Genomic DNA, 115,343 nt, shown 5'->3' on the forward strand with positions numbered 1-115,343 from the left:
TCTGGTGAACCTGTTATGCCGCCAGGTGTACGGCAGGGTAGCTACGTCTGGAATAGATAAGCGCTGAAAGCATCTAAGTGCGAAACTAGCCACGAGATGAGACTTCCTTATAGGGTCGTAGAAGATCACTACGTTGATAGGCCATAGGTGTAAAGGTTGAGAGACCAAAGCCAAGTGGTACTAATAGCCCGAAGCTTTCTCAAGCAGACAGACACTGTTGTCTTCCTCTTTAATTTTTGAAACAAACAGAAACGAACCTCTTTCAATAGCTATGTCATTTGGCATGAATAACATGATATCAATCATGATAATGTCAATAAAGATTTTTAGGTGCCTATATCGGCGGTGTCTACCTCTTCCCATTCCGAACAGAGCAGTCAAGCCCGCCAGAGCCGATGGTATTGCCGTAACAGGTGGGAGAGTAGGTCGGTGCCTTTTTTTACACGGAAGCCCTTGCTGGAAACAGTCAAGGGCTTCTTTCGTTTAAATACTTCCGTATTTCCATGTACAGGCTATTGCCTATCCTCCGCCTATCGGTTATCGCAGCACGTGGCCGTCGGTGAGCCCGGTCCATCGGAAGCTGTTCCGCAATTGTCGCTATCCTGCAACTGTCACTGTGCTCAGTGGTAATGGTACACCGGTCATAGCAGACGGTCATGTAGCCTCTACTGTGCTCCGGTGCTATGCTGCACTGTCGTAGCCAAGTGGAATTGCCAAACTCAGGCTGAGCTCATATTCTTTTAATAAGTGGCTTTTCTACAGTGGTTAACTAAATTATGCTATAACAGTACACAGAAGCCAGTTCAAGCTAATCCCACTACCGATTCTTTTCAAAGAGTCTTTAGCTCACTTGCTATAGGCGAATAGTGCAATGAGTCTGCAGATTAAGGTTTGCTATTCTGATGAGGTTTGATGCACTATAGATACAATTCACTTCGTGCCGATAGTCTCGATGTTTTTGGGATAAATTCGTGTATATGTAACAGTGATTCTAACCCATATTGCCATTAAAACAAGGTATTAAACTGCAGGAAATGTGACTACGGTCACTTTTGATGTCTGATCTAATTGTAAAAAGTATCTTTCAAGATCTCTATTTTCCCTAAGTCATTTACAACCAATGGTCGAAATTGCTAACTAATCCTTTTAATCGGGTAATAAAAAAGTGACGTACATCACTTTTGTACGCATTGTCCATCATTAGATTGTCATAAATTGCTGCTTATTTTTGAATCAGAATCAACAATTTAAGTAATGCAGTTAGAGCAATTTAATTACGACAATAAGATTGTCAGGAATTTCGGAATCGCTACCATTATTTGGGGGATAGTTGGTATGACCATAGGATTGCTTGTGGCAACGCAGCTTGTTTGGCCCCAGATGAACTTTGGATTGCAATTTACAACATTTGGCCGTGTACGTCCTGTGCATACCAATGCGGTGATTTTTGCTTTCGTAGGTAATGGTATTTTTATGGGAGTTTATTACTCCTTACAGCGGGTGCTTAAAGCAAGAATGTTCAGTGATGCTTTGAGTAAGCTCCATTTTTGGGGTTGGCAATTAATTATTGTTGCCTCGGCTATTACACTCCCACTCGGTCTTACTTCAAGCCATGAGTATGCCGAAATGGAATGGCCTATTGATATCGCAATTACCCTCATTTGGGTCGTATTCGGAATCAATATGTTCGGTACTATTATCAAACGACGCGAACGTCACATGTATGTCGCTGTTTGGTTCTATATTGCCACATTTGTTACAGTAGCCGTATTGCATATTGTTAACTCCATCCAATTACCTGTAGCTGGCTGGAAAAGCTATTATGTCTACAAAGGCGTACAGGATGCGCTGGTACAATGGTGGTATGGTCACAATGCAGTTGCTTTTTTCTTGACAACTCCTTATTTGGGAATGATGTATTATTTCCTTCCTAAGATGGCCAACCGTCCAGTTTACTCTTACAAGTTAAGTATTCTTCACTTTTGGTCTTTAATCTTTATTTATATCTGGGCAGGTCCTCACCATTTGCTCTATACGGCGCTACCTGGTTGGGTACAGTCTTTAGGGGTTGTATTCTCCATTATGTTGATTGCTCCGAGTTGGGGCGGTATGATCAATGGCTTGTTGACATTACGTGGTGCTTGGGATAAGGTACGGACAGAGCCTATGTTAAAATTCATGGTCGTGGCCCTTACTTGTTATGGTATGGCGACTTTCGAAGGCCCTATGTTATCCTTAAAGCAGGTGAATGCAATTGCTCACTTTACCGACTGGATCGTAGCACACGTACACGTAGGTGCATTGGGATGGAACGGCTTTATGACATTCGGTATTCTGTACTGGTTGATACCACGTATTTATAAAACGGAGTTATATTCTAAAAAGTTGGCATCAACGCACTTTTGGATAGGTACCTTGGGTATTTTGTTCTATGCGATCCCGATGTATTGGGCAGCTGTAGTACAAGGCTTGATGTGGAAAGAATTTACACCGGAAGGGGTTTTGAAATATCCAAACTTTCTTGCGACAACATTGGAAATTTTGCCAATGCACATGATGCGTGCACTAGGTGGTGCACTTTATCTATCGGGCGTGTTCCTGATGACGTTCAACTTGATCAAAACTATGCAAAAAGGGAAGCTTTTGGCCAATGAGCCTGCAGAAGCTCCTGCATTATTGCCGGTTCAAGTAAACGAACAGTCTCAACACCGTCGCCTTGAACGTAAGCCAATTTTATTTATGGTACTGGCTCTTATTGCCATCCTCATCGGGGGTATGGTGGAGATGGTGCCGACTTTTACAATTTCTAAAAACGTTCCAACGATTGCGAGTGTAAAACCTTATACAGCATTGGAACTGCAGGGAAGGGATCTCTACGTGAGAGAAGGTTGTGTGAACTGTCACACGCAAACTATTCGTCCATTTAGATCCGAAACCGCCCGCTACGGAGAGTATAGCAAGGCGGGAGAGTTTGTTTACGATACACCGTTTTTATGGGGTTCGAAGCGGACCGGACCGGATCTGCATCGCATCGGTGGAAAATATCCAAATAAATGGCACTTTGATCACCTGTTGGATCCGACGATTACCTCGCCAGGAAGTATTATGCCAACATATCCTTGGTTAATCGATCAGAAGCTGGATAATTCTATTCTGCAAGATAAAATGAAAGCATTACGGAAATTGGGAATCCCCTATACCGATGCGGAAATTGAACATGCTGAGCAGGATCTTACCAAACAGGCACAAAAAATTGCCGATGATCTAAAACAAAATCAAGTGAATGTGTTAGCTGACCGTGAGATTATAGCTGTAATTGCATACTTACAGCGATTAGGAACAGATATAAAAGCAGCTCCAAAAGTAGCTGATAATGTTAACGCAAATCAATAAAGCCATGTTTAAGCAAATAACAAATCTAAACGGCAGTGAGCTTTATCTAATTGCATCACTTTGGATCTTCTTGGTGTTCTTCATTTCAGTAGCAATAATGTTGTTTCGAATGAAAAAAGACTATGTTACTTATATGAAGGAATTGCCTTTGGAAGAAGATGAAACAGAAAAGGAACTGAATCATTCACCTGAAAGTCTATAATATATGAGTTTATTATTGGATACTGCACCAGCTACCGCAGAAGTTGTTCAATCTACGATAGGATTCGGTACAGATAATTTATACACAGATATCTTAATTGTTGTATTGATCGTTGTAATGCTGGCTCTTCTTGCTTCGGCATTGATGGTCAATCGCGCGATGAAATCCATCATTAAGATTACCATGCCTGAATTGGCCAAGGAGGAAAAACTCAAAAAGGCGGCGAATAAGGGCTGGATGAAAAGGTCGTGGAACAAGATCATGGGTATCAGACCGATTTCAGAAGAAAAGGATATTGTCATAGACCATGAGTATGATGGTATCCGCGAATTGGATAATCCGATTCCGATCTGGTTTAATTTCCTTTTTTATGGAACGATTTTTTTCGGCCTTGTTTACTTATTTGTATATCAGGTGTCGGGCATCGGAATGAACCAGGACCAGGAGTATGAACATGAGATGGTCGTTGCCGAGAAAGAGCGTCAGGCTTATCTTACCGCTTCTGCGAGCAATGTAGACGAAAGTAGCGTGGAGTTTCAGCCGGAAATGGCAGCTGATGGAAAAGCGATCTTTACTGCAAACTGTGTCGCTTGTCACGGTGGTAGTGGCGAGGGAGGCATCGGACCTAACTTGACCGATAAGTTTTGGCTACATGGTGGTGAGATTAAAGATATCTTCAAAACCATTAAGTATGGTGTTCCTGATAAAGGAATGGTGCCATGGGAGCAAACTTTAAGTCCTGCACAAATCGCACAGGTTGCCAGTTATATTATCACCTTAAGGGATACAAACCCTGCTAATCCAAAAGCTCCGCAAGGTGATGAGGTGACCTATGGCGGTGGCCAGGCTGCAAGCGGAGAGAAGGGGGCAGATGAGAGCAAAGCAGATCAGGCTGAAACAGATAAAAAAGCAGAGTAGTAAATTGAAATAGCAATGAGTACAGTAGTCGTGAATAATGCCAATAACGGTGGATCTAAGTCAAAAAAAAGACAATGGATTTATGCCAAAAAACCGCAGGGAGAGCTTTACAAAAAGAGACAGTGGGTTGGGTATTCACTACTGCTGTTCTTGTTTGTAGTTCCTTTTATCAAAATAAATGGTGAACCGTTTCTCATGTTCAACATTATTGAGCGAAAGTTTTCCATCTTAGGAAATCTTTTCTATCCACAGGATCTCTACATATTCGTATTCGGCATGTTAATCGTGATGGTATGTGTGGTTTTGTTTACTGTTGTCTTTGGACGGGTATGGTGTGGATGGACTTGCCCCCAGACCATTTTTTTGGAATTAATATTTAGACGAATTGAATATTGGATCGAAGGTGATTGGCAACAACAAAAGAAATTGGATGCTGGACCAAATACGGATCAAAAACAATTGAAAAAATTTTTGAAACATGGTATATTCCTGATCATATCATTTTTCATTTCAAATATCTTTTTGTCTTATATCATCGGTGTTGATGCACTGATGAAGATCATCACTGATCCATTGGACCAACATATTGGTGGATTGATATCAATAATCATATTTACATTAGTTTTTTATGGCGTGTTTGCGTATGTCAGGGAGATTGTATGTATTGCAATTTGCCCTTATGGCAGATTGCAGGGCGTACTCCTCGATGACCAAAGTATTACTGTTGCATATGATCATAGACGTGGAGAGCCAAGAGGAAAACAGCAAAAGGATGCAATGACGACACATGGAGATTGTGTAGACTGCAAACTCTGTGTACATGTATGCCCCACGGGAATTGATATTCGAAATGGCCTGCAATTAGAATGTGTAAGCTGTACGGCCTGTATAGATGCCTGTGATGCTGTCATGGACAAAATTGGAAAGCCTAAAAAGTTAATTGGCTTTTATCCAATGGGTGAGATTGAAGGAACACTGAAGAAAAAAAGCAATACGAGGGCAATAGCCTATTCTATCGTGTTGGTTGCATTAATGTCGGTCTTTTGTTTTCTATTGTTCAATCGTTCTCAGGTGGATGGAAGATTGCTCCGGGCAAAGGGAAGCACCTACCAACTTCGTGATGATAAGACAATAAGCAACCTGTATTCTTTGGAATTGATTAATAAGTCTGGTAAAGAAATGCCTTTTAAATTGGTCTGTGATGATCCGCGTTTAAAGATTCAACTGGTCAATCCTATTCAAAAATTGAGTAAAGATGGGCATGCGACACTGAGCTTTTTTCTAATTATCGCGAATAAGGATGTTGAGACCTATAAAAGTAATGTAAAATTAGCTATCTATTCGGGAGATAAGAAAGTGGAGAGTTTAAAAACCACTTTTATAGCACCTCCGGGTATGAATTAAATTGAAAAACAATGAATTGGGGTACAAAGATTTTTTTAACCTTGGCGGTATTTATGTTGTGTATAGTCGGAGCAGGAATATACATGGTGAGTCACGATTCGGATAGTCTGGAAGAAGATGACTATTACGAGCAGGGACTGAATTATGATCAAGCTTACGATAAAAAGCAAAATGTATTGATTATGAAGGAATCACCGACAATTGAAATCAGGCAGGATACCTTGTATATTCATTTTGTCTCCAAAGAAAATATAGGGAAATTGCTGTTTCGAAAACCTTCGGATAACCGATTGGATAAAGAATTACCATTTCAGACAACCAGTAATTTATATACACTGCCCATTTCCACGTTCGATAAAGGAATGTGGAATTTGTATATTGACTGGAAGAGTGTAGGTAAAGATTTTTTGTTTGAAGAGCATATTTTATTTTAGTTTAAGGAAATGAGCTATACCTATTTTGCATTTTTCATGGGATTGTTTGGAAGCATACATTGTGCGGTAATGTGTGGTCCATTAATTTTTGCTATTGAAGGAAGGCAGGGTTTTGGTTGGAACGTTTTCTTAAATAAGATACTGTATCAATCCGGTAGGGTACTGACTTATGGTTGTTTAGGACTTTTACTCGGTACGATCGGGACATTTGCGCAGATTCAAGGTTGGCAGCGAAGTTTGAGCTGGGCCACAGGTATTATTCTGATCGGAATTGCTTTATTCCAGCTTATTGGTAAGCATAATCGGAAAATCGCTAGCTGGCAGACGAAGGCTGTGCAGCCAATTGTACGCTTATTGTCGAAATGGCTCTATAAACCGGGGGGGAGTTTTATTGCCGGCGTACTGAATGGCTTATTGCCCTGTGGTATGGTCTACATGGCACTCATGTCGTCCATAAATGCAGACAGCCCACAGCAAAGTTTCTTTTTTATGTTGTATTTTGGCTTAGGAACTATCCCGCTATTGTTTGTGTTTTCTTTTTTGGGAAATTTCTCCAGATCTTTCAAAATCGGATTTTCGAAATGGGTTCCCTTTCTCTATTTCTTATTGGGAATATGGTTTATACTCCGGGGTGCCAATTTAGACATTCCTTATTTAAGTCCATTCATTCATGTCGATGGTGCAATAAACTGTGTTTAACGACAAACAATATGTCGATGCTAAGTATTATATTTGGTAAAACCCTTAGCACACAATATGGAGGTACTTCATCATATTTTACAGATTGCATTAGAATATTATTGGATTCCCTTACTCATCCTTTATATTGGTGTAATCGGGACGATTTTGATCGAAAACCGTAATCCTTCCAAGACCATTGCCTGGATTATGGTCATTGTTTTCTTACCTGTCGTTGGTTTGCTCAGTTACTATTTCTTTGGTCAGAAGTTTAAGAAGGTCAAAAGGATGAAACGCGTGTATCGCGAGCAGTCCAAAAAGCTACTGGATGCCTGGCGTAAGGAATCCGAAATTATGGAGGAACATATTGATACGTTAAATGAGCGGATCGGTAGTTTGGCCATGGTGTACCGCTACCTTAAAAATCAAAAGATCTCTACATTTTCCCTCAACAACGATGTAACCCTGTTTATCAATGGGGAAGAAAAATTTCCGGTACTTATTGATCGCCTTAAAGCTGCGCAGCATTCCATTCACATGGAATATTATATCTGGGAAATGGATGGAATAGGGCAGGAAATCTTACATATTCTAGAAGAAAAAGCAAAAGCTGGGGTCACCGTACGTCTGATATTGGATAGTTTTGGTGCTCCTGATGTAATTAAATATTTACGGCGGCATAAACCCGATTTTGTGTTTCAAGCTTTTCTTCCAGTAACCTTCAGTTCCTTAGCGAATAGCAACTACCGAAATCACCGCAAGATAGCGGTGATCGATGGGAAAATAGGCTTTGTCGGCGGAATCAATATTTCAGATCGATATATCAATAATGGAAAAAATGAGGTTTATTGGCGGGATACAGCTATGATGGTTGTCGGCGCGGCCGTAAATACGTTGCAAATCCAGTTTTGGAACAGCTGGAACCAGACAGATGCGGAATCGTTTGAATTGGGCCGAGGTTATTTAAACCGATTTCCACTTACCGATGAAGATGCGAGTGGAGTAGGATTTACAGCCAGTGATCCTGGATCGCCAGCGCCCTTCAATATGGAAGCAATTATTGCCGGTATCAACGAAGCAAAAGAATATGTACAGTTGTGTACGCCATATTTTATTCCCAGCGATCAATTGACGACCGCTTTAATGCTCGCGGTATCTTCAGGTGTCCGTGTGGACTTGATGTTGCCGGCCCAGTCTGATTCGTTTTTTGTACAGCATGCCTCATTCTCATTTATAAAACCACTACTGGAAAGAGGAGTCAATGTATACCTCTATACAAAGGGATTTCTGCATGCCAAAACCATCTGTATTGATGGGAAGCTTGCCTATATCGGTACGACAAACTTAGATATCAGAAGTTTTTATATCAATTTTGAAATCTCGGGAATTGTCTCGGATAAAGCGCTTTGCGACCGTCTTAATGCGCAATTTTTGGCTGATATCGACTTATCAGATCTGATTACAATCCGAAAATGGATGCAGCGAAGCCGCTGGAAAAGAGGAGTTGATTCAATCTGTAGGCTTTTGGCTCCATTGCTTTAAATTATTTTTAAAGAGTCGGTAATAACCCTATGAATAGGTATAATAAATGTTAAAAATACCCTAATAGGGTTGGTCTTTGCTCAAAATTGAATATATTTAGCTATTCATTTTTTATTCTAAGACTTTCAATGAAGCACATAAAACTATTGACTTTATCGATAGGACTGTTAGGAATGGGGACCACTTATGCCCAGACTACACCTACGTTGCCTATTAATACGATCGTAGAACGAGTTCAGAAATATTTTCAGGTCTACCCAGTTGAAAAGGTACATTTACATTTCGATAAGCCATATTATGCGGTGGGGGATACCCTCTGGTTTTCGACCTATTTATCCCGCAATTTGGCCGAATATGAGCCGAGTAAAATAGCTTATGTGGAAGTACTGAACAGTCGTGATTCCCTGATTCAGACACTAAAAATTCCATTGGATAAAGGGGTAGGAAATGGGCAGATTGTACTTGATCCTCAATTTATGTCTCAGGACAATTATCGATTTAGAGGTTACACAAAATGGATGGCCAACTTTGATAATGCCTACTTTTTTAATAAGGTGGTGCCAATCGGTGATGTTATCAATAAGAAATTGATTACGAACATTGAATTTCAAAATAACATTGGTGGCAATAAAACCCAAGCTGTCATACAGTTCCGCGATCGTACGGGAAAGCCGATGATCAATTCAAAAATCAATTGGGAGTTTGTCTCGGGATGGGAAACGTTCGACAAGGGTAAAGGTGAGACTGATGGTCTAGGGAAAGTAACGATAAATTTGTCTGCGAAGGAAAAAGCAAATTTGGAGAAAGGACAATTGAAGATTAGCATTCAGGAGAATAAAAATGAAAAACCTTTGTCTAGTTCTTTCTTGCTAAAAAATGCCTTGTGGGATGCAGACGTGCAATTCTTTCCTGAAGGGGGAGATATTATCGCTGGATTGGCAAAAAAAGTGGCATTTAAAGCCCTCGGATCCGATGGGAAAGGTCTAAAGGTAAAAGGAAATATTTTAGATTCTAAGGGTAAATCTGTAGCAGAGTTTGCGGACTTCGGAACTGGAATGGGCTATTTTTCTCTTCTGCCGCTCGCAGGAGAAAATTATCAAGCAGTTGTGAAGTTTGAGAATGGACAGGAACGCAAATACAAATTGCCGGCTGTTGTCAATGACAAGGCAAATGTTGTTTTTGTAAAACAGGATGCCACAAATGCTGAGTTTGCCGTGGTAACCAGTGAAGAGAATTTTTCAAAAAACCAGGGGCAATCCTATTATGTTTTGGTTCAGTCGAATGGACATCTCTGTTTTGGCGCGCAAGTGAATTTAAAATCTTCATCAGCATTGGTCAATATTCCGAAAGAGCGTTTACCAAATGGTATTGTCCAGGTAACTTTATTGAGTCCTGATGGAAAGCCTCTCAGTGAGCGTCTGGCATTTGTTCAAAGTGAAAAGCTTTTAAATATTCAGGTTACGAGCGATAAGCAAAGTTATAAGGCCAAAGACTTGGTCAATCTTAAACTTGCTGTAGACAACAATGGACAGAAGTTCCCGGGAAGCTATTCAGTAGCTGTAATAGACGAATCCAAAGTTCCTTATAATGATCAGGCAGATCTATCGATTGTGAGCAACTTTTTATTGACTTCGGACCTCAAAGGAAATGTAGAGAACCCAAATTCATATTTTGATGAAAAAAATCCCAACCGGGATAAAGCTTTGGATGCTTTATTAATGACGCAGGGCTATCGTCGATTTGACTACCCGACGCTTATATCGGAGAAGTTGCCGCAGATTAGTTTTCTTCCTGAGCAAGGAATCGAATTGTCAGGTATACTTCGGATGAATACGGGACGTCCTTATCCAAATGGTGGGTTACTTTTATCGGTACCTTCCCGTAATATTAAGAAGGACGTTTATACGGATCAAAATGGACGATTCACATTTAAAGATCTTGTGTTCCCGGATTCGTCCAAAGTAACGGTTAATGCCCGATCGAATGACAATTACCGAAGCTTGGTTATTAATATGGACCAGAGCTTTTACCCCGAGATCGATAAGAATAATGGCTATAAGAGTTATTTTGTACCTAATATAGACCAAGCTTTTGCTCCTTATTTGGCGAATAGCCGAAAAGAATATCGAAAATCGATTCTCTTGGATGAGGTCGAAGTGACGGCGGTAGTGAAGAAAGTAATCACCAATAAAGATTTTCCTTCTATTTCGGGGCTGTCCATGCCGGAACACCGTATTGAACCCGAACGTTTGACCGGTTGTAACGTGTTGACCATGTGTCTTCAAACGGTATTGACGGGCATTACTTATGATCCACAGACATTGAAATATTATGTTTCTCGTGATTATAATGCGGGTGGGCGTACACCTGTTCAATTCTTTCTGAACGGTATGGCTATTGATGAGCCCGGATTGAATAGCATTAATGTCGCGGATATCGAAGGTATCGAAATCTTCTTACGTGATGAATTGGGTACAGTCTCCAGAATGTATCAAAATAATGGTGTTGTGTCAATCTATACGAAGAAAGTGGAAGCGAAGAAACCACGGATGTCATTGAGTGAGATTGAAAGCTTATTGCCTAAATCAAATGTAATCGATATGTATCCATTGGGATATATTAAAGAGCGGAAGTTCTATGTTCCAAAATATGATACGCCGGAAAGAAAGGCTGCAAACGATTTGAGAACGACCATTTACTGGAATCCGAAAGTCTCGATCACAGAGACCGGGGAGGCTGCCATTCAGTTTTATAATGCCGACGGAAATGGAAATTACAAGGTAATCGTCGAGGGAATGGATCAAACAGGGAATATCGGCCGTAAGGTAATAAACTACGGTGTTCAGCCTTAAACCTTGTATATAGGAGTTGATCAAAAAAACACCTCCTTGATGGGCAAGGAGGTGCTAACTAACCAATTATAAACCTAAATTATGAAAAGTATTTTGTCGCTATTAATAGCGCTAATCTTCTTATTTATAAAGTATATTTCAAATCCTATGCCAAATAGTGTTTATAGCACTTTTGGCAGATTTTTAGTTGACTTTTTTGATCAGGCTATTTATTCAAGTGGAAATAACAGGGTCTACAACGTGGTTCATAAGCGTCTTTTTCACCTAAAAGTACGGTTTCCGTATCCTTGGTCAGGCGATAGGAATAATTCGCTGGAGCGCCACATTGCATGCAAACCGCATGTACTTTCGTAACGTGTTCGGCTACTGCCATTAGATTGGGAATTGGGCCAAATGGTTGCCCTTGAAAATCCATATCGAGCCCGGCAACAATTACCCGAATACCACTGTTTGCCAATTTGACACACACCTCTGTCAAACCGTCATCAAAAAATTGTGCTTCATCGATTCCGACAACTTGGGTAGATGAACTTAAGAGTAGGATCGCTGAAGAATGATCAACGGGTGTTGACGGGATGCTATTACTATCGTGAGAAACGACCAACTTTTCATCGTATCGTTTGTCAACAGATGGTTTAAAGATTTCGACATTCAGACGTGCATATTGTGCTCGTTTTAGCCTGCGAATCAATTCTTCTGTCTTGCCTGAGAACATCGAGCCACAGACAATTTCAATGCTACCATATTGAGCGGGGCGCAAAGCCAAATTATGTTCGGAAAAAAGCATTTGATTAATTTAATTTTGTCGGAAGGTCTGCAAATAAGGTGATTTTTGTAAAATGACCTCCCATTATATTCTGTTTTTGACACTGCTAATATCAGAATTAAATATTAAATTTGGGTAGCAAAAAAGTGAACGTAAATCCAAATATTTCTAAATCAAAGGATTGAGTTTTCCACTTTTCGGTCGGTTGAAGGTATAAGTATTATAAATGATTAATTGGTGATTTCAAATAGAATTATGGGTACTAAAGAGGAAATTTTTAATAAGATAGGCGATTTATTACAGGATTTAAATGGACAGTATCTAAGCTTGTCAGAGCAGGGGAGTTTGTCCGAAATTAACGAATTAGTAACACTGGAAGCGAAAGCTCAGGCTGTGGCAGCATACATAACTTTACTCAAGACCAAGGCTGTTCTTCAGGAAGGTCAATCGCAGCATGCTTTAAGTACTGCTGCCTTGGACAGTAAGAAGATTGCTTTCAACGATTATTTTACCCCACCTTCTACCATTAGAACATCAGCGCAACAAGTTGTTGCTGAACAGCCTCAAAAAGAGGTTCAAGACGCTCAGCCAGTTGAAGATTTCAGCCGTGGAAATGAAGAAAGCATTGTGGTAAATGAAGAAACTATCGTGGCGGAAAAAGAAGTCCCATTTGTTTCTGAAAGTGAACCTGCAAAATCGGAGGAACCTAGTCCTGAAATTGTTGAACCTGTCATTCCTCCAGTTGCTGCAATTCCCCCGGTTTTTGCAGCTGCCCCAGTGGAGGAATTAGCTTATCAGGCAGAAAAGGACGTCACTGAGCAAGTCGAAGAACCGACTGTCTTCGTTACAGAAGTAATCGAAGAACCAAAAGAAGTCGTTATTGAACAGCCGCAAGAAGTTTTTATTCAGGAAGAAATCAATACGGTCATTGAGGAAGCTCCAGCGAGACCATTGACCTTAAATGAAATTATCTCTCAACAGAAACAAGCCGGCGTGCAGAATCGTGTTTATCAGGTGAATCAATCTGGACATACCGATAAACTCACGGATATTAAAGCAGGGATAAGCTTAAATGACAAACTCTTATTTATTAAGGATTTGTTTAATGGGTATAGTTTAGCGTATAGTGAGGCTGTCGAATTATTGAATAGGTTTACAAGCTACGCAGAAGCGGACGCATTTTTGCAGACAAATTATGCTATTAAAAATAAATGGGCAGATAAGCCGCATACCGTTGAAAAATTATACGACGTCCTGCGCAGAAGATATAACTAAAATCATAAAACATAAAAAAAACAGCTCTTGTTCTACTGGAGCTGTTTTTTTATGCCGATATTTTTGGTTTTTTAGCTTAGTTGAAATTGTAGCCAATCGTTCCCTTCATGACCATATACAAAATACTTTGGCTGAAGAATTTCGGCTAAGGATTCGAGTTCGCTCAAGTAATTGTATCCGGGAATCTTTGCAAATTGTTCACTGGTCATAATAAAGACCTGATCGAGCTCGATAGCTTTGGATGATGCGATAGCTGCCGTATTCAACAATTGTGGAATTTGGATAAATGTCTGTTCCCCATGGCCGATGACAATGATCTTATCGGCTTCATTTTCTGTCGTAACTGGAATACCACCTGCAATTTTTATAGCTTCCTGCAGATAGGCAGAACGATTTATTTCAAGGGGCTGTATTTGGTCCAGTACCAATACCTTGGGTCTGTCTGTAGCTGAAATAAACTTAAGTTTATGGATTAGAATACTTGTTTCGTCTTCAATTTTTTCAACCAGTTCAACTGTTTTATCGATGGCATCGAGATCAGTCCCGATACGTTTGATATAGGAGACCATATCATCGATGTCGACAAGTTGAGGGCGATCTGAAATCAATGTGTCGTAGGTTTCAGCTGGAATAGCTGCCGGATTTAGGTCCAACTGGTCCAAAATATGGGCGACTAGTTTTTCTTGATTGCTTTGCATGTTGCAAAAATACAAAACCTTCCTGACTTCGCAGACACCAAGAGCAATGAAAGCGAACTGAAGGTTCTTTCTGGCCAATAAGATCAGACACTTTCAGAAATAAAAGGGAAGCATTGGCGAAAGTAAATTAGCAATAGTAGGTATGCACAGATTTTTGTAAATTGGCATCAAATAAATGATATAAATATGTTTGACAAATTATTTCAAGCCCAGCAAAAGGCGGAGGAAATCAAAAAAAGATTGGATTCAATTTCTGTGTCTGGTGAAGCGGAAGGTGGTTTAATCCGTGTGGTAGCGACAGCAAACAAAGAGATAAAAGAGGTTACCATCGATCCTATATTTTTATCAAACGCAGATAAGGAAGAATTGGAGGAGTTACTTGTGGTTGCTCTGAATAAGGCAATTGCTCAAGCTGAGAATATCAGCCAGGCAGAAATGCAGGCAGCAAGCAAGGATATGTTGGGTGGACTAGGAGGACTAGGCGGATTATTTAATCAATAGCGATATTATCATGAAAGCAACTTATTACGGACAATCATGTGTGGAGTTTGATTTTGACGGAACGAAGGTTCTTTTAGATCCATTTGTTACGTATAATCCACTTGCAAAAGAAATCGATGTAAATACAATTAAACCGGATTATATTTTTTTAAGTCATGGACATCAGGACCATGTGGCAGATATGGCGACGATTCAAAAAAACAGTGGTGCCACTGTTTTAGCGATTGTTGAAACTGCAGGCTGGGTGAGAAGACAGGGAGTACCTGATGATAAAGTTATCGAGTTTAACTTGGGCGGAACAGTTCAACTGCCTTTTGGTTCGGTAAAGATGGTATATGCCGCACATACCAATAGTACACCTGATGGTCAATACGGTGGGTTTCCTGTAGGTTTCGTCTTTAATGTAAAAGGCAAGCGAATTTATTTTGCTGGAGACACTGCGTTAACCATGGAAATGAAATTGCTGGCAGACATGAAGCTGGATTGGGCATTTTTGCCTATTGGTGGGCATTATACAATGGATGTGGACGATGCAATTAAAGCTGCTGAATTTGTGAATTGTGCTCGGGTTGTTGGTATCCATTACGATTCATTTCCGCCAATAACGATCGATAAACAACAAGCTTTGGATAAATTCCAAAATGAGGATATTTCATTGTCATTGCCGGAAATCGGTTCGACATTTGAGTTATAAACAATACAACAAAAAGCCGAGCTAGCTCGGCTTTTTGTTGTATTGTTTTCCTGATTTTATGCAGATCTGCGTTGTGTCCATTAAGATATGACAATCTTTTTAAGATCTTCCAGGCTGAAAAGAGGGATATCGATGATTTTATTCTTCAGGATTTGTTCTTTGTTTTCTTCAAAATAGAACAGCTTCCATTCCCCATTTTTATATTCTAAACTACTGAGGTTTTCAATCCAGTCCCCTGAGTTCATATAGGTGCAGGTTCCTTTTCGGGTAATAACTTCTTTGATTTGAGGTTGATGGATGTGTCCACAGATAACGAAATCGTAATTTTTTTCAATCGCTAGTTCAGTAGCTGTATGTTCAAAATCCGATATATACTTGACGGCCTTTTTAACAGAGTTTTTGATCTTTTTAGAAAGAGAGTATTTCTCCTTACCCATTTTATCCAGGCAATAATTAATGATATTATTGAGCTGGATTAATTTGTCATATCCCCATCCACCCAGTTTGGCCAACCATTTAGAATGATGAATGGATGCGTCAAAAACATCCCCATGAAAGATCCACACTTTTTGATTATTGAGTGAGAGAAGTAGTTTATTGCTCAGCTTGATATTACCTAATTTTAGATCGGTAAATTTGCGCAACATTTCATCGTGGTTGCCCGTGATGTAATGCACTTCTGTACCAGAAGAGCTCATGTCAATAATCTTTTTGATGACTTTGAGATGTTCCTGTGGGAAATAGCTTTTTTTAAATTGCCAAATGTCTACGATGTCTCCATTGAGTATCAGTATTTTGGGAGATACGGACTCTAGGTAAAGTAAAAGCTCTTTAGCTCTACTACCGTAGGTACCTAGGTGTAAATCTGAGATTACAAGTATATCAAGGCTTCTTTTCATTTGCAATAAATTTGTTTATTCATCTATGTCTACAAAGATTTATCAACCTTTGTTGATTTTGTTGTCTGTCCGTCTTTTGAGGACTATATTTCACCTTTGACGGATTTGTCTGAAATGAATCGATCATGAACGATCTATTTTACCGTTTTTTGTGTTATTGTATGCCACGATTTTTCATTCAATAAATCTGTTATCTTCTTTTACAAAAAAAAGATACTTTTATTTTGTACCGATGAAATTCCTGTTATTAAATCATTAAAATATCTTGTAAAACGGTATGAATTAGTTTATTGGAAATTAATATTAGCAGGAAATTTTCGTTGAGGAGACGACCAGAAAGACAATGGATTGGGGTAAGAGCCACAAAAAAAGGTATCCAATTTTATTGAACACCTTTCATTATGTTAAAGATTATTTTTCCTTTTTATTTGGCAGTGGCTGCCGCTCTATCGATGTGGAATTGTACTAAATCGTCAATAGGGGAACGTAAGATCTTACCTACTTTCATTCCATATTGCTCAGCTTTTTCAGCTAATACATTTCTGAAATTATAACCTACTGAACCGATACAGTTGAAAGTATAACTTTGATAATTAGGGTATTTGCTAACAAGGTTTCTGAAAAATGCTTCAAAAGCTTCATCAACGATATTGCGTGTGTATTCGATATTTACATTGTTGTCATAGACAAATTTGCTAAAGCTAGCACAGAAACGATTTGGCATAGGTTTGGTATAAACCGCGTCCATAATTTCATCTTTTGTCATTTTATACGTGTTATAGAATACCTCTTTAACATCTTTAGGCATCAAATTACGAACATAATCTGCCAGTAATTTTTTACCGATATAACTACCAGAACCTTCATCACCTAAAATGTAAGCACCTGAGTCGATGTTTAATGTGATTTCTTTGCCGTCGTAGAGACAAGAGTTTGTTCCTGTTCCTAAGATCGCAGCGAATCCGGCTTGAGTTCCTAATAATGCTCTTGCTGCTGCAAGAAGATCGTGTCCTACTTCAACTTCAGCTGTCGTAAATACTTGTTTTAAGGCATCAACTACAATTTGTGCTTTTTCCTTGTTATGAACACCTGCACCATAATAGTTTACTTCTGAGATTTTTTCAAAAGGTAAATCTTGCGGTAGTCCTTTTTTTAGGGAGTTTACAATGTATTCACTATCAACAAAATAAGGGTTATATCCTTCTGTGTTGAAGTAGATTTTTTTATTCGAATCGTCTAACAAACACCAGTTTGTTTTTGTTGATCCCCCGTCAGCAATGATTATCATTATTGAGTAGTTTTAATTGTGTTTATCGTTATAAAATGAGTAATCAATTCATTAATCAATTCCCCGAAAATACATTTTTTAATTTTAAATATCATAATTTATCCACGTATTTTTCAAAAAATAAATTTTTGTACTTTGGTGACTATATAAAAAAACTGGCTTAACGATATTGTAAAGCCAGTTTTTGAGCTGTGTAATAAAATTGTTTAAATAGTGTACTATTTACAATTAGTGAGGGGTGTTAATGCCCCCCTTCAGCCTCTATTTCGTCAATATTGATTCCTTGTTTTGTTAATATTCCCTTAACAAATATCGCAAAGAAAACAACATAACAGAATCCGATTAATGGTAGAATATACGAATTATGAATGCCGATAATATCCGCTAATTTTCCTTGAATCGGAGGAAGAACACCACCACCAAGAATCATCATGACAAGAAATGCCGAACCTTGAGCTGTATATTTACCTAAACCTACAATGGATAAACTGAAAATCGAAGACCACATAATTGAACAAGCAAGACCGCCTGATAAGAAAGCATAGATTGCAATAGTACCCGATGAGAATAGGCCAATTAACATCGCTATGATTCCAAATAATCCGAAAATAATCAATGTACGAGCAGGTTTTTCTTTACTTAGGTAGAATGCTACAATCTGAAGAAGAATACATACTACGTAATAATAGAGATGCGACATTTCAAATCCTGCAAGCGTATTGACTCCGATGATAATGGAGAATGCAATCAGAGGCACGATAATCAATAATCCATTTTTAGCCGATTTACTCAAGTTAAAGGCTGTAATTGCACCGGCCCAACGACCAATCATCATACTCCCCCAATACATGGATACATAAGGTGTAATTTGCGATGATTGCAAGTGACCAAATTCCTTCAATGTCAATAATTCGCCGAGGTTACTACCGATAGCAACTTCGATACCGACATAGATAAATAGGGCGAGCATACCCAAAGCCAATTGTGGATATTTCATCGCACCCCAGCCTTCTGGATTTTTTTGCGCGCTCTTATTGGAGAACAATAAACCACCGATCACAACGACCAATGCTCCGGCCAACCATAACATACGTTGCATTTCGAGTGGTTTGGCAACTTCTTTAATGTGCAATTTGAGTTGGTCAATCTGAACCTGATCCGTTAAACTTGAAACCTGTTTGTGTAACTGCTCTACCTGCAAGGCTAAGTCACTCTTGTAGCTTAAAAAAACTGGTGTGAACATACCAAAAAGTAGTACGGTCATAATGATCAATGTACGTAAAGCTTTATTAGCCTTTTCCATCGGTTCATCACTAATGCCGGCAGGAACTTTTTTACTGAAATTAAATAATGCTGCAGCAAGCAGGAACAATAGACCAACACCTATGTAAAGATACACAACCTTGTTTAGAGGAAGATTGGCGATCTCGGAGTCAGAAATAGGTTCAAAAGTTCCGAATAAGGAAAATCCGATAACAAGAGGTCCTATTGTTGTACCAAATGAGTTGATACCACCGCCTAGGTTCACGCGGGAAGCACCCGTTTTTGGATCGCCCAATAAAACGGCAAATGGATTTGCTGCAGTTTGTTGTAATGAAAAACCAAGGGCTACAACGAATAGTCCCAACAACATACCAACATACAAATTTACTTCGACAGCAACAATCATGGCTGCTGCACCCAAGGCCGAGAAAAGTAAACCGTAAACGATACTCTTTTTATATCCCCATTTTCCAACCAGGTCCTTTCCTCCGATTGAACTGAAAATAAATAGTAACAATGCACCAATATAATAGGCTGTATAAAAAGCAAAGTCTATTAACTGGGATTGAAACTGGTCTAAATGAAAGTAATTTTTGCAGAACGGTATAAAAACACTGTTCCCTGCCGCAATGAACCCCCAAAAGAAAAACACAATAATCAATGTGTAGAGTGCGGGGTAATTGGTTTTAGTTTGTTGCTGTTCCATATAAGGGATCTAAAAACTTAAATTTTGAAAGGTACGAACTTATGAAAAAAAATATAAAATTCAATCTAAAAATGTTGTTAAATCGTTTTACTAGCTACAATAGTAAATATTTTTTTTGAAATATTTTGAAATAACAAAATTTGTTTTTTTCTTTGTCTAGGTTCTCAATATTTAATCCACTTCGGGTTTAAAAGAAATCATTAAGTTCTTCATCACACTTAATCATGGAAACTTGTTTAAGTGTGTAATCAGAATTCAGAAAAAAGCTCAAAAAAAAATCCAAAAATCATACACAACACATTAATGGATATTAACGAATTAAACGCTAAACTCGTATCGGAATTGCGCGAGATTGCTAAATTGATCGGTATCGCAGATGCTGATAAATTGCGTAAACAAGAATTAATCGAAAGAATTAGCAATACTGGTGGGGAAGAGGAAGCAGCTCCAGCGCCAGCTGAAAACGCAGCTAAAGTAGAGGAAGATAATCAAGAACATGCTGAACGTACACGTAAACGTGTCCGGACTGTAAAAACAGCGGAACCTGTCACGGTAAGAAAACGTGAAGTTTCTGAGCATGACGAAACTCCGGTTGTAACCGAAGATGCTCCATCAGCAGATAAAGGTCCCCAACCTGAAAAAGCAACACAAACTCCTAAAGCAGAAAACACTTCTTCAAGTACAGATTTCGATAATGTGATCGTTAATGAGGGTGTATTGGAGATCATGCCTGATGGTTATGGCTTCTTACGTTCATCAGATTATAACTATTTGACTTCTCCTGATGATATTTATGTATCACAATCTCAGATCAAATTATTTGGTTTGAAAACGGGAGATACGGTACGTGGTTGTATCCGTCCACCTAAAGAGGGTGAAAAATACTTCCCTTTGGTACGGGTTGAGGCTATCAATGGGCAAAATCCTGCTGAGGTTCGTGACCGTGTGCCATTTGATTATTTGACACCATTGTTCCCTGATGAGCGTTTAAATTTGGATATGGGCGTTGGAAATTACTCTACGCGCATCATGGATTTATTTACGCCTATAGGTAAAGGTCAACGTGGATTAATCGTTGCTCAACCGAAAACGGGTAAAACAAACTTGTTAAAAGAGGTTGCAAATGCTATTGCAAAGAATCACCCAGAAGTTTATTTGATTATCTTATTAATCGATGAGCGTCCTGAGGAGGTTACTGATATGGCGAGAAGCGTACGCGCTGAAGTTGTTTCTTCGACATTTGATGAGCCAGCTGACCGCCACGTGAAAATCGCGAATATCGTGCTTGAGAAAGCGAAACGTATGGTAGAGTGTGGACATGATGTCGTTATTTTGTTAGACTCAATCACAAGATTGGCTCGTGCATATAACACGGTTGCGCCTGCGTCAGGTAAAATTTTGTCAGGTGGTGTGGACGCTAACGCTTTACATAAGCCAAAACGTTTCTTTGGTGCTGCCCGGAATATCGAAAACGGTGGTTCATTGACAATTTTAGCAACAGCATTAACAGATACAGGTTCTAAAATGGATGAAGTTATCTTTGAAGAATTCAAAGGTACAGGTAATATGGAATTACAGTTGGATCGTAAGTTGGCTAACAAACGTATCTTCCCTGCGATCGATATCACAGCTTCCAGTACACGTCGCGATGATCTATTGACTGACAAAGATACATTACAACGTATTTGGGTACTTCGTAACCACTTATCTGATATGAATTCTACAGAGGCCATGGAATTTTTACAAGGTCAATTGCGTGGAACTAAATCAAATGAAGAATTTTTGATCAGTATGAATGGGTAATCCCATCAAATTTTGATATTTTAGCCATCATTTTTAATCGAATGATGGCTTTTTTATAAAATAGATCCTGTAAATGAAAAAACATATCCCAAATCTACTGACTTGCCTAAATTTATTTAGTGGCTGTATCGCTGTATTGATGGCATTGCAAGGCAATATTCAAGTGGTTACTATTTGTGTCTTTGCGTCCGGGATATTCGATTTTTTTGACGGAATGGTGGCGCGGCTTCTTCATGTTAAATCGCCAATCGGAAAGGAGCTTGATTCGTTGGCCGATATGGTCAGTTTTGGTTTTTTACCTGGGACAATCATGTTTACCTTATTGACAAAGGTATTTCCTGATGGCTCTCTGTTGCCTTATTTAGGGTATATCATTACTGTTTTCTCAGCCTTACGTTTAGCAAAGTTCAACCTGGATGAGCGTCAAACTTCTGATTTCATTGGTTTGAATACGCCAATGAATACATTTTATGTGCTTTCATTGCCTTATATCGCAGACAAGTACCCGCAATTGGTTTTAAATCCGATTGTATTAATCGTTAGTATTCTTCTAACCAGTTATCTTTTGGTGAGTGAAATTAGGTTGTTTTCGATGAAATTTAGTTCGATGGACTGGAAAACGAATAAGTTTCGCTTTATATTTTTGATCTTGACGCTGATCTTGTTTGTTGTTGGTCAATTTATGGCTTTACCGATTATTTTAGTTTTATATTTCCTATTGTCGGCATTGCATTTCAATAAAAAAAACGATCTGGTTTAGATCGTTTTTTCATATTGTTCCAATTCAAAAAGGAGCTCTTTCATTTCGATATCTATAATATCAAAGGTGGCCTGAAGCCCCTCGAGAGACTCCTCATTTTTTGCATTGGCCTCTAATTCCTCAAATTTTTCTTTTAAGTGAAAGGCACCGATATAGTCCATTGTCGGTTTGATATGATGGGCTGTATCACCAATCTTTTGAAGATCACCTTCAGCCAGCGCTTGTCGGAGCTTGTCGAGATCTACAGGTGTTTGAATAAGATACATGGATACAAATTGTTTGATTAATTCGTGGTTGTCAAACATGTTTTGGCGGATCAGTTCAATGTCGATATGGTTCATCGTCGCTAATTTTCTTTACAGGTAAGTCGTCTGTGCATTTATCCAATAAATATACGTTATTTTTTTTGTAAACGGGGTGGATATAGTCAGGGGCTATTTCTACTAATGGTTCGAGCGTGAACCTCCGTTCGGCGATGTAAGGGTGTGGAATCTGCAGTGAGGGCAAGTCGATGATTTCCTGGTTAAAGTAGAGAAGGTCGATGTCAATTACTCTTTCTCCCCATTTTTTGAAACGTATACGTCCTAATTCTTGTTCGATATGTTGTGTTAGATTTAAGCATGCCAAAGGCTGTAACTCGGACGCTACTAAAACGACCTGATTCAAAAAGGCCGGTTGGTCTTCAACTCCCCAAGCCGCTGTTTCATAGATCGACGATGCTTCAATAATTGCTCCAACGTGTGTTTCAAGTTGTTTTCTTGCTAGATCAAGCTGTTGAAAACGGTCTCCAAGGTTAGTGCCCAAAAGTATATAAATCTTATTCATAATGCTAAATTAAGCTTTTGTTGATTTTAACGGGAAGAAATGCGGGTATTAATTGTAGGTGAAAAAGTGAATTTCTGTCGGCCAGAAGCCCTAATTTCGTGGAAAAAAATATGTTGTAGTTGAAATAAAAGACTGGGTGAATAAAAAATATTGCGTTACCTTTAGTGAAAATAAGTCTTTCCACTGGAAGATAGGTTATGGATCGGATTTAATTACAAAATATGAAATCATTTTTTAAGTACGTACTGGCAACAATTACGGGGATTGTGATCTCTTTTGTTGTGTTGTTTATTGTTTTGATGGGAATTATTGGGGCGATCATCAGCTCGGCGTCCTCTGATCAGGAGATTGTTGTTAAAAGCAACTCGGTTTTATACCTATCTTTTGATTATGATATTACAGAGAGAAGTGAAGCTAATCCTTTGGGTAGTCTCAATCTTCCAGGCTATTCTACCAAAAATATTGGGCTAGACGATATTTTGGCGAGGATTAAGTATGCAGCTACGGATGGGAATATTAAAGGGATCTATTTAGATGCTAGTCATATCGGTGTTGGTTTTGCGAGCTTAAAGGAAGTAAGGGACGAACTTTTGGCCTTTAAGAAAACTGGGAAATTTGTTGTTGCTTATAATGCCGGGTATGACCAAAAGGCCTATTATGTAGCGAGCACCGCTGATAAGGTGTATGTTAATCCACAAGGGACGATTGATTTTAGAGGTTTGGCAAGTTCTACGATGTTCTATAAGGATCTCTTGGATAAGGTTGGGGTAGAGATGCAGATTGTGAAGGTGGGTACATTTAAAAGTGCTGTTGAACCTTACTTTTTGAATAAGATGAGTGATCCCAATCGCTTGCAGGTAACATCATATTTGGGAAGTATATACGGTACTTTTATCAATGAAATAGCGGCGAGCAGAAATATTGCTGCCGATTCATTACGGGCTATAGCGAATGACTATCGTGTTCGGGATGCGGATGATGCGGTAAAATATAAACTTGCGGATGCCAAGCTGTATAAAGACGAACTTTTGTCAGATCTGAGAAAGCGTTTGAAAATTTCGGAAAAAGATGAAATATCGTTTGTTTCCCTACTGGATTATAATAAAAAGGTAAAAGACGATGCGAGTGGATCTGAAGTCGCGGTTCTTTATGCTGCTGGAGAAATTGTTGACGGTGAAGGAACTGGACCTGGCCAAATTGGCGGTGATAAATTCTCCCGCGAACTACGAAAATTAAGAGAAGATGATGCGGTTAAAGCTGTTGTTTTGCGTGTCAATTCACCCGGTGGATCTGCTTTAGCGTCAGATATTATTTGGCGGGAGGTTATCTTGACCAAGAAAGTTAAACCTGTCATCGTTTCTATGGGAGATTTAGCTGCATCAGGAGGGTATTATATCTCGGCGGCAGCCGATTCGATATTTGCTGAGCCAACCACGATTACGGGATCAATTGGCGTATTTGGCGTGATTCCTAATTTCCAGAATCTGATGAACAATAAGATTGGAGTACATTACGATGGTGTAAAAACGGGTAAGTTTGCCGATTTGATGACTTCTTTTGATCGACCGTTGACAGCCGAAGAAAGAGACATCATCCAGCGAGAAGTTAATAAAGTATATGGTACATTTACGAAAGTTGTTGCAGACGGCCGTAAATTATCCATTGCTGATGTTGATAGTATTGGACAAGGAAGAGTTTGGACTGGTGCACAAGGAGTGAATAATAAATTGGTTGATCGTCTGGGGAACTTGGATGCGGCTATTCAGGCTGCCGCTAAAAAGGCAAACTTGAGTAAATATAAAGTGTCCCAGTATCCAGAGAAAGAAGATCCTTTTACCTCAATATTGAATAATTCAAAAGAAAAAGTTCAAGTTTGGGTAGCAAAAGAACAAATGGGTGAATATTATCGTTATTTTGATGTCATGAGAAAAGCTACTGCACAGACGGGTGTGCAGGCGAGATTGCCTTATAGCGTTGAGATTCATTAGTAATCGCCTCGTAAAGAAAATTCAATCGTTGTATGACTCTAGGTTATTATGGTTTATAACGATGTAGGCAATTCTTACTTTGTGTCATGAGAAGATTTATGCAAGGTAAGAATTGCTGTTAATAAATAATTATTTCTAATGAAAGCAAATGCTTTTTTTTATATTTAGCTGTTCGTTTGACAAAACGACCTAATCCCAAATCAATAAAGTTACATAATGAAAACAGTAGACGATTTAAATTTTGCAGGTAAAAAAGCCTTGGTACGCGTGGATTTCAACGTGCCTTTGGATGAAAATTTCAATATTACGGATGATAATCGTATCCAGGGAGCGGCTCCAACAATAAAGAAGATTTTGAGTGATGGTGGAAGCGTGATATTGATGTCCCATTTAGGAAGGCCAAAAGATGGTCCTACTGATAAGTATTCATTAAAACATATTGTTGCTCATCTTTCACAGGTTTTAGGTACTGATGTTCAGTTTGCCAATGATTGTATCGGCACAGAGGCCGTAGAAAAGGCTGCAGCGCTACAGGCTGGTCAGGTTTTATTGCTTGAAAACCTTCGTTTCTATAAAGAAGAAGAAAAAGGAGATGTTGGATTTGCAGAAAAGTTGTCCAAATTAGGTGATGTGTATGTAAACGATGCTTTCGGCACAGCGCACAGGGCTCATGCTTCGACAGCAATTGTTGCGCAATTTTTTCCAGGAGCTAAATATAGCGGTTACTTGATGGCAGCAGAAGTTGGAAATGCAGAAAAAGTATTAAACAATCCGGTTAGACCTTTTACTGCTATTATGGGGGGGGCAAAAGTTTCTGATAAAATTCAGTTGATTGAGGCCTTATTGGATAAAGTTGATAATCTTTTGATCGGTGGAGGTATGGCTTATACGTTCATCAAAGCTAGAGGGGGCGAAATTGGTAAGTCATTGGTTGAAATCGATAAACTTGATTTAGCGAATGAGTTGGTGAAAAAAGCGAAGGAAAAAGGTGTAAACCTGGTTATTCCTACGGATGCTCAGATTGCAGATGCATTTTCAAACGATGCTAATGTATATGATGGGCCTAATGATCAAATTCCGGCAGATTTGCAAGGTCTTGATATCGGTCAGGAGTCTGCAGCAAATTTCGCTGCGATCATCAAAAATTCTAAAACGGTTCTTTGGAATGGTCCGATGGGTGTTTTTGAATTTGATACTTTTGCGAAGGGTACCAAAGCTGTAGCTGATGCTGTTGTTGAAGCAACGAAGAATGGCGCATTCTCTTTAATAGGGGGTGGTGATTCTGCTGCTGCGGTAAGTAAATTTGGTATGACTGAAGATGTAAGTTACGTCAGTACAGGTGGTGGTGCACTTTTGGAATACATGGAAGGAAGAGTTCTTCCAGGTGTGAAGGCACTTGAAGATTAATATAAATCAAATTTTTAGAAAGGGACAACAATAGGTTGTCCCTTTTTTATTAAAAAAGATCTGTATTGTGTACTAAACTATTGATGTAATGTCAGATTAAATCAATTATCTGTTAAATGTTTGTGTAGTACTGGTGAGTTTTTATTGTATTTGCTAAATTTATCATGACATGGGTTATATATGCAGATATTGATGGATGCTAATAAGAGTAAAGAAAAAGGTAATTCTGGTTTTTTTTCGGTACTGACGTATAATGTAGCGGGGTTGCCCGGGATTATTTCTTCTGCGATTACAGGCAGAAGTAGAAGTATTGCTGAAATTGGAAAGAAGATCAATCCTTTTGATATTGTTAATGTACAGGAGGATTTCAATTATAATAGAAGTTTATATTGGGGCGGGAATTTACATCCATATCGCACAAGAACAAAAGGGCGCGTTCCCTTTGGTGATGGTCTCAATACCTTGTCTCATTTTCCAATGACCGATGTTGTTCGCGTGCCTTGGAAGAAACGTACGGGAGCAGATTTTCTAACACCGAAAGGCTTTACCCTAGTTCAGATAGAAATCGTTCCTGAAGTCCGGTTGGATGTTTATAACGTTCATGCGAATGCGCAAAATAGCAGGAAAGCTTCAAGTGCACGTCGGGATAATCTCAATCAGCTACGTGATTATATCGGAGAGCATTCGAGTGATAGGCCTCTTATTGTAATGGGCGATTTTAATGCACATTATAGTTTTTGTGATGATAACCTGCATGATTTTATGGATTCCACAACATTGGTTGATAGCTGGGTTGAGCTCGAAAATGGAGGCTTAGTGCCAGAGGTGCGACATGAGTTTAAGCCTCCACATATGTTGTCTATCGGCAATCAGAGCGAATCTATCGATAAGATTCTTTATCGGAGCAGCAGTCATGTAAGTCTTACTGCCCGGGATTATAATATAGAAAATAACCTATTCACCAATATTAAAGGGCTGCCCTTATCTGATCATTATGCTTTGGCACTGAATTTTAACTGGGCGATTCATCTTTAATAGGTGTAGTTTAAACTGAATGTTGGAACTACGCGTTGCGTTGTTGTGTTGTCATTGATATAGGTGCCTTTAACGACGAATTCGAAATCTGGAAGTGGGTATCTGAAAGCATTGAAATCAAGCGAGAGATAGGCTCCAAAACTTTTTGGTGAAATCTCCCTGTGTTTGTGAATGTTTTGATAATCGGCAAATATTCCTCCTTTTACACGTTTAATATAAGCTAAGGATCCTAATCCAAGGTCGGGATAAGCTATGGGGAAACGATAGTTGACCAATACCGTGTTTTTTATTTTTTCATATTTGTAGTAGCTAAATCCACTCACTAAAGGGATATCGTTGATATATTGATAAATTCCTGATCCTGTTTGAGCGCTCAGTCTGATTTGAAAGCCGTGATTGCTCATGAATCCAGGTAGATAAAATACTGTTCTTGCCGATAGAATTTCACCTTTTGCATTGTTTTCGAATGGGGTATGCCGATAGGTGATGCTAAAATTTTGCCCCCATCTTGGGTAGAGATCCATGTTGGCCATACGCGCATTGCGATTGAGGTAAAGCTGGTATGTTAATGGAAATGCAGTCTCGTAATTAAAGTTTTTGACATCTGTTCGGCTAAGATCATAGCGTCTTAGATAGGCTGTTGCCAGGTTGAATCCAGTGGAATAGACGTAGTCTCTTCTGTAAAAGGAGAGTGGGATAGAGATCTGTGAGGATATATAATGCTCGCGCCAGTCGAAACGGATGCTACTGTCTGGTTTATTAGGGATGCTTGCTGCTGCGATTTGCCCTCTGTTTTCATAACGTAGTGAGAATTTTGGGAGGTACTTGTTGTAGGTCAGTTCTGCCGAGTATACTCCTTTTCGAATGTCGGTGTCATATTCATATCCCAGTGCAATTTGTGTGGTGTTTAAGATGTTGTTTGATAACCAGAAGACTCCGGGCTTAAAATTGTCGAAGCTTTCAAAATTGCTGCTACTTAGCGAAAGACTATGAAAATTGAAGGTTCTACCCAGTCCACGATAGGGAACAATTTGGTAGTGCTGACTAGTATCTACTGAGACTGAAGCGATATTTTTTACGCTGTCTCTGGTCAATGCCGTGGCGTAATAATGGGAAAAATAATCCGTTTCTGGAGCTATATCAAATGCTGTATCTATGGGTGTTTGGGCAATCTTGTAGCCATTGTACTGGTAGTCGTTGAAGAATAATTGTCTTGTATCCTTGTCGTAAAAAGGGTTGAACGCGCCAAACTGTGCCTTTGTCAAAAGCTGTTTTTTGCCAGATAAGAGGTCGATGCTGTAAATGTTATCGATACCATTGAAGTTAGCTTTTGTGATGATTTTCATACCTGAAAGGTATTGCGGTCTTTCATATTGTTGGTTACCCCATGGTGTTAGGTTGGTGATTTTGTTATTATTCAGGTCAATTTCACACAATGCGGTTCCAGATTGGGACAATCGTATACCTATTATTTTATCTCCTTGGGAGTTGAAAGCTGGGTGTTGGAGCTGTTCGGCATTGCCTATTTTAATCCGTTTGATGATACTGTTGTTTTTAAGGCTTATAAGCGTCAGATAGCTGTCGTTGGATAAATCTACCTCAACACAGGCGATGGTTTCGTCTAGTGGGCTAAAAATAGGTGAATAATATCTCGTCTGTTTACTGAGCTGGTTAATTTTCCCTGTTTTGAGATTCATGATATTGATGACGCTGTATGTTCTCTTGTTGAAACGCGGATCTTTATGAAGCTCATCCCATAAGATATAATTGCTGTTTACGTCAAAGTGTGGCGTCAACTGTATGCCGGTTTTGACGAGTCTATTTTCTGTGTTTGTTGCCGCATCATAGGTGTAAATTGCATTGGTCTTTTGTGGATTCTGTCTAATAAAATAGATCAGACCATTCTTGTGTTTCGGCAATAAATTACTGTTGTAATAATTGTTGTTTTTTTTGTTTATTTCTGTGTACTTCTGGTATTGATAATCGCTTGTTTTTTTATTCCATATGGCATCTAAATTTGCTATTGTTTTGTTGTATAAATAGGCACTATTTCCACCTATTTTTTTCTTTAAAACGCGATTGATATTATAGGGGTATAGCGGTTTTTTGTTAAGCTCTGAAAAGAGGTTGGCTTCATAATTCGAGGGTAATTCTGATTTTAAAGTGGAGGTCATCAGATAGCCGATTGTATAGTAACTCGGGACAATATCTTTATAGGATCCCAGTAAATATTTATTAAAACTATAGTTGTGATTCGATTGAAAGTTTGCTTTGATTGGCATTTCAAAAGCGGGTAATCTTCCTCTTCCTCCCTCCGAATATATCGTTTCAGTTAGCGTCGCATCTCCTTCGAAATACCAAGAAGGGACGGTCAGTCCATAGTAGGCTAGGGCTAATTGTTCAAAAAATGGGGCGCGTAGTTTTCCTGTCAATTTGTCAAATTGACTTACGTGTCTTGACTCATGCAGGATCAAATTGGGGAGCCAGGTCTGATTGTCTGGCTCTGCTCCGGCGGTGCTGTACAGTTCAGATTTACGTGGAGACAGCTGTACAAAACCATTCGTTTGTAGATTCGTGTTATGGATAATGAATGGAATTTTCCGCGGTGTTATTTTGTAATTTCTGGAAGTTGTACGCAGCGATCGGTTAACCTGGTCAGCTAGGGTAGGGGCCTTGCTCTTCATTTCCTCGGGGAAAATAAGTTGAAAATTCTTCGTTTCAATCTTATACCATTTTTGGCTTAAAGGGGCCTGGCTGTCTTCAAAAAATTGAGCGGAACTTTTTTGTGAATATATTATTAATGACAATAATGATAATGTATTGATAATTATGTTTTTATGTCTCATTAATTTCTGTATATCGTGTGTTTGCTATTTTTTTTAGTTTTATTATTGTTACTTATGTGAACTTTAAGTTCTTTTTGAAATTGCTTTATCTTTGAATAATAGGTTTTTATGTTTTTTTGTATATTACTTTTTTTTGCTATTTTTTCTTTTAAATTACCTGGTAATATTGGGCTGTTCTGAAAAAATGCGCTAAATTGAACAGGTTAAAGCATACGACGAATATACTTAAATAATTGGCGATTCTAAGACTGCGCCGGGAAAATTTGTTTGCTTTTTTTTGTGGAAAAATCTGACGGCTATGGGTTGTTGCTTTCGGGTGTCTCTTGGTGAGATGGGTGTCGCCCGATTTATTTTATTCAATAAAAAAATGGATCGGTAATTAGACGATAAATTTCATCGTCTTACTTTTGCCTAGAGCTGTTGAAGTTGTTGGTGAGAACGGTTTTCTCTTTAATTTTGATTGGTGACAAAATGTCTTGTTTTTAATTTAAGCATTAAACGATGCGTGGGGAATTTATCCCAATAACTGCGACACACAGCAGGTTTTTATTATTTATTTTTTTATGCAGAATTTACTTTAAAAAAGCGATTTTTGTAACATATAAATTTTGTGTAGATGTAGGATTTTTAAATTGATAGGAGATATGGAAGAACTGGAAATGCAGGTGAATCAAATAGAGCAATTGATAGCAAGTGGAGATCTTGTTGGGCTGGAAGAATTTTTGAATGAATTAAATATTTCAGAAGTAGAGGAGCTGATTGATGAGTTGCCCGAGCATGGTTCATTATTTATTGAATCATTAAATTTGAATCGCGCAGTTAACGTTTTTCGTATTCTGGATTTCCCTACTCAAAATAGGATTTTTAAGAAGCTTTCTAAAGCGAAAATTAGCGCACTAATTAACGAGTTACCCCCCGATGATCGGACTTCTTTTTTTTCAGAAATGAAGGACGATATTAAGCATTTAATTTTACTGTTACCACCCAAAGATCGTGTTGAAGCATTGGCTTTGTTGGGCTATCCAGAAGATAGCGTTGGGCGTCTAATGACGCCTGATTATATTACCGTAAAAGAGCATTGGAGTATTGAACGGATATTGGGACATATTAGACGTTATGGAAGAGATTCGGAGACGATAGATGTACTCTATGTGATTGATGGAAATGGGAAGCTGGTTGATGATATTCGGATTAAAGATGTGCTGATGGCGGAGCCAGATAGAGTCGTTGGCGAACTGATTGATCATCGTCTGATTTCGCTAAATGCTTACGATCCCCAGGAGGAAGCGATCAACATCTTCCGGATGAATAATCGAGTGGCCTTGCCTGTTGTCGACGAACAGGGGGTTATGTTGGGGATTGTGACTGTCGATGATATTCTTTGGGTAGCAAACGAGGAGTACACGGAAGATATGCAGCGTATCGGGGGAACGGAGGCTTTGGATGAGCCTTACCTGGATGTGTCGATTAAGAACTTGGTCAAGAAGAGAGCAGGTTGGCTTATTGTGCTTTTTTTGGGACAACTTTTGACCGCTACAGTTATTGAGCACTTCGAGGAGCAAATGGCAAGTGCGATTATGTTGTTTGCGCTGATGCCTGTTATTATATCCAGTGGTGGGAACAGCGGTTCGCAAGCGTCAACATTAATTATTCAGGCGATGGCCTTGGGGGAAGTTACCTTGGGTGACTGGTGGCGTGTGATGCGAAGAGAAATTCTGTCGGGTTTACTGCTGGGACTTATTTTAGGAGCGCTGGGTTTTATAAGGATTATGGCATGGCAGTCTTTTGCGCATAGCTATGGTGAGTATTGGGTGTTGGTTGCTTTGGTTATCTCTTTATCCTTGGTCGGTGTCGTTCTCTGGGGATCGTTGACGGGGTCTATGTTGCCTTTTGTGATGAAACGGCTTGGGGCCGACCCTGCGAGTTCTTCAGCGCCCTTTGTATCGACATTAGTCGATGTTACAGGTTTGCTGATTTATTTTAGTGTGGCGACGCTTATTTTGAAAGGTGTACTGCTTTAATCGTGCTGAATTTACAATATTGCCCACTGATCAGCTAATAGCTATTGAAGGTAAAAGAAGGATAATGTTGGTTTAAGTGCTGAAAAAGGGATTTTGTGTAGCTGTTTGAAAAATAAAAATAAATTATTCTAATTGGAATTTAGGAAGTTGTAAAAAATGTGCTCAAAAAATTTGTAGTATTCTAATAATCTTCCGATACTTGCATCACGGAAACGCGATAGGGTCTCCGGAAAAATTGAAAAACACTCCTGAATAGCTCAGCAGGTTAGAGCATCTGACTGTTAATCAGAGGGTCGCTGGTTCGAGCCCAGCTTCAGGAGCAATTTAATAACTTACATAACCGGGGTTTTTAAAATATTCAATTTTTCATTCCTGAATAGCTCAGCCGGTTAGAGCATCTGACTGTTAATCAGAGGGTCGCTGGTTCGAGCCCAGCTTCAGGAGCAACAATGCAAATATTTTATTTGCAAATGATATTAAAATGTACTACTTTTGTACACTCTATGAGAAAGGAATTTCTCGAAAAATAAATTCCTGAATAGCTCAGCAGGTTAGAGCATCTGACTGTTAATCAGAGGGTCGCTGGTTCGAGCCCAGCTTCAGGAGCAATATTGAAACCGGCTTTACGCCGGTTTTTTTGTTTACCATGCTTATTAAAAAACTATGAGTTTAGTAATTATTGGTACGGTGGCTTTCGATACAATAGAAACACCGTTCGGTAAAACTGACAAAATTCTAGGTGGTGCCGGTACATTTGCTAGTTTGGCGGCATCATATCTATGTGATCAAATCAAATTGGTCAGTGTTGTTGGGGAGGATTTTGGAAATGACAATCTCGATCTTATCAGGAACCGTGGTATAGATGTTACGGGTGTTCAGGTGATTACTGGTGGGCAAACTTTTTCCTGGTCGGGCAGGTATCATAACGATATGAATAGCCGTGATACCCTGGCGACAGACTTAAATGTATTAGCTGATTTTGATCCAATTATTCCTGAAAGTTACCAGGATTGTGAGTATCTTCTCTTGGGTAATCTTACACCTCAAATACAATTGACAACGTTGGAGCGTTTGGTACACAAACCTAAGCTGGTTGTTCTGGACACCATGAACTACTGGATGAATGTTGCGATGGATGACTTAAGAAAGGTGCTTCTAAAGGTTGATGTGTTAGCCATAAATGATTCAGAGGCAAGACAACTGTCAGGAGAGTATTCTCTGGTTAAAGCTGCAAAAGTCATTTTAGCAATGGGACCTAAATATTTAATTATCAAAAAAGGTGAACATGGTGCGCTTCTTTTTGGAGAGAATCAAATTTTTTCTGCTCCAGCTCTACCATTAGCAGATGTGTTTGATCCAACTGGTGCGGGGGATTCCTTTGCTGGAGGTTTTATTGGCTATCTTGCCAAAGTAAAAAGTATAAACTTTACAAACATGAAGAACGCGTTGATTTTTGGTTCTGCGCTAGCTTCATTCTGTGTAGAGAAATTTGGAACAGATCGTTTGGTTGATCTTACCGAAGAGGACATACAAAAGCGTTTGAATGCTTTTGTTGCCCTATCTCAGTTTAATTTATAATCATTGATCTTTCAGTTTTCCAACGATCTGAAATTTTGAAAATACAGATTCTGAATGAGGGGCTTCTTGGAGCTCCTCAGTTAGATCTTGTCCGGCCCAATGTTCGTAATGCATTCCGTTTTTCCACAGTCTACTTTCTCCGACATCATAGATAAATCCGCGATATGCAACCCAGATCTGTGGTTTGTCCTGACCATTACGTAAAGCCAATTGGCTTTTGCTGTATTCCGATAATTCTTCTGCCATTCGTAATTGTAAAAAGGCGAAGATAGAAAAACTAGGCTATTTTATATGCCGATAGTGATCTTTTCATTAATTTTCTAGCGACATGTATTCTTGTTTTTACCGTTCCGATGGGGATATTTAAATGCTCAGATATCTCGTGGTATTTAAACCCTTCAAAGTACAGTGAAAATGGGATGTAATATTCTTCGGAAAGACTAGATAAAGCTTCATGGATGTCTTCCATGACAAATTTGCTTTCGCCCTGATTTGAGGAGGCGGATAATAGCAGGTTAGAGTTAGAAATATCCTCGTCTTTCGTGATGAAAGAGTTGGTTTTCACAATACGTCTATAGTTATTAATAAACGTGTTTTTCATGATGGTGTAAAGCCATCCTTTCAAATTGGTTCCTTCTTTGAAATTTTTAAAATAGGTCACAGCTTTCAGGATAGTGTCCTGAACGAGATCGTTGGCATCTTCGTAATCACTGGTAAAATTTCTGGCGTAGAGTTTTAATGAGTCCGATTGCTCAATAACCATTGTGTCAAATTCATTCTTTGTCATAGCTTAATGAATTATAACTGTTCTTTTTACAAAACAGTACGTTTATAAAATGCGGTTCATTAAGTATGAGGCAAATAATGCGCCAAAAATGGCAAAATTAGATTTGTTAATATAATTTTAAGATTATTTTAAGCAGGGCAAACGTTTGCGTAGACTAACTTTAAGTAAATAAAATTAGCTCAAAGTGATGTTTTACTAAAGTGAAGCCTGTTTTTCTTTTACTTTCAGATTTAAAAAAAATATTTTTACTTTTTTTAAATCTTTACAGTAAATTAACTTCACGCTCCAGCTTAATGCCAAATTTGTTGGCTACATCACTTATAATTTGTTCCGATAGATTGTAAATTTCCTGCCCTGTAGCGTTTTGTCTATTTATTAGTACAAGTGCCTGATTTTTCCATACACCTGCTTGTCCATATTCTTTTCCTTTCCAACCGCATTGTTCTATTAACCATCCAGCAGCCAATTTTGTTTCATTATTGGGCATTGGATAATGCGGTATTGTGGGATATTCTTTCTGAAGAGGCTCAAAAGTCGATGCTGTAACTACGGGGTTCTTAAAGAAACTTCCGGCATTTCCCACTGTACTTGGGTCAGGGAGCTTTTCTACGCGGATTTTGGAGACAATGGCTGCGATATCGGCAATACTTGGGTTCGTTATATTTTCTTTAGCGAGTTCGGCTTCTATTGCACCATAAGTTGTGTTGATATGAGCTGTCCGGCTAAGCTTATAGGTTACCTGGGTAATGATAAACCGTCCTTTGTATGCTGTTTTGAAGATGCTGTCGCGGTAGGAGAAATTGCAATCTTCTTTTTTGAATGTTTCAAAGTTGCCGGTATGCGTATCGAAAGCCTGACATTCGTGAAAGACATACATTAACTCGGTACCATAGGCACCGATGTTTTGCACAGGTGAAGCCCCGACAGTACCGGGAATTAGGGCCATGTTTTCAATGCCAGCGTAATTATGTTCGATACAATACCAAACGAAGTCATTCCAGATTTCTCCAGCTTGCGCTGTGACATAAACATCATCGCCATCAATTTTCGACTGTATGCCCTTACTGGTCATGCGAATAATGTAGCCGTCGAATGCTTTGGTGAAAAGGACATTGCTACCGGCACCAAGAACAAAAAAGTTCTCCTTAAAAATATCATTTTTAAAAATTTCGGTCAATGTTTCATTGTCATTCACTTCGATTAGAAAATTTGTCTTTTCTTCAATTCCAAACGTATTGAAAGCTTTTAAAGATATATTCGATTGAATGTTTAACTTCATATTGACTTTAGTTTTCAGAAATTCAAAAAAATCAGCTATCTTTAGCATGATAATCGGTAAAGATAGTATAAACCGTTTATTTAACGATAAAAAATATAAGTTTAATGGGTAATGCAGATGTAAAAAGAATCAAAATTCTAGAAGCTGCGACGAGGCGCTTTGCACATTTTGGAATGGCTAAGACAACGATGTCGGAAATAGCCAAAGATCTCAATTTCTCAAAAGCATTGCTGTATTATTATTTTCCGGATAAGAATAGCTTATATTCTGCAGTTTTCGAATACGTTATTGATAAAATGATCGAGGATCTCGAGGATGTCATTGCTAAGGGTGGTGACTTTGAGGAGATCATGATGTATTCTATTGACATGCGGGTCAAGATTATCAATCAATATTATAATTTATTTGAATACACCATGAAGATGGTGAAAGAGCTTCCTGATGAGTTGGAGCAGGTGTTCAAAGAATCTTATCTACGTGAAGTAGAAATTATTGAAAAGATTCTCAATATTGGTATCGATGCCGGCGAGATACAGGTTGAAGATATCAATGAAACTGCGCGAATTCTTCTGTATTCACTATTCGGTATGCGTATGGGCATTTTAAAGGACATGAAAAACATGTTGTTCCCAACAAAAGAAGAATTCGATCATATTCTCAGTTTACAGAAGAAAATGATGAAAATCTTCTTAAATGGTTTACGTTTTCAAGTCGTTAAGTAAGTGTTGAGCGAATATGTCCGATAATCTGTTTGGCATGAATTCGTGAATTTTCAATAAACCAAAGGTGGGTATTTAAGCCACCGCAAACGACACCTGCCAAATAAATCCCGGCTATATTTGTTTCCATTGTTTCTTCATTATGGCTAGGAATGCAAGGTGCCTCTTGGGGAATATCAATTCCAATCTTTTTTAAAAAATCAAAATTTGGGCGATAGCCGGTTAAAGCCAGTACAAAATCATTATCGAGTTCGACGATACCGTCTGGTGTTTGGATATGTGCAGTAGTCGGAGTAACTTCTGTTAAGTGGCTATTATAATACACATCGATTTCACCAGCAGCAATTCGATTTTCAATATCAGGTTTTACCCAATATTTTACGCGACGGCTGATTTCGCTACCACGGATTACCAAAGAAACTTGCGCTCCTTTTCGGTAGGTTTCAAGCGCTGCATCAATGGATGAATTACTGGCGCCGACAACGATCACCTTCTGGCTGCTATAATAATGTGGGTCATCGTAGTAATGCCTAACTTTGGGAAGTTCTTCGCCAGGGATATTGAGCAACATCGGTATGTCATAAAAACCTGTGGCAATGATGACTTTCTTGGTCAGGTACACGCTTTTGTTGCTACTGACCAGGAACTCCGTATCCTCTTTCTTAATTTCCAGTACTTCTTCAAAAAGATGGGTATCCAGAGCGAACTTTTGCTGTATACGTCGGTAATATTCCAAAGCCTCCATGCGTTTTGGTTTGGGGTTGGTTGTGACAAAGGGAATATCACCTATTTCTAATCTTTCGGAGGAAGAGAAGAAGGTCATATTTTGGGGGTAATTATACAGTGAGTTGACTAAACAGCCTTTTTCAAGAATAAGATAGTTTAAATTTGCTTCTTTGGCTTCTAAGGCGCAAGCTAAGCCAATTGGCCCGCCGCCAACTATAATCAGGTCGTACCGTGTTATCGTATCGCTCATGGTATAAATGTCGAGAATTTTAAAGAATAAATCAGCTTAAAGCTTTAGACAGTTCATTTTCTGACACTGCTGTGCTTTTAGCATGAAGGTCCTGAACTATTTTATGCAGGTCCTGTGAAATTTTATTGAGGAAGTCCAGCTGTTCGGTCAATAGCTGCCCATCAACCGAACTGACATCTGTATTATCAAATTGGTCGTTGGGAATTTCGATCGCCAAAGGAATAAATGCATTGACGCTATCGTCAGAATGTAGCAGCTGAATGGACTGCTCCAAGGAGCTTAATATTTTTCGGATTGTCCGGACATGGTCCTTATTGATATAATTATTGTCCATTTCATCGAGATGGTTCATTAATGTCACCGAAAAAGAAGCTAAAATATGGTTGAATATGACGAATTTATTGACTTCCTTACTATATTTTTGACGTTTCTTGGGTTCGGTAAGCATGCGCTGGAACGTCGAACCCATATTGGCTGTTTCAACGTAGACTGCCTTGCGGGTTAGTTTGTAATCGGTGATGGAAGGCGCTTGGCCTGCAATTTCTTTCAATGCCTGAAAGATGTAATTGTAGTTGGCAATGAGTAGCTTTCGCATGGATTCCTTGACTTGCATGCTTTCCCAATTTGGAAAAATAATATAACTGGATAAGAATGCAATCATGCCCCCGATAAAGGTGTCCAATATTCGTTCTTTCGTGACGTCCAGGGTATTGGCGCTGACGAAGCTCAGCATTATTAATACATAAGGTGTCATAAAAAGTACGGCAATAACATAGTTGACGCGGAATAAACTATATGCCGTCAGAAAAAAGAATACCAAGAGAACAAATAGTATAGTTGGGTCATGTATGGTTAACAGGATGAGGGCTCCGATGAGTCCACCTATTGTTGTACCGATGAGACGCTGGATATTTCTCTCCTTTGTGAGTCCGAAGCCAGGTTTTAGGATAACCATGATGGTTAGGAGGATCCAGTATACATTATTGGTGATATTGGTGACCTCAAACACGTAATAGGTGACCGACATGACAATTGCCATACGGCAGGCATGTCGAAAGATGGTGGATTTTAGAGTAAGATTTTCGCGAAACTTTTTAAAATCAATTGCAGAGCTTTGAACAAAGCGTTTTGCGTCGTCAATTTCTTTTCGTTTGACATCGTCAGGTTGTAGATGCGAGTAACCATAGATATTTTTGATCCGGCGAACCAGATCACGTAAATTGATCAACACCTTGCGTAAAGCAAATGTGCTGTATTGTTGATTTTTATCTAGTTGATCAATTTTAGTGTGAAGACGACTGAGGTCCGAGTCGAAATCGTACAATGGTTTTGGCTGTGTATTTGTATTAAGCTGGTAGGCTAAATTGTCAAGCTCATTGGTATATTTTAAAATCACATTTTTGAAGTCTTCCAAAATGCCAGTAGGTCCAAAGCGTTCGCTAATGGTATTGTAATCATAGTGCGCCGCCATACTTTGTTCAAAGAGATCGACAATATCGTTGAAAACGAGGGTTAAATAACGTCCTACCTTTGTGGTGTCTTTAATCGATCGTTTACTTTGAAATAATACATCCCGTAGGTTTTCCTGATGCTGATTGACTTCAACTTGTTTGTCGATTAGTTTGAGGTAGTTTTTATCATTATCAATTTTAGCATCGTAAAAATTAGCTTTTAGCCGGATGTAATCAGCAACATAGCGAATTGTTTCTGATAGTTCCTGTTCGGCCAGCCTGTAAGGACGTGCTTGGGTGATGGAAAGACTAATGGCGATATACCATAAACCACCTAAAGTATAGAAACCTAAATAGTTGATGGCCTCTGCAAGAGGGTAGTGAATCTGCACATGGATCAACATCATCAGGATGCACATGAGACCGACGTTGGCGGCTCTTCCATTGAAAACCGCAAACATGGCAAATATAAAGCAGGCTACGCCGATAAAAATTGCCAATAGATATACATTTTGATTAACTATATTGGTTAAAATAAAAGTTAAAGTAGTCAATATCGCACCGGCAATCATACCTTTCCTTCTATGGCTAGGTGCTCCGGGTGTATCGGATAGGCCTACCAATAGTGCTCCTAGAGAAACAATGGTTCCATTGGTAAATTGCCCGATGGTTGCGAAGATTAGGACAGGCACAATACATCCGATGGTAATTCGGAGTCCATCCGCAAAATATTGGCTATAGAAAAAACTTTTTATTTCTTGTGTCTGTTTCATAATGTGTATAGTACAAACTTAGATAAATTGCTTTTCATATTAAAAACAATTGTTCTGCTATGTTTGCTCTTTTTCGTACTGATGATAGCGAAATAGTTGGTTGGTTCTTGTCTGAACAAGATAGGTCCATTTTGTAGCGGGGCTTTATGAGCTAGGGGATCGACACTGGTCGTTTCCATATTGTACTATGTTAATGTGTTAAAAATGAAAAATTACTAAAATTTGTTAGTATGTTTATAAAATTTCAATTGTTTTTTTGATTAATTTATACTTTTTTATTTGTTTAGATATAATATTGTTATATTTGGGGCCATAGGGTAATTTCAGAGACATTACAAAATTTCAAGAGTCACCTAAACTCTCTTGACCACTTTCAAAGATTTAAATATGAAGCAAAGTAAAAATGAAGCCGTCTTTCAGGACGAGGTATTGACACGCTTTGAGCTTTTCAAAAGTTTGTTTTTAACATTGCCATTTCAACGTGTTAAAGATACCGGTACTTTATTACCATTTTTTGCAAAGCAATGTGAAAAGGGTGTGGATCAGCATTTAACTCCTGATGAGATTATAAAGAGTTTCTTCGATCAGCATGAGGAATTTTCTTCGGAAGAGCAACGTATTGATTTGTTATTTCGATTTGTTCAATATATAGAGCGTCAGGTTGTTTTATTTGATGCGATCGAAGATTCGTCATTTCAGATGGTGGGTCGTGGCGATGATGAAAATGTCTTAGGGGCATTAATTAAAAACGCCGAAGGTAACGAAGATATGCGCCGTAAGATTGTGTCAAAATTGAAGGATTTTTCTGTACGTCTTGTATTGACTGCACATCCTACTCAATTTTATCCGGGACCGGTATTGGGTATTATCAACGACCTGATCGATGCAATCAAGACCAACGATATTCATAGTATCCACCTGCTGTTACAGCAATTGGGTAAAACACCTTTCATCAATAAAAATAAACCGACTCCAGTTGATGAGGCTGCGAGCTTAGCTTGGTTTTTGGAAAACGTGTTTTATAAAGTGGCATCGGAGATTCAGTCGTTCATTGATGATGAATTGGATGTCGATACCGAAGAGGTAAAACAATTGATTGAGCTTGGCTTTTGGCCGGGAGGTGACCGAGACGGGAATCCTAACGTAAGTGTTGATAGCACCAAGAAAGTTGCCGCATTGCTACGTACTATCTTGTTTAGATGTTACTATAGAGATTTCCGTATCGTTAGACGACGCATCACATTTAGAGGTGTGGAGGAGTATATGGAAAATCTGCAGACATTGTTCTACGAAAATAGTTTTAATCCGGTCGAGCATCCTGCAGACGAAACCGATAATATTATCACGAATCTAAAAGCAATCAAAAATGTTTTGGAGGAATATCACAATGGACTTTTTGTAGAGATCGTTGATGATCTACTCCGTAAAGTGATGACTTTTGGTTGTTTCTTTACCACATTGGATATCAGACAAGACAGCCGCATATTACGTGAGGCTACCAATTATCTGATTCAGCACAACCAGGAAAAGACTGGAATGCCATTGGATTATCTGGAGCTTAGTGAAAATGATAAGCAAAAAGCATTAAAATTCAAAGAACTTGATTTAACGGTGGGAGAGGATGCGGATCCGTTAACGAAAGATACTTCGGGCGTGATAAAATTATTAAAGGAGATTCAACGTTCCGGTTCTGAGCGAGCTGCACAACGCTTTATCATCAGTAATTGCCAGCAAGCAAGTGATATTTTGGGACTGCGTCAATTATTTTTATGGTCCGGATGGAAGAAGGATGCTTTAACGATCGATTTTGTGCCCTTGTTTGAGACCGTTGATGACTTGACGAGAGCAGCGGACGTGATGAAAACCTTGTATAGTAATAAGGAGTACAAGGCACATTTGAAACGAAGAGGAAACAAACAGACGATTATGTTGGGTTATTCAGATAGTACCAAAGACGGTGGATATCTGATGGCGAACTGGTCGATCTATCGTGCGAAAATCGAACTTACGGCGATATCACGCGAATACGATGTCGATTTGGTCTTCTTTGATGGCCGCGGTGGGCCTCCAGCACGTGGTGGTGGTAAAACGCAACGTTTTTACGCATCTATGGGTAAGGAGATTGCCAACGATCATATTCAATTGACGATTCAGGGACAGACAATCAGTAGCCAGTACGGATCTTTAGATACAGCGCGGTTTAATATTGAGCAACTTTTGCATGCCGGTATTATTTCAGATTTAAAACAACGTGTGGGCGATACTTTAACCAAGCATCAACAGGAGATCATTGATAAGCTAGCTGAGTTGAGTCATCATAAGTTTATGGATCTACGCACGAATGAATTGTTTTTACCATATTTGGAGACGATGTCGCCATTGAAAGCGTTATCCTCGATCAATATTTCAAGTAGACCTGTAAAACGTAACTCAGGCCGTGAATTGCGACTGGAAGACCTGCGGGCGATTAGCTTTGTAACTTCATGGAGCCAGCTGAAACAAAATATTCCTGGATTTTATGGTGTCGGAACAGCATTGCAATGGGCTGAAAAAAATAACCTCTGGAAGGACGTACAGCAATTATATGTTTCATCGGGATTTTTCCAGACATTGATCGACAACTGTATGATGTCGATGACAAAGTCAAACTTTGATATTACAGCATACATGAAAGATGATCCTATCTATGGTGATTTTTGGAAAACTTTGTATGCCGAGTATCAGATAACAAAAGAATATTTGTTAAAACTGAGCGGAACCTCAAAATTGATGGAGAACTATCCTGTGGACCGTGAGTCTATTTTAGCGCGCGAGGGGATTGTATTACCGTTATTAGTTATACAACATTTTGCGATTCGTGCATTGAATTCGGATCAGCTGACTGATGCGCAACGTGAAGATTATTCGAAGTTAATAGCGCGTACAATCTTTGGCGTGGTGAATGCCGGAAGAAATGTTGCGTAATTTTTCTTTCTTTTCACGGATAGGGTTTCGGAGAACATATATTTTATCTACTTTTGTATAGTTAACAAAATTGATATGAAGATTAATAAGTTATTTATTGTTGCGGCTTGTGCGGGTACATTATTTGCATCTTGTGGTCAAACAGCTGCAGATAGACAGCGTCAATACTCTAATGCATCCTTAGCGGATGGTGATGCCTTCGCAATGATTAAATTCGTTGGCGAAAATGGAAACTACTTGGTAAATCTTGCCGATGTAGCTGCAAAACAATCTACCTCAACAGAGGTGAAAAATGTAGCCGCAAAGATTAAAGAGGCTTACGCAACAGTGTTACCAGAATTGGACAATTTAGCAAAAGAATTGCATGTTGGCGAGGCGCAACGTGGTGTGCCTGCATTTCAAGTTCCAGCTTCAGTTGGTTCGGACAGCACAGCGGCGTTCAACGATAAAGCATTTTTAGCACTTGTGGTTAAAAAACAAGGTGAGATCAATACAAGATTGTCTCATGAAGAACACAATACAAACAAGGATGTTATTCACCTTTCGGAGGAGTCTTTGAAAAAAGTGGAAGAGATCTACAAATTAGCTGGCGGTAAAGTTGAAGAACACCATCACTAAGAAATAAGATAAATAGAAGGAAAGGAGTATTCATTAAAATGAATATTCCTTTTTTTATGAGTTTTTGCTGGCAATAATGGATTTTCTGTATGGAATTGTGCTAGGTACTGCGTTTCGATGGTATGCGCTAGTTGTATCCTGAGTCAGTTGATTGTCAGCGAGATGATTTTGTCGGGAAATGAGTTCATATTTTTGATCAACAGGAATTTTAGTTGTTTTACGACAATATCAGGTGTTGTGTACGCAAGAATTCCTTGTAATAATCGTTTGTTATTTGTTAAATTAATGATAACTTAACATTTGTATAACATAGTTTTTAATAACTGTGTTTATTTTAGCGTAATTTAATGAAATCGTATATAAAGTGAGATACGCCGCAATAGATATAGGCTCCAATGCAGTCCGTCTTTTGATAGCTGACATTATAGGACAGAAAGACCAATATAATTTTAAGAAAAATACACTGTTACGTGTTCCACTCCGTTTGGGAGATGACGCGTTTATTCATCAGGAAATTTCACCAAGGAAAGCCGAGAGTTTGATCAAAACGATGAAGGCTTTTCGGGAGTTGATGGATGTTTATCACGTGGAGGATTATATGGCCTGTGCGACGTCGGCCATGCGTGATGCGCGAAATGGGGCTGACATTGTTGCGGAGGTCAAGAAAAACGGTATAAACATCGACATTATCGAAGGGGCAAAGGAGGCTGAGATTATTTACAATAGCCATTGGGATAATAAGATGGAAAAGGACAAAGTTTACCTTTACATTGATGTTGGTGGCGGTAGCACTGAATTATCGTTATTCGCCAATGGTGTTTTGGTTAATTCTAAGTCTTTCAACTTGGGTACGATTCGTATTTTGGACAATCAGGATAAGGCAGAAACCTGGGATGAATTGAAGGAATGGGTACGTAGCAATACGCATATGTATAAGCAAGTTGTTGGGATAGGTACTGGTGGTAATATTAATAAGCTTGCACGCCTCTCCAATGAGAAGCTGGATAAACCATTATCCTATGCCAAATTAAAAGCGGTATATGAGCATTTATCTTCCTTTTCTTTAAAAGAGCGCATTATTTTATTGGGGTTAAACGAAGATCGTGCGGACGTAATTATACCTGCGAGTGAAATTTTCCTGACGATTATGAAGTATGGCCGTCTAAAACAAATCATTGTTCCAAGGGTTGGACTTGTCGACGGTGTAATTAGAACCTTGATCAATAGGAATTTAGTAAAATAATGCTGTAAAAAGCGATTTTCGACTTGTAAAAGAGCGAAAAATCTTTATTTTTGTGATACCAAAGGTGAATATGAGCCCAGGTGGCGAAATTGGTAGACGCACCATCTTGAGGGGGTGGCGCTCGCATGGGCGTGGCAGTTCGAATCTGCTCCTGGGCACTTAAGGAGACACTAGTCAATAGTAGTCTCCTTTTTTTATGAACAAAAATATATCTCACATCCAAGGCATATGATAAATTTGATAATAATAAAGCCTTATTGGTTTATTTGGATAAAAATTTACACCGGGGCCGGTTCTAAGTTTATGACCTAAGTCTTATAAGAAGCTATTCTGTAATTTGCTCGTGGTGTTTATCTTGTATAGATAGGTTTTCCGGGAGACCAGTTAGCGCCATTACCACCACAGGTAAATACTTTCTGCTTTCTCTATTATTTTCCATTTTCTTATAAAAAGCAATGTTTACGGTTCGCTATTCTAATTTTTTAACCCCATTTGCGCTAGTATATTTGGGCATTGTTAACGAATTTGTCCGATGCTGCAATAATTGGGCTGCTGAACTGTAGTTTATTTTGAATCAGACCCCTAAAAATACAAATAATGCTAGAGACATGCAATGTATAAAAATAAGACTTGCTGTCACGATTAACCTATACAGTACAAACAGTCGTATTACGAATAATAGACTAACAACCACGAATAACGAATGGACCACAACAAATAATAAATCACCGTAAAATTAGTTAAAGGCGTTTCTATTTTTACTTCCATAAAATAAAGACCTGCTTCAAAAGCATGTTATGGTTTAACAAAAAAAATGGAAACAATGAAAAAATTAATGATGAGTTTGATGGCAGTTGTGCTACTATCTACAGTGGCTTCTGCAAAGACAACAGAAAAGGCTCCGAAAGAAAATGTCAATGTCAAAACAATGACTTACCGCCTTCCTAAAACGAACACCCTCGTGAAGGTCACCGAAGAGGTCAAAGAAAGCAAAGGCCAATTAACGCATTGTGTTTTTGTATTGAGTTTTTATGACTATGATACGGCACAATTGGTCGGTACACATACTTCAGACACCTATACGAGTGGCGGTTGTGGATCGTTCTTTAGAGCGTGTAGAGCTTTTTGGGGTGTTTAATGCAGTCGATCGCTCTTGACTTCAACCAGCTGAGAGGCTTCTGCATTTTCACGGTGTTACAAAAGATTAATTCTAAGCGGGGTTAAAACCCCGCTTTTTTGTTTTGGACTGATGAAAAAAAATGTTATCTTCGATTATTATATTTAATTTATCAGATAAAAAAGTGCGAGTGATCCCTGTTTTTAATGATAACGGAATTTGAAACCGAAGAACTTCAATATGCACACTAGAAATTTTTTACTTCTTCTTAGCTCACTGATATGGCTAAGTTGTACAAAAGATCCCATCGAGCAAAAGGTAGAGCCTCCAGAGGTGGTGCCTACAGATACCACCAAAAATGAACCCACAGTTCCTCCAGATAAGTATGAAATTCGAAAAGTAGAGTTTCAGATGAATAAACTGTTCGCTGATGACTATATTGATGAAAAGGTTTTTCTGGGTGGACTTTGGAGCCTCAAAGATACCCTTGAAGGTCCCCAGCTAGAAAGCCTGGAAGCAAAAGCAAAAAAAGTTAAATTCCATTTTTTGTCTGATAACGATTTCTCTGTAGATATGGGGTTCTTTGAACCCAGCTATGCGAATGGCCTTGCTTATGCCAATAAGTTCGAAAAATCGAAACAGGCGAGCAGCATGAATTTCTCCTCCAGTACTTTTGAAGATTACGCCGAAATACAGGGATTTCTTGGTAATTCGAAGGATGTAAAAAAGGCCCTATCCCTTGTGAGACATGCAGATTCAACGACGATCAGTAAACCCAATAGTACACTTCGGATAGGCAATATCAATAAGCTTACAATATATATTGATTATACGGAGTATTATGAAGCTTATCCAACATCGGAAGTAGAGGCATTAACCAAAGCCGGCTATTCTCCTTATGTGCTTGCTTCGGTGACTTATGGTACTCATATGATTCTGATGGGAGAAACTGATTCAACACGGGCAAGGCTCAATACAGCGATAGACAAAATATTGGAAAAGAAAGCGCTGGATGACATAGATACCAAAGTTCTGGATTGTAGTAATCTGCTGATCTACTATCGTGGTGGCGGGAAGAACAGTTTTATTCAGTATCCAAAAGGAGCCCAGGCTATTGGGACAGCACTCCGCGATATGCTCCTTTATGTGAGTCAGACGGAAAATATCTTTAATTATCCACTTACTTATGACTTCATGAGTCTGAAAGATTATAGTACCTTAAAGTATTATAATATATTCGATATTAGGGTTAAAAAACAAAAGTAAACGAGCGAAAAAACGGCATCGGTTAAATACAAAAACGGCATCTAAAGCTAGATGCCGTTTTTGTATTTAACCGACAAGCTGCTGACCTGTGTATTGATATCGCAAAGCTATTAAATACGTAGGCGTATTTTACTTATTCCGTTTCACTGATTTCCTTTAGCCGTTGCAAAGCATCTGGCCAAGCTTCATTAAAGTAATCGATGTATTCGTCGTTTGTATCAACATCCACTTTCAATAATGTTTGTCCCTCGATGGCTGAAAAAGAATAGTTTTCTAACGCTCCTGCCCAATCTTCAACAGTTGGTCCGGATAAAATTTCCTGGCCCTTATCTAAGATGCCAAGGTGGCGAATAGATACATATGAATTTGGAATATATTCAGCAATCTCTGCTACCATTCCGCCTTTTTCACCATTTTCATTGACGCCGGTAAAATGAATTCTTTGTCCCTTTTCCCAACCGCCTTCGAAATCAGAACTCGGATTGAACGCACTGGTCCATTGTTTGTACGTTTCTTTATCGAGCATTGTTTTAAAAACCCGCGACACAGGAGCATCAATCTTAATTTGATAGGTCAATTTTTTCATCTTTCTATTGTTTTGGAAAATTGGGATCGGCTTTTATTTCAGCGATCTGTTTGGTATGACGTGCACAATGTGCAGCAATAAACATCAGGGCTTGGTAACCATCAATTGGACCGGTTGGGGAGTCGCTGACATGATTTCTAAGATCTTCCGCATCAGCTTTTTTGATATAATCAAGTACTGGCTGACGCGCGGCATTGAAATCAGCGAGTGCTGTTTTCACATTTTTATAAATCCCCTCCGGTTGGAGTTCCTTTGGTGCCTGATATTTGTGACTCCTGTCTGTGAGTGCATTCTTGAGATTGTCGTCGGTCATCTTGATCTCTTTCCGCCTTTCAGGTTGTGGATCTTGATCCAGGCCTTTTTTTGCCATGTCAAATATCATTCGTTCTGAACGAATGATATGTTCAAGGCATTGACTGATGGACCATTTGTCAGGCGCTGGTTTAAATTGGAGCTGCGCTTCGCTTAAACCCGCAACCTGCTTTTCAAGTTCCGCAGTTGTTTGATTAAAGTATTGTAATAGCGAGTCGGTTCCCACATAATTACGTTTTAAGCGCTGTTTTTTTAATATCAGCGCAATGTTTTCGTTCTTTTGCTCGAGCAATAATCGTGATTTAGCTGACAATGGAGCTAAGGAAGCAGTTGCTATACTTGCAATTGCTATCATGTTCATAATTAGATTCATAGTTTGATACGTATTAAAATCGTAAAAATAAATGTCACTACTTCTTTACAATTATAACACATTTTTGTTTTCTATATCTTTCCATAAGGCAAGAAAAGGTGGGGAGGCCGGCTCCCTAATCAGAAGGTAATAATTCCTTAGATAGTGGCATCAATTGCTGGATAAGGGACGTATTGTATAATAAGTGTTTTTTGTACATTTATTAAAATAAAACCTTATCTTTAACGTAATAACTAACCTACTATTTGAGTTAATCTATGTTAAATCACAATTATACGCGCTATTTTGGACGTTTACCATTAAAACCTTATGTTTTGGTATGTATCGTATCTTTATTGGGCACAATTGCTGTAGCGCAGCAGACATCGGTATCTAGTCCTGATGGAACTTTGACCGTTAAGTTGGATCTGAAAAATGGCAATCTATTTTATGAGGTTGAACTGGAAGGGAAAACGATGTTGGAAGCTTCTCCGCTTGGGCTTCAAAGCAAGACGATAAATTTAAGTGATAATTTGCATCCAGTAGCAGAAAAAAGAGCTGAAATTTCGACCAATTATAACGAGTCAAAAATCAAACGCAGTCAGGTAGCGTATAAAGCGAATGAATTGCGTTATTTGTTGGAGAATGCTTCAAAGCAACAGATTGAGGTTACTTTCCGTGTTAGCAACAGCAATATAGCCTTCCGATATTATGTGCCTCAGGTAGGCGAGCCGGCCAATTTTGCATTAATAAAGGAGGAGAGTGGTTTTAAATTTCCACTCATTACAACAACATTTTTAACAGCCCAAGCTTCCCCGATGATAGGCTGGATGAAAACAAAACCAAGTTATGAAGAGGAGTATCAGGCAGATCAGGCCTTAGGGGTACCTTCGAAGTATGGTGTTGGATATACTTTTCCTGCGCTCTTTCATGTTGGGGATCGTGGATGGGTACTTGTTTCGGAAACGGGTGTATCAAGCGCATATTGTGCATCCAAGTTAAGCGAAGGTACGAAGGATGGCCTTTATAGTATTGCTTTCCCGGAAGAAGGGGAGAACAATGGCATTGGACGTGCAGCTCCCACAATTTCATTACCCGGTTATACACCTTGGCGCACACTGACTATCGGGAGCAATCTAAAACCCATTGTGGAGACGACCATTCCTTTTGATGTTGTAGAGCCGCAATATCCGGCGTCGAAGAAATACGAATTCGGACGGGCAACGTGGAGTTGGCTGGAATGGCAGGATGGTAGTATTAATTTTGAAGACCAAAAGAAGTTTATTGATTTGTCAGCTTCAATGGGTTATGAATTTGTATTGATCGACAATTGGTGGGATACAAAGATCGGTCATGAAAAAATTGAACAATTGGTGGCTTATGGAAAGGAGCGGGGTGTAGGTATTTGCCTGTGGTACAATTCGAACGGATTCTGGAACGACGCACCGCAAACACCAAAAAATAAAATGAATACTTCGATCGCACGCAAAGCCGAGATGCAATGGATGCAGCGTGTGGGCATTAAAGGAATCAAAGTTGATTTTTTTGGAGGTGATAAACAGGAAACACTTAAGCTTTACGAAGATATTCTTTCAGATGCAAATGATTATGGGTTAACAGTTATATTTCATGGATGTACTTTACCGCGGGGTTGGGAGCGTATGTATCCGAATTTCGTGGGTAGTGAAGCTGTATTGGCTTCCGAAAACTTGATTTTCACACAACATGCAAATGATACGGAGGCTTTTAATGCGACTTTACATCCATTTATTCGCAATGCCGTGGCGGCAATGGATTTTGGTCCGGTTTTGCTGAACAAACGTCATAACCGTGAGAATAACGGTGGTACTATTCGCAAAACGACAGAAACATTTCAATTGGCAACCGCGATTTTATTTCAGACTCCAGTGCAAAATTTTGGATTGACACCCAATAATTTACAGGAAATGCCAACCCATGTGATTGATTTTATGAAACAGGTACCTACAACCTGGGATGAAACAATTTTTATTGATGGTTATCCAGGTAAATATGTCATACTTGCCCGGAGAAAGAGTGATACATGGTATATAGCGGGTATAAATGCCGAGGGCAAAGAAAAGACTGTATCGGTGAATTTGCCCATGTTGAGTACGGATGCGGTACAGCTAATCGACGATAACATCGCCCGGGAATCAAAACAGAAACAAATTCGACTTTCCAAAACAAAGACCATCAAATTGACATTGCAACCTGATGGCGCGATTGTTTTAATCGGAAAATAAATAACAGCGCTCTTCTGACGAACTGAATCATTCTTGATAAACTGAATTACTCCAGGCTAAGTGAATCAATCTTGACTAATGGAAGCTACCGCACAGATCCATTAGTCAGGACGAAGAGTCCGGATTTCTAGGATCTTGTGACTTGTAGATCCTGCCCCGGCCTTAATTTTTAGTTCTATTTTGGTTTTACCTGTACCATCATTGGGAAGCTTTATACGTATTGTTTTAATGGTTGGCTTCTCGTCCTTGTCTTCCAGTGTGCTGATGGTTTTACCATCGACCATAACCTCTGTTACCCTTGATGAGTTGTCTGCCAGCAATTTGATTGCTATCAGTTGGGTCTCGGGCGTTATTTTCATCACATAACTAAACCAGTCTTTTGTATCGCGCCAGCGTGTATCGCCGAATGCCCCAGCATTGCTATTTTGCTCGTGAAAAAAGTGATCTGATTCCGGCTGTTGCTCTCCAGCGACGACCTTATCGACTGTTTTGGCAGCTAGCGCTAAGCTTTCTATTTCATCACTGTTCATTTTCTCCTGTAACGCCTCTAGCTCCTTTTCTGTTGCTTGAGGCCAATAGATCATATAACGGGAATCATGAATACCGAAAAAGGGTTCTAGTTCCATTTGAATACCTTTTTTTCCCAAATAAAGGTCTGAGAGCGTAAAGTGTAAGGGCTTTGATGCTATTGGTTTTACAAGTGTCGGAATATTGTTCGGTTCAGCTTTAAGAATTGGGAGATCACGTAAAGGGATTTGTTTTCCCGATGCAATGTGCCCCATTCGGCTGTCATCGGCCTGAAGTCCCAAAAGATCTTCCTGTCCAGTACGGGCACCCAAAACAAGAGGTCCATATAAAATACTATAATAATTGCTTTTATCAGGCAACTGCTCAGTATGTATCCCCATAGGCAATTCAAGACTGACGATATCACCCTTTTGCCATGTACGTTTGATTTGGATATGCTCATTCGTTGAACTGAAATTGTGGTAGGACTTTCCATTGATCAATACATGCGGAGCTGTGGTCAGCCAGTTGGGTTTACGAATAAACAAGCTGAATGAAGTCGGTTTTTTTGGGTTGATTCGAATGCTTGTGTTGGCTTCTGTCGGAAAGCTCGTTTCTTGAATGACTTCGGTGTTTTTCGCTTTCCAGTCCAAGCGTGAAGGAATAAACAAATTGACGAATAAGTCATTGTTGCGTTGTGCATAGATCATTTCACCATATTTGGCGTGGTTTTCCATCCCCGATCCAACGCAGCACCACATACTTGTCTGTGTTTGTGAATAAACGCGATAATGCCCCGGACGGATTTGTGTGAAATAAACTAATCCACCATGTTCGGGATGTTGTGTCGATAAGATGTGGTTGTAAAGAGCACGTTCATAAAAATCGAGGTATTTTCCTTGCGGATCAGTTTGGTAGAGCATTTTTGTGAGCCGTAACATATTGTACGTATTGCAGGTTTCAGGTCCCTCAATGCTATATAACATCTTTGAAAAATCGTCCGTTGGGTTAAAATGCTCACTCACACTATTTCCACCAATAGCAATCGAGCGATGTTCGACAACATTATCCCAAAAGTACCGAACAGCCTCAGCCCATTTTTCGTTGTGGGAAAGGTCAGCGATGCGTTTAAAACCGAGAACTTTTGGAATTTGCGTATTTGCGTGCAATCCTGTTAAATGATCTTTATGCGCTAATAAGGGCTCAAGTATGGATTGATGACTGAATTTACGAGCCAGCTCCAGATAAGTTTGATTTTGGGTAATTGCAGCGACATCAGCAAAGGTTTCGTTCAGTCCACCGTGTTCACTTCGTAACATCTCCTGTATTTGAGCTTCGGAAAGTTGACCAACCAACTTAAGCGCCCAATCAGTCATCTGAATAAGCATGTCTTTCGCAGATTCATTGCCTGTCAACAAGTAGGCATCTCGCAGGCCAGCATAGGTTTTGTGTATATTATATAGCGGTACCCATTTTCCATTCAAGTTAAAGCTACCGGCGTTGATCCGGCCTTGTTGAATCTCTGTCCAACTAATTTTACCCCCAGGTACCCCGCCAATGTATCCGTTTGCATTTGCTTCCTGGCAACGTTTCAAGTTGGCCAGCATGTAATCCAGGCGTTCCTTGATGCGAAGATCTCCTGTAGCGGCATACATATGAGCAAGCGCAGATAGATAATGACCTCCGATATGGCCATCTAATCCTGTATTTTCCCAATTGGTATAAGAGTCTTTTTTAAGCGGTAAATTGGCTTCGCGTAAAAATGGAGCCAACAATCGGTCCGGGTCCATTTCCAATAAATAAATGATGTCCAGGTCTTCAGCATGTTTAAAAACTCCAGGTAACAACCTTACATCTCTTAAATCGAAATAATTTAATTGCGGAGTTGTTTGAGCAGATAGCGCCAGACTAAATAAGCTTAAGAGAGCACTGTGCAAAAATTTGTTTTTGAAGATCATATGGACTGAAATTATCATTTGTTATTAACAAGATCTGATGAGCTTGTCTGGTTAGCCGTTATGTATAAAAAAGACCGGTAAATCAAAGATATTAAATGTGTTATTTATTTTAAGTGTTTTTTTTACATTTATCTCTGCGAGAGAAAAAGGATGGATAGTTTTAAGTTGTATTGATCTGATAATTAGTGTGTTTTTTATTTCGTGTGTATGGAGGGGAAATGTTGGCCTGCTGGTAAGATCGCAATAAAAAAGCTGATCCGTTTATTTTTAACTATACTTGTATATGAAGAAAGTTAATAGTATTGTTATTTTTTGTGCTTCCAGTTTAGGGAATTCGGCCGTGTATGAAGAGCAAGCCTCCTATGTGGGAAAGGTTTTGGCTGAATATGGTATCCGTTTGGTTTATGGTGGTGGAAGGGTCGGCCTAATGGGGGCTGTTGCGAATGGAGCTCTTGCGCACGGAGGTGAAGTAATAGGTGTGATTCCCGATTTTTTGAATTCGAAAGAAAGAGAGCACACGGGCGTAACAAAACTGATTACTGTTGATACCATGCATGATCGTAAACGAATTATGAATGATTATGCTGAAGGGGTTATTGCACTGCCGGGCGGTTTTGGCACATTGGAAGAACTTTTTGAAATGATTACATGGGCTCAATTGGGTTTACATAAAAAGCCAGTTGGTTTATTAAATATCAATGGATTTTATAATCATCTAATTCAATTTATTGATCACATGGTCGAAGAGGGGCTTCTTAAGCAGGAAAATCGAGCAATGTTATTGGTCGCTGATACGATTGAAGAGCTGATCGAGAAGATGCAACAGTATGAAGCACCACTGGTTCCAAAATGGATTGAGAAGGATGAAATTTAGGACTTCAATAAATTCTTATGTCATCTTAATCCCGCTCTTATTTCTGACTAATAGCATTCTTATCGCTTTTTAATTTCGATTTAGAGATTTGTAACAGAATTTCTTATTCCTCCATATGTTACAATCTCGGGGTTTTTTAGCCTGTATTTTTATCATTTCTCCGTTTGGGCTTATTGCTCAAACAGTATCTCAGGATATCATGAAATCGTTCAGAATTGACGAAGTCGAAATTAGTTCGAAGTATTACAAAAGATATAATCCGAAACAACTGTCGGAAGCATTGCGGCTAGAAGCCTCATTGTTAAATATACCACAGCATATTCAAGTGGTGAACAGCGAGATTTTTAGGGATCAAGTGGTACTCAACCTCAATGAAAGTGCTACCCGAAACAGCAGTGGTACATTTCGGGAGGAACTGCATAATGGTATATCTCCGGATATCTATTCCCGTGGCGGCTATATCAGCGCGCAGCGTAATGGCGTTGATATAGCCGCCACGGGAAAAGGGCCTAAGTATCATTTTTTTCAATGGTTAATTTTTGAACAACATTTTAGAAGAAATGAACAACAATGAATTGAACTAGAGGTGATACCTTTGTTATGGCTAGATGTTAGAGTTGTTTGATCAGCATAAATACAGCGCTGATCTTCGATTCGGGGGAATCCCCTATATTTTAACCGGCTTTGGGATTCCCCTAATTTAAGCGTGGATAGGAGATATTCTTCTCCCTACACAAAAGGCCCGATCATCCGATCGGGCCTCTTTTTATTTCGTAATTAATGTAATTTACAATCGATTTGCTCGGGCAGTGATTTCCGCAATGTCCACACTTCAATCTCAGATTCTTTTTCTTTTGTTTTCACGCCATCTTTTAACATCGTCATACAGAAAGGACATGCTGCAACGACAACGTGTGGCTTTGCATCGATGCTCCTCGATACGTTCGATGTTAATGTCTTTTGCTCCGGACTCTGGTTCTTTGAACATTTGTCCGCCCCCAGCACCACAGCAAAGTTCATTGCTCTTACAACTTATAGGCTTAATGGCAAGGAAAAGGCAGACAGAATTATAAATCTATTGTAATGAGCGATCGAATGACCACTTATGAGATAAAGCAGGTGCTATCTAAGGCGACGAGAAAGGTGCTTTTAGGTTTGTTACTTAGTTGAATGGCTGGAAATAAATATCATTTTTTTTCAATGGTTAATTTTTGAACAACATTTTAGAAGAAATGAACAACAATGAATTGAACTAGAGGTGATACCTTTGTTATGGCTAGATGTTAGAGTTGTTTGATCAGCATAAATACGGCGCTGATCTTCGATTCGGGGGAATCCCCTATATTTTAACCGGCTTTGGGATTCCCCTAATTTAAGCGTGAACAGGAGATATTCTTCTCCCTACACAAAAGGCCCGATCATACGATCGGGCCTCTTTTATTTCGTAATTAAAGTAATTTACAATTGATTTGCTCGGGCAGTTATTTCGGCAATGTCCAACACCTCAATCTCTGATTCTTTTTCTTTTATTTTTACGCCATCTTTTAACATCGTCATACAGAAAGGACATGCTGCAGCGACAACGTGTGGCTTTGCATCGATGACTTCTTCGATACGTTCGATGTTAATGTCTTTTGCTCCAGGCTCGGGTTCTTTGAACATTTGTCCGCCCCCAGCACCGCAGCAAAGTCCATTGCTCTTACAACGTTTCAGTTCGATCAGCTGGGCATCCAAGCTTTCCAATACTTTTCTCGGTGCCTCATAGACCTCATTTGCACGACCAAGATAACAGGGATCATGATACGTTATCTTCTTTCCTTTGAATATGTTGTTATCCGCTGGTTTTAATTTTCCTTCATCGATCAGGTTTTGGATCAATTGTGTATGATGAATGACCTCATAGTTGCCACCTAGGGATGGATACTCATTTTTCAATGTATTGAAACAGTGTGGGCAAGCCGTTACTATTTTCTTGATTTCATAGCCATTGAGTACTTCGATGTTCATCATGGCCTGCATTTGAAATAGAAATTCGTTTCCACTTCTTTTGGCAGGATCACCCGTACAACTCTCTTCTGTACCTAAGATGGCATATTTTAAACCAACATGTTGTAATATTCTGCAGATATCGCGCGTAATTTTCTGTGCACGTTCGTCAAAACTCCCTGCACAACCTACCCAAAATAGTATATCAGGAGTTTCTCCTTTGGCCAACAGTTCAGCAACTGTGGGAACTTTTAATTCATTTTCCATCATAAAACTATTGTTGTTGAGTCCAATTGGCGCGGTCCAATTGCGCATATTTCCATGGGGCACCATTGTTCTCAATATTTCCAAACATATTGTTAATACTCGCAGGAGCTTGTGATTCTTCCATAACAGCAAAGCGACGAAGTTCAATAATAATATCCAGTGGATTAATATTGACTGGGCATTGTTCTACACATGCATTACAGCTTGTACAGGCCCATAACTCTTCTCGACTGATATACGTGTCAATTAAAGATTTTCCGTCATCCTGAAAGCTTCCATTTGTTTTGATATTCGTACCGACTTCAGTGAGGCGATCCCGTGTATCCATCATAATTTTTCGTGGAGACAGCAGCTTTCCCGTTATATTTGCGGGGCAAGAAGATGTACAACGTCCACATTCAGTACAGGTGTATGCATCCAATAGGCTCTTCCAGGTTAAATCCTGAACATCTTTGGCTCCAAAACGTGCATTTGCATCTGCTGGAGGTGGGGTGAAACTCGGATCAAGCATTGCCTTAACCTCATTGGTCACAGCTGGCATATTGGATAGTTTGCCTTTTGCGTTCAGATTAGAAAAATAGGTGTTCGGAAAAGCCAAAATAATATGAAGATGCTTGGAATAGGGGAGGTAGTTCAAGAAGGCAAGTACACCTAGGATATGAAACCACCAACAAGACCGCTCTATTAAAAATAAGGCCTCCGTCGAAGTTGGAAGGTATGGAAGAAGATGGTGGCTTACTGGAAAGGAACCTACCGATTTAAAATGTGCGAAGCCATAGAGCTGCAATTTAAGATCAGAAGCGTTCATCAGCAGGAAAGCCGACATTAAAAGAATCTCTGTGATTAAAATAATATTTGCATCCGTCTTGGGCCAATGTTTCAATTCTACACTATTTAAGCGAGCTACTTTAGCGATATTTCTCCGAATTAAAAAGATGACACAGGATACCAGTACACCCAGCGCGAGCCATTCAAATGCCCCAATTAGGAAATTATAAAAACTCCCTAAAAATGAAAAGATACGATGTGTACCAAAAAGACCGTCTATGACAATCTCCAACATCTCAATATTGATGATGACAAATCCGAGGTATACAAATAAATGTAGGACTGCGGGGAAAATTCGCTTGAACATTTTCTTTTGTCCAAAGGCGACGAGGAGCATCATTTTCCAACGCTCTGGGGATCTATCCGAACGATCTGCCGGTCTACCCAGCTTGATATTACGATAAATCTGTTGTGCATTTTTGCTAAAAAGGAACAATGCCACAGCGAAACAAACCGCAAATATTAGTTGACCTATCATATGCCTGGATCTTGGTTATAAACAAATATACTATATTATTTTGTTATGCTAACATAGTAAAAATAAATCAAAAATAGAGACCTAAGGTGATAATTTATTGGAAATTTCTAATGGTAAGTATAGGTTGTAATGAAAAACGTCCAAGAAGAAATTATTCTTCTTGGACGTTTTCTCTAGTTATATCTGAGTAGACTATAGCTCAACATCAGAAAATGTCTGTTCTAATATTTTACGCATTGTTTTTTGAATTCGTTCTTTTCCTGCTTCGGTATTTACATCAATACCACAAAAGGTACTTCCGGTAGATTTTGCCTGAAGGCTCAAATAATAAATTGAACTGACTAAAATCGCCAATGTCGCTCTAAGGTCGTTTTCGGAGTTTTCGAATTTTGAATCGACATGCTTAAATAGTTCTTCGCCGAGCAATTCTCTTCTGTCGGCTATATTTTTAAGCGCTTTTGTCTTTTCGCCCAGTCCCCAATGAATCACTTTTTGCTTCGTCTTATCCTTCAAAAAGGTGTTAAATTGAGAATTAAGCAATTCTTCTATCAAGGAAACGCTGATGGAACCGGGATTTGTGATCATTTGTTCCAATACGCCCTTATCTCCGATTTGCCAAAAATCTTTTTGTGTCAGATAAGCTTCCACCAGTTGATCGAGACCGCCAAAATAATTCCATATTAATGCTTTGTTCAGTCCACATTCCAAAGCAATATTAGGGCCATTCAATGCATGGTATCCTTTTTTCTGAATTACCTTTCCGACAGCAGCGATCATTCGCGCCTTGGTGCGTTCCTTGTCGCGTATAGGACCGGAAGTTACCTTTCTTTCTTTTTTAGGGTTATCCTCAATTACTTTCTTTTTCATGCGAATAAAATCATTTTAACGACGAAGCTTTCCTGAGTACCTTACATTCGTCAGTTAATGAACAAATTTGGGACCATGAAGTTTTCATTAGGGTAGATATGTTTGTTTTCCGAACCAATATCTACAATTTAGCTGGTAAATGCAAGAAAATCAAGCAGCAGATTTTTATTTACACTATAATTTGACTGATTCGATAAGCTTTTGAGTTTACCTTATTCTTTTGGCTGTAGAACTGGAGCGTATTTGGTGCTGTCGGCGGTGTACGCTGATTGCGATTCACTTACCTTTGGGAAAATAGATAGGCAATAAAAAAGGGATTATCTATATAGATAATCCCTTTTTTATTGCCTTGTATGCTAGCTTATTTTCTTGCTGGAGCAGCAGCAGGAGCAGCTGTAGCTGAAATACCTAATTTTGTTTTTACAGCAGCAGTTAAATCTTCTCCACCTTGGAAATAAGGAATATTTGTGCTTGAAATATCAAATACATAAGCCATACCTTTTTCTTTAGATACAACATTGACAGCATCGCCAACTTTTCTATGTATAGGTGCAATTAATTCTTCTTCTTTTTTGTTCAAGTCTTCTTGAGCAGCTTGTTGTGCTGTTTGAATACGAGCCTGAATATCTTGTAATTCTTGACCTATTTTGTTGATTTCTGGATCAACAGTTTCTTTATTTGCTTCACTTCTGTTACGCAATTTATCGTTTGCTTCTTTTTGTTTTGTTTGATAAATGGTAACCATATCTTGAATTTCTTTGGTTTTACCATCACTCAATGTCTTCAATTGCCCTTCAGCTGCTTTAAATTCAGATGTAGACTGAATAATTTCAGCAAAATTGATATGACCAATCTTTTGTTGCGCATTTGCGAATTGAGTTGAGAAAAATACTGCCACTAAAGCAACCGCACCCTTTAATAAATTTTTCATGCTTTTCATTTTAATCTAATGAGCCATCTTTATGGCAATCTTTTAGTTTTCTAATTAATTACTACTATTATTATTTGTGTCCACAATGATAATAAACTCCCGCTTAGTTTGCAAGACTCGGATTAGGTTTATATCCTAATTTTGTAATGACATCATTACTTTTATTCAATTTTGGATTGGCATAGAGAAAAGTAGACTCATTGCCCTTGTCCATAATAAAATCAATTCCCTGCGCAGAAGCAACATCTTGGATAGCTTTTGCTACACGGTCTTGAATAGGCTTCATCAATTGAGTACGTCTTTTAAAAAGGTCACCTTCAAATCCAAACTTTTGTTTCTGATAGTCTTTTACTTCTTTTTCTCTTGTCACGATTTCATCCTCACGGCGACGACGCATATCTTCATTTAATAAAACCTGGTCCTTTTGATAAGCCTGATATAGTTTTTCAATCTCAGCATATTTCTGATCCACTTCTTCCTGCCATTGCTTAGATAGGTCATCTAACTGTTTCTGTGCAGTCGTATATTCAGGAATATGTTTTAGGATATATTCTGAATCAGCATATGCAAGTTGTTGGGCAAATGTCGCTGTAGCACTCACGACTACAAAAGCTATAACTAACAATATTTTTTTCATATTTCCTGTAAGTTTTTATAGACTATACTTTTTATTATTTAACACTAATTTACCTTATGACTTCGGATAATCCCAAAAGTTTAATTCAAGAAAACCGCTCTACGTAAATTTACGGCTCAAAAATAAGAAAAAAGAAGCAATCTAATAGATATTTCTCGGGTTTAACACTATTTAACTTGTTGACGAATGCTCCAATGCTAGTTCCCTGAGTGCTGCCTATGGCCTCTTTTTTTCGATGATCATAACTGCACTCAATATAAGAAAATTTATAAGATATTTCGGGTGATTTCGCATTGAATCAGATCAGGTGGAAATGAAAGAAAATACATGATTTACTGGAAAACAATCTTAAAACAAAAAAGCTATCTACAATTTCTTGCGATAGCTTTTTATTTTATTTCGATATGATTGGATCAACAAAGATTAGAATCCACCCATATTTTGCATGATACTAAATGTAAAGTTTTGTTTCCATGTACTGCTTGGTAAGCCCGGGATAGGGTCGAATGCATGGCCGTAATCTATTCCTAGCATACCGAAGATAGGTAAGAAGATACGGGCACCAACACCTGCAGAACGACGTACTTTAAATGGATTGTATTCTGTGAACTTGTTCCAGGTATTTGCCGCTTCAGCGAAAGCCAATACGTACACTGTTGCCTGATCATTTAACATCACCGGGTGACGTAATTCCATTTGATATTTCGTATAGATTGGACTACCTGAATTTCGTGCCACATTCACATTTTGTGTTCCTTCAGGAATGATTACACCATTTGCATAACCACGTAATGCGACAATTTCAGATCCTTGTAGGTAATCAAACCCTTGCATACCATCCCCACCTACTTTGAAACGCTCGAAAGTCGATATTTCAGTTTTGTTGGAGTATTTACCCAAGAAACCAAATTGAGCTTGTGCTTTGAAAACAAGTTTACCAACGATTTTTGCGTACCATTGCGAGTCAAATTTCCATTTGTGGTATTCTGTCCAACGGTAACGTTCCTGAGCCGAACCATTTTTATAATCAATGTTGTTGAACAATGAATATGGAGGCGTCAATTGCACCGAGAATTTGATGTTTGAACCTGAAGTAGGATAGATAGGAGCATCGATCGAATTACGGCTAAACTCTTGCGTCAAGTTGATGTTATAGGCTGTACCATTATCAAATAGGAAGTAATTTCCATAGTTCTGAAGCTTATAACGTTGGAATGACAAGGATGTATTTGCCTGGAACCAGTTGTCTGGCCATTGTAAGCGTTTACCTAATGTTGCGGTAATACCAGTCATCCAAATACGGTTCAACTCGGAATCCTTAACAATTTGCTCGCCGGTATAGTAGTTAAATCCACCATATGATGAACTCGAGGTATAGGCGCTCAAACCAAAATAAATTGGTTTTTTACCACCCAACCAAGGCTCGGAGAAAGAGAAACTATACGATTGATAACGTTTACCCGAAGTTTGACCACGGACACTCAACTTCTGTCCATCTCCACGTGGTAGCGGTTTCCAGGAACTTTTGTCAAAGAAATTGCTGGTAGAGAAGTTGTTAAATGTTAAACCCAACGTTCCGATGATCTGACCGGCACCATAACCACCCGAAAGCTCGACCTGATCCGAAGGTTTTTCAGTAACATTATAAACAATGTCCACTGTACCATCCGCATAATTTAAATTTGTCGGTACTGGGTTTGTTTTTTGTTCATCAAAATTTCCCAACTGCGCAATTTCACGCACACTGCGCATAATTTGTTCTTTTGAGAATTTTTGACCAGGTTTTGTATAAATAGAACGTAATACAACACGGTCGTTGGTTACATCATTACCTTTAACAATAACGTTATTGATGGTATATTGAGCACCTTCATATACACGTAAATTCAAATCGATTGTATCGTTGTAAATACGCGTTTGTTCAGGGTCTACTGAGAACGTAAGATAACCATCGTTCATATAGATTGAAGAGATGTCATCCGCATTTCGGCCACCACCTAACAATTTGGCATTTAACTTTTCTTCAGAAAAGACATCACCACGTTTGACACCTAAAATTTTATTCAGCAAGGTGTCAGAATATTTGGCATTACCTGTCCAAACAATATTACCTACATAATATTTAGGACCTTCATAGATGTCAAAGTTAACCAACACATTTTTTTCACCCTCGCGAATAACCGTATCTTTCAAGAGCGTCGCATCACGATAGCCTTTGGCGGCCATTTTCTTGATTAGGTTTTCTTTACCTTCTTTGTATTTTTCTTCCTTGAATTTTCCAGGACCGAAAATACGGTACCACATTTTTTGCTTGATTGGCTTGGCCATTTTTCTCAACTCTTGCTGAGAAAAATGTTCATTCCCTGTAAAAGTCATTTTTTTGACTCTTACCTTATGTTTCTTATCCACATCGGCAATAAGTATTTCATTATTAGCCTGTGCTGAGTCTTTCACCGTTTTTAGGGTGATCTCCGGATATAAAAAAGCTTTTTCTTTTAAGAACCGTTGGATTGTAGCACGTGTGGTGTTCATCAAGTTTTCGTTGACAATCTTACCGGTGTTGCTATTTAAACGTTTGCGAACTTCTTCGGTCTGGCTTTTACTTAGACCATTGATATCAATACGAGTTAAACGAGGACGTTCTACTACACGGATGGTCAAAAATATATTTTCACCTTCAATTTTATCTGCCCATAATTCGACATCATCAAAGAGGCCTTGAGCCATCATATCCTTCACTACTTTTGCAGTCGCCTCACTTGGAACTTCCAAATATTGACCTACTGACAATTTAGAGATCGTAATTAATACATTTTTATCTAAAAATTGTGTTCCAGTTATATCAATAGCACTAATTACATAGTTTTTAGGATTGAGATAGCTGATTTTTTCTGGGTCATTTAAATTAAACGCACCTTTGTCTTGTCCGTAGACAAGCTGCATTGATGAGAGGCCAAAAAATAGTATTACGGGTAGTATACGCTTCATTTATCTATAATTATTGGCGCTAAAGTACACCAATCGTTTGTTAATTTTTGTTAATTAAGAAAATTTAACCAGCTTGCTTTTTTTCAAATCAGTGGTCAAATTTAATAAAATCTTTATAACTGTTCACTTGTTTTTCCAAACCTTCTTTCGCGTTGCTGATAATCGACGATGGATTTAAATAAATCTTCTTTCGTAAACTCAGGCCACATCTTATCTAGGAAGCATAATTCTGAATAGGCAATTTGCCAAAGTAGGAAGTTGCTTATTCTCAATTCTCCGCTGGTACGTATCAGGAGGTCAGGATCGGGTAGGTTTTGTGTATAAAGATTTGCAGCGAATAACTCATCGTTAATTTCGTCTGCATTGAGTTTTCCGTCTTTTACTTGTTGGGCTAGATTTCGAGCGGCGTCCACAATTTCTTGTCGGGAGCTGTAGCTCAAAGCTAATGTCAATGTACAGTGTGTATTTTCTTTCGTTGCTTCAATGGTCTCCTGCAGCTTTCTTTGTGCATTTGAGGGTAATTTGGTGATATCACCAATGACATTCAAGCGGACGCCATTCTCCTGAAAAGTTTTGATTTCTTTTTTAAGGGAACTAACCAATAGTTCCATCAGTGCCATCACTTCAAGTTTAGGTCTATTCCAGTTTTCTGCAGAAAAAGCATAAAGTGTCAGAAATTTAATATTGGCTTTTACACATCCTTCTAATGCTTCTCGTACTGCTTTTACACCATTTTGATGCCCAAATACACGAAGTTTCCCCTTCTGTTTTGCCCAACGACCATTGCCATCCATGATGATGGCTATATGCTGTGGCAATTTAATAGTATCTATCTGATCTAAAAAACTCATTTTTGCTGTTTTCAATAAAATTAACACCTTAGCCATAAATGCTATTTTGGCGTTTTAAAACCTATTTTTGGTTTCCTGTATTGCTATCAATGATTATTGTTTGTTTAACGTACTTTTCATTGATTAATTATTGCACCTGGATTTCTATTATGGATATTCTTATTCCGTCTTCCTTTATTTCTTCCAAATATCGATTTTTAATTGGAAATTCAGAAGTACAATATGTAGAAAGATTGTTTGAAACATCTTCATCTAGCAGATTATCTCCTTTCCTTCATGCAAAGCGAGGCTGTGCGAAGCTACTGATAGCCTAATAGTTTCTGACATCGATGCCCCAAAGTAATTTTTCACGCAGCGTGCTGAAAAAGCTTTCATGGGGGAGTCTAATGAGATTAATAGTAAATGGAGCCTGTTTAATAGTTAATTTTACAGATGTATCAATGGACTCGTTTTTGGAATCACAGCTAAGGATGTATTGATTGCTTCGACTCTCTATTTCCAATTCAAGGGTAAACTGATTCGAGATGACAATGGGTCTCACATTGAGGTTGTGCGGAGAGATGGGGGTAATGACAAAATTGCCACTTTCCGGCATAATAATAGGTCCGCCGCAACTCAATGAATAGGCTGTGGATCCGGTAGGTGTAGCGATAATTAGTCCATCAGCCCAGTATGAATTCAGTAGTTCGCCATTGATGCGTGCATTGACGGTAATCATGGCCGAGCTGTCATACCGAAATACGGTAATATCATTGAGCGCATAGTGATTGCCTTGAAACAAATTAACCTGTTCAGATTCAACAGAGAGCAATACGCGCTTCTGTATCGTAAAACGCTGGTTCAGTATATCGTCGATGGCATCCTCAAAATCATTTTTATTGATGGAAGCTAAAAAACCGAGGCGTCCAAAGTTTATCCCTGCAATTGGAATTCCAGAGTCTTTAATCAGGGAAACAGCAGATAACATGGTTCCATCTCCGCCCAGACTTAACATAATGTCAATATGGTCTTTGATTTCTTGATAGGTATTGTATGTTGAGAAGTTAAAGGCGCATTCAAATTGTGATATCAGAAATTCATGAAATGGATCATAGACCCAGATCTCAATATTTTTATCGACAAGATATTCAAATAAGTGTTTCACATGTGGTATAACAGAGGGTTGAAACTCTCTTCCATATATTGCGATTCTCATATTGTTTTCAATTTATGGGGCAAAGATGAGAAAAAACTAATCCTAATCAAATGTTAATATAATTCATAAGCTGCTGATAACGGTCGGCAGTGTCGTCAAATGCAGCTATGGTATTATGGGTTTCAAGAATTAAATAGTTGTGTCTTAGGAATGAATTCAGTAATGCATTGATGTTTGACTTGTCAACTTTAATGGTAACTTCAATGTTGTCACTTTCCAAATTTATTTTGGTCGCACAATTGAGGATTCTGCAATTGTCACTTTCAACAAGGTGCGCAATCTGTGAAAGTGAAAAATCATGTAGGCCAATTGCCAAAACAATAATAGCCCCAGATTCATTTTGCGATTGAATTGAACTTATTGCCTTTAATATATCTAATTGCGTTGACACACCAATATATTTGTTGTCTTGATCTAAAACAGGAATGATTGTACTATTATACACCGTTATCATCACCAATGCATCGTAGGGGTGTTGATTGAACTTCAGCTGTATGGGGGCTGTATTTATTTTTATGGAAGAAAGAGGAGCATCTTCATCTTCCGCATCCAATAAGATGGTTTCATTAACCAGGCCAATATACTCATCTCCATTTAAAACGACTAATTCTTTACAAAGCATATCCTGAAGCTTTTCGAGCGCCTGTTGTATTGAATCAGCATTTTGGATGCTGAAATCTGCGTTTGAAAGAAATTGACCTATTAGCATATCCAAACTTAATAAAAAAACTATGTGAAAAGAAATTTTACGGGGTGAGATTTCTACCTAATTCTTTGAGCTACTGTAGCGCTTCAGACACGATCTATAAGGAACACATTACATAATTGCAAATAAGTACAATTTTAAAGTTTAAAATTGTACTTTTATTACCATTCTGTTATTATTTTTGTCAGCGAATTGAGAAAGGCCTGAATAGGGCCCATGGTAAAGATATAGTATTTCTAATCGGAAAAATAGGATTGATGATCACAAGCGAGAATAAGAAATTTATTGATATACGTGAAGTTATTCACAAAAAGAATGCGGGGCTTGCTAAATGGATTCCGTCTTTTTTACTAAATTATTTAAAAAGGACAATTCATGAAGATGAGATAAACGATATTATGACGCGCTTTGCGGATCTTCAGGGACTGGATTTTGTCGATGCCTTGATCAATGATCTGGATGTCAAAGTCAATTTGTATGGCGCAGAAAATATTCCGGTATCTGATCCTGTGATTTTTGCGTCTAATCATCCTTTAGGTGGATTGGATGGTATCGCATTCATGCATGCTATTGGCAAGTACAGACGTGATGTGAAATTTTTGGTTAACGATATCCTTCTCAATATAGGCAATTTGAGACCTTTGTTTGTCGGAGTAAACAAGCTTGGCGGGCAGGGGAAGCAAGCTATTTCCGCTATTGAAGAGGCTTATGGTGCCGATGACGCGCTACTGGTATTTCCTGCAGGTTTGGTTTCCAGAAAACAAAACGATGGCCGTATAGAAGACCTAGAATGGAAGAAAAGTTTTATTAGCAAAGCAAAAAAATATAAAAAAGATATCATTCCGGTCTTGATAGACGGTAAAAACTCTAAGTTTTTTTATAATTTTGCAAGGCTTAGACAGAAATTAGGTCTTAAGGTAAACATTGAAATGTTATATTTACCTGATGAAATGTTTGCCCAACGCGGACATACCGTCAATATTATAGTAGGAAAAAGAATCCCTTATACAGCGTTTGATCAATCAAAAAACGAAAAAACTTGGGCTGAGGAAGTGAAAAGAAGGGTTTATGGATTGGCTCAAGAAAAATAGAATTTATGCAAGAAATTATACCTCCAGTTGATAGAGAATTATTGAAGACCGAATTGAATAAAGAGGTCTTTTTAAGATATACCAACAATGGAAATAACGAGATATATTTAATCAACTATCATAATTCGCCAAATGTCATGCGGGAAATTGGGCGTTTGCGGGAGTTGACTTTTCGTGGAGCAGGCGGAGGTACAGGACTTTCAATTGATATCGATGAAAATGATACATGCGAAGATTGTTACGATCAGCTGATCGCATGGAATCCCGAAGATGAAGAAGTGGTTGCCGGCTACCGTGTCATCAAATGTGCTGACGCTGGAGAGGTAAACGGTGTGCCCAATTTATCAACAGCACATTATTTTCAGTTTTCCGATTTGTTCTCAAAAGAATATTTACCCTATACCATAGAATTGGGGCGCTCTTTTGTTCAACCGAAGTATCAACCCGCAATAGACAATCGAAAAGGAATTTTTTCACTGGATAATCTATGGGATGGCTTAGGAGCCTTGGTAATGCTTAATCCGGAAATTAGATACCTCTTTGGTAAGGTGACCATGTATCCGCATTACAATAAAGATGCCCGGGATATGCTGCTTTATTTTATGGATTATTATTTCCCGGACCATGATAACTTAGTGCTTCCTCTTCCGGAGTTAGAAATAAAGAACGATTACGATCGTTTTATTGGTATTTTTGACGGATTGGATTATAAGGAAGGGTATAAGGTGTTAAACAGTCATGTAAGGGCATTGGGAGAGAATATCCCGCCGTTGATCAATACCTATATGAACCTGTCGCCTACCATGAAATCTTTTGGTACGGCGCGTAATAATGAATTTGGTACAGTGGAGGAAAAAGGTATTTTAATTGTAATCGATGATGTGTATCCGGTGAAGAAGGAACGTCATATGAATACGTTTGAGCGGGATCGTGAATACGGTCACAGAAAGCCCAAACGCGGATAATAAACTAAAAGGGGGATTCAAAAATTGAATCCCCCTTTATTTTGTGAGTACAGCGACCTTGATTAGGCCGGTTTTATACAGGTATAAAGTGCAAAGGCTAAAATAGCACCCAAGATAGGTCCTAGGATTGGAATCCAGGCATAAGACCAGTCTGAGCTTCCTTTTCCTTTGATCGGCCACAGGGCATGAAATAAGCGCGGTCCAAAATCCCGGGCAGGATTGATGGCATATCCCGTAGTTCCACCTAGCGAGAGGCCGATGGCCCACACTAGAAATGCAACGGGGATAGCACCAAGAGAGCCCATGCCAATAGGAGCTGTTTTTCCGTCGATGGTAACATCTTGACCTGTTATGAAGAAAATAACAAAAATCAAAACAAAGGTTCCAATAATTTCACTTGCCAGATTTGTTGACGTATTTCGAATGTTGGGTATCGTAGCGAATACACCAAGTTTGGTGGTTGGGTCTGCCGTTGCATCGAAATGGTCTTTGTGCATGATGTAGGTTAACATGGCGCCACAGAAACCACCGGCAATTTGTGCGAGAATATAGCCGGGCACTTCCATCCAAGGAAGACCATGATTAAGAGCGACGGCAATGGTTACCGCAGGATTGAGATGGGCTCCGGTATAGGGGCCAGCAAATACAACACCGACATAGACTGCAAGTGCCCATGCGGTGGTGATTACAATCCATCCTCCATTTTCTCCCTTTGTTCCTTTTAAGATAACGTTGGCCACAACCCCGTTGCCTAAAAGAAGGAGAAGGGTTGTGCCGATAAATTCTGCTAAATAATGGTTCATGCTTGTTGGTTAGTTTTCGGTCCAGTACTGTAATGCTTTGACCCCCTTGGTCCAGAGCTTAATGATCTTTTTTGTTTGCTCTTCTTGCTCTGCTTCAGGTTCAAATATACGATCCTGTGCCCAAAACTTTGATATCTCATCCTCATTTTTCCAGAATCCCACGGCCAGTCCTGCGAGGTATGCTGCCCCCAACGCTGTAGTTTCTGTAATTTTAGGGCGTACAACCTTGCTGTTAAGTACATTGGCTTGAATCTGCATGAGTAGATTATTTGCCGTTGCACCGCCGTCTACACGTAGTTCTTTGATCGGTATGCCACTATCAGCTTCCATTGCTTGCAGTACATCACGTGTCTGGAGGGAGATTGCCTCTAGTGAGGCACGTGCTATATGCCCATTGGTTGTTGCACGCGTCAGTCCAAATAGCGTCCCTTGTGCACGAGCATTCCAGTATGGCGCTCCCAGTCCAGCAAAGGTAGGGATGAATGTGACACCGCCATTATCTTTTTCTGTAAGAGCTAATTGCTCTACGTCCGCCGATTTGTAGATGATGTTGAGATTGTCGCGTAGCCATTGGACCAATGCGCCACCGATAAAGATGCTTCCCTCCAAGGCATATTCTGTTTTCCCGTTAATTTTCCAGGCAACAGTTGTTAAAAGATTGTTCTTTGAACGGATTGGTTTATCACCGATGTTCATTAACATAAAACATCCGGTGCCGTACGTGTTTTTGACCATTCCCTTTTCAATACATTGCTGTCCGAAAAGTGCTGCCTGCTGGTCGCCGGCAATTCCTGCTATCTTGACTTTATGTGCAAAAATGGTTGTCCGGGATTCCCCATATACTGCACTGCTTTCTTTTACTTCGGGCAGCATGGCAGCGGGGATGTCAAATAATTCTAATAGCTCTTTGTCCCATTCCATACTATGGATGTTAAAGAGTAGGGTGCGGGAAGCGTTTGTTACATCCGTGATGTGAGCGTCGCCACGAGTGAGGTTCCAGACGAGCCAAGTATCTATGGTTCCACAGATTAATTCCCCGTTTTGTGCTTTTTCCCGGGCACCCGCGACGTTATCCAGAATCCATTTTATTTTGGTTGCAGAAAAATAAGGATCTAATATCAGGCCTGTTTTTTCCTGGATCAGCTCATGTTTTCCGGAGTTACGTAACTCGTCGCAATAATCTGCTGTGCGTTTATCTTGCCATACAATGGCATTGTAGATGGGTTTTCCTGTTTCTTTGTCCCAAACAACCACAGTTTCGCGTTGATTGGTAATACCAATGGCGGCAATATTTTTGCCGTTTAATCCTGCCTTTGTAGTTGCTTCTGCTGTGACACCTGCCTGCGTTGACCAGATTTCATGTGGATCATGTTCGACCCATCCTGGCTGTGGGAATATTTGTGTAAATTCCTTCTGGGCAATGGAGACTATATTTCTGTCCTTATCAAAAATTATAGCTCTGGAGCTGGTGGTGCCTTGATCCATTGCCAAGATGTATTGTTGTTCCATAATTGAGTAATTGAGTATTGCTGGTTATTTTTTGTATTACTTTAAGATATAATTTTTTGCAACTTTTTGAAAATGCGCTATTTGATCATTTTGCCAGTCTTGATCTTTTTCCAGCTCCTGTGCGAGTATTTTTGCGACTTCAGGAGCAGCTTCAATTGCAGCTTTTGCATCAAGAAATAGCATCCGTACCCGACGGGATAGGACATCTTCCACAGTCCTGGAAAGTTCATTGCGTGCTGCCCAAACAACTTCAGCCTTTTTGAATTCAAGATGTGCTATTAATTTTTCGTTCCATTCGGGATTTTCCTGAGCCAATGCGTTGATCGCTTCTTGGTCGGCGCCATAAATATACATATGATTGCTTCTGTCTGATGTCGGAATGGCGCTATAAATCTTTTGAGTGGCAGACCGACTTTCTTTTTGTGGTAAACAACCAATTTTTATCGCTTTGTCGATGGTATCTTGGCCCATTCGACGGAATGTTGTCCACTTTCCGCCAGTTAAAGTAAGTAATTTGGAGTCGCTGACGATAACCTTGTGGCTTCGTGAAATCTCTTTGGTTTTGTTGGAGTTACCTGTAGGGGCTGCCAGTGGACGGAGACCGGCGAATACGGCCAATGCATCTGCTCTTGTTGGTTGTTTTGTCAGGTAGCGTCCCGCAGTTTTTAGAATAAAATCGATCTCCTGCTCCAAAGCTACCGGTTCAAGGCTATGTTCGTCTATCGGTGTATCTGTTGTTCCTACAATGACTCGATTGTGCCATGGTACCAGGAAAAGGACCCGTCCATCATCCGTTTTTGGAATCATAATGGCATCGTCGCCTGGGAGAAACGACTTGTCAAATACCAGGTGAACCCCTTGGCTGGGGCGTACCATTTGTTTTGCTTCCGGTCTGTCCATTTTTAGGATGTCATCGACAAATATTCCTGTAGCATTGATAACAGCCTTCCCTTGTATGGTGAAAACTTCACCCGTTTCGGTATCATTAGCGATGACACCATTTATTCGTCCATCGCTGTCTTTGGTGAGATTATTGACTCTTACGTAATTTAGCGCGACGCCGCCCATTTGAATACAGGTTTGCGCAACGTTGAGCGCAAGTCTTGAGTCGTCAAATTGTCCGTCTTGATAAACCACGCCACCATATAACCCTTTAGGTCGCACAGTGCTTATGCGATTAAGCGTTTCTTCTTTGTTGATATGAATGGATTTTCCCAAACTTAATTTACCTGCCAGCAGGTCATATATTTTCATTCCAATGGTATAGAATGGGCCGTCGAACCAGCTGTAGTTGGGGATGATAAAGGATTGATTTTTGACAAGGTGTGGGGCGTTTTTTTGAAGTAGACCTCTTTCGTGAAGTGCTTCTTTAACCAGGGAGATGTCGCCCTGAGCCAAGTAGCGTACACCGCCGTGAACAAGCTTCGTTGCTTTGCTTGAAGTGCCTTTTGCAAAATCAACCTGCTCCAGCAAAATTGTTTTGAATCCTCGGCTTAAGGCATCTAATGCAACACCTAATCCGCTGGCACCGCCACCTATGACGATAACATCCCATGCGCTCGTCTCTCTTATTTTTTCTATCAGTTTTGACCTTTTGAATTCTTGGTGTTTCATTTTGTTTCGTTTTGGCCTGTTGTGGTGAATCTTCTATATGGGTATTTCAACTTCTTTTATACTAAGTTATGCTATATTTGTTGAATTTTAAAGGAAATTAAATAATATTTATGTTAAGGTAAGGTGTTTGTTTTTGTTTTGTTTTGTTTTTATTTCTGCAAAAGGAAGTCTTTCTGGTTTTTACCAGTGACAGGATATGGCGTATAAACAGGTTACTTTTTTTACTTCTCCCCAATGGAATTGTCTTTAATAATGACTGTATTCTGATCGCCTAAGCTCATGTGTGTATGACTTAATCGCGTTTTTATGAATCCGCTGAAATGTGGTCCATTGTGATCTTGGGTGTTTTTTTTCATGGTCAATAGCTATATAATGTTTAACCATTATGTGCTGCTTATGTTTTGGTTTGGGAAAATGATTTTGTAATTTTAGATCACTATTTAATTTATTTATGATGAGAAATATAAGATTATTACTGTGTGGAGCTATCGTGTTTTTTGGGACGGTACTCGTACAGTCCAAAGCGTTCTCACAGCAGATTGCTACAGCTCAGGATGTTTCAAAGCCTTACAATCCAGACGCTAATGCACAGAGTGATATTGATCAACTATTGGTTCAGGCAAAGAAAGAAAAGAAAAATATCATCATCCAGGCTGGTGGGAATTGGTGTGTCTGGTGTTTAAGGTTTAATGATTATATCCATAAAACGGCAAGTGTCGACAAGTTGTTAAAGAGTCATTTCCTCTATTATCACCTCAATTATTCAAAAGAGAATAAAAATGAGGCTGTGTTTCAAAAGTATGCTCCTGAAGGGAATAAACTAGGTTATCCATTTTTTATTGTTTTGGATAGAAATGGAAAAACATTGCATGTACAGGAGAGTGGCAGCCTGGAAAAAGGGAAGGGCTATGATGAAGAAAAAGTGCTTAATTTCTTTAAAGCTTGGGTCGCAAAATAAAAATTAACGACTATCATATTGCTATTCTGCACTAAATTAACAGTAGTGCGTAAATAAAACAAAAGCCCCTTTTAAGGGGCTTTTGTTTTGATGTAATAAATTGGAAGATCGGATAAGGGGTTACTCCCGTAAAACTTAGCATTTCTTTGTACAGCAAGTCGGGAAAGATTGGTGATCAGCATACTAAATTATCCGAATTTCCGCATAGGCTTAATCGGAATTAACAGGCACTTTGTACGTATTCATCCGAATGAGGTCCCTATGAAGTCCCTATTAGGTACGGATAAAGTCCGTGTTATTTTTAAATTTAATTCAAGGCTTACCTTTGTTGTTTCCAGTGATGGATGTCGGGTTGTGTCTGTGATTTTCGTTTTCGAATTTGATTTAACCCGGATTGTCAGTCATGGGATAGGCTGAAAATAAAAAGGTCTCGTTCCTAAGATCGAGACCTTTTATATGGGCTTAAAACCAATCTTTTTCTACAAGGATATTTTAATCCCGCAGTTAAAAAGGGTCTTGCTGCTGTAGAATATCTTATTGATAGCCTAATAATTTCATGACTTGTTTGGAGTTTTGCTCCTCACCAAACACCTCGTAGTTGAATGTTTCATCTCTATTGCGGCGAACAAGCACATGTTTAGGTGAAGGAAGTAAGCAGTGGTGGATTCCTCCATATCCGCTTAATACATCTTGATATGCTCCTGTATGAAAGAAGCCCAAGTATTGTACCTTACGGGTCTTCGGCATAAATACCGAGTTCATGTGCGCCTCCTGATTGTAGTAATCCTGTCCATCGCATGTGATTCCACCTAAATTGACGCGTTCATATTCTGAATCCCAGTTATTGATCGGCAATAGAATATATTTTTGGTTCAATGCCCATACATCCGGTAAATTTGTAATGAATGAACCGTCAATCATAAACCAACGTTCGCGATCGTTTTGTTGCTTGCGTCCCAAAACTTTATAGAGAATACCTGATGCTTCAGCAACAGTATATTTGCCAAATTCAGTAATAATATCTGGTTCCATTACTTCATGGTGCGCACAGATTTGTTTGATACGATTGACAATCTCATTGACCATATACTCGTAATCAAAGTCGTGTACCAGTGAATCCTTAAATGGCATCCCACCACCGATATCTAGGGTATCTAAATCCGGATTTACCTTCTTGAATTTACAATATAAAGTAACGTATTTCTCTAATTCGTTCCAGTAATACGGGGTGTCCGAGATGCCTGAATTAATGAAAAAGTGAAGTAACTTTACTTTAAAGTTTGGATTGTCTGCGATCTTGTTGTTATAGAATTCAACAACGTCTTCTTGGCGAATTCCCAGGCGAGATGTATAGAACTGAGAATCTGGTTGTTCTTCAGAAGCAACGCGGATACCTAAAGCACAGGGCTCATCCAGTTCGATTTCATCATCGTAAAGGTTAAACTCCTCTTTGTTATCCAATACAGGTATAATGTTGGTGTATCCATCATGGATCATGTCAATAATATACTGTTTGTACTGATAGGTTTTGAATCCATTACAGATGACTGTAATGTCTTTTGTTACTGTTCCCTGTCTTTCCAATGAATCAATCATCGGCATGTCAAATGCAGATGAAGTTTCTAAGTGGATATCATTTTTCAAGGCTTCCTCTACGATGTGCTTGAAATGGGATGATTTGGTACAATAACAATATTTGTAAGATCCACGATAATTATGTTTCAGAATTGCGGTCTGAAAGAGGATTTTCGCTTGCTGAATTTTTTTGCTGACGATAGGCAAATAGGTAAAACGTAACGGTGTACCGTACGTTTCTATCATTTCCATTAAATTCAAATCGTGGAAATACAATTCGTCGTCGATGATTTCGAATCCGTCTTGCGGAAAACCAACACTTAAGTCAAGAAATTCCTGATAGCTCTGCATTTTTTATTATTTTTGCAAAGATATACTTTAATGGTGAATACCTAAATAAGGAATGTTATTTATTTCCGATTCACTATCAGGAAGTTGTAAAAATTACAAAATCATTAAATGGCAAATTCTATTCAAAAGCGACTTGTTGAAGTCACTGTACAGGCAGTAAAAGAGCTTTACAATGCAGATATTTTAGAAAATCAAATTGCTTTACAAGCTACCCGAAAGGAGTTTGAAGGACAAATTACAATCGTAACTTTTCCCGTAACGCGCTTTTCGAAATCTTCTCCGGAACAAACCGGAAAGGAAATCGGTGCATATTTGCAACAGCATATTGCTGAAATATCGGATTTCAATGTGATAAAAGGCTTTTTGAATATTGTTCTTTCCGATGCTTACTGGATCACGTTGTTGAATCAGACCATAACGGCGAAGGACTTTGGTGTATTTCCTGCGAATGGAAAAAAACTGATGGTTGAATATTCTTCTCCAAATACCAATAAACCGCTGCATTTGGGGCATATCCGTAATAATTTATTAGGATATTCTGTTGCGGAAATCCTAAAAGCTTATGGTTATGATGTGATCAAAGCAAATTTGGTGAACGATCGCGGTATCCATATTTGTAAGTCGATGTTGGCTTGGCAAAAATTTGGTAACGGTGAGACACCCGAGTCTACTGGACTTAAAGGAGACCACCTTGTCGGAAAATATTACGTTGTCTTTGACAAAGCATATAAACAGGAAATCGAGGCATTGAAGGCTGAAGGGCAGACCGAAGATGAGGCAAAGAAAAATGCACCTTTGATGAAGGAAGCACAGGCGATGTTGCAACAATGGGAAGCTGGTAATGAAGAGGTGATCTCACTTTGGAAAACCATGAACAGCTGGGTGTACGCTGGGTTTGAAAAGACCTATAAACAATTAGGTGTTGATTTCGATAAATACTATTATGAATCCAATACGTACTTGTTGGGTAAAGATATTATCCAGGAAGGTTTAGATAAAGGGGTTTTCTTTAAAAAAGAGGATAACTCCGTATGGATTGATCTAACTGCAGAGGGACTGGATCAGAAGCTTGTGCTTCGTGGCGACGGTACTTCTGTCTATATTACACAAGATTTGGGGACAGCACAGTTGAAATATGATGAATTCAAAATGAATGATTCTATTTATGTTGTCGGTAACGAACAGGATTACCATTTCAAGGTATTGTTCTTAATCTTAAAAAAACTTGGTAAAGCTTGGGCTGACGGATTGTTCCATTTATCGTATGGGATGGTCGATCTTCCTTCAGGTAAAATGAAATCACGGGAGGGAACAGTTGTTGATGCGGATGATTTAATGGCTGAGATGCTTAAGACCGCTCAGGAACGTACTGAGGAGCTTGGCAAGACTGAAGGATTGGACGAGGAATCAAAAGCCGTTCTTTACGATACAATTGGAATGGGCGCACTTAAATATTTTCTATTGAAGGTGGATCCTAAAAAACGCCTCTTGTTTGATCCAAATGAATCTGTCGATTTTCAAGGTCATACCGGACCGTTTATCCAATACACACATGCCCGTATCAAATCTGTTTTAAGTAAGGCTGAATTCGATTTTGATAGTGCTGTGTCTGTGCCGGCGACTATTTCTTCTTACGAACGTGACTTAATTCAACAACTGGGTGCATTTCCGGAGATTATTGAAGCTTCTGCGCAAGAGTTCAGTCCTGCACAATTGGCAAATTATATCTATGAGGTAGCCAAGTTTTATAATAAATTCTATCATGAAGAAACCATCTTGAAAGCGGAAGATCATGATGTGAAAAACTTTAGATTGCACCTTTCGGCTTCTGCGGCAAAGGTTATTGCCAAAGGGATGAACTTATTGGGTATTCGAGTACCTGAAAGAATGTAATGCTATGAAGAAAATTCGCGTAGGACTTATTGGTTTTGGAATTTCGGGTCAGGTTTTTCACGCTCCCGTGATGCGTTCGATACCTGAACTGGATCTTGTTAAAGTGACCGCTCGGAAAGCAGATCAGCAAAGTTTGCTAAAGGAACGCTATCCACAGGCAGAACTTGCTTTGTCTGCAGATGATATTTTTAATGATGCAACCATTGATTTAGTCGTGGTTGCAACGTCCAATGAAATGCATTACCCTTTTGCAAAACGTGCTTTGGAATCGGGAAAACACGTTGTTGTAGAAAAACCCTTTACGAATAGCGTCGAGCAGGCCGATGAGCTTATCGCTCTGGCTAAGGAGAAAAATCTGATCTTGGCACCCTACCATAATTTAAGGTTCAACTCAGACTATCGGACCCTGGAGAAAGTAATCAAAAGTGGGCGGCTGGGACGGATTGTAAATTTGGAATCTAGGTTTGATCGTTTTCGTAATTACTTGCGACCTAATGCATGGCGAGAAGAAAATTTACCGGGTTCTGGTATATTTTATGACCTGGGACCACATCTCATCGACCAGGCTTTGCAGTTATTTGGAAAGCCGCATGCTGTCTTTGCAGATTTGGCTGTTCAACGGGATCATGCGAAGACCATTGACAATTTCGACTGCCTATTGTACTATGATAACTTACGGGTATCCCTGAAAGGTTCTATGCTTGCAAAAGAACCCACGCCACGTTATCGTGTCTTTGGAATGAACGGAAATTTTGTAAAATATGGTGTCGACCCACAGGAAGCCTTACTGCGTGATGGTAAATTTCCTGATGAGGATCCAACCTGGGGACAAGAAGATCCGAGTCTATACGGCAAGCTCAATATTGTTGAACAGGGGAATGACATTGAAGAAATGATTCCTTCTGAAATAGGTTCCTATCCTGATTTTTATCAGAACGTTGCGGATAGTATATTGGGGAAAACTACCTTGATCGCATCGGCAGAGCAGGCACGGGATGTCATTAAAATTATTGAATTGGGATATCAGAGTCAATTGGAACGAAGAGTTGTTTCTGTTGAAAATACATTGATTGCTTATTAGATTGTTGCTGTGAGTATACTATACGATGCTATCATTATTGGGGGCGGAGCCTGTGGTTTGATGTGTGCAGCCCAAGCAGGGCTGATTGGAAAGAAGACCTTGGTGCTTGAACGAAACGATAAGGTCGGCGCGAAGATCTTGATTTCCGGTGGTGGACGCTGTAATTATACAAATATCGGTAATAGTCCCGCTAATTTCATTTCTGAAAATCCGGATTTTTTACATGGTATATTCAAACAATGGACAGTGGACGATACCATTACATTTTTTGAACAGTATGGTATTGTAGGGCATGAAAAAACACTGGGCCAGTTGTTTCCAGAGACCAATAAAGCAAAAGATATCGTTGCTGTATTTTCAAAAATTTTATATGAGACAGGGCAGGATATTGCATTGAATACCTTGGTGAAATCTGTAGAAAAAAACGATAATGGCTTTGTGGTAACGGTCGAAAATGCAAAAGGTGAGTCCCGATATCATGCACATAAAGTTGTTATTTCTTCTGGCGGGCTTCCGGTCCAAAAACTCGGGGCTTCGGACTTTGGATTACGCCTAGCCAAACAATTTGGTTTGAATGTAGTCGGTACAGCGCCTGCATTAGTCCCTTTGACAATAACTGGAAAAGACGCTGATTGGTATAGTTCTTTGGCTGGAAATTCGGTGTTCTCCAAAGTGTCTGTTGCCGGAATGTCTTTTGAAGAGAATATTCTCTTTACGCACTGGGGGTTAAGTGGACCCGCAATTCTTCAGATATCAAGTTATTGGAGACCCGGACAGGAGATTACGATTGATCTACTGCCTAATTTTAATTTAGATAATCTGATTAAACAGGAGCGGCAATACGGAGGGAAACGACTTGTTTCACAATTGCTAAACGATTATTTCAGCAGAAAATTGGTCGATGCTCTTGGAAAATTTCTAGCATTGGATACCAAAATCGCCTCACTTAGTAAAGCTGATGCGAAATTGATTGTCGATACTATCCATCGCTTCAAGGTAAAACCTGCGGGAGATAAGGGGTATGATAAAGCGGAGGTCATGCGTGGAGGAGTTTCAACGGAAGAGCTAAACCCAAAGACCTTAATGTCTAAAAAAGTTGAAGGCCTTTATTTTGGAGGGGAGACTGTTGATATTACGGGATGGCTTGGCGGTTATAATTTCCAATGGGCTTGGGCAAGTGGTTATGCTATCGCCCAAGATATTTAGGCATTTTGGGGAGGTAGTGAGAGGGGCAATCTATTCCGGAAAAAATGGGTTAAGCAAGATCATTGATAGAAATATTATTCGATAGAAATATTATTCATTTTGTGAATTTGACGTTTTATCGACAGATTTCTCAGCATAGAGTTGTGTGGCAGCAGCCAAGCGCTGTTTTATTCTCGTTTGTAAATTTCTTGGGGAGAGTACTTTAATGGATTCGCCAAAACCTAAAATTTCTCTTTCCAGTTCAAAGTTAAGTACAACATCAATACGAATTAAGATTGAACCATCCTCCTTTTTGTCTAAAATCTGCTGTGACGCATGTAAGGGTTTTGTTGCTACATAAGGTGCATTTTTTGCATTGATTTGCAATATCACCCGGTGTCCGCGGTCCTTTTGTGTCTTCGTTACGCCTATGGTATCCGAAAAGTAACGTTCGAAATCGACGCCTGTATATTCCTTGTATGAATTTTTGCCCATTTCCTCGATGGCATTGATCCGATCAAGCGCTAGTGTCATCAATCCTTCACTTTTTTTATGGTGACCAATTAGAAACCATCGATTACGATATTCTTTTAGGAGATAGGGTGAGAAAACAAGATCCTGTTGTTGTGTTGCTTTGAACGATTGGTAGCTGATCAGGAGTGGTGTTTTGTCGCGAATGGCTTGATGCAGTGGGCTGATAAAAGAAAGGCCTTTTAGCAGATTGTTGCTTTCCATTTGTATAATAGACGGCGAATTGTCCTTTTTTGTATGGATGCTATCTTCAAGTCGTGCGACGATATCGCTCATTTCATCAAAGCTGGAGAAACCGCTCACATGCTTAAGTACCTCTACAGCCTCCTTCATTTTTTGCATGTCACCGACAGAAATCGGTGAATTGCTAATGCTATAGTTGGGATCTTCATAGGTGTAGAATTTGCGGTGCAAGACGACAATAGGCGCATTGTAGCCGAGCTTATTGCTACGCATGAGTTGAATATCACCTTGTATGGTGCGTTTACTTATCCCATTTTTGATTCCTTCAAATTCATAGAGTGCATCGGAAACCTTTTCCATAAGATCTTCCAAGGTCCATTTCCGATGTCTTAAACGAAGACAATGGTCAATCGTTTTATAACGTATAAGAGCTAGTTTATTGAGTGCCATGCTTTTTTTTGATAGATTGAAAATACAAAAACTTTCTTTATCTACGCAAGGTGATTGCGCAGATTTTTGTGCCTGTGAAGCAAAATGAATAGTCTTTTCGAAATTGAAAAGAAATTCGGGTTTATCCGAGTAAAATAGCTACTTTTGCGCAGAAGCAAACTGGTTCTATCGCTGCTCTTTTTTGAGAGGAGAGGAAAGTCCGGGCAACATAGAGCAACACGCTTCCTAACGGGAAGGCTGCTATGAAAATAGTAGACAGAAAGTGCCACAGAAAATATACCGCTTTTCGGAGTAAGGGTGAAAACGTAAGGTAAGAGCTTACGGTCTTGTATGGTGACATATATTACGGTAAACCTCGTGTGTTGAAAGACCAAATAGGTTGCGAAATTCGAAGGCTGCTCGTCTTCTTTCAATTTATTGGAATTCGTAATGGGTAGGTTGATTGAGTTTGTCAGCGATGGCAAATCTAGATAAATGATAGAAATTCCACTTCGGTGGTCTACAGAACCCGGCTTACAAGGTTTGCTTCTTTTTCGCTAATTGCCAAAAAAATCTTATATTGATTCCCGTAATTGAAAAAATAGCATAACTCTCGATTTATGAGTACAATTTTAATCATTGATGATGAGCGCGCCATCAGAAGTTCGTTGCGTGATATCTTGGAATATGAAGATTATACGATTTTAGATGTCGACAATGGCCGGGATGGATTAGATATTTTAAAAAAGGAAAAAATAGATCTTGTTCTTTGTGACATCAAGATGAATACGATGGATGGGATGGAAGTTTTGGCGGAAGCACACCAAAGCAGCCCGGATATCCCTTTTATTATGATCTCTGGACATGGTACGATTGAAACAGCTGTTGAAGCAGCGAAAAAAGGAGCATTTGACTTTTTAGAAAAACCGCTGGACCTGAATAGACTATTGATCACGGTTCGTAATGCACTGGATAAAAGTTCCCTAGTCACAGAAACCAAGGTCCTGAAACGAAAAGTTAGCAGCTCGAAAACAAAAGATATACTAGGTGAATCGGGGGCCATCAAACGTATTAAGGAAACAATTGACCGGGTTGCACCAACAGAAGCCCGTGTATTGATTACCGGGGCGAATGGCTCGGGAAAGGAATTGGTTGCACGCTGGTTACATGAAAAGTCAAATCGTGGACAAGGCCCATTGATCGAAGTGAACTGTGCCGCAATACCTTCTGAATTAATCGAATCAGAATTATTCGGGCATGAAAAAGGATCCTTCACGTCGGCTATTAAACAACGTATCGGGAAGTTTGAACAAGCTAGTGGTGGAACATTGTTCTTGGATGAGATCGGAGATATGAGTCTATCCGCGCAAGCTAAAGTGCTAAGGGCATTACAGGAACATAAAATCACGCGAGTGGGGGGCGACAAAGAAATTGACGTCAATGTCAGGGTAGTAGCTGCGACCAATAAGGATTTATTGAAAGAGATAGAAGATGGTAATTTCAGAATGGACTTGTATCACCGTCTATCTGTCATATTGATCCATGTGCCAGCGTTAACTGATCGTGTCGATGACATTCCTCTATTGTCCACAAACTTCTGTGAAGAGATCTGTATGGAATACGGGATACCTGTAAAGGAAATTACTACTGCTGCAATGCGGGAATTGAGTCATCTTCCTTGGACAGGTAATATTCGGGAATTGCGCAATATGATTGAACGTTTAATTATTTTGAGCGACAGGTCGATTACCGATAAAGATGTTGTTGCCTTTGCGAACCCTTCCCGCGAGCCAGTGAATGGTATAGCTCATGAAAAAAGTGCAACGAATTACGGATTAGATATGGACTCCTTTGATTCGTTTCAAGATTATAAAGATCATGCGGAAAAAGAATTTATAAAATATAAATTGGAAAAAAATAACTGGAATGTCTCCAAGACGGCCGATGATTTAGATATTCAACGTAGTCACCTGTATAGTAAAATAGAGAAGTTTGGTCTAAAAAGAGATTAACCGTTTAGTGAAATTTCAGTCTAGCAGCTGTGAGCGAAAATTGCAGTTCACTCGGACAAAGCGATAAAAAAAAAGAGATTCCTTATGGAATCTCTTTTTTTTTATCGGTAGAGAGGAGACATCCGAAGTTATCGGACTAAGTGTCGTCAACCCCTCAACCGGGTTATAATTCTTGTGTTTTTAAAATTGCTTTTATATTGGCAACTGATATTTCTGTATAATTATTTATATAATCATTACTTGCAGGTAATTCTTCTTTTTTATGGGTTGAAAGTACGGCGACAACTTTCATTTCAGCATTTTTCGCCGCGGTAATACCAGAAAAAGAATCTTCAAAAACAATACAGCGGTCAACAGGAATTTGCAGATTCTCTGCAGATTTTAGGTAAACCTCAGGATGTGGCTTATGTAGTTTTACATCTTCGCTGCTTAGCGTGGAAGAGAATAAATGACGTATGTTCAATTCATCCAAAATTAAGTCCATATTCTCTCGGGGAGCAGATGTCGCCACAGCAAGCTTAAAACCGTTATTTTTTAATTCCGTGAGAAATTCAATTAAGCCCTTAATAGGGGCAACGTGTTCTTTATAGATAACTCTAAAAAGCTGCTCTTTTTCAAATTCAAGCGTTCGCAGTTCCTCAGGGGATATCGGACGCTGAAAGAAATGCTGCATAATGTAACTATTATGCTTACCATACATATGCTGCTCAAATTCCTCTTCTGTAGCCTGTTGTACATTGTGGTTTTTAAAAAAAGCTCTAAAAGCTTCCGCATGGAAAGGGTTGGTGTGGCTTATGACACCGTCCATGTCAAATATCGCTGCGTATTCTGTCATTGAGCTAATATACAATAATTGCCTTGTTTGATCGATTTTACTCATTCATATTCTGGTAAATATTTTCTTCCGACTAGAGAAAGCTGAGATTAAAGCGCCCTTTGTCGCAATTACTTACGTCATTATGAAATTGGAAAAAGTCTTCATAATCATTGGCAGGATAGCTGCCTTCAAAAAGTTCCAATTTTCTGTAGGTGAATAGTTTATTGTCCTTTATTTCTGACCTAAATTCATACTTTCCAAATGGTTTATTAATAATTTTCTTTTCAGGAGTTATATTTTTGAGCATATTTTCTGGGAGGGCGATGCTAATGCTATCGATATCAGCGTAACCCCTTTCAATGAAAATATCTTCCGTTCTATTTCTACTTTCTGCAATATTGGAATGTGTATTGAATAAATTAGGCTGGATCAAAAGTTTATTACCATTTTTCACAGCGTAGTTTTTGATAAAAATATTCAGGTTCTCCTCAATAAATGGATTTTCCTCCTTATGTTCAATATAGTTTACCTGATTGAAATTGATATTGTCTATATTATAATATTCCGTGAGAAGTTTATTCTTATCATTATTGCTGGCTAAAAGCACGTCCATATGGTTCTCATATTGGGCTCCATAGAACTTGGTATTTAAGGTGCCCTGGATGCTTCCGTCTTCCGAAAGTTTTAGGTCGGCATAGCGCAGTTGAAGATTGGTTGAGTTAATATATTTCGGCGTATGCATGATAACTCCGCCATTTTCGGTGCAAGCAACGACATCTCTATCGTCGGTAAAGTCGCTAAGAAAACCAAATGGAAGGTTTTGGCTCGTACATTCCAGCCAGGTCGTATCATTTTTGAATGGAATACATAAAATGACGTGATTTCCGTCCTGGGCATTTGCAAAGGTTTTGTGAAAACTTTCTTTGCGTCTGCCTGCTTCGACAATACAGTAATAGGAAGGGATATTGACCGCCGACAACATGCTTCGCATGTAATTCGCCAGTGCTTTACAGTCACCGTAGCCCAAGCGGTCAACCTCAGAAGCCGGAAATGGTTCTAAGCCTCCAATGCCGATTTGAATACTGATGTAACGTGTGTTTTTTTGTAAATAATTGTATAGAATCTTTGCTTTGTCTTTATCTGAGCTTGCGTCTTTTGTTAATGCTATAAATTTTTGTTTAGACGCTTCCGTCAAATCTTCTTTTTTGTTCAATAGGCTATTGGATACCCATTGGCCAAATTCTTTCCAATCCCCGAAATTTCCAGTCTTACCATAATAAATAAAATTTTTGGGAACGATGAGTACATTTATTCTTTTCAGGTTAGGATTGGGGCTATAAGATTCATCCTTTTTTGCAGCGATCTGTCCAGTATTCCATGTCTTACTTTCAGTCTTGTCATTTTTCTCTTCTTTGATACTTCCTTTATAGTTCGTTGTTTCAATTCGGCATTCAGTGCCAATTGGTGCAATAAATTGAAAGCTGCTTTTCTCTACGGATACATTACTTGAGACCTCAGGAGTCCAAGATGGAATGATCAAGTTTTGTTTACTTCTAACTTCGTATTGGTATTCGACGGTATAGGGATAGCTATGATAGTCAGGTACATATAATTTTACCCGAGAATCGGCAAACATCGTACTGTTGTCCACAGCGCTAATATCTTTGAAATCTTTCGTTGCAATTTTCTTTTGCAATATCCCCATTTCATTATAGATGGCTCCCTTAAGGCTCTTAATTTCGCTAGATTTATTATAATAGACCGGAAGTGAAGCATAGCGGTCCCCATTTTTATTGTAAACTGTGATAGCACAGGTTATGGTTGTGATGACCTGTTCGGGCGATTTCATTTCTACCACAGTTTTATCATTGCGTACAGTTGCTACTGCTCTGCTCTTTAATGCACTTGGAATATTGGCGACGTCGTAGTTATCTTGTCCAATTGCGAGGATCGGAAGCAGGAAGTATAGTAAGTTGATGAATACGATTTTCATTTTTTACCGATTAATTTTATGTCTAGCTTTTGTTGTTGAATAATACGTGAATACAATTCTTTGAGTGAAAAATATTCATCGACTGAAAATATAGTTTTGTTAAACGCAAGGCTTTGTAGTATTTCAAGTTGATTGCCATTGACCTGCGTTACATATCTATATTTTGCAGTTGACTCCGGGAGTGCTAATGATGCATTCTGAGGCTTCTCAGCAATTTCATAATGATCAGGAATGGTCAATTTAACGGAGTACAATGTTTTGGATTTAAAACCCATATCGACTGGATAAGTTCTTTCCTGTGCTTTAAATGGATTGTAGGAAATCCTGTCAATAACATTGGGCGCTAGCAATAATATGTCTTGTCCCATCTGTTTGGAGACATCTACGATGACATCAAATTCCTCTATCAATAGCTGATCAATTTCTTCAAGGTTTTGGATACTTGATTTTGTTAAAGTTACGTTGGGCATTTCTTCGTCCAGTTTTTCCCAGTATTCCTCCAAAGAATTGAATTTGGCGATATGTTGGCGCTTTAAGAAGGCTTTGTTACCCCTGCTACTTATGGTCAGTTTTCCCTTAATTTTAGATTGTTCATCTAAGGCTCCCTCCAATACGTAGCTCACATCGGAAGATTCTTCTACCGTAAGCGGAAACCAATCCGAGCTCTTTTTGGAGTAGATAATTCTTCCTCGTTCATTTAAACATTGTAAAGGTAGTTCTCCAAAAGGTAAGTATGAATTGGAGGCATCTAGTTTATATTTTACACCATCTATATTTACGCAGGCGATGACATAGTCGAAGTCAGATAATACGGGAAATAAGGCATTGGGAGTTCCGTTTCGTCGCGTTGAAAGAATAATAGGGTAGGCCTCCAGATCTGCAGTTAATAGCGCGGTTACTAGCGCTAAATTGATGTCGCCAATATTGCCAGTTCGTTTTTCCAATGCTTTTTCAATGCCAGATTCTGCATATTTGCCTAAATAGTTATTCCATTTTATTTGTTTGTTGATATAGTTATATATCTTCTTTGCTTTTTCTAATTTGGTGTCAGTAGGAGAAACAATTGTTGCTAAACTGGCTTTGAATAAGTCTGTTTTTTTTAATTGGCCACCAAAAGCCTTTTCATTCATTAGGTCCGTATCTACGTCTTTCCAGGTTTTGCTAAATGTCTTCTTGCTACCTGTACTCGGATAAAAGATTGATTCAAGCTCATAATAGATAGCAGATTTGAAATTGGTTGGCGAAGTCATGTAGTCCTCTTCAACAAATGCCGGAATGTTCTTCATTGTATAGGTCAATTTTGAACAATCCATTCGCAGTCCATCCAGGAAAATATATTCTTTCAATGCTTCGGCTTTTTGATCGGCAAGTTTGTAAGGACCACGTAAAACTACATTGTAGGCGAAAGAAGCAGGAATAATAGCGATATATTGGCTTTGTATTTTGGGAATATCATCTTGAAATTCCCATGTCTTGAAATTAAATAAATCCTGCTCTAGCGTCCGATAGGACACTTCAATAATAGATCCTTCTTTAATATTCGGAAGGGTGAATTTATTAAGGTCCAGATAGGGCGAGTAATTTTCCCTGAAAACTTTCTTGTTTTCAAGCTCCGTTTTCTCGATCCTGCCATTTTCTAAGTTATATGTAACAGCCTTTAGTTCGTCAAAATAGTCACGTATGTAACTTCCGCGTTTATACGAGGGAATTTCAAAATTAGCTTTTTTAAACCCCTCTTTGTTATTGATCCGGATAAGTACATGGTATTCATGTTGAAGTTTTATACGATTATCATAATCATCAACAAAAACAGAACTCCGTCCAAACTCATTGAGCACAATAGCATTGGCATTACTATCCAGGTCTGTTTTCGAGAAATCCGAAATAGAAACCTTACCAAAGTCAAAAGTTTGGGCTATACTATTTGTATAAATAGAAAATATTAAAAATAGCGTTAAAAACTGGCGCATAACTATAGGTGTAATAATTCACGAATATAAGTTTTTAGCCAAAATTAAACGATACTTCAGAATAATTATTTGTCTAGTTGCAAAAGATTATTAATAATTTCGGTGATGTTATCGATATCTTCACCATCTTCCAGCATAGAGAATGCAAGATAGGTGGCGTAGATTTCCGGACTGAATTTTACGTGCTTATCAGCAATAAACCTATCGATCTGTTCTTCATTACATTCAAAATTGATGCTCTGTAATTCATTGAAAAGATTGGTTGAAATGGTCTGATGATTTTCACCACAGGCAAATCCTGCAATGATATGGAATAGAAACTTATCGGTTATTTCGTCATCTTCCTTTTTGAACATAGCACGAATATGCTTATAATCGAATTTAGTTTTTGCGCTATTCACAATAGTGTCCCAAATCTGATACTCTGCTTTTGTCTCCATAGCTCGCTTTAAATTTATATTGGTATAACCAATATAGCAAAAATAATTTGATTTTTGGCAAGGATAATGAAACTTATTGGCCTACTCAAAGGAGCTGTAATAAGCGGATTATCTGTCGGTATAAAATTCACCAGATCCTCAGGTAAAGGACGAGATGTCAATCATGATGAATAACTTAGGCTTGTAATAAGGTGAAAACAATCTCTCCTAAGAAGCAACCTAATATAACGCCAAATAGAATCGACAAAATCACTTTTAACCATACTGGGCTTGTTGCTAAAATTAGTTTCATGCCGCAAAATTGCTTTAAAAATATGCTTGAATGAAGACTTTTCTCTTATTTAAAGCTAGCTGTGGCGATACGATGACATGAATTTTTGGCTTTGTGGTATGATAATTGAAAATTAATAGTTGAATTCGATTTTTTTAGTAATTTAAGTCGGAAAATGAAATTGTTGAAATAGCCTGATTTATAATTATGATAACACGAATAGTATTGACAATTGCTCTATTTACTTTAACAAAAGTTGGGCTTGGCCAACAGGTGAATATTGATAAAATTCGAAAAGAATATGCGGAGGCCGTGAAGGATGAGGATCTGTGTGAACATAATTTAGAGGTGCTGACGGAAGGTGCCAAATCACCGACCGAGAAAGTATATCTGGCCGCTTATCAAATACTTTTAGCGAAACATATAGGCAATCCTTTTAAGAAAGTTGGGCAGTTCAAAGAGGGCAAAAAGCATTTGGAAGAAGTGATTAAGGAAAATCCAAATCATATTGAAGCACGGTTTATACGTTGGAGCGTACAGGTGCATGCGCCTTCTTTTTTGGGATATAACAATAATATCCTTGAGGATAAAAATTTCCTTGTTAAAAATCTTTATAAATTACCCAATGAAGAGGCTAAATCAATTATTTATAATTATCTCAAAGGCGCAAATCCCTATCTTAAAGGTGGGCAAGTATTTAGCGCTACAGAGCTGAAGGAGCTAGCCCAATAGGACGTTAAAGGTTGTTAATTTGACAAGACTGTGGGGTATTTTGGCTAGAATATTGCGTATCTTGCTGTATGAATTAATTCAACATCTACAAAAAGAGTATATCATGAAGAATTTAGTTTTTCCAATGACTGTATTAACGGCCAGTTTGTTTGTTATCGGATGTGGTGTCAGCAAAAAGCAATATGCTGGTTTACAGTCCGACTATAGTAAATTACAAACGGAGCACAGTCAATTGACCAAACAATATCAGGATGGACAGCTTCAATTGGCTGAGGGTCGGACACGGATCAAGAGTTTAGAAGATCAGTTGGCCTCCGAACGACAAAATAATACGGATCTCCGATCGGCTTATGCTGCTTTGCAGAAATCGCTAGATAACAGTATTAATCAGAATTCACAGGGAAATATTAATATTTCCAAGTTGGTTGATGAAATTAACGCTTCAAATAAATATATTAAGCATCTTGTTGAGACGAAAAACAAATCCGATTCCTTGAATCTGGTATTGACCAATAATTTGACGAGATCGCTTAGCCGTGAGGAATTGCAGGAAGTTGATGTACAGGTATTAAAAGGGGTAGTTTATATCTCACTTGCTGATAATATGCTTTACAAATCCGGTAGCTATGAAATTAACGATAGAGCTGATCAGACATTAAGTAAAATTGCGAAAATTATCCAGGATTACAGAGATTATGAAGTATTGATTGAAGGTAATACCGATACCGATCCAATTTCTAAACCTAATATTCGGAATAACTGGGATTTAAGTACCCTGAGAGCCTCTTCTGTGGTACAGGCTTTACAAAATAAATATGGTGTGGATCCTAAACGCTTAACTGCAGGCGGTAGGGGAGAATATAATCCAATTGCAGATAATACGACCGCGCTAGGTAAGCAACGGAATAGAAGAACGCAGATTATTATCACCCCTAAATTGGATCAATTTATGGAGTTGATTGATAAAGCTCCGGAAGCTACCGAAGTACCATCGGCACAATAGATTTTAATGAGGTAAATAAAAAAATCCTTTCCGTTTTCGGAAAGGATTTTTTTATTATCCAAAGAATTTACTTGGATCAAAACCATGCTCTTTCAACACATCATCTGGTACACCATTCCAGACTCCGGGTTTATTTCCGGCATAGCCAATATCTTTTACACCTATTTCACTCGTGTAAAATCCTGAAGAAGTCAGGTTGCGCATCAATGAAAAGAAGGCAGCACCTTGTTTCATTTCCGGTTTTGCCAAATCAGGGTAGGCAATATCATCCACCAATGCAAGTTGATCTTTTGCACTGCATTTGATAAATACTGTTCCGTAACGCTTTTTGGATTGGAGGTCCAGCCAACGAAGTCCGCCGCGCATAGGGATTTTATTATCAGGCAAATCTTTTACGATAAATTCGATAAAATCGGGTACTCCCGCTTCCGAAGCGCTTCCTGAAATGTTATCCTTAGGAATAATAATATCAGCCAAAACAGTGATTGTAGCCATTTCATGTTCGTCAAAAAACTTTTCGGCGTATAATTGTTCCGTACGTTCGTATTCAAAATCTTGGACTCCAGGTAATTTTTTGCTATTGTCTGCTACTGCATTTTTAGCATCTTTTGAATTGCAAGCTGCGGTTAAAAGACCAGATCCAGCTGCAATTAATCCTAATGCTCTTAAAGATTCTCTTCTATTCATGCTTTTAACCGTTTAATTTTTTCTTTTCTTGAAGTATATATTCTGCTGTCCGCATTGATAAAGCGAGTATTGTCCAGGTCAGATTTTTGTCACCTTGTTGTACAAATGGTCCCGCATCTACGACGTAGAGATTTTTACAATCGTGCGCTTGTCCCCATTTGTTCAAAACGGAGGTTTTAGGGTCATTTCCCATTCTTGTGGTACCACCTTCATGAATAATTTTTCCGGGAGCTTCCAGTCCATACAATGTATCTGCTCCTGGTATTTTAGAAGTAATTACAGCGCCCATTTCGTGCATAATAGACTGAAATGTCTCTTGCATATGTTTGGCTTGTGCTATTTCTTCATTAGCCCATTTGTAGTTGAAACGTAGCACAGGAATTCCGAATTTGTCGACTTTATCGGGGTCAATTTCACAGTAATTGTCTTTTCTTGCCAATGCCGTTCCCCGGCCTGCCATACCTACATTTGCACCATAATAGCTACGGAAATCTTCTTTTAATGCGGTACCATAACCGCCTTTGGCTTTTGACTTCCCATCCGAATTTTTCGCAAGGTCATTTACTTTCGGTACCCAATTCAAAAATCCATAAGAGGGCATATGTAAACCACCACCATATTCGATGTGGTAACCTCTTGGGAAATTCAACTTGGCATTATCTTCCCACCATGGTGAATAAATATGGACACTTCCAACGCCATCCTCATTATAACGCTTCCTGTCAAGTAGTTGTGGTAAAAAGCCCGATAAACTGGCCCCTGTAGAATCGTGGAGATATTTTCCGACTAAACCGCTGCTATTACCAACACCCCCAGGATGCGATTTTGATTTGGAATTTAACATGATCCGCGCGCTTTCACAGGCGCTAGCACCCAAAATAACGGTTTTTCCCTTAACGGTATATTCTTGCAAATCCTTGGTGTTTACATAAGAAACACCAACTGCAATTCCTTCATCATTTGTAATGACTTCTCTTACCATTGCATTGTCTATCACCTTTAGGTTACCCGTTTTCATCGCTGGAATAACCAGACAAGATGAAGAAGAAAAGTCTCCATAAACTTTACATGCACGACCACATTGGCCACAGTAGAAACAGGTACCTCGATCTTTAATATCTTTTGATACTTCGGTTAGCACGGCTCCTCTTCCGGGAATCACTGGAACTCCAGCTTTTTTGGCACCTTTTGCAATATATAATTCGTTTAAGCGTGGCTTAGGTGGTTTCATAAAAATACCATCGGGTTCGTTATGAATACCTTCTGCCGTGCCATATATTCCGATCATTCGATCTACACGGTCATAAAATGGCTTAACTTCTTCATAAGTGATAGGCCATTCGTCTGTTACTCCATCCTTTGGCTTGAAATCGTCAGGTCCCATACGTAATGAAATTCGACCCCAGTGGTTGGTTCTGCCGCCCAGCATACGTGCTCTAAACCATTCAAATTCAGTTCCCGCTACCTTGCTGTAGGGTTCACCTTCGATTTGCCAGCCACCGAAGGCGGCGTCAAAATCCCCGAATGGTCTTGTGGTGCCGGCACCTCTTCTTGGGGATTCCCAAGGCCAGCGTAGTTGTAACGAATCTTTTGCTGGGTCATAAAAAGGACCTGCTTCCAGCATCAATACTTTAAGCCCCGCATGTGCAAGTATATAACCTGCCATACCACCACCTGCGCCTGAACCAACTACGATGGCGTCAAATAATTCGGGATTTTCTTTAATTTGATAATCTGACATAATTAAATGAAGTAATTAATTGAGAGGCCTGTGCGATACATCTGCCCTAAGGCTTAATATGTAAATGAGAAGGTTCAATTAATTTAATGGTTATTGTTTCATGTTTAAAATCATCGTGAATATATCGATAAAAATTCGTTTTTTTTAATTTAATTTATCGATTTAGCAGATTTTAAATAAAGAATATGGGATTGTTACAAAAGATACCGTGTTTTATTGAAATTTTAGGTAGTGCAGTCATTCACAACTGCGTTTATTCCGTTGCAACGAAATAAACGCAGTTGTGATTTACAGGTCTTTTAGTTTGATGACTTTGTTGATATGGATTTCCTGTAGAAAGACCTCATCATGTGAAATGACGAGTAGCGTACCTTTATAAAGCTGAATCGCTCGGGTTAGAATCCGGATATTTTGAAGATCTAAATTGTTTGTTGGTTCATCAAGAATAATTAAATCTGGAGACTGTTGCTGAATGGTGAGGCAACATAATATCAGACGCATTTTTTCACCACCACTCAATAGTTGGCAGGGTTTATCCCAATCGTCTTTTCCAAATAAGAACCGATTGAGCCTAATTTTGATCTCATGTTCAGGTAGCGCGTCGCTATTGAATTGCTGGGCCTGCTCGTAAATACTTAGATGCGAAGACAAAATGGAGTATGTTTGATCTAAATAGATCGAACGAAATGATTGGCGTTCAATTTTTCCTTGTACAGGTGTCAATTGGCCGAGTAGAAGTCTGACCAATGTCGTTTTACCAGATCCATTCTGTCCTTGTAGTGCGATACGATCTCCGCTGAATAATTGAAAGTTGATATTAGCTGGCCAGAGTCCTTGTGAGTCATACTTGAAATTGACATTTTCGACTTTGACCATACTCTTTCCGGTTGGAAAGGTACTGTTTCCTAAATCTATTTTAATCTCATCCAGTGCAGATTGTGAACCTCGGAGTTCCTGTAGATCGGATTTGATATCTCCAATTTTGTCCTGATGCACATTTTTTATCTTGGCGGTACTCTTTTCAGCATTGTTGCGCAGTGTATTCATCATGATGCGCGCCACACCTGCCTTTTCCTGTTTTTTTTGACCGCGGTTGTTTAATCTATTTTGGCGTTCGATTGTTTCTCTTTCTTTCTCCTTTGCAATTTTGATCGCCCTTTCCTTGTGGTGGATATCTTGTTGTAACGCATGGCGCTCGGTCTCTTTTTGAGTTTCGTAAAAGGCATAATTCCCCCCATACCGCTTAATGCCCATTGGGGTCATTTCGGCCATGTCATCCAGTAAATTAAGCAGGGTTCTATCGTGGCTGACAATAATCACTGTGTTTTTGCTTGATTGAATCCAATCGTATAGTAGCGTTTTGCTATCCATATCCAAATGGTTGCTGGGTTCATCAAGAAGAATAAGTTCGGATCGGTGAATGTGAATTCCGGCCAATAAGACTTTTGTTTTTTGTCCACCACTAAGGGACGACATCTTCTGTGTCAACTGGATATCGTGCAGATCCCATTGCTCGAAAGCTTCTTGGCAGCGTTCCTCCAAGGTCCAATCATCTTGAAGTCTATTGAAATTTTCTTCAGACGCATCGCCAGCTAATATGGCGTGGAGTGCATTTAATTTTTTGGCAATGCCAAGTGCTTCGGCGACTGTATTATCCTCAAATTGTCCCACAACTTGAGGGACATAATAGGTGCTGGTACTGACTTGTACGCTGCCACTGGAAGGCAATAGTTCTTTGGCAATCAGTCGCAATAAAGTTGATTTACCGACACCATTGTGGCCGATGAGCGCTATTTTCTCTTGCGCATTGATGTGTAGATTTATGTTCCCAAACAATAAATCTTTATTCGGATGTATATAAGAAAGTTGTTGTAATGAAAGCATGTTGAAATTCTTTAAATGTTAGAAAAGACCATTTGGACAGGTATTGTCAATGGATGGTATTTATTTCGTTCTAAAGAATTTTAATCTTACATGCAGTTTTAAGGATGTTGAGAGAAGCAAATATAGCCTTTTTATTTTGATGACGGGAAAGTTTTTGAGGAATAGTCAAATTGTTTATTTTTCTACTATTTGCTTCGGACAAATTGTACTTTTGAAAAAACGAATATTGTGAATAGAGTTCTCCTTATAGATGACGAAGAGAAACTTCGGAAATTGATGGCCAAAATTATTAGCCTGGAAGGTTTTGATGTGATTGAAGCTGCTGATATTAAATCGGGGTTGAAAAAGCTTGAAGTCAGTGACGTGGACGTTGTACTTTGTGATGTCAAACTACCTGACGGTAATGGGGTAGAAACGGCCAAATTAATTAAAGAGCGGTATCCAATTGTAGAGATTATTCTATTGACAGCATACGGGAATATACCGGACGGTGTTCGGGCGATAAAAAATGGTGCTTTTGAATATATTACCAAAGGAGATGACAATAATCGCATTATACCCCTACTTTATAAAGCCAGTGAAAAGGTTGCATTGGCAAGAAGGGTACAACAGTTAGAAAAGCGATTAGGAGATAGACTTTCTTTCGATAAGATTATTGGAAAATCTAGTGCAATAAAGGCTGCCATTGGCATGGCACAAAAAGTTGCTGTTACAAATACAACGGTCTTGCTCACAGGCGAGACTGGTACCGGTAAGGAGGTTTTTGCACAGGCAATCCATCAGGCGAGTTCCAGGAGAGCGCGTAGTTTTGTGGCCATTAACTGTGCCGCATTTACAAAAGATCTGCTGGAAAACGAGCTGTTTGGTCATAAATCCGGTGCCTTTACCGGTGCTACTAAAGATCAGCGGGGTTTATTTGAAGAAGCACATTTGGGGACTATTTTTCTGGATGAAGTCGGGGAGATGGCTGTGGAACTTCAGGCCAAAATTCTCCGTGTTTTGGAAACGGGCGAGTTTTTAAAAGTAGGTGACTCCAAACCAACGAAAGTGGACGTACGCATCATAGCCGCGACCAACAGAAATCTCGAAACCGAAATTGCATCTGACCATTTCAGGAGTGATCTATTTTATAGGTTGTCCGTTTTCACGATTGAATTGCCACCACTGCGTGAGCGCATTGAAGATATAGCAACTTTGGCACAATACTACGCTGATATCTTTGCTTTAAAATCCAACTTGAAACCCTTGCGGATGACCCCTGAGTTTGTGCAGGCATTGGAAAGTAACCTATGGCGGGGAAATATCCGTGAACTGAAAAATGTGATTGAGCGCAGTGTGATTTTGAGCGAGGGCGGCATATTAGGTGTTGAGGGCCTTCCTTTCGGTGAACGTGACTATAGAGAAGGGGCAAGCGTCTTATCAAACTTTTCAATGTCCAATATGGAGAGGCAACATATACAACGTGTATTGAAACATACGAATGGAAATAAAGCTGAAGCTGCTCGATTGTTAGAAATTGGCATAGCTACCTTGTATCGAAAAATTGAAGAATATAAAATCCAATGAAACTTAAAGCAAAGCTGACATTTGGGGTAGGATTTTTATTTTTTATGATCTTACTGCTTGCAATAGTGAGTGGGTATTATGTTTATCGATTAAAAAAAGATACCAATAATATTTTAGTCGACAATTATAATACGTTGCATTATTCCAGAAATATGCTGTTGGCCTTGGAAGATCTTCATACGAATGGGAAGAGCATTGCGCTATTTGAACATAATTTAAGCCTCCAAAAGCGCAATGTAACTGAGCCTGGAGAACGAGCGGTGACCGAACGTGTAGATCATCACTTTTTGAGTTTAACGAAACAGCTGAAAGATTCTACAATTGCTGCTGACTTACACAAAGATATATTCCAGCTAATGTATCTTAATATGCAGGCAATTGAAAATAAAAATAACATCGCCAATGCAACAGCCGAAAAAGCTATTTTGGCGATCTCCATTGTAGGTGCGATCTGTTTTATGATTGCGTTTGTATTGCTTGTCAATCTCCCCCTGGCCATTGCTGGCCCAATTGTACAATTAACCGATAGTATTAAACAGATTGCTGCTGGGAACTATAAAAGGAGACTTCATTTTAAGCGAAAGGATGAATTTGGAGAAGTGGCGCAATCGTTCAATACAATGGCTCAAAAACTCGAGGAATATACGGAAAGTAAATTGGGTAAGATCTTGCAGCATAAAAAGAGAATTGAAGCGCTTATTGATAATATGCATGATGCCGTTATAGGGATAGATGAGGAAAAAAGAGTGCTTTTTGCAAATGAACCCGCTTGTTTGCTCTCGGGGTTAAAACACGCAGAATTTGAAGGGCAAAAATTAGCGGAAATAGCATCTTCCAATGATTTGATTCGTAAGCTTCTCGATAGGATCAACGCTTTAAACCAGCAATCCGAGCATCTGGGTTTGGTTCAGATCTTTGCCTATGGAAAAGATAACTACTTTGAACTGGAGGTCATTGACATCAATGTTGTACCAACGGGAGAGGAGAGTTCGCAGTTTATTGGACAATTTATTTTGTTGAGGAATGTGACAAGTTTTAAGGAACGTGATGTCGCAAAAACAAATTTTATTGGAACGGTATCTCATGAACTGAAGACACCAATCGCATCAATACGTATGGGGATCCAATTGCTCGAGAATAAGCGGATTGGGGAGTTAAATGAAGAACAAAAAGACTTGCTTGAAGGAATTGCTGATGATACAGAGCGGCTTCTGAAAATTACGGGGGAACTTTTGGATATTGCACAAGTGGAGAGCGGTACCATTCAGATGAAGCTGAATCCGGCGACAATCGGACCGATTATAGATTATGCCCTTTTAGCCAATCGTTCAATGCTTGACCAAAAGAAAATTCGACTACAGGTTGACCTGGAAGAGGAACTGCCGATGGTTTTTATTGATAACGAGAAGACCGCATGGGTATTGACGAATCTACTGTCCAATGCAATTCGTTATTCCGATGAAGGGGGGGCGATTTGTCTTGCTGTCAAAAGAATGGGGGCCAGGGTGCTTTTGCGTGTTGAAGATCAGGGACAAGGAATCCCGGTACAATATTTAGCGAAGATTTTTGATCGGTATTTCCGTGTTCCGGGGGGTACAAAGGAAGGAACGGGCTTGGGTTTAAGCATAAGCAAGGAATTTATAGAAAGCATGGGGGGAGAGATTGATGTGCAAAGTGTTTTTGGAACTGGAAGTGTATTTTTCGTTTACCTTCCTATTGCACCGCTTAAACAATCCACTTAAAAAAAGGAAGAGCTCAATGAAAAGCTCTTCCTTTTTTGCTTTACGAGAGATTGAAAGATCCTGCAGCTTGCTATGCAGAGGCTGTAGGATCGGCACCCGCTAAAGTTTTATTTCATTGTCATCGATAAGTTTTGCATCACGTGTATTTTTTTGTACTGCGATAGCTGAAAAAATACTCAACGAGAAGGACATTGCATAGAATCCTTTTTCACTTAACAGCAGATCCGCGTTCCATAGTCCTACAGTTAATAGCACGACGGCGGCAATTGTTGCAAACCAGCTTAAACCATAGTACAATTCGGTAACAGCTAGTCCTTCTGCTTTATCTCTTACACTTTTTTGAACGGAGATAACCGCAAATAGCGCAAATAGTAAAATTGTAAAATAATACCCTTTTTCATTTAATGCCATTGTTGCATTCCATAAGCCTACACAATAGCCAACGGTACCAACCAATAATGCGGTCCATGAGGCCCCGATAAATGCTCCTGTTGGTTTAAATGGATTTCTTTTGTCTAAATTTCTTTCAGCCTTTTTTTCTTCAATCATGTTTTTTAGCGGTTCCATAATTTTCTTGTTTTAGTTTTAATTTGTTGTTGTTTTTATGATTCAAATATCGATAGGAACTAATTATTTTAAAACTTGAATTTATAAGAATACTGACGATATAATATTGTTTAATATATTTGTTTAATTCTAAATTTAAGCTATGGCGGACGCGATATCGGATCTACTATTATTATTGAATAAGGATGATATTAGGGATTTTAAAACCTTTTTGAAACAAAAGAATAAGCGAAATGATGTGAAAAATATCAAGTTACTTGAGATTATAGAAACTGATGATATAAATAAGCTAAAAAAGTTATATGATCCCAGTAAAAACCGGGATGCTTATCACGCATTGAGGAAAAGGCTTCATGATAGTCTTTTGTTTTTCCTTTCAAATAAGGTTTTTGAACGAGAAAACAGTGAAGCCCACGAAGCGTTGAGATTATTTGTTGTGGGTCGTTTTCTATTGGAAAGTCAGTTCATTAAGATTGGATTCAAATGCCTTCAACGGGCTGAGGACAAGGCTCTTGTTCTGGAGCAGTTTAGTTTGCTGAACGAAATCTTGCAAATCAGACTACAATATGCACATTTAGATTTGAATGTCAATTTAGAATTGCTTATCGATCGTTTTACCGAAAATCAGCAAAAGTTGCAGCAAGAAGCAAAATTTCAGATTGCTTATGCGCTGTTGCGTTCAGCATTGCAGGATATTCATTTGAAAGCAAAAATAATTGATATCAATAAGTTGATTTTGAGTGTGCTGAGTAAATACAGTATTTCTTTGGATGATCTCTTATCATTTAAATCACTCTATCAACTTTTGTATATTGCAAATGAGTATGCCGCAATACATCAAAACTATACACTGGTTCGTTCTTTTTTAAAAACAGCAGACAATTTTTTGATGAAGTATGATGAACAATCGGCGCATCAGCTATTTTACTATCTTCATATTTTGTATTATCTGGCCAATTTTAATTTGAGGAATGGATTCTTTAACGAGAGCATCGTGTATTTAGAACGCTTGAATGAAGTTTTATCTCATGGAAACGCGGTTTTTCGAGCCCAGTTTCAGTTACGGTGCCATTTGTTGATGGCATTGAATTTCCATTACCTCGGCGATGGAATAAAAGGTCTTTCCGTGTTGAGGGCGGGGATTAAACAAGCCGCACCAAAATCAAATGAGGTTGATCTTGCAGATCTACAGTTGTGTTTGATAATGTTTTTAACGCAATTTGAAGATAAAACAGCATTGATTGAGCTTCGACAGTTGATTCGAACAGATGCTTGGTACGAGAAGAAAATGGGCATGTTGTGGACGATTCGGAAGAGTCTGCTCGAAATTCTGATCCATATTCAATTCGATCACATCGATTTGGCAACCTTGAAATTAAAAAGCTTTGTCGGTAGGTATAAAAAATACTTGCTGAATGTCAAGGAAAACAGAGTGATTGATTTTGCCAAATTGATAGAGAAATATCTTTTAAATCCAGCAGTTATTCAAGGGAAGTCCTTTCGGGCAGCTGTTCAGGCTATGGCGGAAGACAAAGAAAATAAGGATTTATTTGTTATGGGATTTATTGCTTGGTTGAAAGCTCTTATTGTATCTCAAAGTCCGTATCAGGTTTTATTGAACTTGATCAAAGAAAATAGCTGGTGATCAAAGAAGATAGCCGGTGATCAATAATGAAGGTGATCAATAATAAATATGTAAGACGATTTGTTTCTTTGAAGAGTCAATCAGGTTCTGTAGTCTTTTGTAGAATTCGACGTTTACCATAGGACAGCCTTCACTGAGACATACTGGATCTACTTGTTCATCGTAAGGCATGCGGTCATATTTGTGTAGAACGATGTTTCTAGCATATGCATTGCTATTGGAGCTATCTAAGCCATATAATTTATATGCTTTTCCAAATTTACCGTTATACGAGCTGCCGATAGCATAACTACCTAGCGATGTCGCATGAGAGTTATCTGTATTGCTAAATTGCAAAAGATTCTTTTTTCCGGTTTCGGATCCGGATCCATGCGCCACTAGCCCTTGATCTTGAATCCGATCTGTTTTTAGATCTACGACAAAAAAACGATTTCTTCCCGAGGGTCTTTTCATATCCAAGAGAAAGGATATGTCACTATTATACTTTTTGTTGTTTATGATGCGTTTTTTTACGTTCTTTATTGCCATCGTATAGCGAAAGGCGTCTGAAGGAGTATTTTCTTCCTTATCAACAACGGCTAAAAGCGTGTTTTTTTGAATGGTTTTGTATGTGATAAGGCCAATTCCAAGGATAATAACCAAAAGAATGATTTTATTCATGTAAATAAAGCATATTTTATAAGGTACTTTTATTGAATCTTATGTCTGCTGTTCGAGAGACCTATTCTATTTGTTTATAAAATCGTTCGAAGGTTTTCCAGTATTTATCTTTGTAGATGCTATAATCAATTTGAAGATTGTCCCTGTATTCTTCGATTAATCGATCAATCGTTCGTGAGGCTTTTCGAAATTCTGTACAAGCCAAGTAAATTTCCCTGAGGTTATCGGCAGTTTCTCTGCCGATATTAAGAAATCCAATATCATTTGGAAGACTGTCCATTAATTCTTCTTCAAATTTATCCATTAAGTCGTAGTTCTCCTGATCGGGCATGCCATTGGTTGCTGTTCCGTCATAGCTAATCTTTAATGTAACTATCCAAGGGTGAGAAGATTTTCCATCCCAGTCTAACAACGTTGTATTTACGATAGCAAAGATAGGTAAGTCGTTCTCCAGGATGCCTTCAAAAGCAGTGTATGTGTCATCTGCGGTCCGGTGTCTAACGTCGGTATATTTTTCCACAAATTCCTTTTCTCGCCAGATCAAATAGTCTTTTAATTTAAGTAGAGGAATCAGCTCTTCTGTTGCGAGTTCTTTTGAGGTTACATTCAAGTTGTCTATGGCTATGATCGAGTTCAATTCACCAATGTAATTGTCGAGAAATATTTCTATCCCATGGGAAATATTGGCTTTGTTCTCTTCCGTAAAATCGGGGTGAACAATAACAATATCGACTTCATCCGGATGGTATCTATGTTGAATGGGGTAAAAAAACATATCCTTGATGTCAAAAGTGAATCCATACATCGTGATTTTGAATTTTTCCATATCCGCAATAGCGGGTTTTAATGCAGTAAATTTCCAACGCGCTAATGCTGGAGCAGACGCGATCAGATGTTCTACGAACGCAACGTTTTTGATGACACCATCTGGGGTAACTACAAGTTCTGCGGTGTCATCATCGTACATTCCCGTTAAGAAATACAGTTCCTTGCGAAGAGCATCGATCTTCGGCGAAAGTTTGCTGAAAAAATTCTGATCAATTTGTTCTCCATTCTTGACGATTTGAAAAAATGCGTGTTCGTTTTTTGTAAACCAATCCCAAAAATCCGCTATACTGTCCTTTTTATTTTCTTTTTTACCAAAAATATTGTTCAAAAATCCCATAATTAATAGCTGTTTGATTGAATCATCAAAGTGCGTATCTGTTTCTTAAAGTGTTTTTTATAACAACAGAGGAGAAAATGATCTGAATGAAATAATCATGAATACCTCTGCTCCTAAATTTAATTATATAATTATAATCCGGCAAGGGAATTTAAGTTTAAAAATAATTGGACAAACAATTGCGTATGGAGTTTGTTAGGATTATTGTTGAATTATAAATTAAAATTGGTCTTATGAAATTTAGCAAATTAACATTTTGTCTATTGGCAACTACAGTTGTGCTTTCCTTTACGGCTTGCAAATCAGGTTTATCTGACGAGAAGTTGGAAGAAAAGATCGAAAATGCACTTACCGGTCGTAAAACCGTGGACGTCGACGTTAAAAAAGGGGAAGTTATCTTAAGTGGTACGGTTGCTTCCGAAGAAGAAAAGCAACAAGTGGAGTCTATTGCTAAAACAGCAGGCGATAAGGACATCAAGTCTATTCAAAACAATATTATCGTTAGCGCCCCAGTGTCGTCGACTCCAGCTCCTATTGAGGTATCCAATAATGATGCGGTGCTTGGAGCAGCAGTGAATACGTTTATGAAGGATTTTCCTACGGTACAGGCAAGTGTAAAGGATGGTGTGATCGCTGTTACAGGTACTTTGGAGCAACCTAAGATAATTACCTTAAAACAAGGTTTGGATAACTTAAATCCCAAGAAAGTGGATCTAAGCGGTATTGTTGTCAAAAAATAAAATAGTGAAATTATGTCATTGCAGGAAAAATATAAGGTTCTTTTAGATACGGCACAATCTTCAGGTGTAAATGACCTGAACTATGCCGAAATGGATGGAGTATTGCAAATTCGTGGTACAGCACCAACAGCAGATGTGAAAAATAAGCTCTGGGAAATCTACGGTAATATAGATCCTAATTTCCAAACCGGAGATGTGGTTTTAAATGTAGATGTGGCTACGGAAGTGCCCGGAAGCCAGGTGAAAGTGATAACAGAAAATAGCAATTTGAACATTAGAAAAGGCCCTGGTACAGACCAGCCTATCGTGGGAAAAGCTGCTAAAGGAGAAATCATCACATTGATTAGTAAGGCTAATGATCAATGGTGGTTGGTCAGAACCAAAGATAATGAAGAAGGGTATTGTTATGCACAATATTTAGAGTCTGTTTAGTTCTCGAATGTTATTCGCATGATGGGTACCAGTACCAATTGGCTTTGAAAAAAGGGGAGTTATTGATAAATAACTCCCCTTTTTTCATTTCACGATTAAGCTTGTCTGTTCTGTAATATGGAGGTACTACAGCATCTATCGTATTGGGGAATTATTTGGAAAATCAACCGTATTTTAATTTTTGGTGTAATAATTGTATTACTATGATTGCAACAATTTTATTACATTATGTCGAAATCACGTTTTATCCTATTATTATGCTTGTGTTTAGCTGTTCAGTTGGGAGTTGCACAAGAGTATGTTCGTTTGGACAAAGATCGTTATCAATTGCATTTGTCGGAATATCCAAAGGATACAATCCGGGTACTTGAAAATGGTAAAGAAACGAAGTTGAAACAGGGTAAATATATTCTGCAAAAGAATCAATTTACGGGACTTTCCAATGCATTTATAACGATTAATCAGGATGGCATCGTCGATGGTGATTTTAAAATTGAAAAAGATGGGCGTACCGGTGATGTTATCGTAAGACATGGTGTATTGCAGCAAATGACTGTGAAATCTGCTGCATTACCAGACTTTCAATACACCATAACGGATAGTTCAAGTGTGCAGCGTAATTTTAAGAATGGGAAAATCAGTCAAGAAAAAACGGTATTCTACCGAGCTGCAAATAGTGGTAAAAAAGTGACAAAAGTCTTCTTTGATAATTACTATACGGTTGAAAATGATTTTGACCATACCCGAGCTGACTATCGATTAGACAATACCTTAATGTACAGCGCCAAATTGAATTGTGGTGGGCAGATACAGGAATCAAAGTCATTTGATACCAATGGTCAATTACTAAAACATACTTATCGGAAAGCTAAAATTGATTACACTGATCTGTATCAGAATAATAATCTCGTTGAGCGGAAATATAACCTTAATAACTGCTTTTACCACGAGTATTTTAAGAATTCATTGTTAGTGCAAAAGGTCGTGGAGAAAAAGGATAAAGGGAATATAGAAAAGTATGTTTATAATGGAGCCGGAAAATTGATAAACAAAAATACCGGCGGATAATTTAAAAATGCATATCGAATCAAGTATGGATGCTAATATTTTGCATTTTAAAAATATAGCGCTACCTTTGTCAAGCAATGAAGAAAATGAACAACATATTACGTCTCCCATTTTTCTTTAATTATTATCGCCCGATAATCGTTCGGGACCCCTATGCCTATTAAATTAAGAAATTCAAATTATTATTTATAGCTAAGCCCGAACATAACGTTCGGGCTTTTTTTATTTTATATAACACCATGTTAAAAGAGTTAGAAGAAAATATCGAGATTATTTTACCGAAGGAGGGACTTGCGTCGAAGTTGAAGGAGGCTGAAGAAAAGAACCGACCATTGATTATAAAACTTGGTTTTGATCCAACAGCGCCGGATCTTCATTTAGGGCACGCTGTAGTGTTAAAGAAACTACGGCAGTTTCAGCAGCTGGGGCACGAAGTCGTGATCCTCGTTGGTAGTTTTACAGCTCGGATCGGCGATCCTACAGGAAAAAATAAAGCCCGTAAACCTTTATGCCAGGATGCGATAGCGCACAATGCGGCAACCTACATTGCGCAACTGTCTAAAATTATTGATGTTTCAAAAGCGAAAGTTGTTTTTAATGGAGACTGGTTGGATCAACTAAATTTTACAGAAGTTATCCAGCTGGTATCGAAAGTCACTGTCGCTCAATTGATGCAGCGGCATGATTTTAATAAGCGTTTTAACGAAAACCAATCAATAGCCATGCATGAATTGCTTTACCCGATATTGCAGGGCTTTGACTCTGTACATGTCAATAGTGATATCGAAATGGGTGGAACGGACCAACTGTTTAATTGCGCGATGGGCCGGCAGCTACAGGAATCTTTTGGACAGGATCCACAAATAGTACTGTGTATGCCCTTGTTGCGCGGGCTGGACGGAAAAGAAAAAATGAGCAAATCATTAAACAATACGATCGGTCTTTTGGATGAACCGAATGAAATGTTTGGTAAAACCATGTCTATTCCTGATCATTTAATTCCAGAATATATTGACTTGACAACTGATTTCAATCAGGAAACCAAACTTGGCATGAAGACCCGTATTGAAATGGGCGAAAATCCAATGGAAATTAAGAAACTTATTGCACATAATCTAGTTGCCCAATACCATGGCGACGAGTTTGCGATGCGTGCGGTTGATTTTTTTGTTAAGCAATTTCAGAGCAAGAAATTAGAAGAAAAGGCTTTTGAGGAGGTGTCGGGTCAAGTATTGCGCGCACAGTTTGGTGAACAGATTAAACTGGTCGATCTATGTCATTTCCTAAAGGGGGCAACAAAGTCAGCGATGCGAAGATTGATTATAGGCGGTGCAGTGCAGATCGATTCAATAAAACAGCTGAATCCGGATCTGATGCTTGATTTGAATACGTGTTTTAAAATTAAATTAGGTAAAAGAGCTTATTTTAGAGTTATCTAGTAAGGTTTGTGAGGGTATACTTTTTTAATATTTTGCTAAAAATAGTGAAATAACATCGTGGTTCTTTCTTAAACCATAAATAATTTCTACCTTCATATAGGAGTCTCATACTTTATTTTCATACCAATTATAGATGGAAACATATAATAACATTGTTTTGGAGCGGTTGCCCAAACATTTGAAACGCTATGTAGTAGCCCAACGATATGAACGTTACACCGCGCTGGATCAAGCATTGTGGCGTTATGTCATGCGTCAGAATTATTCTTTTTTGAAAGATGTAGCCTATTACCCCTATATTCCGGGATTGAAGAAAGCAGGATTATCCATTGCGACCATCCCGAACCTACAGGACATGAACGATAGTCTAAAATTAATTGGCTGGGGGGCTGTGACTGTGGATGGATTTATTCCGCCGGCTGCTTTTATGGAATTTCAGGCGCACCGCGTACTAGTTATTGCTGCAGACATACGTCAATTGGAACATATCGAATATACACCGGCACCAGATATTATTCACGAATCTTCAGGACATGCACCTATAATCGGTGAGCCAGATTACGCTACATACTTGCAATACTTTGGGGAGGTTGGTACGAAAGCACTTTCTTCGGGCAAAGATTTTGAACTCTACGAAGCTATTCGCCACCTATCTATTTTAAAAGAACACGCTACAACAACGGCGGTTGAGTTGGCGGAAGCAGAGAAAAATTTGCAGATCATTCAAGATAATATGGGCGAGCCTTCGGAGATGGCATTGTTGAGCAGGTTGCATTGGTGGACTGTGGAATACGGACTTATTGGAGATCTTCATAACCCCCAAATTTATGGAGCTGGTTTACTGTCTTCCATTGGAGAAAGCGCAAGCTGCATGCAGGAAGATGTGCCTAAGTTGGCGTATGGTTTAAATGCAATCGAATATCCTTATGATATTACCAAACCACAACCACAGCTATTTGTTACACCGGATTTTGAACACCTAAAGCTAGTATTGGATAAATTTGCTGATACCATGGCTTTTCGCGTAGGGGGCAAACAGAGCCTTGACAAGGCAATAGACTGTAAAGCTGTTTGCACTGTGGAATATAGTTCTGGTTTGCAGGTGTCGGGCGTTTTTAAGTTGGCCAACGCGGATAAAAATCTCTCTTATATTCAAACACAAGGACCTACAGCTTTGGCGGTAGCAGGTAAACAGCTTGAAGGCCACGGTATAGTTTATCATAGCGAAGGGTTTGGCTCTCCAGTAGGACACTTGCGCGGTGCAGATCGTAACTTAGCCGATTTTGATGAAGCAACATTGATTCAATATGGTATAGTGGAAGGGCAGCAGTGTTCGTTAAACTTTGCTTCAGGGATTATTGTATCGGGAATTGTTCAAAAGATTGTACGTCAATTTGGCAAGATTGTTTTGATTTCATTTATAGGCTGTGAGGTATACCGTAGCGATAGGGAAGAGGTGTATTTTAAACCTGAATGGGGAACATACGATATGGCTGTCGGAGCGGAAATAGTATCTGTATTTGCAGGCGCTGCAGATAAAGATGCCTATGATGCGCTGGAAGAGCATTTGGATCAGGATCTATCTACAATACCTACCGAAACGGAAGATGTAAAACTAGTGAATTGTCATGCTGCGATACGGAATTTGCGGGACAACGGTTTTGATCAGAAAGTATGGCTGGAGATTTTCAGTCAATTGGGATCGGAAAATGCAGATCATTGGTTAGGTTTGGTTGAATTATTTGAAATTGCTCGGGCTAATGATGGAGGGGAATTAACTACGCAGGCCGAACAGAGGCTCTTGGAATTTATTATCCTATATCCAAATTTGAAAAAACTGATTGACGATGGATTACGTGTTGCTAAGGAGGAAGATTTAAATAATCACTAAAAAGTATTATATGTGAAATTGGCTGTAAAAAAGGCGATATAAAAAAAGAGAGCTATTAAATCTATGTAGAGCTCTCTTTTTTACTGTCTATTTAAGCTATGCCTGCAAAAGTATTTGCCAGGCTTCATTAAGTTTGCCTGCATCTAATAGTTGGGCAGCATATTCGTGAATTTTTTGTGTGAACTTTGATGGGCTGTCTTCAAAGTTTAGCTTCAGATAGTTGAAGTACTTATCTTCTTGCTGTGGGTCTTTTAATGTTGGTCGTGTTTCTACATTAGCCAGCAACCCCAGGTGATTTCCGGTTAATACATTCGAAAATCTAATTTTTTCTGGAAGTTGGTCTATGCCAATTCCCAGGCTACGGAGGGGCTTCGGTACAATAAATAAGTTTTCGTCGGTTACGCGACAATACCAATCACCACCGAGCCGGGCTACCAGATCCAAATCTTTTTGTTGAATGGTATTGTTCTTGCCCAACAAGTGTTTATGGACATGCATATAGAGGATCTCGGCAATAACGAGATTTCCAGCTCCTGGCTCATCGCTTAATGCGACAACCTCTCTGACCCGACATTCCAGCTGGATTGGGGATTCGGCTACACGAGGTGGTGCAACTCGAATAGAGGGGATGGGCGTAAAACCCGACTTATCAAATTCATTTATTTCCTTGCCATATTCGGTACTGGCAAGTGATTGTTGCTGGACCATATCGTAGTTAACAATATTGATGACAACTTCATTAACCTCCTGTATATTATCCAATGTATGTTTGGTACTACCATCACGCATGCGTCGCAATGGAGAGAAAACACAGATTGGCGGCTGATGGGACATCAGGTTAAAATAGCTGAAGGGGCTTAAATTTATGTTCCCATTGCTATCGATCGTGCTTGCAAAGCAAATTGGCCGCGGTGCAACAGCATACTTAATTAAATTATCTATAATAGCTTTGTCTTTAACAGATTCAAAGGTGATGGTTTCAAAGGAAGAGGTCATATCCGTAGATTTATGAATGGTATAATACAATAGAATTGGAAAGTTTTCCGAGCGCCGTGATTTCTAGTTCAATCTCATCGCCAAGGTCGAGCCATTGGTCTTTATGATTAGGATCCGCTATGCGTGCCGTGCCATTGAGCTCAAGAAAGCAGCCTGTTCCGACTGTCCCAGAACCGATTATATCACCAGGGGAAATTTGTACACCATAGGAAACCCGTTCAATAATTTCTGCAAAAGTCCAGTGCATACTCGCAAAATTACCCGCTGAGACTTGCGTGCCGTTTACTTTACAAGTCATATTAAGCTCATAACAGTCGCCAATATGTCCTGCCGCAGGTTGAACCTTATAAGGTTCCAATTCATCCTTTGTCACCAAGTAAGGACCAATTGCTGTTGCAAAATCTTTGCCCTTGGCAGGGCCCAAACTCAATTTCATTTCCTCCATTTGAAGTTTTCTGGCACTAAAATCATTCATAATCATATAGCCAGCAATATACTCATCCGCCTGAGCGGCAGGAATATTGATTCCTGGTTTGTTGATGACTATTGCAATTTCTAGTTCAAAATCCAGTTGATTTAAATGTAAGGGCATACATTGAACAGGACCAGGTCCCTGTATGGACTGATGGTTGGAGAAATAGAAAACGGGAAATTCATCAAATTCGGGGATCATATCTAATCCGCGGTTTCTTCTTGAGGTTGCGACATGCTGTCGAAAAGCGTAAGCATCACGAAAAGATGTTGGCTGTGGCACGGGGGCGATAAGTTGGATATCGTCTAGTAGACGATAGGGCCTGTTCATAGCTCCTTGACGCAAGGCTGTTTCAAAGATTTGTAGCTGATTCATGGTATCTTCGCCACCTTTGAGGAAGTCCGACATCGTTGTGGGAAGGTTTTGATCGATGACTGAGCAACTATAAAAGCGGTCGTCTATAACAATGCCCAATTCTTGTTGACCATTTTTAGTGCTAGTGACAATTCTCATATATGAAGTGTTCTATTTGGTTATTCAATGTTGTTAGCATTCGACACAAATATATTGTATAAGATTTGAAAAAAATATTTCTTCTCTTGAAAATAGAAAAATATTCTTACCTTTATTAAAGCATTATAAACTATAAAAAATGATCAATCGTGGTGTACATCGCTTTGCGTCCTCCATGCCCTATGTTGCTTTTAATAAAGCAATCATAGCTGATATCGTTTTTGCACAATACTAATCTTCTCTTTTACTACTTGCCGATAGTTCTATTGGCAATTTGGATATTCATTTAATTTTATAACCGTTTAAATCGTAGAATTATGCCATTTTATGTTAAACAAGGGCAAATTCCAATGCAGCGACATACTGTTTTTAGAAAGCCCGATAACACGCTTTATGCCGAGGAATTAGTATCCACACATGGTTTTTCCAGTCTTTATTCCTTGGTGTACCATTGTCATCCACCCACACTCGTTAAACAAATAAGAGAGCCTTATGATGTGTCTCCCCGGATTGCCCGCGACAAACATCTTAAACATACCAGTCTAAAGGGATTTCAGGTACAGGCAAAAGATGACTACCTCGAAAGCAGGACACCTGTGTTGGTTAATCAGGACTTACATATATCCTTAGCAGCTCCCCGTCGGTCGATGGATGACTATTTTTATAAAAATAGCCAGGCAGATGAGATTGTCTTCATCCATCAGGGCATGGGAAAACTTAAGACTGGATATGGGAGTATCCCCTTCAAGTATGGAGATTATTTGGTAATCCCTCGAGGAACGATTTATCAAATGGAATTTGAACAGGAAGATAATCGATTGTTTATTGTTGAATCATTCTCTCCCGTACGTACGCCCAAACGTTATCGCAATGAATTTGGTCAATTGATGGAACATGCGCCCTTTTTTGAGCGGGACATTCGGGTACCTCAAAATTTGGAAACTTTCGATGAACTGGGTGACTTTGAAGTGAAGATCAAGAAGCAAGAGATGATTTATCCATATGTTTATGGGAGCCATCCATTTGATTTTGTTGGTTGGGATGGCTATCATTTTCCATGGGCATTTTCGATTCATGATTTCATGCCGATAACAGGTAAATTGCATCAACCGCCACCCGTTCACCAGACCTTTGAAACAGATAATTTTGTATTATGCAGTTTTTGCCCTCGTATGTATGATTACCATCCTCATTCGATTCCTGCTCCATATAACCATAGTAATGTAGATTCAGATGAAGTCCTATATTATGTGGATGGTGATTTTATGAGTCGAAAATCCGTGGAAAGGGGACAGATAACGTTACATCCAGGTGGTATACCGCATGGACCTCATCCTGGGACGGTAGAAAAAAGCATTGGGCAAGTGAAAACCGAGGAGTTGGCCGTGATGATCGATCCTTTTCGACCATTGATGTTGACCCAAGAAGCACTCGATATAGAAGATCCAGATTATTATAAATCTTGGATGAGTTAGGAAAAATGAAAGAATAACCTTTATATAAATTATGGCAAATACATTTGCAGAAAAGATTGCCCAAGCGCAAGATTTTCTACCTATTAATGGCACAGATTATATTGAATTTTATGTTGGCAATGCCAAACAGGCCGCACATTATTACAAAACAGCTTTTGGTTTCCAGTCGGATGCGTATGCCGGACCTGAGACAGGCGTTCGAGACCGGGTATCTTACGTGTTAAAACAAAATAAAATACGTTTAGTGCTTACCACGGCGTTGAAATCTGACCACCCTATAACAGAACATGTTAAAAAACATGGTGATGGTGTCAAAATATTGGCGCTTTGGGTAGATGATGCACGAAAATCATTTGAAGAAACAACAAATAGAGGGGCGAAAGTCTATCAGGAACCACAACTTCTGAAGGATGAAAATGGAGAAGTTTGGACCGCAGGCATTTATACCTATGGCGAAACGGTCCACATGTTTGTTGAACGCCGCAATTATTCTGGCCCGTTTATGCCAGGATATGAAAAATGGGAAAGCGATTACAATCCAACGGAAACTGGACTGCTTTATGTTGATCATTGTGTGGGTAATGTTGGCTGGAATAAGATGAATGAAACCGTAAAATGGTATCAGGATGTGATGGGGTTTGTCAATATTTTATCTTTTGATGACAAGCAAATTAATACAGAATATTCAGCTTTGATGAGTAAAGTGATGAGCAATGGAAATGGTTTTGTTAAGTTTCCGATAAATGAGCCTGCCGAAGGAAAGAAAAAATCGCAGATAGAAGAATACCTTGAATTTTATGAGGGTGAAGGTGTACAGCATGCGGCTCTAGCAACCAAAGATATTGTGGCCACCGTGCGAGAACTTAAAGCAAGGGGGGTAGAATTTTTGGGTGCTCCTCCCGAAGCATATTACGATATGTTGCCCGAACGAGTTGGAAAAATTGATGAAGAGATACGGATCATCCAAGAACTGGGTATTCTAGTTGATCGTGATGAAGAAGGTTATTTGCTGCAAATTTTTACAAAACCGGTAGAGGATAGACCGACTTTATTTTATGAAATCATCCAACGTAAGGGGGCACAAAGTTTTGGAGCAGGAAATTTTAAGGCTCTTTTTGAAGCAATAGAACGTGAACAAGAACGCCGAGGGAACTTATAGAAGTATGGAAGGGATGAAGGAATTATTGCGGGCTTTTGAGCATAAAAGTCCGGAAATTGTTTTCGAATGGAAAGATAGTGAAACTGATGCCAGGGGATGGATTGTTATCAATTCCTTACGTGGAGGTGCTGCTGGTGGGGGGACCCGAATGCGGGCTGGATTGGATAGGCATGAGGTAGAATCTTTGGCAAAAACAATGGAGGTCAAATTTACGGTATCTGGCCCTGCAATAGGGGGGGCAAAATCTGGAATTGATTTCGACCCACATGACCCAAGGAAAAATGAAGTTTTAGAACGTTGGTTTAAGGTTGTCACACCGCTATTGAAAAACTATTATGGGACAGGTGGAGATTTGAATATTGATGAAATTCATGATGTAATCCCGTTGACGGAAGAATATGGACTATGGCATCCACAAGAAGGCATTTTGAATGGTCACTTTAAGGTGAATGAAAGCAATCGTATTCATCAAATTGGACAATTGCGTTATGGGGTTTCCAAAGTATTGGAAGATAGCTCCTACAGCCCAGATCTGAAGCGCAAGTACAAAGTGGCAGATATGATCACGGGATATGGCGTGTCAGAGTCAATTCGTCATTATTATGAACTTTTTGGCGAAAATTGCTTTGGGAAGCGAGCGGTAATTCAAGGTTGGGGTAATGTTGCTGCCGCTGCGGCATTTTATCTGTCTAAACTTGGTGTAAAAATAGTTGGTATAATTGATCGAGTCGGCGGACTGATCAATCCGGAAGGATTTGGAGAGGAAGATATTACCCGTTTGTTTTTAGAGCGCAAAGGCAATGAGCTTTGTTCTCCGGATTTGATTTCTTTTGATCAGATACAGAAAGAAATATGGAGCCTGGAAACGGATATTTTTGTGCCTGCTGCGGCCTCCCGCTTAGTGTCAAAGGATCAGATCCAACACATGATAAATCATGGGCTTGAGGTGATCGCTTCAGGTGCCAATGTACCATTTGCAGATCAAGAAATATTTTATGGGCCTGTTATGGAATTCGCAGATCAGCATGTTGCGGTTATACCTGACTTTATTGCCAATTGTGGTATGGCGAGAGTATTTGCTTATTTAATGCAACGTAATATCGAAATTAGTGATGATGCAATTTTTTCGGATGTTTCCAGCGTAATTTTTGAAGCATTAAAGAAAATTAGGTCGGTTTCTTCCAAAAAGACGCATATATCATCCAGAGCATACGAAATTGCATTAAAGCAGTTGGTGGAAACCATTAACGAACTATAAGAGGCTGAACTCTAATTTGCTTTTGCTATAACGCTATAAAAAAAACACTTGAAGCGGGGAACTTCAAGTGTTTTAACTAACCAATTATTAACCTAAATTTATGAATGCTTAAAACAGTGCAATACCTATGCCAAAACTTATTTTCTTAGCATGAACATATTGTCATTTTTTTGTTATTAAAATTTCTGCCTGAAATTTGATTTTTTTGAAGTTTTGTTGAAAGATCAAAATAGCGTAGACTAAAAACAAATTTCATCCTGCAGTTTTCAAATACTGGTCCGCTTGATGAAATTTTTTGTTTTTTATTTGCCTTAAAGTGCTGATAAACAAAAACTCCCGAAGCGGGGAGCAACAGGAGTTTTCCTAACCAATTATTAACCTAAATTTATGAAAAGTACCTATATAACGTAGTAAGTTCAAAAAATGTTTCAACCGATTGTAGTTTTTTTTACTTTTTAACATTTTTTGACTATTTGCTATTGATTTTCAATAAAATGTACTACTATTTATTTTGTTTTCTTTTTAGGGGAAATAAAAAACCTGTTAGCGGGGACTAACAGGTTTTTTATAAACTAACTAAATTATTAACCTAAATTTATGAAACTACAAAATAATATTCAAGAAGGATGCCAATGTATTGAACCCGTTAGCTGTTTAACGATTTTTAACAGCCTCTTTTCGGATAAGAAGGGGAGCCCCTAATTCTCAAGACAATGCAGTTAATTTTCAAACCTTTTGTTGCTCATAAGCGTTTATCTAAACAAAAAGATAGCAATCAATGCTGTCTATTTGACGTAAACTGTTTAAAAAAGAGGTACATGTCTTTAACATATCGCTATCAATTTGAAAATTACGATAGCCCATTTTGGGCTTTTGCCATTCATGATGGACATCAGGTCGATGCGCATTTGATGCCCTACATAAATATTACAGACGAGGAACGATTACGCGAAGAGGATCCTTATACGGCTATTTTGGCCGAATTACCTTGTAATCGATTTGTATCTGGAACCTCCAGGTTTCAACTGGATCTTAATCGAAAACGAGAAGATGCTATTTATCTTACACCAGAGCAATCTTGGGGGATGCGGGTATGGCGAACAGATCTACCCAATGAACTAAAAGATCAGCTGTATGCATTCTATGATGGCATATATGATGAAATAAGCCAAGCGATTCAGCGCACGATTGATCGTTATGGCTATTTTATCGTGTATGATATTCATAGTTATAATATGCGTCGCGGTGGGGCTGAAACCAGTTTGAACAATGCAACAGACCCTCAGATCAATATTGGGACACAACATAATCACAAAAAATGGCGAACGCTGACTGATCAGGTTTTGGAAGCACTACAGACTGGAAAAGATGGAGAAGTTTACGACGTCCGTGAGAATGTCAAGTTTAAGGGCGGATTCCTTTCTGCGTATTTGAATGATAAGTTTGGTGATAAAGGCTGTATTTTTTCTATCGAATTTCGGAAAGACTTTATGGACGAATGGACTGGGGAAGTATTTCCGCAAAAGCTTCAGGAGTATAAGCAACTTCTCTTGCACAGCATTGGAACACTGGAAAATTATTTTGCCTATGAAAGATAATGCGAAACAACTTGCTGGCATTTTAAAAATGATCAAAAATAAGGAGGTTTTCCACGTACAGATTCCGCCAAAAAACAAACTGGTATTTAATCAAGTTGTTCCTTATCTGTTTTTATACAGGCAGTTTTTTAGTCAAGATCCTATGCTGGCAGAGTTGGTTAAATCAGAACCGGCTTATTTTAGGGTAAGAGATCCGCAGATGAATGTTTCTGAATGGATCGCTCCAATCCTCAATCAACTTGTCGAAGAGTTTGGTGCTTGTTTGATTATTGAAGCTTGGGCAGCGGATTCAGCACAGGAGGAGGATATCCAAATACATATTGCGCGGAAAAATGTACAGGCTATCGCTCAGTATCTAGGTAAGCAACTGACAACAGAAGAATCAATTTCCAAAGTGGAGATATTGACAGATTCCAAAACAAATGCAACGCAAAGTTTATCCCCTTCGAGTGTACAGTTGGATGATCTGAACACCAATATATTTTACATGGGGCTGGAGATAAAACCGAAATACCTTTTAGGGGTAGATCAGCAAATTTTACCGATCGATCTGCGTCATTTCCGTGAAGCCATATCCAGGAGTCTGTCGAAAACATTCTTCGAATTCATTCGTATACATACCTTATCTAAACCTACGGCATTTAAAATAAGTCAGCCTAAAAAGATGCTTCCTTTAGCTTGGGAGATTGATCAGAAATTAGCGCGGGAAAGCCAACGATTTGATTTTTTATTATTGGTTACACCAACAAATTCTTACGATGCCTGGCAGCAATTTAAAAAGGGAAATTACCGAAAAACTCCTGTTTTTCGATATAGGCCCATGCCTATTGATCCAGATATTATCAAGAGAAACCTCTATAACTTGCATATCGAAGATTTATTTGATCCTTCCATTGCTTATTTGTTTCGTGATAAACGCAAGGAGCTTGATCAGATGATGACCATGTTGAGTGAGCGGGGAAAAGAAGGATTTTTGTTGGGCAGTATGCAGGTTTTCGGTACTGTCAATGAAAAATTGTTGGAAAAGGCACAGGCAATTTTGACAATTACGACAACGGATCGAGAAGTAAGAACGAAAGAAGAGGATATTGTCTATGCCGAAGAGTTCGCTAAGCTCGCCCAGGAAGAATTGGATTATCTGAAAAACCAAGATCCAAGCTTTGGCACCACAGTGAGGCTACGGGATGATATTTATGGCGTGATGGTAAATCAAGGCGTACTCAATATAAGTAAGCAGTATAGTTTGCCAAGGAATAGGGTAAAGGCACTGATTCAACATGAGGTCGGTACACATATTGTTACTTACTATAATGGGAAGCAACAGCCGTTCAGCCTCTTTAGATTAGGCGTTCCCGGTTATGAAAAACTTCAGGAAGGCCTCGCTGTACTTGCTGAGTATTTGGTAGGGGGCCTGACAAATAATAGACTACGTATTCTGGCTGGAAGAGTTATCGCTGTCCATCATATGCAGCAAGGCAGTTCATTTATTGATACATTTTCAGTCTTGGTAGACAAATACCAATTTTTGACCGAAACAGCTTTTCAAATGACGATGCGGGTCTATCGAAGTGGTGGGCTTACCAAAGATGCATTATACTTGAGTGGTTTAATCGAATTGACCAATTATATCAAGAGTGGACGAGATCTATCTCTGTTGACGATGGGCAAAATCCGCGAAGATTA

General features: G+C 39.0%; 91 protein-coding genes, 4 tRNA genes, 2 rRNA genes, 1 other RNA gene and 1 pseudogene (1 of these 99 running past the window's edge). 55 read left to right on the forward strand and 44 right to left on the reverse strand.

Annotated features, from left to right (window positions below):
- From A9970_RS00005 to A9970_RS00050, 9 genes are all read left to right on the forward strand, one after another.
- Positions 1–204, forward strand: a 23S ribosomal RNA gene (locus tag A9970_RS00005); the annotation flags it as partial.
- 122 nt (positions 205–326) lie between these two features.
- Positions 327–438 (forward strand): 5S ribosomal RNA (gene rrf / locus A9970_RS00010).
- A gap of 816 nt (positions 439–1,254) precedes the next feature.
- Positions 1,255–3,393 carry a cytochrome-c oxidase, cbb3-type subunit I gene (gene ccoN / locus A9970_RS00015; RefSeq protein ID WP_153846102.1) on the forward strand — a complete coding sequence of 713 codons (2,139 nt, stop codon included), beginning with the start codon at positions 1,255–1,257 and terminating at the stop codon, positions 3,391–3,393.
- Between the two features lie 205 nt (positions 3,394–3,598).
- Complete coding sequence (locus tag A9970_RS00025; protein WP_182980900.1) at positions 3,599–4,513, forward strand: cbb3-type cytochrome c oxidase N-terminal domain-containing protein; 915 nt, start codon at positions 3,599–3,601, stop codon at positions 4,511–4,513.
- A gap of 15 nt (positions 4,514–4,528) precedes the next feature.
- On the forward strand, positions 4,529–5,917 hold the full coding sequence (ccoG, locus tag A9970_RS00030; protein WP_182980901.1) for a cytochrome c oxidase accessory protein CcoG: 1,389 nt from the start codon (positions 4,529–4,531) through the stop codon (positions 5,915–5,917).
- An 11-nt stretch (positions 5,918–5,928) separates the two neighbouring features.
- A complete protein-coding gene (locus tag A9970_RS00035; protein ID WP_182980902.1) occupies positions 5,929–6,351 on the forward strand; it encodes a FixH family protein in 423 nt (140 codons plus the stop codon).
- Between the two features lie 9 nt (positions 6,352–6,360).
- A complete protein-coding gene (locus A9970_RS00040) occupies positions 6,361–7,050 on the forward strand; it encodes a sulfite exporter TauE/SafE family protein (RefSeq protein WP_182980903.1) in 690 nt (229 codons plus the stop codon).
- A 57-nt stretch (positions 7,051–7,107) separates the two neighbouring features.
- The gene (cls, locus tag A9970_RS00045; RefSeq protein ID WP_153846107.1) at positions 7,108–8,571 is read left to right on the forward strand and encodes a cardiolipin synthase; all 1,464 of its coding nucleotides are present in this window, start codon (positions 7,108–7,110) and stop codon (positions 8,569–8,571) included.
- 128 nt (positions 8,572–8,699) lie between these two features.
- Positions 8,700–11,423: a carboxypeptidase regulatory-like domain-containing protein gene (locus tag A9970_RS00050; protein WP_182980904.1), complete on the forward strand. Its 2,724-nt coding sequence runs from the start codon at positions 8,700–8,702 to the stop codon at positions 11,421–11,423.
- Positions 11,424–11,628: 205 nt separating this feature from the next.
- Here the strand turns inward: A9970_RS00050 and A9970_RS00055 are convergent, their stop codons facing one another.
- Complete coding sequence (locus A9970_RS00055; RefSeq protein WP_075991734.1) at positions 11,629–12,210, reverse strand: thymidine kinase; 582 nt, start codon at positions 12,208–12,210, stop codon at positions 11,629–11,631.
- A gap of 234 nt (positions 12,211–12,444) precedes the next feature.
- Here A9970_RS00055 and A9970_RS00060 point away from each other — a divergent pair, with 234 nt between their 5' ends.
- Positions 12,445–13,464, forward strand: coding sequence for a hypothetical protein (locus tag A9970_RS00060; protein WP_159729073.1), 1,020 nt, complete (start codon positions 12,445–12,447; stop codon positions 13,462–13,464).
- Positions 13,465–13,535: 71 nt separating this feature from the next.
- On the opposite strand, the gene A9970_RS00065 is transcribed toward A9970_RS00060, so the two are convergent.
- Complete coding sequence (locus A9970_RS00065; protein ID WP_159729071.1) at positions 13,536–14,162, reverse strand: hypothetical protein; 627 nt, start codon at positions 14,160–14,162, stop codon at positions 13,536–13,538.
- A gap of 186 nt (positions 14,163–14,348) precedes the next feature.
- Here A9970_RS00065 and A9970_RS00070 point away from each other — a divergent pair, with 186 nt between their 5' ends.
- Positions 14,349–14,663, forward strand: a complete 315-nt coding sequence (locus A9970_RS00070) for a YbaB/EbfC family nucleoid-associated protein (RefSeq protein WP_182980905.1) — start codon at positions 14,349–14,351, stop codon at positions 14,661–14,663.
- 10 nt (positions 14,664–14,673) lie between these two features.
- Positions 14,674–15,357, forward strand: a complete 684-nt coding sequence (locus A9970_RS00075) for a metal-dependent hydrolase (protein ID WP_075991738.1) — start codon at positions 14,674–14,676, stop codon at positions 15,355–15,357.
- An 80-nt stretch (positions 15,358–15,437) separates the two neighbouring features.
- Here A9970_RS00075 and A9970_RS00080 read toward each other — a convergent pair whose 3' ends face one another.
- The 3 genes from A9970_RS00080 to A9970_RS00090 all read right to left on the reverse strand — a co-directional run bounded on the left by A9970_RS00080 (position 15,438) and on the right by A9970_RS00090 (position 19,513).
- The gene (locus A9970_RS00080; RefSeq protein WP_046671898.1) at positions 15,438–16,256 is read right to left on the reverse strand and encodes a UDP-2,3-diacylglucosamine diphosphatase; all 819 of its coding nucleotides are present in this window, start codon (positions 16,254–16,256) and stop codon (positions 15,438–15,440) included.
- Between the two features lie 424 nt (positions 16,257–16,680).
- Positions 16,681–17,544, reverse strand: coding sequence for an N-acetylglucosamine kinase (locus A9970_RS00085; protein ID WP_046671899.1), 864 nt, complete (start codon positions 17,542–17,544; stop codon positions 16,681–16,683).
- A gap of 241 nt (positions 17,545–17,785) precedes the next feature.
- On the reverse strand, positions 17,786–19,513 hold the full coding sequence (locus A9970_RS00090) for an MFS transporter (protein ID WP_075991739.1): 1,728 nt from the start codon (positions 19,511–19,513) through the stop codon (positions 17,786–17,788).
- 303 nt (positions 19,514–19,816) lie between these two features.
- Here A9970_RS00090 and rho point away from each other — a divergent pair, with 303 nt between their 5' ends.
- Together rho and pssA are read left to right on the forward strand one after the other, a co-directional pair.
- Positions 19,817–21,316, forward strand: coding sequence for a transcription termination factor Rho (gene rho / locus A9970_RS00095; RefSeq protein WP_153846113.1), 1,500 nt, complete (start codon positions 19,817–19,819; stop codon positions 21,314–21,316).
- Positions 21,317–21,389: 73 nt separating this feature from the next.
- Positions 21,390–22,076 carry a CDP-diacylglycerol--serine O-phosphatidyltransferase gene (pssA, locus tag A9970_RS00100; RefSeq protein ID WP_120334919.1) on the forward strand — a complete coding sequence of 229 codons (687 nt, stop codon included), beginning with the start codon at positions 21,390–21,392 and terminating at the stop codon, positions 22,074–22,076.
- On the opposite strand, the gene A9970_RS00105 is transcribed toward pssA, so the two are convergent.
- Together A9970_RS00105 and folK are read right to left on the reverse strand one after the other, a co-directional pair.
- Positions 22,073–22,417 (reverse strand): Hpt domain-containing protein, encoded by a 345-nt coding sequence (locus A9970_RS00105; RefSeq protein ID WP_153846115.1) that lies wholly within the window; start codon positions 22,415–22,417, stop codon positions 22,073–22,075. The two genes, pssA and A9970_RS00105, sit on opposite strands and share 4 nt — an antisense overlap.
- On the reverse strand, positions 22,398–22,901 hold the full coding sequence (gene folK, locus A9970_RS00110) for a 2-amino-4-hydroxy-6-hydroxymethyldihydropteridine diphosphokinase (protein WP_182980906.1): 504 nt from the start codon (positions 22,899–22,901) through the stop codon (positions 22,398–22,400). The genes A9970_RS00105 and folK overlap by 20 nt, the downstream gene beginning before the upstream one ends.
- A gap of 221 nt (positions 22,902–23,122) precedes the next feature.
- Between folK and sppA the strand changes: the two genes are divergently transcribed.
- The 3 genes from sppA to A9970_RS00125 all read left to right on the forward strand — a co-directional run bounded on the left by sppA (position 23,123) and on the right by A9970_RS00125 (position 27,331).
- Positions 23,123–24,889: a signal peptide peptidase SppA gene (gene sppA, locus A9970_RS00115; protein ID WP_159729065.1), complete on the forward strand. Its 1,767-nt coding sequence runs from the start codon at positions 23,123–23,125 to the stop codon at positions 24,887–24,889.
- A 216-nt stretch (positions 24,890–25,105) separates the two neighbouring features.
- Positions 25,106–26,296 carry a phosphoglycerate kinase gene (locus tag A9970_RS00120; RefSeq protein WP_153846118.1) on the forward strand — a complete coding sequence of 397 codons (1,191 nt, stop codon included), beginning with the start codon at positions 25,106–25,108 and terminating at the stop codon, positions 26,294–26,296.
- Positions 26,297–26,476: 180 nt separating this feature from the next.
- Positions 26,477–27,331 carry an endonuclease/exonuclease/phosphatase family protein gene (locus tag A9970_RS00125; RefSeq protein WP_153846119.1) on the forward strand — a complete coding sequence of 285 codons (855 nt, stop codon included), beginning with the start codon at positions 26,477–26,479 and terminating at the stop codon, positions 27,329–27,331.
- Here the strand turns inward: A9970_RS00125 and A9970_RS00130 are convergent.
- On the reverse strand, positions 27,328–30,015 hold the full coding sequence (locus A9970_RS00130; protein WP_259655298.1) for a hypothetical protein: 2,688 nt from the start codon (positions 30,013–30,015) through the stop codon (positions 27,328–27,330). The two genes, A9970_RS00125 and A9970_RS00130, sit on opposite strands and share 4 nt — an antisense overlap.
- Positions 30,016–30,821: 806 nt before the next feature.
- Here A9970_RS00130 and mgtE point away from each other — a divergent pair.
- The 5 genes from mgtE to A9970_RS00155 all read left to right on the forward strand — a co-directional run bounded on the left by mgtE (position 30,822) and on the right by A9970_RS00155 (position 33,776).
- A complete protein-coding gene (gene mgtE, locus A9970_RS00135) occupies positions 30,822–32,198 on the forward strand; it encodes a magnesium transporter (protein ID WP_075991745.1) in 1,377 nt (458 codons plus the stop codon).
- A 246-nt stretch (positions 32,199–32,444) separates the two neighbouring features.
- Positions 32,445–32,518: transfer RNA gene (locus tag A9970_RS00140), tRNA-Asn, on the forward strand.
- Between the two features lie 50 nt (positions 32,519–32,568).
- Positions 32,569–32,642, forward strand: a tRNA-Asn gene (locus A9970_RS00145).
- A gap of 88 nt (positions 32,643–32,730) precedes the next feature.
- Positions 32,731–32,804, forward strand: a tRNA-Asn gene (locus tag A9970_RS00150).
- Between the two features lie 57 nt (positions 32,805–32,861).
- Positions 32,862–33,776 carry a PfkB family carbohydrate kinase gene (locus A9970_RS00155; RefSeq protein WP_075991746.1) on the forward strand — a complete coding sequence of 305 codons (915 nt, stop codon included), beginning with the start codon at positions 32,862–32,864 and terminating at the stop codon, positions 33,774–33,776.
- Here the strand turns inward: A9970_RS00155 and A9970_RS00160 are convergent, their stop codons facing one another.
- From A9970_RS00160 to murB, 3 genes are all read right to left on the reverse strand, one after another.
- Positions 33,777–34,022, reverse strand: a complete 246-nt coding sequence (locus A9970_RS00160) for a cytochrome b5 domain-containing protein (RefSeq protein WP_120334911.1) — start codon at positions 34,020–34,022, stop codon at positions 33,777–33,779. It lies immediately after the preceding gene.
- Positions 34,023–34,053: 31 nt separating this feature from the next.
- Positions 34,054–34,563, reverse strand: coding sequence for an RNA polymerase sigma factor (locus tag A9970_RS00165; RefSeq protein WP_159729059.1), 510 nt, complete (start codon positions 34,561–34,563; stop codon positions 34,054–34,056).
- 262 nt (positions 34,564–34,825) lie between these two features.
- Positions 34,826–35,842 carry a UDP-N-acetylmuramate dehydrogenase gene (murB, locus tag A9970_RS00170; RefSeq protein ID WP_182980908.1) on the reverse strand — a complete coding sequence of 339 codons (1,017 nt, stop codon included), beginning with the start codon at positions 35,840–35,842 and terminating at the stop codon, positions 34,826–34,828.
- A 104-nt stretch (positions 35,843–35,946) separates the two neighbouring features.
- Here murB and A9970_RS00175 point away from each other — a divergent pair, with 104 nt between their 5' ends.
- Positions 35,947–36,564 carry a TetR/AcrR family transcriptional regulator gene (locus A9970_RS00175; RefSeq protein ID WP_153846124.1) on the forward strand — a complete coding sequence of 206 codons (618 nt, stop codon included), beginning with the start codon at positions 35,947–35,949 and terminating at the stop codon, positions 36,562–36,564.
- On the opposite strand, the gene A9970_RS00180 is transcribed toward A9970_RS00175, so the two are convergent.
- Together A9970_RS00180 and A9970_RS00185 are read right to left on the reverse strand one after the other, a co-directional pair.
- On the reverse strand, positions 36,557–37,537 hold the full coding sequence (locus tag A9970_RS00180; RefSeq protein WP_182980909.1) for a YpdA family putative bacillithiol disulfide reductase: 981 nt from the start codon (positions 37,535–37,537) through the stop codon (positions 36,557–36,559). The two genes, A9970_RS00175 and A9970_RS00180, sit on opposite strands and share 8 nt — an antisense overlap.
- Before the next feature lie 31 nt (positions 37,538–37,568).
- The gene (locus A9970_RS00185) at positions 37,569–39,761 is read right to left on the reverse strand and encodes an FUSC family membrane protein (RefSeq protein WP_220801481.1); all 2,193 of its coding nucleotides are present in this window, start codon (positions 39,759–39,761) and stop codon (positions 37,569–37,571) included.
- Between the two features lie 387 nt (positions 39,762–40,148).
- On the opposite strand from A9970_RS00185, the gene A9970_RS00190 reads away from it, so the two are divergent.
- The 6 genes from A9970_RS00190 (at position 40,149) to A9970_RS00215 (ending at position 46,969) form a co-directional block, all read left to right on the forward strand.
- Positions 40,149–42,725 (forward strand): phosphoenolpyruvate carboxylase, encoded by a 2,577-nt coding sequence (locus A9970_RS00190; protein WP_153846127.1) that lies wholly within the window; start codon positions 40,149–40,151, stop codon positions 42,723–42,725.
- A 75-nt stretch (positions 42,726–42,800) separates the two neighbouring features.
- Positions 42,801–43,343, forward strand: coding sequence for a hypothetical protein (locus A9970_RS00195; protein ID WP_159729053.1), 543 nt, complete (start codon positions 42,801–42,803; stop codon positions 43,341–43,343).
- Positions 43,344–43,707: 364 nt separating this feature from the next.
- On the forward strand, positions 43,708–44,586 hold the full coding sequence (locus A9970_RS00200) for an exopolyphosphatase (RefSeq protein ID WP_182980910.1): 879 nt from the start codon (positions 43,708–43,710) through the stop codon (positions 44,584–44,586).
- 74 nt (positions 44,587–44,660) lie between these two features.
- Positions 44,661–44,744: transfer RNA gene (locus A9970_RS00205), tRNA-Leu, on the forward strand.
- Positions 44,745–45,409: 665 nt separating this feature from the next.
- The gene (locus tag A9970_RS00210; RefSeq protein ID WP_182332898.1) at positions 45,410–45,724 is read left to right on the forward strand and encodes a hypothetical protein; all 315 of its coding nucleotides are present in this window, start codon (positions 45,410–45,412) and stop codon (positions 45,722–45,724) included.
- Between the two features lie 219 nt (positions 45,725–45,943).
- Positions 45,944–46,969 (forward strand): hypothetical protein, encoded by a 1,026-nt coding sequence (locus A9970_RS00215; RefSeq protein ID WP_182980911.1) that lies wholly within the window; start codon positions 45,944–45,946, stop codon positions 46,967–46,969.
- 133 nt (positions 46,970–47,102) lie between these two features.
- On the opposite strand, the gene A9970_RS00220 is transcribed toward A9970_RS00215, so the two are convergent.
- Together A9970_RS00220 and A9970_RS00225 are read right to left on the reverse strand one after the other, a co-directional pair.
- Complete coding sequence (locus A9970_RS00220; protein WP_182980912.1) at positions 47,103–47,555, reverse strand: SRPBCC domain-containing protein; 453 nt, start codon at positions 47,553–47,555, stop codon at positions 47,103–47,105.
- Positions 47,556–47,559: 4 nt separating this feature from the next.
- Positions 47,560–48,228 (reverse strand): DinB family protein, encoded by a 669-nt coding sequence (locus A9970_RS00225; protein WP_182980913.1) that lies wholly within the window; start codon positions 48,226–48,228, stop codon positions 47,560–47,562.
- Between the two features lie 269 nt (positions 48,229–48,497).
- Here A9970_RS00225 and A9970_RS00230 point away from each other — a divergent pair, with 269 nt between their 5' ends.
- Entirely contained in the window at positions 48,498–50,483 is a 1,986-nt protein-coding gene (locus tag A9970_RS00230; protein WP_182980914.1) for a glycoside hydrolase family 97 protein, read from the forward strand.
- A 101-nt stretch (positions 50,484–50,584) separates the two neighbouring features.
- Here the strand turns inward: A9970_RS00230 and A9970_RS00235 are convergent, their stop codons facing one another.
- On the reverse strand, positions 50,585–52,948 hold the full coding sequence (locus A9970_RS00235) for a glycoside hydrolase family 127 protein (protein ID WP_182980915.1): 2,364 nt from the start codon (positions 52,946–52,948) through the stop codon (positions 50,585–50,587).
- Positions 52,949–53,231: 283 nt separating this feature from the next.
- Here A9970_RS00235 and A9970_RS00240 point away from each other — a divergent pair, with 283 nt between their 5' ends.
- Both A9970_RS00240 and A9970_RS00245 read left to right on the forward strand, forming a co-directional pair.
- On the forward strand, positions 53,232–53,822 hold the full coding sequence (locus tag A9970_RS00240; protein ID WP_153846135.1) for a TIGR00730 family Rossman fold protein: 591 nt from the start codon (positions 53,232–53,234) through the stop codon (positions 53,820–53,822).
- A gap of 199 nt (positions 53,823–54,021) precedes the next feature.
- A complete protein-coding gene (locus A9970_RS00245) occupies positions 54,022–54,396 on the forward strand; it encodes a hypothetical protein (protein WP_182980916.1) in 375 nt (124 codons plus the stop codon).
- Positions 54,397–54,609: 213 nt separating this feature from the next.
- On the opposite strand, the pseudogene A9970_RS00250 reads toward A9970_RS00245, so the two are convergent.
- From A9970_RS00250 to A9970_RS00295, 10 genes and pseudogenes are all read right to left on the reverse strand, one after another.
- Positions 54,610–54,852, reverse strand: a pseudogene (locus A9970_RS00250) (heterodisulfide reductase-related iron-sulfur binding cluster); the annotation flags it as partial.
- A gap of 428 nt (positions 54,853–55,280) precedes the next feature.
- On the reverse strand, positions 55,281–56,075 hold the full coding sequence (locus tag A9970_RS00255; RefSeq protein ID WP_182981007.1) for a (Fe-S)-binding protein: 795 nt from the start codon (positions 56,073–56,075) through the stop codon (positions 55,281–55,283).
- A 7-nt stretch (positions 56,076–56,082) separates the two neighbouring features.
- On the reverse strand, positions 56,083–57,381 hold the full coding sequence (locus A9970_RS00260) for a 4Fe-4S dicluster domain-containing protein (RefSeq protein WP_153846137.1): 1,299 nt from the start codon (positions 57,379–57,381) through the stop codon (positions 56,083–56,085).
- A gap of 192 nt (positions 57,382–57,573) precedes the next feature.
- Positions 57,574–58,248, reverse strand: coding sequence for a TetR/AcrR family transcriptional regulator (locus A9970_RS00265; protein ID WP_153846138.1), 675 nt, complete (start codon positions 58,246–58,248; stop codon positions 57,574–57,576).
- Between the two features lie 361 nt (positions 58,249–58,609).
- Positions 58,610–59,179, reverse strand: coding sequence for an OmpH family outer membrane protein (locus A9970_RS00270; RefSeq protein WP_153846139.1), 570 nt, complete (start codon positions 59,177–59,179; stop codon positions 58,610–58,612).
- Between the two features lie 103 nt (positions 59,180–59,282).
- Positions 59,283–59,816, reverse strand: a complete 534-nt coding sequence (locus A9970_RS00275; RefSeq protein WP_046671928.1) for an OmpH family outer membrane protein — start codon at positions 59,814–59,816, stop codon at positions 59,283–59,285.
- Between the two features lie 423 nt (positions 59,817–60,239).
- On the reverse strand, positions 60,240–62,804 hold the full coding sequence (gene bamA, locus A9970_RS00280; protein ID WP_182980917.1) for an outer membrane protein assembly factor BamA: 2,565 nt from the start codon (positions 62,802–62,804) through the stop codon (positions 60,240–60,242).
- Positions 62,805–62,917: 113 nt separating this feature from the next.
- Positions 62,918–63,655: an isoprenyl transferase gene (locus A9970_RS00285; protein ID WP_153846191.1), complete on the reverse strand. Its 738-nt coding sequence runs from the start codon at positions 63,653–63,655 to the stop codon at positions 62,918–62,920.
- Between the two features lie 310 nt (positions 63,656–63,965).
- Complete coding sequence (locus A9970_RS00290; protein ID WP_153846142.1) at positions 63,966–64,850, reverse strand: NAD kinase; 885 nt, start codon at positions 64,848–64,850, stop codon at positions 63,966–63,968.
- A 46-nt stretch (positions 64,851–64,896) separates the two neighbouring features.
- Complete coding sequence (locus A9970_RS00295) at positions 64,897–65,559, reverse strand: CBS domain-containing protein (RefSeq protein ID WP_153846143.1); 663 nt, start codon at positions 65,557–65,559, stop codon at positions 64,897–64,899.
- Positions 65,560–65,813: 254 nt separating this feature from the next.
- Between A9970_RS00295 and A9970_RS00300 the strand changes: the two genes are divergently transcribed.
- Together A9970_RS00300 and A9970_RS00305 are read left to right on the forward strand one after the other, a co-directional pair.
- Entirely contained in the window at positions 65,814–66,647 is an 834-nt protein-coding gene (locus A9970_RS00300) for a 1-acyl-sn-glycerol-3-phosphate acyltransferase (RefSeq protein WP_153846144.1), read from the forward strand.
- Positions 66,648–66,652: 5 nt separating this feature from the next.
- Positions 66,653–67,612 (forward strand): GNAT family N-acetyltransferase, encoded by a 960-nt coding sequence (locus tag A9970_RS00305; RefSeq protein WP_153846145.1) that lies wholly within the window; start codon positions 66,653–66,655, stop codon positions 67,610–67,612.
- Between the two features lie 62 nt (positions 67,613–67,674).
- Here A9970_RS00305 and A9970_RS00310 read toward each other — a convergent pair whose 3' ends face one another.
- From A9970_RS00310 to A9970_RS28575, 4 genes are all read right to left on the reverse strand, one after another.
- On the reverse strand, positions 67,675–68,415 hold the full coding sequence (locus A9970_RS00310) for an MIP/aquaporin family protein (RefSeq protein ID WP_115047842.1): 741 nt from the start codon (positions 68,413–68,415) through the stop codon (positions 67,675–67,677).
- Between the two features lie 9 nt (positions 68,416–68,424).
- Entirely contained in the window at positions 68,425–69,924 is a 1,500-nt protein-coding gene (gene glpK / locus A9970_RS00315) for a glycerol kinase GlpK (RefSeq protein ID WP_153846146.1), read from the reverse strand.
- A 36-nt stretch (positions 69,925–69,960) separates the two neighbouring features.
- On the reverse strand, positions 69,961–71,538 hold the full coding sequence (locus A9970_RS00320; RefSeq protein ID WP_182980918.1) for a glycerol-3-phosphate dehydrogenase/oxidase: 1,578 nt from the start codon (positions 71,536–71,538) through the stop codon (positions 69,961–69,963).
- Between the two features lie 221 nt (positions 71,539–71,759).
- The gene (locus A9970_RS28575; RefSeq protein ID WP_259655299.1) at positions 71,760–71,894 is read right to left on the reverse strand and encodes a hypothetical protein; all 135 of its coding nucleotides are present in this window, start codon (positions 71,892–71,894) and stop codon (positions 71,760–71,762) included.
- Positions 71,895–71,989: 95 nt separating this feature from the next.
- Between A9970_RS28575 and A9970_RS00325 the strand changes: the two genes are divergently transcribed.
- A complete protein-coding gene (locus A9970_RS00325) occupies positions 71,990–72,496 on the forward strand; it encodes a thioredoxin family protein (RefSeq protein ID WP_227550184.1) in 507 nt (168 codons plus the stop codon).
- A 534-nt stretch (positions 72,497–73,030) separates the two neighbouring features.
- On the opposite strand, the gene A9970_RS00330 is transcribed toward A9970_RS00325, so the two are convergent.
- Positions 73,031–74,422, reverse strand: a complete 1,392-nt coding sequence (locus A9970_RS00330; RefSeq protein ID WP_153846148.1) for an arginine decarboxylase — start codon at positions 74,420–74,422, stop codon at positions 73,031–73,033.
- A gap of 108 nt (positions 74,423–74,530) precedes the next feature.
- Here A9970_RS00330 and argS point away from each other — a divergent pair, with 108 nt between their 5' ends.
- Genes argS through A9970_RS00345 form a run of 3 tightly spaced genes read left to right on the forward strand, consistent with a single transcriptional unit; the run spans position 74,531 to position 78,602 of the window.
- A complete protein-coding gene (gene argS / locus A9970_RS00335; RefSeq protein ID WP_182980919.1) occupies positions 74,531–76,315 on the forward strand; it encodes an arginine--tRNA ligase in 1,785 nt (594 codons plus the stop codon).
- A 4-nt stretch (positions 76,316–76,319) separates the two neighbouring features.
- The gene (locus A9970_RS00340) at positions 76,320–77,396 is read left to right on the forward strand and encodes an oxidoreductase (RefSeq protein ID WP_182980920.1); all 1,077 of its coding nucleotides are present in this window, start codon (positions 76,320–76,322) and stop codon (positions 77,394–77,396) included.
- A gap of 15 nt (positions 77,397–77,411) precedes the next feature.
- On the forward strand, positions 77,412–78,602 hold the full coding sequence (locus tag A9970_RS00345; RefSeq protein ID WP_182981008.1) for an aminoacetone oxidase family FAD-binding enzyme: 1,191 nt from the start codon (positions 77,412–77,414) through the stop codon (positions 78,600–78,602).
- Between the two features lie 90 nt (positions 78,603–78,692).
- Here the strand turns inward: A9970_RS00345 and A9970_RS00350 are convergent, their stop codons facing one another.
- Positions 78,693–79,745: a YafY family protein gene (locus A9970_RS00350; protein ID WP_182980921.1), complete on the reverse strand. Its 1,053-nt coding sequence runs from the start codon at positions 79,743–79,745 to the stop codon at positions 78,693–78,695.
- 152 nt (positions 79,746–79,897) lie between these two features.
- Here A9970_RS00350 and rnpB point away from each other — a divergent pair.
- Both rnpB and A9970_RS00360 read left to right on the forward strand, forming a co-directional pair.
- Positions 79,898–80,277: RNase P RNA component class A (gene rnpB / locus A9970_RS00355), an RNA gene on the forward strand.
- Between the two features lie 67 nt (positions 80,278–80,344).
- Positions 80,345–81,736, forward strand: coding sequence for a sigma-54 dependent transcriptional regulator (locus tag A9970_RS00360; protein ID WP_153846152.1), 1,392 nt, complete (start codon positions 80,345–80,347; stop codon positions 81,734–81,736).
- Between the two features lie 163 nt (positions 81,737–81,899).
- Here the strand turns inward: A9970_RS00360 and A9970_RS00365 are convergent, their stop codons facing one another.
- From A9970_RS00365 to A9970_RS00380, 4 genes are all read right to left on the reverse strand, one after another.
- On the reverse strand, positions 81,900–82,616 hold the full coding sequence (locus A9970_RS00365; RefSeq protein WP_259655300.1) for an HAD family phosphatase: 717 nt from the start codon (positions 82,614–82,616) through the stop codon (positions 81,900–81,902).
- Positions 82,617–82,644: 28 nt separating this feature from the next.
- The gene (locus A9970_RS00370; RefSeq protein WP_182980922.1) at positions 82,645–84,546 is read right to left on the reverse strand and encodes a DUF3857 domain-containing protein; all 1,902 of its coding nucleotides are present in this window, start codon (positions 84,544–84,546) and stop codon (positions 82,645–82,647) included.
- Positions 84,543–86,516 carry a transglutaminase domain-containing protein gene (locus tag A9970_RS00375; protein WP_182980923.1) on the reverse strand — a complete coding sequence of 658 codons (1,974 nt, stop codon included), beginning with the start codon at positions 86,514–86,516 and terminating at the stop codon, positions 84,543–84,545. Before A9970_RS00375 ends, A9970_RS00370 begins: the two co-directional genes overlap by 4 nt.
- Positions 86,517–86,581: 65 nt before the next feature.
- Entirely contained in the window at positions 86,582–86,956 is a 375-nt protein-coding gene (locus tag A9970_RS00380; RefSeq protein ID WP_153846155.1) for a hypothetical protein, read from the reverse strand.
- 478 nt (positions 86,957–87,434) lie between these two features.
- On the opposite strand from A9970_RS00380, the gene A9970_RS00385 reads away from it, so the two are divergent.
- Complete coding sequence (locus A9970_RS00385) at positions 87,435–87,959, forward strand: hypothetical protein (protein WP_120334876.1); 525 nt, start codon at positions 87,435–87,437, stop codon at positions 87,957–87,959.
- A 103-nt stretch (positions 87,960–88,062) separates the two neighbouring features.
- Positions 88,063–88,962, forward strand: coding sequence for an OmpA family protein (locus A9970_RS00390; RefSeq protein ID WP_153846156.1), 900 nt, complete (start codon positions 88,063–88,065; stop codon positions 88,960–88,962).
- 54 nt (positions 88,963–89,016) lie between these two features.
- Here A9970_RS00390 and A9970_RS00395 read toward each other — a convergent pair whose 3' ends face one another.
- The 3 genes from A9970_RS00395 to A9970_RS00405 all read right to left on the reverse strand — a co-directional run bounded on the left by A9970_RS00395 (position 89,017) and on the right by A9970_RS00405 (position 93,274).
- Complete coding sequence (locus A9970_RS00395) at positions 89,017–89,649, reverse strand: gluconate 2-dehydrogenase subunit 3 family protein (RefSeq protein WP_182980924.1); 633 nt, start codon at positions 89,647–89,649, stop codon at positions 89,017–89,019.
- A gap of 4 nt (positions 89,650–89,653) precedes the next feature.
- A complete protein-coding gene (locus tag A9970_RS00400) occupies positions 89,654–91,390 on the reverse strand; it encodes a GMC family oxidoreductase (protein ID WP_120334875.1) in 1,737 nt (578 codons plus the stop codon).
- A gap of 288 nt (positions 91,391–91,678) precedes the next feature.
- A complete protein-coding gene (locus A9970_RS00405; RefSeq protein WP_182980925.1) occupies positions 91,679–93,274 on the reverse strand; it encodes an ABC-F family ATP-binding cassette domain-containing protein in 1,596 nt (531 codons plus the stop codon).
- Positions 93,275–93,502: 228 nt separating this feature from the next.
- Here A9970_RS00405 and A9970_RS00410 point away from each other — a divergent pair, with 228 nt between their 5' ends.
- Both A9970_RS00410 and A9970_RS00415 read left to right on the forward strand, forming a co-directional pair.
- On the forward strand, positions 93,503–94,840 hold the full coding sequence (locus tag A9970_RS00410) for a sigma-54 dependent transcriptional regulator (RefSeq protein WP_182980926.1): 1,338 nt from the start codon (positions 93,503–93,505) through the stop codon (positions 94,838–94,840).
- A complete protein-coding gene (locus A9970_RS00415; protein ID WP_182980927.1) occupies positions 94,837–96,582 on the forward strand; it encodes an ATP-binding protein in 1,746 nt (581 codons plus the stop codon). The genes A9970_RS00410 and A9970_RS00415 overlap by 4 nt, the downstream gene beginning before the upstream one ends.
- 99 nt (positions 96,583–96,681) lie before the next feature.
- Here the strand turns inward: A9970_RS00415 and yiaA are convergent, their stop codons facing one another.
- Positions 96,682–97,149: an inner membrane protein YiaA gene (gene yiaA / locus A9970_RS00420; RefSeq protein ID WP_046675653.1), complete on the reverse strand. Its 468-nt coding sequence runs from the start codon at positions 97,147–97,149 to the stop codon at positions 96,682–96,684.
- Positions 97,150–97,291: 142 nt separating this feature from the next.
- Between yiaA and A9970_RS00425 the strand changes: the two genes are divergently transcribed.
- Positions 97,292–98,794 carry a hypothetical protein gene (locus tag A9970_RS00425; protein ID WP_182980928.1) on the forward strand — a complete coding sequence of 501 codons (1,503 nt, stop codon included), beginning with the start codon at positions 97,292–97,294 and terminating at the stop codon, positions 98,792–98,794.
- 36 nt (positions 98,795–98,830) lie between these two features.
- Here A9970_RS00425 and A9970_RS00430 read toward each other — a convergent pair whose 3' ends face one another.
- Both A9970_RS00430 and A9970_RS00435 read right to left on the reverse strand, forming a co-directional pair.
- Complete coding sequence (locus tag A9970_RS00430) at positions 98,831–99,454, reverse strand: murein L,D-transpeptidase catalytic domain-containing protein (RefSeq protein WP_159729022.1); 624 nt, start codon at positions 99,452–99,454, stop codon at positions 98,831–98,833.
- A 61-nt stretch (positions 99,455–99,515) separates the two neighbouring features.
- Positions 99,516–100,619, reverse strand: coding sequence for a DUF695 domain-containing protein (locus A9970_RS00435; RefSeq protein WP_182980929.1), 1,104 nt, complete (start codon positions 100,617–100,619; stop codon positions 99,516–99,518).
- 233 nt (positions 100,620–100,852) lie between these two features.
- Between A9970_RS00435 and A9970_RS00440 the strand changes: the two genes are divergently transcribed.
- From A9970_RS00440 to A9970_RS00460, 5 genes are all read left to right on the forward strand, one after another.
- Positions 100,853–101,359, forward strand: a complete 507-nt coding sequence (locus A9970_RS00440; RefSeq protein WP_088160876.1) for a BON domain-containing protein — start codon at positions 100,853–100,855, stop codon at positions 101,357–101,359.
- A 12-nt stretch (positions 101,360–101,371) separates the two neighbouring features.
- Positions 101,372–101,791 carry an SH3 domain-containing protein gene (locus tag A9970_RS00445; RefSeq protein WP_046675658.1) on the forward strand — a complete coding sequence of 140 codons (420 nt, stop codon included), beginning with the start codon at positions 101,372–101,374 and terminating at the stop codon, positions 101,789–101,791.
- Between the two features lie 228 nt (positions 101,792–102,019).
- Entirely contained in the window at positions 102,020–102,859 is an 840-nt protein-coding gene (locus A9970_RS00450) for a hypothetical protein (RefSeq protein WP_182980930.1), read from the forward strand.
- A 239-nt stretch (positions 102,860–103,098) separates the two neighbouring features.
- A complete protein-coding gene (tyrS, locus tag A9970_RS00455; RefSeq protein ID WP_182980931.1) occupies positions 103,099–104,298 on the forward strand; it encodes a tyrosine--tRNA ligase in 1,200 nt (399 codons plus the stop codon).
- Positions 104,299–104,431: 133 nt separating this feature from the next.
- Positions 104,432–106,189, forward strand: a complete 1,758-nt coding sequence (locus tag A9970_RS00460; RefSeq protein WP_182980932.1) for an aromatic amino acid hydroxylase — start codon at positions 104,432–104,434, stop codon at positions 106,187–106,189.
- Positions 106,190–106,285: 96 nt separating this feature from the next.
- On the opposite strand, the gene A9970_RS00465 is transcribed toward A9970_RS00460, so the two are convergent.
- Both A9970_RS00465 and A9970_RS00470 read right to left on the reverse strand, forming a co-directional pair.
- Positions 106,286–107,185: a flavin reductase family protein gene (locus A9970_RS00465; protein ID WP_182980933.1), complete on the reverse strand. Its 900-nt coding sequence runs from the start codon at positions 107,183–107,185 to the stop codon at positions 106,286–106,288.
- 10 nt (positions 107,186–107,195) lie between these two features.
- Positions 107,196–108,170, reverse strand: a complete 975-nt coding sequence (locus tag A9970_RS00470) for a fumarylacetoacetate hydrolase family protein (RefSeq protein ID WP_159729008.1) — start codon at positions 108,168–108,170, stop codon at positions 107,196–107,198.
- A gap of 317 nt (positions 108,171–108,487) precedes the next feature.
- Between A9970_RS00470 and A9970_RS00475 the strand changes: the two genes are divergently transcribed.
- The 5 genes from A9970_RS00475 to A9970_RS00495 all read left to right on the forward strand — a co-directional run.
- Positions 108,488–109,645, forward strand: a complete 1,158-nt coding sequence (locus A9970_RS00475) for a homogentisate 1,2-dioxygenase (RefSeq protein ID WP_182980934.1) — start codon at positions 108,488–108,490, stop codon at positions 109,643–109,645.
- Positions 109,646–109,676: 31 nt separating this feature from the next.
- Positions 109,677–110,804 (forward strand): 4-hydroxyphenylpyruvate dioxygenase, encoded by a 1,128-nt coding sequence (gene hppD, locus A9970_RS00480; protein WP_153846175.1) that lies wholly within the window; start codon positions 109,677–109,679, stop codon positions 110,802–110,804.
- Entirely contained in the window at positions 110,776–112,062 is a 1,287-nt protein-coding gene (locus tag A9970_RS00485; RefSeq protein ID WP_310889252.1) for a Glu/Leu/Phe/Val dehydrogenase dimerization domain-containing protein, read from the forward strand. The genes hppD and A9970_RS00485 overlap by 29 nt, the downstream gene beginning before the upstream one ends.
- An 818-nt stretch (positions 112,063–112,880) precedes the next feature.
- Positions 112,881–113,660 (forward strand): N-formylglutamate amidohydrolase, encoded by a 780-nt coding sequence (locus A9970_RS00490; protein WP_182980935.1) that lies wholly within the window; start codon positions 112,881–112,883, stop codon positions 113,658–113,660.
- Positions 113,650–115,343, forward strand: partial view of a flavohemoglobin expression-modulating QEGLA motif protein gene (locus A9970_RS00495; protein WP_182980936.1) — the 5' portion only. The gene runs 139 nt beyond the window's last position; the window shows 1,694 of its 1,833 coding nt (coding positions 1–1,694); it begins with the start codon at positions 113,650–113,652; the stop codon falls past the right edge of the window. Before A9970_RS00490 ends, A9970_RS00495 begins: the two co-directional genes overlap by 11 nt.

This window comes from Sphingobacterium sp. UME9 (assembly GCF_014170215.1).
GTDB classification, from domain to species: Bacteria; Bacteroidota; Bacteroidia; order Sphingobacteriales; family Sphingobacteriaceae; genus Sphingobacterium; species Sphingobacterium paramultivorum.

Bases quoted from the DNA above. Each gene is read 5' to 3' on its own strand.
- A9970_RS00390 (WP_153846156.1), top strand. From the start codon at position 88,063: ATGAAGAATTTAGTTTTTCCAATGACTGTATTAACGGCCAGTTTGTTT.
- A9970_RS00040 (WP_182980903.1), top strand. From the start codon at position 6,361: ATGAGCTATACCTATTTTGCATTTTTCATGGGATTGTTTGGAAGCATA.
- A9970_RS00435 (WP_182980929.1), bottom strand. From the start codon at position 100,619: ATGGGATTTTTGAACAATATTTTTGGTAAAAAAGAAAATAAAAAGGAC.
- glpK (WP_153846146.1), bottom strand. From the start codon at position 69,924: ATGGAACAACAATACATCTTGGCAATGGATCAAGGCACCACCAGCTCC.
- A9970_RS00425 (WP_182980928.1), top strand. From the start codon at position 97,292: ATGGCGGACGCGATATCGGATCTACTATTATTATTGAATAAGGATGAT.
- argS (WP_182980919.1), top strand. From the start codon at position 74,531: ATGGCAAATTCTATTCAAAAGCGACTTGTTGAAGTCACTGTACAGGCA.
- ccoG (WP_182980901.1), top strand. From the start codon at position 4,529: ATGAGTACAGTAGTCGTGAATAATGCCAATAACGGTGGATCTAAGTCA.
- A9970_RS00165 (WP_159729059.1), bottom strand. From the start codon at position 34,563: ATGACAAAGAATGAATTTGACACAATGGTTATTGAGCAATCGGACTCA.
- A9970_RS00465 (WP_182980933.1), bottom strand. From the start codon at position 107,185: ATGACCTCTTCCTTTGAAACCATCACCTTTGAATCTGTTAAAGACAAA.
- A9970_RS00275 (WP_046671928.1), bottom strand. From the start codon at position 59,816: ATGAAAAAAATATTGTTAGTTATAGCTTTTGTAGTCGTGAGTGCTACA.
- A9970_RS00230 (WP_182980914.1), top strand. From the start codon at position 48,498: ATGTTAAATCACAATTATACGCGCTATTTTGGACGTTTACCATTAAAA.
- A9970_RS00080 (WP_046671898.1), bottom strand. From the start codon at position 16,256: ATGAAAAGAAGCCTTGATATACTTGTAATCTCAGATTTACACCTAGGT.
- folK (WP_182980906.1), bottom strand. From the start codon at position 22,901: ATGAATAAGATTTATATACTTTTGGGCACTAACCTTGGAGACCGTTTT.
- A9970_RS28575 (WP_259655299.1), bottom strand. From the start codon at position 71,894: ATGAAAAAAAACACCCAAGATCACAATGGACCACATTTCAGCGGATTC.
- A9970_RS00405 (WP_182980925.1), bottom strand. From the start codon at position 93,274: ATGCTTTCATTACAACAACTTTCTTATATACATCCGAATAAAGATTTA.
- A9970_RS00215 (WP_182980911.1), top strand. From the start codon at position 45,944: ATGCACACTAGAAATTTTTTACTTCTTCTTAGCTCACTGATATGGCTA.
- A9970_RS00475 (WP_182980934.1), top strand. From the start codon at position 108,488: ATGCCATTTTATGTTAAACAAGGGCAAATTCCAATGCAGCGACATACT.
- A9970_RS00190 (WP_153846127.1), top strand. From the start codon at position 40,149: ATGAAGCAAAGTAAAAATGAAGCCGTCTTTCAGGACGAGGTATTGACA.
- A9970_RS00460 (WP_182980932.1), top strand. From the start codon at position 104,432: ATGGAAACATATAATAACATTGTTTTGGAGCGGTTGCCCAAACATTTG.
- yiaA (WP_046675653.1), bottom strand. From the start codon at position 97,149: ATGGAACCGCTAAAAAACATGATTGAAGAAAAAAAGGCTGAAAGAAAT.
- A9970_RS00120 (WP_153846118.1), top strand. From the start codon at position 25,106: ATGAAAACAGTAGACGATTTAAATTTTGCAGGTAAAAAAGCCTTGGTA.
- A9970_RS00365 (WP_259655300.1), bottom strand. From the start codon at position 82,616: ATGAGTAAAATCGATCAAACAAGGCAATTATTGTATATTAGCTCAATG.
- A9970_RS00310 (WP_115047842.1), bottom strand. From the start codon at position 68,415: ATGAACCATTATTTAGCAGAATTTATCGGCACAACCCTTCTCCTTCTT.
- rho (WP_153846113.1), top strand. From the start codon at position 19,817: ATGGATATTAACGAATTAAACGCTAAACTCGTATCGGAATTGCGCGAG.
- cls (WP_153846107.1), top strand. From the start codon at position 7,108: ATGGAGGTACTTCATCATATTTTACAGATTGCATTAGAATATTATTGG.
- mgtE (WP_075991745.1), top strand. From the start codon at position 30,822: ATGGAAGAACTGGAAATGCAGGTGAATCAAATAGAGCAATTGATAGCA.
- A9970_RS00360 (WP_153846152.1), top strand. From the start codon at position 80,345: ATGAGTACAATTTTAATCATTGATGATGAGCGCGCCATCAGAAGTTCG.
- A9970_RS00240 (WP_153846135.1), top strand. From the start codon at position 53,232: ATGAAGAAAGTTAATAGTATTGTTATTTTTTGTGCTTCCAGTTTAGGG.
- A9970_RS00225 (WP_182980913.1), bottom strand. From the start codon at position 48,228: ATGAACATGATAGCAATTGCAAGTATAGCAACTGCTTCCTTAGCTCCA.
- A9970_RS00245 (WP_182980916.1), top strand. From the start codon at position 54,022: ATGAAATCGTTCAGAATTGACGAAGTCGAAATTAGTTCGAAGTATTAC.
- A9970_RS00265 (WP_153846138.1), bottom strand. From the start codon at position 58,248: ATGAAAAAGAAAGTAATTGAGGATAACCCTAAAAAAGAAAGAAAGGTA.
- pssA (WP_120334919.1), top strand. From the start codon at position 21,390: ATGAAAAAACATATCCCAAATCTACTGACTTGCCTAAATTTATTTAGT.
- A9970_RS00290 (WP_153846142.1), bottom strand. From the start codon at position 64,850: ATGAGAATCGCAATATATGGAAGAGAGTTTCAACCCTCTGTTATACCA.
- A9970_RS00300 (WP_153846144.1), top strand. From the start codon at position 65,814: ATGATCACAAGCGAGAATAAGAAATTTATTGATATACGTGAAGTTATT.
- A9970_RS00440 (WP_088160876.1), top strand. From the start codon at position 100,853: ATGAAATTTAGCAAATTAACATTTTGTCTATTGGCAACTACAGTTGTG.
- A9970_RS00270 (WP_153846139.1), bottom strand. From the start codon at position 59,179: ATGAAAAATTTATTAAAGGGTGCGGTTGCTTTAGTGGCAGTATTTTTC.
- A9970_RS00105 (WP_153846115.1), bottom strand. From the start codon at position 22,417: ATGAACCATATCGACATTGAACTGATCCGCCAAAACATGTTTGACAAC.
- A9970_RS00180 (WP_182980909.1), bottom strand. From the start codon at position 37,537: ATGAGCGATACGATAACACGGTACGACCTGATTATAGTTGGCGGCGGG.
- A9970_RS00235 (WP_182980915.1), bottom strand. From the start codon at position 52,948: ATGATCTTCAAAAACAAATTTTTGCACAGTGCTCTCTTAAGCTTATTT.
- A9970_RS00385 (WP_120334876.1), top strand. From the start codon at position 87,435: ATGATAACACGAATAGTATTGACAATTGCTCTATTTACTTTAACAAAA.
- A9970_RS00085 (WP_046671899.1), bottom strand. From the start codon at position 17,544: ATGATAATCATTGCTGACGGGGGATCAACAAAAACAAACTGGTGTTTG.
- A9970_RS00255 (WP_182981007.1), bottom strand. From the start codon at position 56,075: ATGGAAAATGAATTAAAAGTTCCCACAGTTGCTGAACTGTTGGCCAAA.
- A9970_RS00195 (WP_159729053.1), top strand. From the start codon at position 42,801: ATGAAGATTAATAAGTTATTTATTGTTGCGGCTTGTGCGGGTACATTA.
- A9970_RS00220 (WP_182980912.1), bottom strand. From the start codon at position 47,555: ATGAAAAAATTGACCTATCAAATTAAGATTGATGCTCCTGTGTCGCGG.
- hppD (WP_153846175.1), top strand. From the start codon at position 109,677: ATGGCAAATACATTTGCAGAAAAGATTGCCCAAGCGCAAGATTTTCTA.
- A9970_RS00260 (WP_153846137.1), bottom strand. From the start codon at position 57,381: ATGATAGGTCAACTAATATTTGCGGTTTGTTTCGCTGTGGCATTGTTC.
- A9970_RS00025 (WP_182980900.1), top strand. From the start codon at position 3,599: ATGAGTTTATTATTGGATACTGCACCAGCTACCGCAGAAGTTGTTCAA.
- A9970_RS00450 (WP_182980930.1), top strand. From the start codon at position 102,020: ATGTCGAAATCACGTTTTATCCTATTATTATGCTTGTGTTTAGCTGTT.
- A9970_RS00380 (WP_153846155.1), bottom strand. From the start codon at position 86,956: ATGGAGACAAAAGCAGAGTATCAGATTTGGGACACTATTGTGAATAGC.
- A9970_RS00445 (WP_046675658.1), top strand. From the start codon at position 101,372: ATGTCATTGCAGGAAAAATATAAGGTTCTTTTAGATACGGCACAATCT.
- A9970_RS00320 (WP_182980918.1), bottom strand. From the start codon at position 71,538: ATGAAACACCAAGAATTCAAAAGGTCAAAACTGATAGAAAAAATAAGA.
- A9970_RS00285 (WP_153846191.1), bottom strand. From the start codon at position 63,655: ATGAGTTTTTTAGATCAGATAGATACTATTAAATTGCCACAGCATATA.
- A9970_RS00185 (WP_220801481.1), bottom strand. From the start codon at position 39,761: ATGAAACAGACACAAGAAATAAAAAGTTTTTTCTATAGCCAATATTTT.
- murB (WP_182980908.1), bottom strand. From the start codon at position 35,842: ATGAAGTTAAACATTCAATCGAATATATCTTTAAAAGCTTTCAATACG.
- A9970_RS00295 (WP_153846143.1), bottom strand. From the start codon at position 65,559: ATGCTAATAGGTCAATTTCTTTCAAACGCAGATTTCAGCATCCAAAAT.
- A9970_RS00375 (WP_182980923.1), bottom strand. From the start codon at position 86,516: ATGCGCCAGTTTTTAACGCTATTTTTAATATTTTCTATTTATACAAAT.
- A9970_RS00175 (WP_153846124.1), top strand. From the start codon at position 35,947: ATGGGTAATGCAGATGTAAAAAGAATCAAAATTCTAGAAGCTGCGACG.
- A9970_RS00060 (WP_159729073.1), top strand. From the start codon at position 12,445: ATGGGTACTAAAGAGGAAATTTTTAATAAGATAGGCGATTTATTACAG.
- A9970_RS00330 (WP_153846148.1), bottom strand. From the start codon at position 74,422: ATGCAGAGCTATCAGGAATTTCTTGACTTAAGTGTTGGTTTTCCGCAA.
- A9970_RS00490 (WP_182980935.1), top strand. From the start codon at position 112,881: ATGTCTTTAACATATCGCTATCAATTTGAAAATTACGATAGCCCATTT.
- A9970_RS00305 (WP_153846145.1), top strand. From the start codon at position 66,653: ATGCAAGAAATTATACCTCCAGTTGATAGAGAATTATTGAAGACCGAA.
- A9970_RS00400 (WP_120334875.1), bottom strand. From the start codon at position 91,390: ATGTCAGATTATCAAATTAAAGAAAATCCCGAATTATTTGACGCCATC.
- A9970_RS00035 (WP_182980902.1), top strand. From the start codon at position 5,929: ATGAATTGGGGTACAAAGATTTTTTTAACCTTGGCGGTATTTATGTTG.
- A9970_RS00055 (WP_075991734.1), bottom strand. From the start codon at position 12,210: ATGCTTTTTTCCGAACATAATTTGGCTTTGCGCCCCGCTCAATATGGT.
- A9970_RS00075 (WP_075991738.1), top strand. From the start codon at position 14,674: ATGAAAGCAACTTATTACGGACAATCATGTGTGGAGTTTGATTTTGAC.
- A9970_RS00065 (WP_159729071.1), bottom strand. From the start codon at position 14,162: ATGCAAAGCAATCAAGAAAAACTAGTCGCCCATATTTTGGACCAGTTG.
- tyrS (WP_182980931.1), top strand. From the start codon at position 103,099: ATGTTAAAAGAGTTAGAAGAAAATATCGAGATTATTTTACCGAAGGAG.
- A9970_RS00050 (WP_182980904.1), top strand. From the start codon at position 8,700: ATGAAGCACATAAAACTATTGACTTTATCGATAGGACTGTTAGGAATG.
- bamA (WP_182980917.1), bottom strand. From the start codon at position 62,804: ATGAAGCGTATACTACCCGTAATACTATTTTTTGGCCTCTCATCAATG.
- A9970_RS00395 (WP_182980924.1), bottom strand. From the start codon at position 89,649: ATGAATAGAAGAGAATCTTTAAGAGCATTAGGATTAATTGCAGCTGGA.
- A9970_RS00340 (WP_182980920.1), top strand. From the start codon at position 76,320: ATGAAGAAAATTCGCGTAGGACTTATTGGTTTTGGAATTTCGGGTCAG.
- A9970_RS00070 (WP_182980905.1), top strand. From the start codon at position 14,349: ATGTTTGACAAATTATTTCAAGCCCAGCAAAAGGCGGAGGAAATCAAA.
- A9970_RS00210 (WP_182332898.1), top strand. From the start codon at position 45,410: ATGAAAAAATTAATGATGAGTTTGATGGCAGTTGTGCTACTATCTACA.
- A9970_RS00415 (WP_182980927.1), top strand. From the start codon at position 94,837: ATGAAACTTAAAGCAAAGCTGACATTTGGGGTAGGATTTTTATTTTTT.
- A9970_RS00130 (WP_259655298.1), bottom strand. From the start codon at position 30,015: ATGAAGAGCAAGGCCCCTACCCTAGCTGACCAGGTTAACCGATCGCTG.
- A9970_RS00430 (WP_159729022.1), bottom strand. From the start codon at position 99,454: ATGAATAAAATCATTCTTTTGGTTATTATCCTTGGAATTGGCCTTATC.
- A9970_RS00125 (WP_153846119.1), top strand. From the start codon at position 26,477: ATGCAGATATTGATGGATGCTAATAAGAGTAAAGAAAAAGGTAATTCT.
- A9970_RS00350 (WP_182980921.1), bottom strand. From the start codon at position 79,745: ATGGCACTCAATAAACTAGCTCTTATACGTTATAAAACGATTGACCAT.
- A9970_RS00470 (WP_159729008.1), bottom strand. From the start codon at position 108,170: ATGAGAATTGTCACTAGCACTAAAAATGGTCAACAAGAATTGGGCATT.
- A9970_RS00155 (WP_075991746.1), top strand. From the start codon at position 32,862: ATGAGTTTAGTAATTATTGGTACGGTGGCTTTCGATACAATAGAAACA.
- A9970_RS00160 (WP_120334911.1), bottom strand. From the start codon at position 34,022: ATGGCAGAAGAATTATCGGAATACAGCAAAAGCCAATTGGCTTTACGT.
- A9970_RS00325 (WP_227550184.1), top strand. From the start codon at position 71,990: ATGATGAGAAATATAAGATTATTACTGTGTGGAGCTATCGTGTTTTTT.
- A9970_RS00090 (WP_075991739.1), bottom strand. From the start codon at position 19,513: ATGGAACAGCAACAAACTAAAACCAATTACCCCGCACTCTACACATTG.
- A9970_RS00370 (WP_182980922.1), bottom strand. From the start codon at position 84,546: ATGAAAATCGTATTCATCAACTTACTATACTTCCTGCTTCCGATCCTC.
- ccoN (WP_153846102.1), top strand. From the start codon at position 1,255: ATGCAGTTAGAGCAATTTAATTACGACAATAAGATTGTCAGGAATTTC.
- sppA (WP_159729065.1), top strand. From the start codon at position 23,123: ATGAAATCATTTTTTAAGTACGTACTGGCAACAATTACGGGGATTGTG.